Below are 114,415 nucleotides of genomic sequence, written 5' to 3'. Positions count from 1 at the left end.
CGTCCGCTGCGGGCGTCCTTAGGGAAAGGACGGGTGCCCCAGCTGGGCGTGCCACCTGGTTCATTGGGGATGATCCAGATCTGGAAGAGGGTGGTGTCTTCGGTTTCCTTATTGAACTCGGCATGGACGATGCCGCTGCCGGCAGACATGACCTGAACGTCACCAGCTTCCGTACGGCCTTTGTTGCCAAGGCTGTCTTCGTGAGAAATGGCTCCGGTGCGAACATAGGTGATGATTTCCATGTCCTTGTGCGGATGAGCGCCGAAGCCTGTCCCACCTTCGATTTTATCATCGTTCCAGACGCGCAAACGGCCCCAGTGCATGCGGTGCCGATCTGTGTAGCCAGCGAAAGAGAAATGATGCCGGGCGTCGAGCCATCCATGGTTGGCGTGGCCAAGCGAGGAGAAGGGTCTGATATCGAGCATTGGTCGCTCCTCAGTAAAGGTTATGGTCTTCAAGATGGGCGCAACTTGGTGTAAAGAAAATGGAATTGATGGAAATATAAAGTTTCCATAAAGAGCATCTTAGAGAGGCTGTATGCTCCCCGATCTGGAAGGATGGGCTGTTTTTGCCCGTGTCGCTGAAAGCGGCTCGTTCGCCTCTGCAGCGCGCACTCTTGGGCTGTCCCCGCCTACAGTGTCCAAGGTGATTGCGCGTCTGGAGCATCGCCTGAAAACGACTCTCTTTCAGCGAAGTGCGCGTCATCTTTCCCTGACATCGGCCGGAGTGGCGTGCCTGGAACGCGCCCGGCGGATGTTGGCTGATGGCGAAGGATTGGAAGCAGAATTACGGGAAGGCTCAGTCAGCCCGAGAGGAACGATCCGCCTGGCGGCCCCCATGGGGTTCGGGCTGGATATTCTTGGACCTGTTCTGCCGGAATTTATGGACCGGTATCCGGATATTTCCATGGAGATTGATCTGGATGACCGGACCGTCGATCTACTGAGTGGTCGGTTCGAAGCAGCCGTCCGCATTACACCGGGAGATCTTGCTCCCGTAACTAACGGAGGGGCTCATCTTCTTTGTCGTTCCGTGATGCGGCTGGTCTGTTCGCCACAGATGAAGGAGAGACTCGGGACGATCGAAAAGCCGGAAGATCTTTCAGGCAATGCAGGGTTGCTCTACGCGAATTCCGATCTTCCAGACCTTCTTCGCCTTACGCATGAGAACGGCCAGCAGACCTCTGTTCGCCTGCGAAGCAGGATGATGGCGAATAGTGGGGACATGCTTTTGCCAGCGCTCCGAAATGGCTCAGGCCTAGCGCTTCTGCCAGATTTCATGCTGCGAAGGGACCTGGATGCGGGGCGATTGGTTGAGGTTCTGCCGAAGTGGCGGGGCAGTGTTCTGTCGGTCTGGTTCATGGTCGTGGGGTGTGGTGCCACCCGGATGCAGATGCCTGCGCGGCTCCGTGTTCTGCTGGCCTATCTGGAGCAGGCACTTGGCGGAAAGATTTCACAGGATTACAGTGCCGCGCAGGAGAAAACGCGATGAATTATGATGCGATGTTCCAGTCCGCCCTGGACGGTCTGCGCGCCGATGGCAGCTACCGTTACTTTGCGGAACTTGAGCGCCGGTCCGGCAATTTCCCGAAAGCCTATCATCATGGGCTCGGTCGTGACGTCACAGTGTGGTGTTCCAACGATTATCTTGGCATGGGGCAACACCCGGAAGTCCTCAAGGCGATGCACGATGCCCTTGATGAGACGGGTGCTGGCGCAGGTGGAACCCGCAATATTTCCGGCACGAACCACTATCATGTGGAACTGGAAAAAGAGCTGGCCTCCCTTCACGGGAAAGAAAGCGCCCTGCTTTTCAACTCGGGCTATCTGTCCAACTGGGTAACGCTCGGCACCATTGCGGGTCGTCTGCGGAACTGTGTGGTTCTGTCTGACGAACTGAACCATGCCTCCATGATTGAGGGCATCCGTCATTCCCGCGCTGAAAAGCAGATTTTCCGTCACAACGATGTGGAAGATCTGGAGCGTCGTCTGAAGGAACTTCCAGCAGACGTTCCGAAGATTATCGCGTTTGAGTCCGTCTATTCCATGGATGGCGATATCGCCCCGATCGAAGCCTTCTGCGATCTGGCCGACAAATACGGCGCGATGACCTACCTTGATGAAGTTCATGCTGTGGGCATGTATGGCGATCACGGTGCGGGCGTGGCTGAAAAGCTGGGCCTGTCCCATCGTCTGACGGTGATCGAAGGGACGCTCGGCAAAGGGTATGGCGTTGTAGGTGGCTACATTGCTGCCTCCGCGCCGCTTTGCGATTTCGTGCGCTCTTTCGGTTCGGGCTTCATTTTCTCCACGGCTCTGCCGCCGATGATTGCTGCGGGTGCACTGGCCAGCGTCCGTTATCTCAAGCGCAGCAGCGCAGAACGTGAAGGACAGCAGCGCGCTGTTGCCTATCTGCGGGCCGCTCTGGACAAGGCAGGCATTCCGCATGTCGGCAATCCGAGCCATATCGTACCCGTCATGGTGGGCGAGGCTGAGCTATGTCGGGATCTCTCCGATGAGTTGCTGAACCGCTTCGGGCATTATATCCAGCCGATTAACTTCCCGACCGTCCCGCGCGGAACGGAGCGTCTGCGTCTGACGCCGACGCCGCTTCATACAAACGAAGCAATTGACGAACTGGTTGAAGCACTCTCCACGCTTTGGCGTGAACGTCAGCTCAAGCGCTCTGAGGCTGCCTGAAGTCAGGTAAGACAGCGTTCTGAATTCTGGAAAAGGCAGCCGGGTCACTGGCTGCCTTTTTTGATTCCGAGCTGGTCAGGCGAGCACGTAGACCCATGCTTTCTTGCCTGAGCGCAGTGTAACTTGCACCCTTTTGTAGCTAGACACTTCGTAAGTATCCGCAGCGAGAAGCTCAGCTTCAGTGATGCAGAAGACTTGCCCTGTGATTTCGTCCTGTGGGTTGTCACTCGGGTGAATAACAGGATGAAAGCGTTTGTCGCTGGCCTTGATGACAGCAGCGTCCGTGATTTCCATCATCGACGCCTGATAGCCCGTCATCGCATCCTCTTCGCCATGCAGCAGGCGACCGAATGAGGAACGCTGAACCTCGGGTTGCTGGAGTGTTCCGTAAGAAAACAGGTAAACTGGCCTCTGGTCAGGCATGAGTAGCTCCGTGAGATAAAGGCAGGAACGTCAGATCTTGCGGTAGCCTTGCCAAAGCGCTGTGACAGGTTGCCCGTCGTCCTGTGGTGTCAGATGGATGTAAAGCCCATCAATCTGTTCCAGCGGCAGGCAGTCATCCACTTCCATGAAGTTGTCGCGGTGGCGATGGTCGTAGCCCGGTAATAGGGTCTTTTTGGCTTTTGCCTTGGCATCTTCTGCCGATGTGGCGACGAGGAAGGTAAAAGCGTGCTCTTCCTTCAACTCACCGGCCGCATATCCACCCATATTGATGAAATAGAGCGATTGGGAGCCTCTAGGCTTTTCAGGGCTGAGCGTGACGGCGTGTCCGTCCGCCCATGTGATGATGCCATAAGCATCGACGTGCAGGGAATTCCGAACCCCAAACCAGCGCTCTGCAAGTGATGGATAAGCATCTTCCGGCTTGTTCACGACTGCAAACTGAACATCATGAACTTCGATGTTCGCGCCGGGTGCTGCGCCACCGAGATAGAAAACATACAGGTTCAAGAGCGTGTCTCCTCAAAACGTAAAGCGGGTCATAGCCGGTTCCCCGACACACTTCACGGTGAAACGCATTGACAGGGCGAAGCTGATGCGATGAGTGTGACCCCTACCAGGGGGAGCTTCGCCAAAAGAAGCTGAGAGGTCACTGAAGGACTGTAATGTCTGCGGTGTGACGACCCTGCCGGGTGCATCCTGCATCCGGGAAACCTGATCCGGTTAGAACCGGCGGAGGGAATGGTGTTGAGACACAACGAAACTGGCTTTGCCAGTGGTGCGTGCTGTTGCTCCCTCTGCCTCAGAGGGGGCGAACATGGGTGACATTCCACAAAACCTGAACCAGAGACCAGCTGTAGGCCATGTGACGACAGGCCCGATTCAGGGCTCCTGCAAGAAATGGTCCGAAGCGCCGGGACGCCCGGATATTCTGGTCCCATATCGCGAAATTGCGCTGCATCCGTCAGCGAATGAAGCGCCTGTCAGAGTTTATGACACGTCTGGTCCTTATACAGACACGTCTGTCACGATTGATGTGACGAAGGGCCTCTCTGCTCCACGTGCAGAATGGCTCGCCAAGCGGGGCTTCGAGCGGGTTGCAGCGCGGGCCGTGAAGCCGGAAGACAACGGCTTCACAAGCGAGGCGCAAGCTGTTCCGGCGTGTCCGGCACCGCACGAAGTCTATTCGGGTGAGGGCGCACAGCACGTCACGCAGTATGAATACGCAAGGGCCGGGATCATCACGGAAGAGATGATCTATATTGCTCATCGCGAAAACGTCTGCCGTGCTGAAATGGCTGAGGGAGCGGAAGAGCGTCGGGCAGATGGCGAAGATTTCGGTGCGGAAATTCCAGCATTCATCACGCCGGAATTCGTGCGCGAAGAAGTGGCGCGGGGGCGGGCTGTCATTCCCGCCAATATCAACCATCCGGAACTTGAGCCGGTTATTATTGGCCGCAACTTCCTCGTGAAGGTGAACGCCAATATCGGCAATTCGGCTGTGACGTCTTCTGCGGCCGAAGAGGTGGAAAAGCTAGTCTGGTCCATCCGCTGGGGCGCGGACACGGTGATGGATCTCTCTACAGGGCGGAACATTCACAACATCCGTGACTGGATCATGCGGAACTCTCCAGTGCCGATCGGCACTGTGCCGCTGTATCAGGCGTTGGAAAAAGTGAATGGTGTTCCTGAGAAGCTGACGTGGGAGATCTTCCGCGACACGCTGATCGAACAGGCCGAGCAGGGCGTGGATTATTTCACGATTCATGCTGGTGTCCGCCTTCAGCACATCCCACTGACAGCAAAGCGTACGACGGGAATTGTCTCCCGTGGTGGCTCCATCATGGCGTCCTGGTGTCTGGCGCATCACCGCGAGAGCTTTCTCTACGAGCACTTCGAAGAGATCTGCGACATCATGCGCCGGTATGACATCACCTTCTCACTGGGGGATGGGCTGCGTCCGGGGTCGATTGCCGATGCGAATGATGCGGCGCAGTTTGCTGAACTGACGACGTTGGGCGAACTGACGAAGGTGGCCTGGGCAAAGGGCTGTCAGGTCATGATTGAAGGGCCAGGTCATGTGCCGATGCACAAGATCAAGGTCAACATGACCAAGCAGCTCAAGGAATGTGGCGAAGCGCCGTTCTATACGCTTGGTCCGCTAACAACCGACATTGCGCCGGGCTATGACCACATTACCTCTGGTATTGGGGCGGCCATGATTGGCTGGTTCGGGACGGCGATGCTTTGCTACGTGACGCCGAAAGAGCATCTGGGTCTGCCGGACCGCTCAGACGTGAAGACGGGTGTCATAACCTACCGGATTGCTGCTCATGCGGCTGATCTGGCAAAGGGGCATCCGGCAGCTCAGTTGCGGGACGATGCCTTGTCCCGTGCACGGTTCGAGTTCCGGTGGGAAGATCAGTTCAATCTGGCGCTGGACCCGGATACGGCACGCAGCTTCCACGACGAAACGCTTCCAAAAGAGGCTCACAAGACGGCTCATTTCTGTTCGATGTGCGGCCCTAAGTTCTGCTCCATGAAGATCAGCCATGACATTCGCCGTGAGGCAGAACGTCAGGATGGTATGGCGCAGATGAGTGAAGTCTTTCAGGAACATGGCGCAAAACTTTATGTTCCGGAAAATGAAGTAGAAACGATTGCGGAATAACACCTGACGCGGAATGATTGAGGGTGATGGCCTTGCGTCCATAGGCCATCACCCTCATCATAGAGTGATGCCGCTTAAGGAAGACCTTCTCCCATTCCGGAAAACCCGCAAAGTCACGAAACTGGCGACCCGGCTGGGCAATTCGGCTTCAAACTGCGTTCTGCATGTCATGGTCAATGATCGCGCCGGTTTGGTCCGTGAAAGCGCGGCTTTCGTCGGTCTTCTCGAGAAGGTGTGGAAAGCCCGCGGTGTTGAAGGTGATCAGGTCTGGGCAGAACTGAACGAAAGAATCCGCCTTGCGGAAGAACTTCGTGCTAATGGCATCCGTCCGCGTAAAGGCGGCCACTATCGTTCCACAAAACTGCCCTGAGCCATGCCCTCTCTTCCAGATCTGTCTCATATTTCGCCGGATGACCTGAGCCGGCTGGATATCGGCGTGCTGATCGTGATTGGTCTGTCTGCTCTTTGGGGGCTGACACGCGGTTTTACCACCGAGCTTTCCGGGCTTGTCGCCTGGGCTTCGGCCGTCATTCTCACCTATCGGTTCCATGCTGCCCTGGTTCCATGGATTTCTCCATATCTGCATGAGAGCTGGCTGGCGGAGAGCGCAAGCGCGGCGGTCCTGTTTATCGTCATCCTGCTGACCCTGACGACGATCGCCGGGCGTGTGGGAGGAGCGGTAAGGGGCACTCTTTTTGGCGGCGTGGACCGCATACTGGGCGCTATTTTCGGTATTCTGCGCGGATATGTGATGCTGATCGCACTTTATCTGCTGGCAGGGTCTTTTTTCGGGTCCTGGACCTCCTACCTGATGCAGGGAAGCTTCACTGGGCCATATATTGAGGCCGGAGCATCCCAACTCGCCGGTTATCTGCCACATTCATTGCAACCACATCTTGCATCGCCGCCCACAAGCGGTCATGACGCGTCGTTGTGAACCCAGTCCGGAAAGGCCGAGCTGCATGACTGCCTCCGATACTCTTAACCGTCCTTACGAGGAATGTGGCGTTTTCGGCGTCTGGGGCGTGCCTGATGCGTCTGCCCTGACCGCTCTTGGACTCCATGCGCTTCAGCATCGTGGTCAGGAAGCTGCCGGAATCGTCAGTTTCGATAACGAACGGTTCCATCAGCACAAAGGTCTGGGGCTGGTCGGTGATGTCTTCGGAGACAGCCGTGTCATGGCAACGCTGCCTGGAAGTGTTGCCATCGGTCATAACCGATACGCCACCACAGGCGGAACGCATGTCCGGAATGTGCAGCCGCTGTATGCGGATTACGAGTTTGGTGGTCTGGCCGTTGCCCATAACGGAAATCTGACCAACTCCGCCACACTGAAGCAGGCGCTGGTAAAGCGCGGATGTATCTTCCATTCCTCCACGGATACGGAAGTCTTCATCCATCTCATCGCCATTTCCCTCTACACTACGGTGCTCGATCGCTTCATTGACGCCGTCAAGCAGGTGAAGGGGGCTTACTCCCTCATTACCCTGACGCCCGATGACGGCCTGATTGGTATGCGTGACCCGTTGGGCGTTCGTCCGCTGGTTCTGGGGCGGATGCCGGGTTACGAAGATTCGAATGGTGGCTGGGTTCTTTCCAGTGAGACGTGTGCGCTCGACATCATTGGCGCAGAATACGTTCGGGACATCGAGCCCGGCGAAATCGTAGTGATAAACTCTGAGGGGCTTCGGTCCCTTCGCCCGTTTGGCGATCAGGGTGGGCGCTTCTGCGTTTTTGAATACATTTACTTTGCACGGCCTGATTCAGTGCTTGAAGGCCAGCCTGTCTATGAAGCCCGCAAGCGCATCGGTGCAGAGCTGGCACGCGAGACGGCAGTCGAAGCAGACGTTGTCGTGCCAGTGCCGGACTCTGGCGTACCGTCTGCTATCGGATATGCGGCTGAAAGCGGTATCCCGTTTGAGCTGGGCATCATCCGTAATCATTACGTCGGCCGGACATTCATTGAGCCAACGGATCAGATCCGAAATCTTGGTGTGAAGATGAAGCACTCCGCCAATCGGCCGGTTCTGGCCGGGCGTCGGGTCGTTCTGGTTGATGACTCGATTGTACGTGGAACGACGTCTCGCAAGATTGTGGATATGGTGCGCGCGGCTGGTGCGACGGAAGTGCACATGCGCATTACGTCCCCACCAACGCGCCATCCTTGCTTCTATGGCATTGATACGCCCGAAGAGAGCAAGCTGATGGCGGCAACCCATACGATGGAAGAAATGGCTGCCGTTATCGGCGTGGATAGCCTCGCCTTCATCAGCTTTGATGGCCTTTATCGGGCGCTGGGTCATGAAAGTCGTACGGATGGCGCAGGTCGCTACTGCGATGCCTGCTTCACGGGTGATTATCCGATCACGCTCGTGGACAAAGAAGGCAATCTGGTTTCCTGAGTGATATTCGCTCTATTGCGACCTTATAAAAAAGCGCCTGCTCTCATGAGGGAGCAGGCGCTTTTTTTTGTGCTCAGACAGATGCTTTCAGGAATACAGACCGTCAGGAATGTCTTCATGCGATGAGGCAGGTCCGTTGATGTCGAGCGGCACAGCCATGACAGCCTCAAGGCCCGGGGAAAGCGGCGTATAGGTGAGGGTGCCACCAAGACTGCCGACGACAGCCTTCATCATGCGTGTCCCGAAACCGCTTCCGTTCAGATTGATGTCATGACGGCCCTGATCGGAAACAGTCAGCGTCAGACGGTCGCCAGTGACGGAAAGCGAGAGGTAAAGCGGACCGGCCTGGCCGCCGTAGGCATATTTGCTGGCATTGATGACCAGCTCGGTCAGCACCAGTCCGACATTAATGGCGCGGTCAGCCGAAATGGAGACGGGTGACAGAACCATGCGAAGCTGCGCCTGCCATTCCTCGCCAAGTGAAGAGCAGAGCTCTTCCATCAACTCTTCAAGGTAGCGGCTCAGATCTACCATGCCCATCTGATCGCCCCGATACAGGCGCCGATGAACCAGCCCGATGGCCGCAATTCGGTGCTGGGCTTCAGAAAGGGCTTCGGTGGTTTCTTCGTTCGTGGAAGTCCTGGCCTGAAGCTTCAGGAAAGACGCCACCATTTGCAGTGAGTTCTGCACACGGTGGTTTACCTCACGGATCAGGAAGTCTTTCTGTTGAATCAGGCTTTCACGTTCTTGAACTGTTGCCGTCAGGGTCGCATTCAGTTCGCGGAGTTGCTGGGTCTGATAATCGGCAATCAGGGTACGGCGGAGACGACGGGCAGCCTGCTTCTGTTCTGTCGTCCATCGATGGGAATGACCCAGAACGGTCTGCTGCCAGGACTCAAAAGATTTGCGGGGATGCAAAATGCCGTCATGGTCAGGCGCTCCCTTGTGTGGATTGCCAGCCCACTCAATCACCTGAACGATCTCAACCCGGCTCCAGACAAGCGTCAGGGAGGTTCGGAAGGGAAGGGTGATGGCCAGAATCCCGGCAGAAGCTTTTGGCCACATTTCTGCCGGAGGATAGTCCTTGCCGAGACAAGAGCTACAGAAAATTCCGCCATTGCTACCCAGACGGAGCCAGTCACGAATGGCGAGGAGATCCGCGTGTTCCGGAACTTTTCCGGACGTTTTGATCTCTTTCTGATCAATGACGGCAAAGCCGTCGCAGGGAAACAGACTGCGCAACTCCGTAACGGATCGCTGCAGGTTGTCCTTTACGGACGCGGCAGGGTCGAAATGGGATGTCGCGAACTCAATGGCATTTCTCAGGCGCAGACGCTCCTGATACGTGATGAGTTCTTCCTTGTTTCGAAGCTGACGTGACATGACGCCAGCGAGCGTCCGGCATGCGGCTCTGATGTCCTCGGAGAGGATGCGCGGTGTCGCGTTGTGGCAGGTGATCATGCCCCACAGAATGCCGTCCACAACCAGGGAGATCGAGGCCGACGCCGCCACGCCCATGTTCGACATATACTGTAAATGGACGGGTGAGATGCTGCGAAGCTGCACATCGCTCAGGTCGATACCCGTGGTGCCAGCCTCAACAGGGCGAATAGGGGCAGCTTCATAATGAATGTCTGGAATGACACGGATACGGTTGCGCAGATAAAGCGCACGCGCCTGCCGGGGAATATCGCTGGCCGGAAAGTGGTGGTTCATGAGGGATGGGAAAGCCTCATTGCGCTTTTCCCCCATTACGCAACCAGAGCCGTCTTCCTGAAAGCGGTAGACAAGCACGCGATCAAATTCGGTCAGCTTCGCGAAGACCTGTGCGCCGTGATGGCACACGGCGGAAATGTCCGGGCAACGCTCGAAACGATCAGCTGTGGCATCAATCTGGCTGAAGATTTCCCACGTCAGGAAATTACGACTGTCCAGAGGCTCAAGCTCGACCAGAAGGTGCTCGCCAGAGACGTGGAACTGGGCATTGAACGTCTCATCCTGCAGGCCGGAAACCCGGGTATTGTTTAGGGCCTTACCGCCTGACTGTTTCAGCCCGTCCGCTGGAATATTCAGAAGATCAGGTAGGGTCTGGCCCAGCCAGTTTGGCGCGAGGCGCGCTTCCAGATCGCCTGCGCCGGCAATAATCTGAAGGGTGTCGGCCTTGGCAATCAGGAGAAGCCCGTAGGGCTGGATCGCATCCGGGCGATGGATCTGCTCACGATCGCAGGATGTGAGCAGCGCATCTGAAAGGGGCTGCCCCGACTGGAGAGAGATCTTCGACGATAAGGTCAAGGTCTGAAAATCCCTCTTGGCGGAAATGCAGAAAGCGTTTGGTCTTGTCATCTAGGCAGGGGCTGCTCGAAAAGCAAACCCCTGTGAAAATACGACAATTCAACAGGAATATATCGTGAACCTTAAGGTTTTCGGCCCCCTGTTGTCAATTTGGCTTACTGCTGGATTGCGTCCTGCTGCATCCAGGATGCGACGTCCAGAGACAGGGCATGACGGCTGGCTGGACGCGTATAGAGCATGTGGCCACCCTGATAGAGATGCAGGGAAACGCGGTCTGCTCCGACCGTCAGATGGTCCTTCATCCAGCGGGCTGTGCCGAATGGGCAGGCAAGATCGTAGTACCCGTTTGCAACGAACACACGCAGACCGGGATCAAGCGCCAGAAGACGGTTCAGAACCGGAATCTGATGGATGGGAGCGGGGCCGTTCTCGCTCCATTTCCAGCTTGAATTGACCTTGAAGGAGAGCAGATCATAGGTCAGCGGAGTCTGGAAACCAAGGTCGTTGGCGGCATAACCAGAGAACGCATTGCCATAGGCCCGGCCAAAGCCGAACAGCGTTGGGTCAGGGCTCTCGTCCAGACCGTCTGCCGCAGGGTCGGCAATCGTCTGCGTAAAGTCATACAGGCCGTGAAGGCGACCGTTCTGGGACATGACGTCATGCGACCCGATAGCCGGAACACCATGCTGGCGCGTTACGACATCTTCCGGAAGGCCCGTACGGTGAGCGACTTCGGCGTAGAATGTCTTTCCGTCTTCGCCACTGGGGACTTTGCCCGCAACCTTGGGAAGATAAGTGCCCATCGCCCATTCATATGCTGCATCAGCCGACTGCTGGGTGACGTTCGGGCTTTCATGAGCCGAAATCAGGCTGGGGATCATGAGGGCAGCAGACAGAGGGTTCTCGTCCGTGTCCAGAAGCGGCATCTCGATGGCAGGCGACAGCATCACGACGCCGTTCAACAGAATTCCCTGCTCCATCTGAAGTGCATTGGCGACCTGAATGGAGCGAATGCCGCCGTAGCTTTCACCCACCAGATAGTGTGGGGACGACTGACGACTGTTCTTGGCTGTCCAGAGCTGGATGGCCTTGGCAAACGTGCTGGCATCCTGCTTGACGCCGTAGAACTGGTCTCCAGCCTTGGCGGTGTCGAGCGGGCGGGAATAGCCCGTGCCCACGGCGTCAAAGAAGACCATGTCCGTGAACGGAAGCCAGCTATCCGGATTGTCACCGAGCTTCGCGTGAGTGCCGTCGGTTGCATCCTTGGGAGGCATGGTCAGGGCGACCGGGCCTGCGGCACCAAGGTTCAGATAGGCTGTTGCGGCACCGGGGCCACCGTTAAAGAAATACGAGACAGGACGCTTGGCATCCGCTGCGCCGTCCTTGGTGTAGGACACGTAAAACATGCGCGCCGTCGGCTTCCCATCGGGGCCACGGAGGGTCAGGGTGCCAGCATGCGCGGTGTAGGCGATGCCATTCAGATGATGCTTCGTAACGGAGTCAGTGGGAAGCAGAGCGGCTTCACCGGTAAAGCTGTCTGAGGCCTTGGCTGCGTCAGCTTTAGGCGTGTCCTTCGGGGCATCTGCCGCCAGGGCAGGAAAGGCAGAAACGGGGGAAAGAAGGGACAGGGCAAGCAGCAGCGCGCGGCGGGACATCATCTGTCTGTCATCTCCGATGAGAATTGCAGGGTTGTTCTGCCCTACCAGCACGGATGCTCGTCTGCCACCGGCCCAGCATGAAGTTTTCGTCATGCGGGGCCGGTATTGTCTTGTTACTGGCCCTGAGGCGCCTTGATGTTGGGAGACAGCATCAGCCGCGGATCGGCAACGCGATCATAGTCATCGGCTGTCATGAAGCCCAGTTCCAGAGCGGCTTCCTTCGGGCTCAGGTTCTTTTCCATGGCATGATGGGCGACCTGTGCGGCCTTGTCGTATCCAATGGCGGGAGAAAGCGCCGTAACGAGCACGAGGGAGCGGTCCAGATCCTGCTTCAGTTTGTCTTCGTTAGCGCGAATGCCTTCGACAAGATGCTGACGGAAGTTCTCTGACCCGTCATGGAGGAGCGTGATGCCCTGCATAATGTTGTGGATCATGAGTGGCTTGTACACGTTCATGTCGATCATGCCGGACGCGCCACCCAAGCCAACCGCCACATCATTGCTCATGACCTGCAGGGCCAGCATGGACAGGGCTTCAGCCTGTGTCGGGTTGATTTTGCCAGGCATGATTGAAGAGCCCGGCTCGTTTTCTGGCAGCAGCAGTTCGCCGAAACCGGCACGAGGGCCACAAGCCAGCAGGCGAATGTCATTGGCGATTTTGAACAGGCTTCCCGCCGCAGTCCGCAGGCAACCCGACAGGTGGACCAGTGCATCGTGCGCGCCCTGAAGGGCGAATTTGTTTTCGCCAGCCGTGAAGCCCAGTTGCGTCAGATGCGCGATTTCTCCACAGGCGCGGGTGTCAAATCCGGCGTCTGTATTCACGCCAGTGCCGAGCGCCGTTCCGCCGAGAGCCAGTGGAAGGAGGCCATCACGGGCCGCTTCAAGGCGTGCAATATTGTCTGTCAGCATCCCGGCGTAGCCATGCCATTCCTGACCAAGCGTAATGGGAACAGCATCCTGAAGATGCGTACGGCCAACTTTGACCAGATCCTTCCATTCTTCCGCTTTGGCAGCGATGGCATCCCGCAGTCTGGCGAGGGCAGGAATGAGGCGGCGATGTACACCCAGAACAGCCGCAATGTGCATGGCGGTTGGGAAGTTGCAGTTGGTGGACTGCGCCATGTTGACGTGGTCGTTCGGGTGCAATGGCGTCTTGCTACCCAGCGGCTGACCCGTAAGCTGGCTGGCCCGGTTTGCGATGACTTCATTGAGGTTCATGTTAAACTGCGTGCCAGAGCCCGTCATCCAGACATGGAGTGGGAACATCCGGTTATGCTGCCCGGTCATGATCTCATCGCAGACGGTATGGATCAGATCGGCGCGATCTTGGGACAGACGGCCACTGGCTGCATTGGCCGAGGCGCAGGCACGTTTCATGATCGCATAAGCCTCGATCATTTCCTGCGGCATCAGTTCGCGGCCGATGCTGAAATATTTCAGGGAGCGCTGTGTTTGAGCGCCCCACAGAACATCATCAGCAACTTCGATCTGGCCCATGCCATCGGTTTCAATACGGCTCATGCGGTCTGGAGCTTTCCTGCAGGACGGAGTTCATGCCTGCGCGGAAACTATCCCAGAAGGATCAGGGGGAAAACAGGGGAAGGGACGCAGATGAGGCTGGGAGCGTGAAAAACGTTCCCCAGCATTGTCGATGCAGACAATCAGCAGGTGGGCGCTTTCGCTTGAATCACAGACAACTGCTGACTGAGATGTCGGCCTTTAACGGCCGAGCCAGCGATCCCCACCGAAGCGATTGTGGGAGAACAGAAAACCCGCGCAAAGACCTGCGGCCGCAAAGACGATCGTCCACAGGGAGATCGGGAGGAGCATGGTCGAAACGGCTGAAAGCAGAACCATCCCTGCGAAGGCACAGATGGCGGATTCGATCATCCGGGGCCCGAAATGACGTTCAGCACCGCAATTCGGACAGTGTTCTGCGGTCGACCGGATTTTTTGCCGGCAGACCGGACAGATTGTGACGGCTGTGGAAAGGGGTTCCATCATTGGCCGTGATTCTCCTCATGTTCACCGACGGCGATCCGCGCTTCCACAGCCAGGCGCCATTGCGCATCAGCCGGGGCGGCCGCCAGGGCACGGCGATACAGATCAAGATTGCTCGCGGAAATGTGCCCGTCCTTCTGGGTCTGGAGTTCTGCGAGCTGGATTGCAAGCTCTGGAGTGAAATGAATGTCCAGAGCGGACTTCCAGTCCGCGATGGCTTCTGAGGTCAGGCCAGCGCGCGCCTCGATCTGACCCAGCAGGACATGACCTGTCTCGTAAGTCGGATTGTCCTTCGGAATCGTGGCGACCTGCGCTTGAAGCTTCTGGATCATGACCATCGCTTTAGCGTCTGGCTTGACCTGACGGGCGCTTAGAGGCTGTGGCGGAAGAGAGGGGTGCCCGTTCACGATATACAGCGCAAATGCTGCAACCGGGATGCCAAGACCAACAGCAAGAACGGGAAGAAAACGCTTCGAACGGGCCGTTGCGTCTTTCAGGTCTGGTGTGGCGGAAGATTCGTCAGCAGCCAGAAGCCTCCGCTGGATTTCGATACGGGCTGCCCCGTATTCGTCTCCGTTGACGAGACCCAGATCCCGGTCCCGGTCGAGTTCGGCGAGCTGGCCGCGATAGAGCGTCAAAGCAGAGTCCCGCGCGTCCACGCGGCGGCGGAGACGGCGGAGGCCATAAAGGGCCGGTAGCAGCGTGATAGCTGCAACACTCAGGATTCCCAACCAGAACAAGACTTTACTCCCGGCCCGACAGGGCATCCAGGCGTGCACGCTCATCATCCGAGAGCGGCACAGGTGTAACGATGCGACGTCTCGTCGCACGCCACGCAATAACAAGACCGGCCACCAGAGCCAGAGCAGGCATCAGCCAGAGCAGGGCTGTGGACCATGAAAACTGGGGAGCCAGACGGATGAATTCGCCATAGCGATCTCCCATCCAGTCCATGATCTGCTGGTCAGACTTCCCCGCCGCGACCTGCTCGCGAACAACTTTGCGCAGATCGCGGGCCAGCGGTGCACTGCTGTCTTCGATGCTCTCATTCTGACAGACGAGGCAGCGGAGATGAGCGCCGATGGCTTCCGCACGCTTTTCCTGCACTGGATTGGGGAGCATTTCTGACGGGTCATCAACTGCGAGAGCGATGCCGCCTCCCGCCAGTGCCACAGCAAGCAGCAGGGCAGACAGACGTTTCATCATAGTCCTGCAAGCCTTGGCCGGATTTCCGCGTCGTAGATTTGCGGATCGAGAGCGGCACTGCCATGCCAGAGAATCCGGCCGCCGGGGGCGACAAGAAAGCTCTCGGGAACGCCTGTTACACCCCAGTCGATTGCGACGCGGCCATGTCTGTCAGAAGCTACGCGGGCATAAGGCGTGCCATCACGTTGAACAAAGGCGCTCGCGTTTTCTGGCTTGTCTTCATACGCGATGCCCCAGATGGGCATATTGCGGGAAATGGATCGTAGGCCAGGCATTTCCTGAACGCAGGGAATGCACCAGGACGCAAAGAAATTTACCAGAACCGGGCGTGTTTCAGCCTTCAGTTCTTTATCCGTAAATCCGTCACCCAGTCCGGGCAGACCTGGCATGGCGAATTCAGGAATAGGGCGGCCGACATTCGGGTTTTTGATGGCCCGCGGGTCAAAGCCGCCGCTTTCCATTCCTTGCAGCATTTTCCAGAACCCGACGCCCAGAACGCCAGCGCCAACAATCGGAAGGGCCGTCAGGAGGCCGCGTCGTGTTGCATTCATGCGTGTCTCTCCTCAGGCTTTGGCCATGGTCCGTGCGGCAGACCGCTTCGGTGCGCCAACGCGCAGACGACGATCCGAGAGCGAGAATGCTCCGCCGATGGCCATAACAAGCCCGCCCAGCCACATCCACGGGGCAAGCGGGTTCTTGTGCAGACGTAGCACATAGGTCGCATCGGCGCCCGTTCCGTGCCGGTCTCCCACGACGCCATAAAGATCCGTGATGAAGTTCGTATGGATCGCGACTTCCGTTGTGGTCTGGTTCTGTGTGGTGAAGTCCCGCTTTTCCGGATGCAGCATCGTGACCAGTTTGCCGTTGTGGCGTACGGCAATATCTGCCTGCATCGCGCGGTAATTCGGCCCGGCATAGTCATGAACGTTGACAAGGGTCCAATCGTCCCCGGCAAGGCTGCGGGTCTCGCCAACGTGGATCTCTACGATCGCATGCTGGGCACCAGACATTCCACACAGACCCAGCACGGTAATGCCTGCACCGATATGTGCCAGCGCTGCTCCCCAGCTTGAGCGGGGAAGGCTCTTGGCGCGCGCCAGCATCTCGCTGCGGCTGGAATGACCAAGGCCAATGCGGCGCAGAACATCCGTGACGGAGGCCGCCATGACCCAGATCGCCAGAGCGCCACAGGCGATAGGCAATGCTCCAGAAAATTTCCAGAAACACAGGACCAGGCCGATGGCCGCGAGAATGGCTGCAACAAACAGATGGGAGAATGTTCGTGCCAGTTGCGCCCGTTTCCAGGGAAGTGCGGTTCCGACACCCATGGCCAGAAGAAGCGGAATTGTGAGCGGGATGGTTGCCGCATCGAAAAAGGGTTTGCCCACTGAAATGGTGCGACCTGCCAGAAGCTGCATGAATGGCGGATACATCGTGCCTGTCACAACGACCGCACAGATCGAGCACAGCAGGATATTGTTCAGAACGAGAGAGCCTTCTCTCGAAACGGGCGAGAAGAGGCCGCCAGATGTCAAAGACGGCGCGCGCCATGCAAAGAGAGCGAGCGAACCGCCAATGACCAAAGCTAAAAGTGCCAGAATGAACACACCACGGGCCGGATCATTCGCGAAGGCATGAACAGAATTCAGAATACCTGAACGGACGAGGAATGTGCCTGACAGGGAGAATGAGAATGTCGCAATAGCCAGCAGAACGGTCCAGATTTTCAGACCCTCGCGCTTTTCTACGACAATGGCGGAATGGACGAGTGCGGTTCCGGTCAGCCATGGAATGAGCGAAGCGTTCTCAACCGGGTCCCAGAACCAGTACCCCCCCCAACCCAGCACATAATAAGACCACCAGGACCCGAGTGCGATGCCGCAGGTCAGGAAGCACCAGGCCGCTACGGCCCAAGGGCGAACCCAGCGGCCCCACGCGGCATCCACTCGGCCTTCAAGCAAAGCGGCAACTGCAAACGCAAATGGGACGGCAAAGCCAACATAGCCGGTGTAGAGAATGGGCGGATGGAAGGCGAGGCCGGGGTCCTGAAGCAGGGGGTTCATCCCCTGACCATCCATGGGAGCCGGAAAAACACGGTCGAATGGGTCGGAGGTCAGGAGGCAGAACAGCTGGAACCCGGCTGAAACACCGCCAAGAATGGCCAGAACACGGCCACGGAGAATGTCCGGGAGATTGCGCCCAAATGTCGATACGGCTGCGCCGCAGACGCCGAGGATCAGCGTCCAGAGCAGGACAGACCCTTCATGGTTTCCCCAGACACCCGTGATTTTATACAGCAGCGGTTTGGAGGCAGCAGAGTTTGCCGCGACGTTCTGGACGGAGAAATCATCCCGAACGGCGCACATGATCAGGCTGAAGAAAGAGATGGCCAGAGCGAAAAGCTGTGAAACCGCGAGAAAAGGCGCGATGGCGACAAGGCGGGCATTGCGCTTGTGAGCGCCCCAGAGGGGAACGACAAACTGAATGAGTGCGAGAACGCAGGCGAGGGCCAGGGCAAAATGGCCCTGTTCTGGTCCAAACATTATGGCGTTCAGCCTCCGGTTTTCTTGGCTGTCATGGTGTCCCAGCTTGCCGCGTCAGGGGCTTTACCAAAGCGTGGGTCCCACTTGCCGGTACGCTTCAGTTCTTCAGCCACTTCTTTGGGCATGTAAGTCTCGTCATGCTTGGCGAGCACTTCACTGGCCGTGAAACCACCATCCTTCTGTACCGTGCCTAGCGCCACCACGCTCTGGCCTTCGCGGAAAAGGTCAGGAAGGATGCCAGTGTAGTGAACTTCGACTGAAGCCTGACCATCCGTCACGTTGAAGGAGTTTACCGGGGCATCGTGTTCCGTGATGCGGTGCAGTGAGCCCGCAACGACCATTCCGCCCAGGCGGATCGTGCGATCAGGCGCCGGGGGGTGCGCCTTGACCTGAGACGGGGCCATGAAGAACACGATGTTGGACGAGAAAGCCCTCAGCGTCAGGGCTGCCGCGGAGCTGATGCAGGCGAGGCAGGCGATGACAATCCACAGGCGACGTGTCTTGCGGGTCATGATGCAGAGCTTTCACGGTGGCGGAGCTGGCTTTCGACAGCCGCCAGCCGGGCTTTGGCACGGCGCAGACGCAAAGCCGCGCCGATACCGAGAACCAGCGAGCAGCCGATGGTGAGACCATAAGCTGCGGCGATATAGGGCCAGTGATTGGGAAGGTGCATCATGCTGCGGACCTGTCCGGACGGTTGAGCCTGGAGCGTGCCATCAGCTGACGCGCGCGGCTCTCGTGGATTGCGGCACTCAGCCGGGCGAAAATGACAGCGGCGACACCCAGTGTGAAGCCGATGGTTGTGATGAGAAGCGGCCAGAGCATCGTCATGGACATGGTCGGTGCACCGGTCAGCGTGATGCTGTCCGGCTGATGCAGCGTATTCCACCATTGGACGCTGAACTTGATGATCGGCAGATCAATGGCTCCGGCCAGTGCCAGAATGGCAGCGGCGCGCTGCCCGCGGGCGGGTTCATCGAAGGCCCGGATCAGGGCGATGTGCCCTAAATATAGGAAAAATAGCACCAGAACGGAGGTCAGGCGCGCGTCCCATACCCACCAGGTGCCCCACATCGGCTGTCCCCAGAGGGAGCCTGTGACGAGGCAAAGAGCGGCTGCGCAGGCCCCGACCGGACCGATTTCAATGGCGGCGAGATCCGCCAGCGGATGCCGCCACACGAGGGAGAGAAGCCCGCAGACTGCGAGACCAAGGTAGCAGGAGGAGGCAAGCCAGGCCATCGGGACATGCACATACATGATCCGGACTGTCTCGCCCTGTTGCCAGTCAGCGGGAGCGAAGAAGAGGCCCCAGACAATGCCGACGGTCAGGAAGATGATCGCACCTGTGGATAGCCACGGCTGAAGCGCACGGGCCAGACGCAGGAATTGCCCCGGATTGGCATAACGATGGAGCAGATTGGGCGTAGGGCGCACGGGAACTCTCAACTCGGAGAAATATTTCTACTTGAAATAGTCCGAACCCCACGCATTCGGAAGGGGCGCATTGTCCCATTGTTCCTATGACTGTTATCACGTTTCACGGAAATGAGCGCGAAATGGGAACTTTCCGCAGGAGAAAGACGTGGCGTACTGGCTGATAAAATCCGAACCCGAAGCCTTTTCGTGGAATGAACAGGTTCGTAATGACATCGAACCATGGACCGGCGTTCGCAACTATCAGGCGCGGAACAATCTTGCGGCCATGAAGACGGATGACCTGGCGTTTTTCTATCATTCGGTGAGCGAAAAGCAGATCGTTGGTGTCGTCAGGGTCGTGAAAGAAGCTTATCCGGACCCGACTGCGGACGATCCGCGTTGGGTTTGCGTGGATGTGAAGGCGAATGGTGCTTTCACGACTCCGGTAACCCTGGCTCAAATCAAGGCAGATCCAGCTTTGGAAGAGATGGCTCTTCTCAGGCAATCCCGCCTTTCTGTCGCCCCGGTGACGGAGCAGGAGTTCCGGCATCTGACGAAAATCGGCGGATGGGTCCGCGCCTGACGGACCCGTTCCCGGTCAGTGAATGTCTGACGCATCCCCGTTAACGAGAACATTGGTCTGCCCGTTGGACGGGTGCCCAGCGTAGGTCAGAGGAAGGTCTTCGCTGTGATAGGGCGCCGTAACGGGGGCGTTAAACTTCACTGGCATACCGAAAATGCTGAAGTGGGACGGCAGGTTGTTTGTGCCGTTGGTTTTCTGCTCAGCATTGGTGCCCGGCATGCCGACAGGAAGATGCGTCCGCACTTCGCCGCTGAAATTTGCGAGTCTTTCCTCGGAGTCTTCTACGGCAACATAGCCGTGCGGCGGCGGCGGCGCTCCACCGTCGGGTAGTGCAACCTGCTGGGCGGGCGTCAGGTTCTTCTCTGGCGGGTTGTTCAGCTGATGTGCCGTGGAAGGCGGGATCTGTGGCAGATCGGCTGTACTGTGGCTACGATGGGCATGATGTGGAGCGGACAGGGCCGGTGTGGCTGCTGTCACAAGGAGGTTGGCTACCAGCGGGGCAGACAGGATCCAGCGGGAAAATGTTTTCATAATATGTCCTTCTCCACACCCGGCCGGGGCACCCGTCAAGCAGGGGGCTTTCGTGATGCGATATGAAACCTGCTATCGGGTAAACGGTTTCAGGTCTTACGAACAGGAGTTTTGATCGTCATGACCGTAGAGAATGGCTCGCAGCTTCCGAGTAGCGAATTTGCATCACTGGCGCTGGACGGGGACTCGTTGGCCCAGCTTCAGTCCGTGCTGGAACGCGTCGAACAGGGGCGTGGTGTCCTTGTCCGTCTGGCGGATCTGATGGGAGGAGCCGTCGGGCAGGCTGCGCGACTCGGGATGAAAGGTCTCGGCCTTGCACCTGCAGTGCAGCAGAAAATTCAGAAGACGGCTGAAATCGCGATTGAACGTGCCTTCAATGTTGCGATTGTAGGCATCAAGAATGACGTCCCGCTCGTTCGTGAGCCGTGGCGTGAGAACGCCGGACAGGCTGCTGTTGCCGTGTCGGGCGCCGTCGGTGGTTTTGGTGGAATTTTTGGACTGGCCCCTGACGTCGGGTTCACAACCCTGACCATCATGCGGGAAATCGCGCGGATTGCCCGCGAAGAGGGCGAAGACCTGCGTGATGAGGGAACACGACGCGCGTGCCTTGAAGTGTTTGCACTCAAAACTTTTCCTGCCCGTCAGGAAGAGGAAGATGGGGAACTCGGGTTCTTCTCCGCGCGTGCGTTGCTGCGTGGACGCCCGGTTGTGATGCTGATTTCCGAAGTGGCCTCTCATTATGGAATTGGCCTGTCGCGGAAGTTTGCGTTGCAGATGGTTCCTGTTGCAGGTGCGCTGTGTGGTGCCTCGCTTAATGCTGCCTTCCTCGCCCATTATCGTGCACTTGCGCGGGCACATTTCACGATCCGTCGTCTGGAGCGCACTCACGGTCGCGCTGTTCACGAAGCTGCCGTGGACATCCGCTCAGGTGCCGCATCGGAAACCTTTTCCTGATTTTTCAGGACGCTGAAACGAAAGCTGGAAATATGATGCCGAGCAGTCTTGTCTGGCTGAGTTTTACATTGGTTCTGGCTGTCGTGCAGCTGTTTCTGACGTCAGCGGCCTGCCGCAGGCAGGATGGTGTGCAGTGGGCCACGAGTAACCGGGATGGCGAAGCCCCGCGATACACGGGCGTTGCCGCCAGAATGCGGCGGGCACAGGCAAATTTTCAGGAGACGCTCCCGATCTTTATCGGGGCAGTCCTTGTGGCCCATGTGGCCGGTCGGGACGGAAGCCTAGTGACCTGGGGAGCAGGCCTCTACTTCCTGGGACGACTGGCTTATATTCCAGCCTATGCCCTAGGTCTGGGAAGCATCCGCAGTCTGATCTGGGGTGTGTCGATGATAGGGCTGTTTCTGGTTCTGGGCGGACTGATCTGACGATCAGCTTCGCTTGGGGCGAAGGCGCCAGAAGTCCAGCAGGCCCCAGAACACAATTCCTGCAAAACAGATTTTGACGAGTGCCATAAGCAGGCCGTCAGCTTCAGGGAGCAGGAAGCGTGCGAGCCCGAGCGGAATCAGACAGATCAGATAAACAAACGCTATAGGCAATGCAGTACTCCATCGAGATTGGAGTACTATGTACCACATCCGGGTACAGAAAGGTGAATAATCCCCCATGTGCGACGCGAAGCAGAAACCGGATGTCTGACATTACGCCTGAAATCCTGCTGGATGCTTACGCCTCGGGGATTTTCCCGATGGCCCCTGATCGGGACAGTGACGAGCTCAGCTGGTATTTTCCAGAGGAGCGTGGAGTACTTCCGCTCGACGCAATGATTGTTCCCCGAAAACTGATGCGTACGATCCGGTCCGGCAAGGTTCAGGTTACATCGGATCGGGCATTTGGAGATGTCATGCTCGCCTGTGCAGACCCTGCGCCGGGCCGGGAGGAAACATGGATCAGCCCGAAAATCTGTGACCTCTATGGCGCTTTGCATCAGCGTGGTTTTGCACATTCGATCGAAGTCTGGGACGACGGTGCCCTGGTAGGGGGGCTGTATGGCGTTGCCCTCGGCGGAGCATTTTTCGGGGAGAGCATGTTTTCCCGCCAGCGCGATGTTTCCAAGATTGCATTGGTCCATCTCGTTGCAGGATTGCGAAAGGGAGGGTATCGCCTTCTGGACACGCAATATACCACTCCCCATCTGACAACGCTTGGGGGCATCGGTATCCCGGCGGCAGATTATCTGGCGCTGCTGAACCAGGCTTTGACTGTCCGTACCATCTGGCCGGATGATTTCAGTCTGCACGCCCTGCGCGATGACATCGCGTCTCTGCGCCCACATCCAGGAGAATCCTGATGATTTCATTCCTCCGGCGGCATCAGTCTGCTCTTCTCATTGGCCTGCTTCTCGCAGGCAGTGGCGGATCGGCTCTCGCTGATGACCATCCGAGACTGGCGCCCGCGCGTGATGCGACCGTGACCTATCATCTGTCTGCTCCGGCCTCCCCGGGTGGCGATGTGAAGGTCTATTTTTCAGGGTCGGGTGATCTGCTGCGGATCGATTCTGCAGATGGACAGGGTATCACGATTCTGGACCGGCCGGGGCAGGTCGTGACGCTCGTGATGGTGCCGCGCAAACTGTACGCACATATTCGTCCCCAGCACGGACTGCATAATCCGTTCATGCTGGATCTGGGCATGAAGTACACCAAGGGCGGTAAAGAGACGATTGCCGGGGCCGTTTGTGATCATTGGGATATCCAGACAGCCCATGGCAAAGCTTCGGCCTGCGTGACGGATGATGGTGTCATTCTTGCCGAGGATGGTGTGGATGCAGATGGCGCCTCGGGCTCTATCCGCGCTGTAAGCCTGTCCTACGGGGATCTCCCTACCGCGACCTTCCAGCCTCCGGCTGGTTTCCAGGAAATTACGCCCCGCACGGCGTCTCGCCGTCAGGGGGGAGCCGGCAATCAGGCGAACACACTAACGCCATCTCCTGTGCCGGAAGGTGGCGCTGCAGGCGACTCCAGTGTGCAGACGCCGGGTCATATTGCGGCAGAAGGTACTCCTGCGGAAACGTCAGGTCCTGCGGCTCCAACGCTTTTGCCAGGGCAGGTTGCGCCGTCACAGGATACGACCCAGCCATCTGTTCCTAATGACTCGGCTGGCGACGGAACGGTCTCCTCACCTGATCAGCCGCCAAGCGGACCAGTAAACGGTGGCATGAAAGAATGAAGCGCATTTCTCTGGTCGCCGCCTTTACCTTAGCTGTTCTCGTAGTCGGCGCAGCGAGCGCTGCTGACACCATGACAGCCCCCTTTGTCACACCGATGCACGATGCGGATATCGATTACGTCATGGTGGGGCCGGGAGGGCAGCATCTGCACCAGCGGATGCGCTGGAACTCGCAGATGTGGCGTCAGCGCGTTGATCCGGAAGGGGCCTCAACGGTCATGCTGACGGATTACCGGCTTCATCGTCTGATGGTTCTGGATACGGCTCTGAAAACTGCCACGGTCACCGAGGCGCCGGGCGAATCGTTTTCCGCTCCGGGAACACCTGCGCCAGGGGCGTGGAAACAGGTCGGTCCGGCCACAATTGCTGGGGAGCCGTGCGTCATCTGGGAAGCTGCGGACACCGACAACAAGCCCACAGACTTCTGTTACACGGCGGATGGTCTGCTGCTCGGAGCGACCCAGAGCGGGCGGCTAGTGGTACAGGCTGCCTCGGTAAATCGAGCGTCTCAGTCAGCAGAACTCTTTGATCCACCAGCTGGTTATCACCGGATTGACCCGAAGCACTGAGAGGGGCGGGCAATAGTCATAATTTGAGAAAATCTTGCCATGATTGTTGCCTTTTCCTGCCATTTTCGTGTGGCAGATTTCTTCTCACAGGACGGACAGGATCTCTTCTGATCCCCCGTCTGACGTAATGAGGAGATTTGCCATGCGTCGCATCACCCGTGCAGTCCTTCTGGCTGCGCCCCTGCTGATCGGCACGGCAGTAGTTGCCCCGAATGCCGTAGTTCCCGCCGCTGAAGCTCATTGGCATGGCGGATATGGCGGCCCCGGATACGGTGGCCCAGGGCGTGGATATTATGGCCCGGGACCGGGCTGGCATCGTGGCGGTCATCGTGGAAATACCGGTGCCGTCGTCGGTGGCATTCTAGGTGGTCTGGCGATCGGCGCTGTTGGTGGCGCCATGCTGAGCAACTCTTATGGCCCGCCACCGCCGCCGGTCGTGTATGCCCCGCCGCCACGTGTGGTTTATGCGCCACCGCCGCCGGTCGTTTATGCGCCACCGCCGCCAGTTGTGGTTTATCCGCAATACTGAGCCCTTTTTACCCTTCGTCCGCCTTGATCGGGCGAAGGGTGTCAGGCAATCATGGTGCCTATGACAGATCATGCTCTTCAGGTGGGCGACCAGGCCCCTGCGTTTTCGCTTCCCGTCTCGGGAGGCGGTACCGTCAGCAGCGATGCGCTGAAGGGTAAGCCATATCTGCTTTATTTCTATCCGAAAGCTGACACGCCCGGCTGTACGACGCAGGCCTGCTCCATTCAGGAGAACCTGCCGTCTTTTGACAGTGAAGGCCTCACCATTATCGGTGTCAGCCCGGATGACGTCTCAAAAATCGAGCGCTTCGCTGCAAAGTACTCACTGACGTTCCCGTTGGCGTCGGATGAAGACCATGTGGTGGCTGAGGCCTATGGTACATGGGTTGAGAAGTCCATGTATGGCCGCACCTACATGGGTATGGAACGCAGTTCCTTTCTGGTGGATGGGAGCGGCGTCATCCGTCACATCTGGCGCAAAGTTAAGCCTGCTGAGCACTCTGCCCTCGTGGCAGAAGCGTTCCGGAGCCTGACCTCAGGGGCCTGAGAGCCTCTCCAGCCATCTCTTTCACAGACAGGGAGAACGCCGGAGGCTTCCCGGCATACCAGTCATGGCCCTGCCTGATCCTTACACACCTGGCCCGTTTCATTTGCCCCGTCATCTGCATGTTGCACGGTGGGCCTGCATTGCCTTTGTCGCTCCTGTCGCCTTAGCAGGGGCGCTGTCGGCTGTCCTATTGTGGAAGCTGGCGCATGGGCCGGTCGATATCACAGCGGTTTCACGTCTCATTGAACCGGTGTCTGTCGTCGCAGGCAAAAAGCCGGGGCATCCCGCCGGGCGCCTTTCGTGGACCCGGCTGCGTGTTCAGTGGCAACCAAGCTCCGGCGGCATTTCTGCGGGGTTGATGCTTGAAGCTCGCGGGCTGACAGTTGCCCGGCTGGATGGCACGCCTGCCGAACAGGCCGGTGAGGCCGATACGGTTCTGGCACTTGCCCCACTTCTGCACGGCATCATCGCCCCGCGCAGATTGCGCCTGCAGGATGTCACGCTGGTTCTGCGTCGTCAGCCGAATGGTGATGTCGATCTGGATCTGCCCTCCCAGAAACACGGCGGCCGCGGTGTTCCGACACAAATGGACCGATTGGCGGCTCTGGACCTCAAGAACGTCAGCATTACGCTGCTGGGGCTTCCCAATGAACAACGACTTTTATTAGGGCCGATTGAAGCACACGGGCAGCGGCTGAAAGTCGCTGCTGCGTCTCATGATTACCTATGGAATGGTTGGTGGCGCAGTTCCGTGCGCGTTGGATCATTCCAGACGCTTCTGACGGCAAAAGGCGGACAGACATCTGCGACCACTGGCCAGTGGCATCTGACGTCCACGACGTTCCGACCGTCCGGGTTGAATATGTTCGCCCCGGCGATGGCGGCATGGGACGTCCCCCTCACAGTGGGTGCGGACATTCATGTCGTGCCTCATGGCATGGGAGAGCTTCCAGCCAGCATTGAGATGCAGGTTGCCCTTGGAGCCGGGCATGTCGCACAGAAAGAGGCGCGGCCCGTTGATCTGCGTGACGGCAAGGCATCCCTTCATCTGGTTATGGCAAAACCTGGCACAGAGGGGGCCGCAAGACTTTCCGTTCCTGACTGTTCGCTGACGCTTGCTGATACCAATAATGCCCTGACGCACCTTCATGCGACTGCTGATCTGACAGTCAATGATCTCCAGCATATTCACGTGCTGGATGGAGATGCGACGGCCAGTCTTGATGGGTTTGATTTTGCGACGCTTGGGAGCGTTTGGCCTGCCGGTATTATCAAGGGTGGCCGGAAATGGATTGCCGCGAATATCACTAGCGGGCAGGGCCGTGATCTCACGGTCCGAACCCATCTGCATACAAACGATGGGCTATCGCACATTCTGCCCACCAGTATGGATGGCCAGTTGCTGGGCCATGACATGACCGTACACTGGCTGCGGCCTGTGCCACCCGCGACAGGGATTGATGCGCGTCTTGGGTTCGATGGATTTGATACGCTGGTTCTTGATCTGAAGCACGGTCAGCAGGTCACGCCAGATGGAATCATCAGCATCCCTGACGGTCAGGTGCGCATTGGAAATCTGTACGAGAAAGGCCCGACGACTGGCGACATAAAAACCCATCTTCAGGGATCGGTCGCGGCTTTTCGGGATATTCTCTCTCATCCCAGGCTGCATCTTCTGTCACGGCATCCGCTTCCGTTCACGGAGCCTTCGGGGACTATTGATGCGGAGGCTCGGCTGACGCTGCCGCTGACGGCACGTCTCAAAAACAGTGACATTCACGTTCAGGCCAAAGCCTCGTTTGCCAACGTGCATCTGGGCAATGTCCTGATGGGGCGGCCCGTTGATGGAGCGTCCGGCACACTGGGGGCGACGGAAAACGGCCTGAATCTGACGGGGGATGGGCGGTTGTCGGGCATCCCTGTCCATGTCGCGCTGGATGAAAATTTCCAGCAGGGAGCGCCGGGACGTGTGTTGCAGGATATTCGTGCAACGGCGCTTCTGGACCCCCTGTCTGCAGTGAAATCGCATCTTGTGCCGGCGGGCTTGTTTACCGGCCATGCCACGCTTTCAGCGCATTACATTGAGCATGCTGATACGCTTGCAGATCTTGCTCTTTCCCTGAACATTGAGAAGGCCGGAATTACTGTTCCGGTCTGGACCAAGCCTGAAGGTGAGGCAGCTGTCGCGTCTGCCCATATTGGCTTTCGGGGACATGACATGGTGGCGTTGGATGGTTTGCAGGCACATGGCCAGACGCTTTCTGTCGCAGGTCGCGGCGTAACGCAGGCCGGACGGTTAAGCAGCATCATTATTGAAGGTTTCCGTCTGGGCCGAAGCGAAGGTGACGCCCAGATTATGTTGCCGAAGGAGCCGTCCGCTCCCATTCAGATCGCTCTGGACGCTGATCCGCTGGATCTTGCACCACTTTTCGATCCAGCCTCACGCAAGGCTGCCCGGGATGCGGCAGAGGCTGCGTCACGCGAAGCAGGGAGCCCTGCCGCCGACAAGATCTCCGGTGTTGGAGATGCCTGGTCTATCGATCTGCACGCCCCGCGGGTCTATTTTGGTCCTAAAGGGCTGGTGGGGGGCGTCGTGTCGCATATCGAGTTGCGAAATGGCAGCCTGACATCGGGGCGATTTGCATTGGATGCCCCATCGCGTGTGAGAGCCGTTCTGGCGGATACAGGCCGGAGGCAGCCCTTCGTTCTGGATGTGGACAATCTGGGAGCACTGCTGAAAGGGCTGGGCTTATATGATCGGATCGGCGGCGGTGCAGCACATCTGGATGGGAATTTCCTGCGCGAGAAAGCTGGCACGTCGGGCCTGGGGCTGGGACTTCCGCCCTTCCGGGGGCAGCTGGAAATCGGGCCGTTCCAGTTCCTTCAGCCGCCCTTTACCCTGACAGCCGTTTCCGATCTTTCCCCGCTGCACTGGTCGCAAAGCCGCACGGATCGTTTCAGTGTAAGCCACGTGTCCACGAAGATTGCTCTGGAAGGGCGAAAGCTCGTCCTGCGCGATGGAACAATCGGTAATCAGGCTCTTGGCGCCACTGTAGAAGGGCCGGTGGATCTGGATACGTCAGCGTTGGCTCTGCATGGCACTATTGTGCCGCTCTTTGGCCTGAACGCGCTGCCGGGGAAGCTGCCGGGGATCGGGCATATTCTGGCGCCAGAGAAGGGCGGCGGTGTGTTGGCCGCGACATTTGACGTGACGGGTGTTGTTGGTCAGCCTGAGTTGACCGTCAATCCGCTTTCCATGCTTCTTCCTGGAGTTTTGCGGAAAATTCTCCAGTAGGCGCTCTTCCTTAAAGTCACAGCTGTTCCGAAATATGTACGGGAGTTCTATGATCGTTCCCGTATCAGGAGGCAGCCATGGCGGACATGACAGATCTGTTCGGGACAAATCCCGGACCTGCGGGGCGTGAGCCGCCGTCCCGTGGGAACACGCAGTCTGCTCGGCAGCCTTCACCGCCCCGCCCTATCGAGGCGCCAAAAATACCCGCTCGTCCGCCTTCACGAACGCAGCCCCTCGCAGATCGTTTGCGCCCGAAAACACTGGAAGAGGTGCGCGGACAGGATCATCTGCTGGGACCAGAAGGTACTCTGACGCGAATGCTTGCCCGGGCCACGTTGTCCAGTCTCATCCTATGGGGTGGTCCCGGCTGCGGCAAAACGACCATTGCGCGCCTGCTGGCAGGCAAAGCCAATCTTCATTATGCACAGATTTCGGCTGTTTTTTCTGGTGTGGCTGAATTGCGCAAAGCCTTTGAAGAGGCGGATCGGCGTCAGGACGTAACAGGCCGTGGCACGTTGCTTTTCGTGGATGAAATCCATCGGTTCAACCGGGCGCAACAGGATGGATTCCTGCCGTATGTCGAGCGCGGGACGGTCGTGCTGGTGGGGGCGACGACAGAGAATCCATCTTTCGCTCTGAACGCCGCGCTTTTATCCCGGTGTCAGGTTCTGGTGCTGAACCGGCTGGACGATGCCAGTCTGGAAGCGTTGCTGACGCATGCGGAAAAAGACGTAGGCCATCGCCTGCCGCTGGATCGGGAAGCGCGTGCCAGCCTTCGGGCAATGGCGGATGGCGATGGACGCTACCTGTTGAACATGGTGGAGCAGCTGGTTGTTTTAGACCCTGACAGGGAACTGACCCCGAAAGATCTTGCGGCTATCCTGTCCCGACGGGCCATTCTGTATGACCGTGATCGGGAAGAGCATTACAATCTCATTTCTGCACTGCACAAATCCCTGCGGGGGAGTGATCCGGATGCAGGGCTGTACTGGTTCGCCCGGATGCTCGAAGGTGGCGAAGATCCGCGGTATATTGCCCGACGCCTGACCCGGTTTGCAGCGGAAGACGTCGGTCAGGCGGACCCGAATGCTCTGCCGATGGCTGTAGCCGCCTGGCAGACCTACGAGCGGCTGGGGTCGCCGGAAGGTGAGCTGGCTCTGGCGCAGGTTGTGGTCCATCTGGCGACGGCGCCCAAGTCGAATGCGGTGTATATGGCTTACAAGGCCGCACGGAAGCTGGCCCGTGAGACGGGAAGCCGTATGCCGCCGTCTCATATTCTCAATGCCCCGACGACGTTGATGAAAGACATTGGCTACGGGAAGGGCTACGAGTACGACCATGATTCCGAAGACGCATTTTCGGGACAGAATTATTTCCCGGAGGGCATGGAGCGGGTCTCGCTCTATCAGCCGACAGACCGGGGTTACGAGGGCCGTATCAGAAAACTTCTGGACATACGGGCCGCCAAAAGGGCATCCCGCGATCCATGAAAGTTTCCAACCGCATTGTAACCGAAGACGAAGCCGATCTGCGCCTCGATCGCTGGTTCAGACGTCACTACCCCAATCTCACTCAGGGCGCGCTCCAGAAGCTGTGCCGTAAAGGCCAGATCCGCGTTGATGGTGGCCGGGTCCAGAGCAACGCACGTCTTGCTCCTGGGCAGAGCGTGCGTATTCCGCCGCTGCCGGACATGACCCGTCAGGCCCCGCTGCCGCCGCCAGATCCGATGCTTGTGCGCGAAATCGAGAAGATGGTGATCTATCAGGATGATCATCTTCTGGTGCTGGACAAGCCATCTGGTCTGGCTACGCAGGGTGGCCCGGGTATCACCAAGCATGTGGACATGATGCTGGATGGCCTGCGCAAGGAAGACGAAGACCGTCCGCGCCTTGTGCATCGGATTGACCGGGATACGTCCGGTATTCTCCTGATTGCGCGTACGCCTGGTGTCGCTGCCAAACTGGCAGCAGCATTCCGTGGGCGTGATGTTGGTAAGACCTACTGGGCGATTGTTGTCGGCCGTCCGGCGCAGGCGTCTGGCATTATTGATCAGCCCCTGGCCAAAATCGGTGCGGGTGGTGCTGCTCTTGTCGTGGCGGCATCCCGCGGTGAAGAAGATGCGGTTTCCGCCAAGAGCGAATACGAGACGATCGATTCTGCGGGAAAGAAGTTTTCCTGGCTCGGCCTGTCTCCGCTGACGGGACGGACGCATCAGCTTCGTGTGCATTGTGAGTCTCTGGGCACGCCGATTGTGGGTGATCCGCGCTACGGTGGGAAAACTGCTCATCCGGAAGGCTTTATCGATAAGCTGCATCTGCATGCCCGTCAGCTGGACATTCCGCATCCGGCGGGCGGTCGTCTGATCGTGACGGCACCACTGCCGCCGCATATGCGTGAAACTTTCCGTTCACTCGGGTTCGTGCCGGGCGATACACCAGCGCCGAAGCGCATCAAGGGAAGCAGAGGGCCTGCAAAATGAGGAAACTCACTGGCGCGCTCATCGGGGTCATCGTTGCCTTCGTGGGCGTCAGCATTGCTGCACATGAGCTGATTGATCAGGATGCGCTGCGCCAGCGTGTGGCCGAGGCTCTGAAAAAAGAGACGGGTCTTTCGATGGTGGTGAAAAGCTCCACCATCCAGATCCTGCCATGGCCGTCTTTCGAGGCGCGCAATCTGGTGTTGCAGCGCCCGGGCCATGCACCGGTGTTTCAGGCCAGGGCCGTGCATGCAGGTCTTTCTGTTCTGGCGCTTCTTCACCGCGAGGTCCGCTTTCAGGATTTCGTAGTAGATGGCGCCACGCTCTCGCTGGAGCGTGATGCGGACGGGAATGCCAACTGGACGTTCAGTCAGCCATCGCGTTCAGACGCAGGCGGCGCAGAGGCTCCGTTGCCGGTTCGACAGCATGTTGGTGAGCGCGTGCAGGCTCACTGGGATCTTTCTCTGGATGCTTTGCATCTGACGAACAGCACCGTGAGCTGGCGCGACCAGGCTCAGAAAATGAGCGGTAGCTTCCAGATTGGCACGATGGATCTGGCTGGTCTGCGAAGCCAAAGCCCTTGGATCAACTTGCAGGGGAGTCACGGCGGAACCCCCTTCACGGTGCAGGGACATGTGGGTGATCTGGCCCTTTTGCGCTCCGGCGCAAAGCCATGGACTTTCAGTCTGGGCTCGACGCTTGGAACGGATGCCAAGCGCGACTGGCTGAATGTGGACGGTCAGATTCATGATGCATCGAATCTGCGCGGCCTCGTTCTGACCGCGCAGGGAGAATGGCCTAATCTGCAGGATGCTCATCGCCTGTTTCCTCATGCCAGCTTGCCTGACATGCGTGGACTTGGTGGAGACATCACAGTGCAGGGTGATGCCGGGCAGGTGGCAAATGCGACCTGGACCGAGAAGGCGCGGGTCTTACTGGCGAGTCTGGCACCCAGCCGCATCCATTTGCATGTTGCGGGTCTGACAGTTCGTGGAGCAGCGGTGAGTAATCTGCACCTTGATGCTGATGCAGCATCTGCGCCGCTTTCGGTTGCCGCAGATGTGCTGTGGCGCGATACGGGCTGGAGAATTCTTGGTAAAGCCGGAACCCTCGAACAGGTTGATCTCGCAAGACGTGATCATTTCCATACGGAAGTGCCTGTCGAGGCTGAACTGCGGTCCATGCCGCTGTCTCTGTCCACCGCGTTGAATGTTGAAGGCGCGACGCCGCCCATTAATGCTCAGGATGATGCCAAAGTAACGGTCTCCGGCACGGTGGGAGCCGAAAAGAGTCATCTGGTGGTGCAGGGCGGGGCCAAGGCGCTTCATCTGCCGCGCGTTCTTTTGCATGACGTTTCACTTCAGGGCACGGTCAGCAGTAAAGGGCTGAGTGAAGCTACGCTGGATGATATGGCTTTCAAGAGCCGCGAGGCAGACTTCGATGGCGCCCTTCATCTTCTGACTGATGAAAACTCTACGCCGCTCCTCAACGGGCATCTGCATGCAACCCAGCTTGATCTGGATGCGATGAGAGATGTCTGGCTGAAGGATGTGAAAGCAACTGCTCAGCAGCCTGCGAAAGCTCCGCCTGCGACCATTCCGGGAGCGACGGGGACCGTAGAAAAAGCAGCGACACAGCCTGTTCAGATGCAGGATCAGTCTTCTGTTCCCGCCGTGTCTGACGCTGGTGTTGTGGAAAGCGCGACTGTGCCTTCATGGGTCAAGCGTCTGCGGGCCCAGGACCTTGACCTTCATCTGACGCTCGACCGGGTTGTGTTCTATGGACATGACTACACCAACCTGGCCACGCACCTGACCCTGTCAGACGGTCATCTGCGCCTTGAGCCGATTTCCGGGCAAGGGCAGGGGCTGACCTTATCGGGACAGGCGGATCTGGATGCATCCCATCTGCCAGTCACAACTCATTTGACGTTCCAGCCTTTGGTACTCCCGATCGGTCTTCTGGAAGAGGGGCTGGGGCTGCCATTGCTGCTTCAGGGGCCAGTCCAGCTTGTGGGGGAAGTGTCGGGTCAGGGCCAGACGGTTGAGGATTTGCGGCAGTCTTTGAGCGGGCATCTGGGCGTCTCCATGGTGGACGGGAAAGTGGACAGCCAGATCCTGGGCCGCATTGCTGGCCCAGGCGCGGATTCCCTTCTGGGAAGCGGAGTGCGGCCGCTGCGTTGCATTGGTCTGCACATGGCGCTTGCCAACGATACAGCCACGCTGGACACGATTGGGCTCCAGTCTGGCCGGTTCTCTACGGCTGGGCATGGTGAGGTCCGTCTGGGATCGCAGGAAATCCAGTTGCATCTCGTGCCCAGTATCGACTTCGAAGGCGCCGGCGCTTCCACCCCTGTTATCGTAACGGGCACCTTGTCTGCGCCACAGGCGAAGCAGGACAGGGATGCCGGCGGCCGATTCCAGCTTTCGATTGGTGGGGAAGCCCCGACTGATCCCTGCACAGCCGCGCTTGCGGCTGCCCGTGAAGGGCAGGCTGGACCGCCGCCGTCCGAGCAGTCTCATCATCACAACAAAGCGGGTGACATTCTGCGCGCGCTGGGAGTTCTCCATTGAGCAGCCGCAAACGATTCTGGCAGAGCGTTTCAGTTGGGAAGCGCGACGGGTTGTTCTCTCCTGAGTTGGACGGGCGGCCTATCCGGCTTCCTCAGGGAACTATACTGGCCGTTGCCTCGCCGTCCCTGGCGCAGGCGATTGCCGCAGAATGGGAGGCTATTCCAAAGGATGCCTCCTTTACGCCTGAACAACTCTCCATGACCCGCGTTGCCGGAACCATGATCGAGCGGATTCGCCCGGATCTGATTGAGGCGCGGGAAGCGCTTCTACGATTGGGTCTGGATGACGGGCTCTGCTATCGCAAAGGACCTGCCGATTCGACGGTTGAGCGTGTCTTTGCCTGGCTGGCGACGCAGGGCATTCGTCCGGAAGTAACAGACGGGCTTATGCCTGTAACGCAGTCTGGCGATTACGTGACCGGGCTGGAGCGCCTGCTATCCCGCCAGGGAGAAACGGAGCTTGCGGCATTGGGTGTGCTGACGCAGTGCTTTGGAAGCCTTCTGTTGTCTCTGGCGCTGCTTTACGACGCGATCAGCTTGGAAGAGGCGGTTTTTGTCGCAAATGCTGATGAACGGCAGCAGCTTCTGGTCTGGGGACAGGACGATGAGCTGATTCGCATCATGGCAATTCGGGAAAAAGATGCTGCGGAAACCGTTCAGTTTCTAAAGTTGGCCCGAAACACCTGATTTCCCGGTTTAGGGCATGATCTTGCCATAATCGGGGCGCATCTGGCGCTGTGACAGAACGAGATGATTAGTGACTGGCTTCCAAGGGGAGTTATGACGCAGTTTCCGCTCTGTCTTGTAACGTTAGAGTTGAGGAAGATATGTCGGTATCCGTTAGTCGCCCCATGCGTCACATGGGTACACGTCTTGTAGCGAAGTGCTCGATGGGGGCATGGCTTCTGCTTGCGGCAACGCCGATTATTGTCGTGGTTTGCGCTATCCACGGTTGAGGCTTCCATAGCCTCACAGTTTATTTGCCTGACTTGTCATTCTGATTGTGGTGACATGAAAAAGCCCACTTCAACAGGGAAGCGGGCTCTCTTCAAAAACGGAAATGGCTGAAGACGCTCAGGCGTCTCCGTTGTCCGGTACCATGATGCTCACAGCCGCCGTTGCAGCAATGCCCTCTTCGCGGCCTGTAAAGCCCAGACGCTCGGATGTCGTAGCCTTCACAGAGATACGGCTGACATTGACCTGAAGGAGCTCTGCCAAACGCTCCTGCATGGCCTTGGCATGCGGGCCGATCTTCGGGCGCTCGCAGATCAGGGTAATGTCAGCGTTGACGAGAAAGCCACCACGGGCACGGATACGTTCGCCAGCGTGGATGAGGAAGCGGGCGGAATCCATATCTTTCCACTCGTTGTCAGTCGGCGGAAAATGACGGCCAATATCGCCCTCAGCCAGCGCACCATAAATGGCGTCACATAGCGTATGGATGCCAACATCGGCGTCTGAATGACCGGCCAGACCCTTCGTATGGGGAATTTCAATGCCGCAGAGGATCAGCTTGCGGCCTTCCTCGAATGCGTGGACGTCATAGCCAAGCCCAACGCGGGGCAGCAGGTTGCCGTCGATTACACCTTCAAGACGCATCAGATCCTCCGCAACTGTCAGTTTGATATTGTTGTCCGAGCCCTGAACGATGGCGACCGGATGGCCTGCATGTTCCAGTAATGCGGCATCATCGGTGCGGGCATCACGTTGGGTTCGGTGAAGTTCGAGCAGGGTCGGGAAGTGAAAGCCCTGCGGGGTCTGTGCGCGCCACAGGCCTTCACGAGAGACGGTATCGACAATGATACCGTTTTCTACCTTCTTGATCGTATCGCTGACCGCAACGGCAGGGATAACACCGGCATGGGCCTTCAGTGCTTCAATGACGTTCTGAACCACCTCGGGTGGCACGCAGGGACGTGCTCCGTCATGGACAAGCACGAGATCTGGTGGCTCTGCCAGACTGGCGAGCGTTTCCAGTCCATTGCGCACACTGTCATGGCGTTCTGCACCGCCTGATACGGGCGGCAGAACATTCAGCCCGGCCAGACTGTCAGCCAGCAGTGGGTCATCTCCTACGGGAAGCAGGATATCCACGTGTGGAAGCAGAGCTTCAGCGGCACGGCGGATGACGGGTTTTCCCCGCAGCATCCGGAATTGCTTGCTGGAGCCCTCACCTTCGGGCGAGCCAGCTGCAAAGCGCCGGCCACGACCGGCGGCGAGAAGAAGGGCAGCAATACGCATGCGCGCAGGAATGGGCTGCCAGGCGCGCAACGTCAAGGGTAGGTGTCAGGAGTTAGTGCAGCAGCCCGGCTTCGTGGGGGCTGTCGAGGCTGAACGCAGGGATTTGTACGTCAAAGCGCTGGCCTGAAACGGGTTCGAGCATGTGGTACGTGCCGCGCATGAAACCACTTGGTGTGGTGAGCATCGCGCCAGACGTATAATCATACTGGTCTTTCGAACCAATGATGGGCTGTTCCCCAACAACGCCATCTCCGTGAACGTGCTCAGTCCGTCCAAGGCCATCCACAATTTCCCAACTCCGGGAAATCAGCTGGAAGGTGTCCTTCCGACCATTTTCAATGCAGATATGATACGCCCACGCAAAGCGGTGGTCTTCCGGCTGGGACTGGTCGTCCAGCCAGAACGTGCGGACGGTTACGGTCACGTCGTCCGTTATCTGGCTGAAACGGGGGGCGTTTTCCATGGCTTCGGCCATTGCCGCTTCCGGATCAGCCAGGAGATGGGGTTGGGATGACTTGTCAGGCATAACGCCATTCTAATGTCATCCCGCGCCTTTGTCAGGAAAACTTATTTTGCAGCGTGAGCAGCGGCGGCACCGGCGGTGACGTCTGCAATCAGATCGGCTGCATCTTCCAAACCAACGGAAAGACGAATCACCCCGTCGGTGATGCCCAGACGTGCGCGTTCATCTTCGCCAACACGCATATGCGTCGTGGTTGCCGGATGCGTGGCCAGACTGCGGGCGTCACCCAAATTGTTGGAAATTGCGATGAGACCGAAGGCGTTGAGGCATGCGAAAGCGCCGGCCTTGCCGTTCTCGACTTCGAAAGCGACGAGAGATCCACCGTTGCTCATTTGCTTCTGAGCGAGTTCATGCTGCGGGTGATCGCTACGGCCTGGATAGCGGACATTCACGACCCCCGGCAGGCCAGCAAGTGCATCTGCGACATCTGCCGCATTGCGCGCCATGGCTTCGGTCCTAAGCTTGAGAGTTTCCAGCCCCTTCAGCAGCACCCATGCATTGAACGGAGACAGCGCGTTACCCGTGTTGCGGGTGAAGGGCTGGAGGGTCTCTTTGATCCACTTGTCGCTGCCCAGAACAGCGCCACCTAGAACACGGCCCTGACCATCAATGTGCTTCGTGCAGGAATACAGCACGACGTCAGCACCGAGCTTGAGGGGAGACTGCCCGATGGGGGATGCGAACACGTTGTCCACCATCAGTAGTGCGCCTGCTTTGTGAGCCAGGTCTGCGATGCGCTGGATATCGAGAACGTCCAGCATTGGGTTGGACGGGCTTTCAATCAGAACAGCGGCTGTCGGGCGGGACAGCGCGAACTCCCATGCCTCATAGTCATCACCATCGACCAGTTCCGTCTCAATGCCGTAGCGCGGCAACAGACTGGTGACGATCCAGTAACAGGACCCAAAGATGGCGCGGGATGCGACGACGCGCTCCCCGGTTTTCACATGGGCCAGAAGAGCCGAAGAAACGGCACCCATGCCTGTAGAGGTCGCAATGCAGGCTTCAGCCCCTTCGAGCAGAGCGAGACGCTCCTGCAACGTGTCGACAGTAGGGTTGCCGAAGCGGGAATACTGGAAGTGCTCAACGTCACCGGTAAACGTCGCCGCAGCCTGTTCGGCGCTGTCGTAGACAAAACCGGACGTCAGGAAGATGGCTTCGGACGTTTCACCGAATTCAGTGCGGTTCGGTGCGTCGTGCAGGAGACGGGTGGCAGTACGCCAGTTTTCTGAAGACATAAATCAGTCCCTCCATAAGGTTTCCACCCGGATAGGCGGAAAGCATGTGGCGGGCCGTGGAAGTCCTGGGAAATCTTGGATGGAAAACCGCAGGGCCTCTTTAGCGCAGTTATTTATCCTCGCCGCAAGCCGGCCGCTCAAATCACGAGGATGAAACGGTCTTTATGGCCATTCCACGAGCGGACTATGGGCCGAGGAGTAGTTTTGCGTCAACACCCCTTCGGCATGGATTGCAGAGGCGCGAAGGGGGGGATATAAGCAGCGACGTCGCGGGTGTAGTTCAATGGTAGAACGGCAGCTTCCCAAGCTGCATACGAGGGTTCGATTCCCTTCACCCGCTCCAGACTTTCCTGAAAATTGTCAGTTCGGCCTATTTATTTTGGGCATTGGTGGCGCGCTGAGCGTGTCCTGATACTCGTTGCCGTCCCAGATCCACTTGTCGTTCTTGCCGACGAGAAGGTCATGCATGCCTTTATGGCGTGTGGGGAGAACGGAAATATCGCCGTTCACGGAATCCAGAACTGTTTTCCAGCTGTCGTTGTGGCGCAGATAGACGGATGTGGTGCAGCCAGCAGATCCGCAGAGACGGGCTGACTGAAGCTGAACGAACAGGGCTTCGTCATTCTTGCCAGCAGAGAGCGGGGCAGACCCGACGAGCACGACCGGCTGATCATGATGCTTGGCAGCATCTTCCAGATCGTCCGTGTTCAGTTTGCGGGCATCGATATCAAGCTGCGTGCCGGGATGGGCAGACAGGATGACCGGTGCGGCCCCTGCGCTGACGGCATTCGCCTGACGCGTGTGATGCGTCCGGTGATGTGTTGTCGCAGCGCTCACCGTAGCGGCGACCGAGAAGGCTGAGACTGTGAGCAGCGCCAGATGGCGAAGCCGGATACGGGAAAGAATCTGCTGGATCGTCATGATGTTATTCTTAACACGGAATTAAGCCTGTCGATCCATCGGAGATTTCAGGTTTATTCGTGGCGAAGGGTGATAACCAGCACATCACGATAGGCAGGTTTGTCTGCATCCTGTGGTGTGACGGCTGTAACGCCATGGTAAACGCGATGATCGTCCACGATCGCAGCATCAAATGGCTTGGTCAGGGTGAATGAGCCCAGAAGATCTTTCTGGTCATCATGGATTGTCGTCACACCCTGCTCAACGTTATGGCGGCCGATCATCAGGACGAGCACCCAGTCCACACCGTCGCGGTGCATGCCTTCCGGGGTGGGGCGCCCTTCACTGTCAGGATTTGCTTCAATCCGGAACTGGTGAACCTCTGCATGCCATGTTTCGGGCCGTGATTCGGAGGGTGTCAGGGCATCTGCGAATCGGCCAATTGTCCGAATGGCTGCCAGCATGGCGGGATGAGTGGCAATCGCGTCTTCAATCGGGCCGAACCAGCGCTCGATGCCGCCATTGAGCAGGTTGTGATCCCGGCTTTGATAGTGGGGCTGATTTGGTTTGCGCGTGATGTTTTCGGAACTGACCGTAAATGTCGCATAGCGACGGCGCCGGTATCGGCCCCCATCGGCCATGTAGAGATCAAGGCCGAGGTCGTTCCAGCTGGCGGCAAAACTGTCCCAGTCTGTCAGGCCTTCGTGCTCCAGAAGCGGACGCATGGTATCCGCCTGGAGGAACTTGAAGCCCTTGTCAGACAGGACGTTTTCGACCCGCTGCATGGTCTGATCGAACGTGGAAGGCAGATGTGCGTCGGTCATGTCCGCTCACTTGGTGATGCCACGGCCCGACGGTCACATCTGTCGGGCGATTTCAGGCGCCGAGGTCTGGCTTTACGGGAGAAAGATGCTCTTTCACCGTTATGCAAGCCGTCTTTACCAGGCCCACGATACCAGCCTGATGCTGGCGGTACAGCCCCTCGTGAATAAGGCGCGCAAACAGACCAGACACCAGACCGCCACCGAAGCTGCGATTGGCATCCAGCATGCCCCAGCCGTTATAATCGCCGAGGGCCACGACGGCACCGCGATCATTATAGACGAATGGTGCAGGTGTCTGACCGGCAACGATCTGCGGCAGGACGCGCCCAACATACTGGCCTTGCTGGCGGGCAGCCTGAGCCGTTGGGGCCACTGGTGCAGCATCAATGCGGGCGCAGTCGCCAATCGCAAAGATCTTGGCGTCTTCAGTTGTCTGAAGCGTCTGTGTCACACCAAGCTGTCCTGCACGGCCGCGTTCCAGGCCATCAAAGAGGCCTGTGGCATCAGAGGCGCGAACGCCGGCAGCCCAGACCCGAAGGGTCGCAGGAATCTGCTCGCCGGACTTGAGATTAAAGCCATGCTCGTCTGCGCCAACAACCATGGCGCCCGTACGCACAGAAATGCCAAGCTTTTCGAGCTGGCTGGCTGCTGCCGTGGACACGGCTTCCGGGAAGGCGGGAAGGATGCGCGGCCCGGTTTCAATCAGGACAGCATCCAAGCCCGTTTTGCGGACTGACGGGCCAAGGCCGGGCGCTTCATCAATGGCTTTGCAAAGCTCGGCAGCGAGCTGAACACCCGTGGCGCCACCACCAACAATACCGAGGCTCAGTTTTTGACCAGCAGCGCGCGCTGCCTGAAGAGCCTTGCGGAATTCGGAGTACAGAGTGTCTGCGTCATTGAGGCTGTCAATGAAGCGACAGTGATCGAGAATGCCTGGAATACCAAAATCATTGGCGCGGGAACCCAGCGCGACAACCAGATAGTCGTAGGGGAGGGTGCTTCCGTTTTCGAGCGTAACTGTCTGAGCGGTACGGTCAACGGCGGTGGGCAGGCTCTGGACAAAACTGAAACCGAATTTTCCAGCAGTTTCTGCGAAAGGAATACAGTTGCCGTCGTGCTGCATCGTGCCTGCTGCAAATTCATGCAGTGAAGGCTTCCAGTAATGGACCGGGCTGCGGTCAACGAGTGTCACGGCTATGTTGTTTCGGCGACCAAGGGCCGTAGCAGCCTCAAGACCTCCGACACCGCCACCGAGAACAACGACACGAGTTGCAGCAGACATGGACAGTTTCCTCATACCAAGCGCCCGCCAATTGGAGCGATACCTGTGCTAACGGGAGGCGGAGGGCTGCACAACCCCCGCTCCCGCTCTCGTGTTGATCGCTCTAGCTGCGGTAAGAACCATTGATGTCGATGTAGCCATGCGTCAGGTCACACGTCCACACGCGGGCCTGTCCATCATCAAGCCCCATATCGACTGTAATTTCGATGTCCTGGCCCTTCATGTGCGCGACGACGGGGGCTTCATCGTAGTTTTCGACAACGCCACCATCGCGCGCGATCCAGGTCCCGCCGATGGCAACGGACAGAAGGTCACGGTCTGCGGGTTCACCACTCTTACCTACAGCCATCACGACACGGCCCCAGTTTGCGTCTTCACCAGCGATGGCTGTTTTGACCAGTGGCGAGTTAGCAATTGAAAGCGCAATGCGATGTGCGGAAAGATTGGAGTCCGCACCGGTGACTTCAACGCGGATCTGCTTTGTCGCCCCTTCGCCATCCCGGACAACCAGCAGGGCAAGCTCCAGAAGCAGGTCATTCAGGGCGAGGGTAAATTCGGCGAGAGCGGGATCGTTGACGTCATCAACGGCCGGATTATCGGCCAGGCCGGTTGCGAACAGCATCAGGGTGTCTGACGTGGAGGTGTCCGAATCGACTGTGATGGAGTTGAAACTCTGCGCGCAGCCAGAGGCCAGAAGGGACTGGAGCACATTCTGAGGAAGCTTCGCGTCTGTCGCGACATAGGCCAGCATCGTGGCCATGTCGGGGGCGACCATTCCAGAACCCTTGGCAATACCCTGAAGGCGAACTGGCTTGCCACCAATCGTCACGTCGCGACGGGCGGCCTTGGGGAAGGTATCCGTCGTCATGATGGCACGGGCAGCCTGTGCCCAGTTATCTTCCGAGAGGCCAGCCTGTGCGGCGGGCAGGGCCGCAATAATTCTGTCCTGTGGAAGTTTTTCCCCAATGACGCCTGTCGATGAGAGGAAAACGTCCTGCGGGGGGCAGTCGAGCAGCTTACTCACCGCGTCTGCACAGTCTTCGCAGGCCTGAATGCCGGCCCGTCCTGTGAAGACGTTGGCGTTTCCGGCATTGACCAGAAGAGCGCGCGCATAGGGAGTTGTCTGAGCCTGGCGGCACCACAGGATGGGTGCGCCAGGGCAGGCGTTCTTGGTGTAAACGCCTGCGACAATCGTGCCGGGGACAAATTCCGCGAGCATCAGGTCTGTTCGTCCCTGATAGCGGACGCCCGCGGCGACGGCGGAAAGCCGAACACCAGCAACCGTTGAAAGGTCCGGGAGAGGACGGGCCAGCGGAGAGACGGGGATCGGCTTTGCCATGGTCTTAGTCTTACTTCTTGACTGGAGCCGGTGCCGGAGCGGCCGTGACCGGCTTGCCCTGTGCGTCGAAGTGAACAACCTTCACCTGGGATTCAGCCTGCTGAACGATCTGGCGAACCTTCTCGCGGATCAGTTCCTGACGGACCTGATCATGGATCTGGTCAAAGCTCGGGATCGGAGCTGTGCGGGAGCCCAGAACCTGGATCACGTGGTAACCGTACTGCGTGTGAACCGGCGTCTGGGAGATTGTGTTCGGCTTCATGGAGAAAGCGGCTTCAGAGAAAGCCGGCAGCATGTCGCCCTTCTTGAACCAGCCCAGATCGCCACCATTGGCACCAGCGGAGCCCTTGTCCTTGGACAGCTGGCCAGCAAGCTTGGCGAAATCAGCACCCTTGTTGAGCTGGGCGATGATGTCCTTGGCCTGAGCTTCCGTTTCCACGAGGATGTGGCGAGCATGGACTTCCTGCTCTGGCTTCTGGTTGGCGTAATGCGTCTGGTAGTAGTCGTGCAGGGCAGCATCCGTGATCTGCGGGCCAACCTTGGTCTCAAGGTAAGCATTTTGCAGCGCGCTATTGGCGGCGTTCTGCATGGCTTCCTTGACTTCAGGCTTGTTGCTCAGGCCTTCCTTGCCAGCGGCAATCTGGATTGCCTTCTGATCGACGAGCTGATTGACCAGCAGCGGGATCAGCATGGACGGCTGAAGCTGACGAGCCTGCGGCGGCAGGTTGCCAGCAGCCTGCTGAACATCACCCAAGGTAATTTTTTCGCCGTTAACGGTTGCAATCACCATGTCCGGGTTCGGAGCAGGTGCAGCAGCCGGGGCCGGAGCGGTTGCAGCAGGTGCGGCCGGAGCAGCAAATGCGAGGGGAGCCGAAACCGACGTGCCAGCCAGAAGAGCTGCAAAGGCGAGAGTGGAGCGGGAAAGCCGCATGAAAATACCTCGGACTATAAAGAATAAGAAAAACCGAATGGACTGCACCATGACAAAGGCCGCTCAACCCTGCAAGTGCGCGCACCCTTACCATTCCGTCACGTAGCGGAAATGGGTATTTTGAGGGCCTTCTCTGGTCCCTCTCCATTGACCCATGGGCACACGGGTCCTATCTCCACCTGACGTGAAAATCGTCATTGCCTGGTTTGGGAGGTCTTTCCGATGGTGGAAAGAGCTTTTCCGGCCGGGTGCTCGGCATCTCAAGGTTCAGCATGTTCGCACGCCTCGCACGCGCCCTTTTCGGCTCCGCCAATGATCGTTCGCTCAAGGCGTATCAGCGCCGTGTGCCGGAGATCAACGCTCTGGAGCCCACGGTTCAGGGGCTCAGTGACGAGCAGCTTCAGCACAAGACTATAGAGTTCAAGGAGCGGGTCGCCCAAGGCGAAACCCTTGATAAACTGCTGCCTGAAGCTTTTGCCGTCTGCCGTGAGGCCTCCCGCCGTGTTCTGGGCAAACGTCATTTTGACGTGCAGCTGATCGGCGCGATGGTTCTGCATGACGGTCGCATTGCGGAAATGCGGACTGGTGAGGGCAAGACCCTTGTTGCAACGCTGGCTGTTTACCTGAACGCGCTGTCCGGCAAGGGCGTGCATGTTGTGACGGTGAACGATTATCTGGCCCGTCGTGATGCCGAGGAAATGTCTGTTCTTTACAGCTTCCTTGGTCTGACAACCGGCGTGATCATCCCGAATCTGGGTGATGAGGAACGTCGTGAAGCTTACGCAGCAGATATTACTTACGGAACGAACAACGAGTTCGGGTTCGATTATCTGCGCGACAATATGAAATATTCGCTCGGCGATATGGTGCAGCGTCCGTTCAACCACGCGATCGTGGATGAGGTGGATAGCATCCTGATCGACGAAGCCCGGACGCCGCTGATCATTTCTGGCCCGGCAGATGACAGCTCCGACCTTTATCGGACTGTTGATGCGGTTGTGGCCAAGCTAGTGCTGGAGCCGGAAGCTTACGATAAGGATGAGAAGCTGCGCAGTGTTACGCTGACGGAAGCTGGCTCACACCGTATCGAAGAGCTCCTGAACCAGGACGGTGTTCTGCAGGAAGGCGGCCTGTACGACATTCATAACGTGGCTGTTGTTCACCACGTTCAGCAGTCGCTTCGCGCCTATACGCTGTTCACGCGGGATGTTGATTACATCGTCCGTGACGGCAAGGTGATCATCATTGATGAATTCACCGGACGTATGATGGATGGCCGTCGTTATTCCGATGGCCTGCATCAGGCGCTTGAAGCGAAAGAGCACGTCGAGATCCAGCAGGAAAACCAGACGCTCGCATCCATCACATTCCAGAACTACTTCCGCCTGTATCCGAAGCTCTCCGGCATGACGGGTACGGCTATGACGGAAGCGGATGAGTTTGCGGAAATCTATAACCTGACGGTTGTTGAAATTCCGACGAACCGTGCCGTCAAGCGGATTGATACGGACGATGAAGTTTATCTGACTGCGGGCGAAAAATATAACGCCGTTGCAGATCTGATCCAGGAAGTGAGCGCCAAGGGGCAGCCAATCCTGGTGGGTACGACGTCTATCGAAAGAAGCGAGTACCTTTCCAGCATTCTGGATCAGCGCGGCATCAAGCATAGCGTGCTCAATGCGCGTCATCATGAGAAAGAAGCCAGCATCATCGCGCAGGCTGGTGCTCCGGGTGCGATTACGATTGCCACGAACATGGCGGGTCGTGGAACGGACATCAAACTGGGCGGCAACATCGAGATGCTGACCCATGCTTATACGGATGGGATCGAGGATGACGCAGAGCGTGCGCGCATCACCGAAGAAATCCGTGCAGCCGTTGAAGCCAATCATGGCGCGGTTCATGAATCCGGGGGCCTATATGTCATCGGTACGGAGCGTCATGAGAGCCGTCGTGTTGATAACCAGTTGCGTGGCCGTTCGGGACGTCAGGGCGATCCGGGTAACTCCCGCTTCTTCCTGTCCCTTGAAGACGATCTGATCCGCATTTTCTCTGGCGACCGTATGGGCGCGATGATGCAGAAGATGGGTCTGAAGGAAGGGGAGGCGATTGTTCACCCTTGGCTGAACAAGGCCGTAGAGAAGGCTCAGAAGCGCGTTGAAGCCCGTAACTTCGACATGCGCAAGAACACGCTGAAATACGACGACGTCATGAATGACCAGCGCAAGGAAGTGTATTCCCAGCGCAAGGAATATATGTCGTCCGAAGATCTGTCGGGCGTGATTGCGGAACTGCGCCTGCACACCATCGAAGATCTGGTTCACGCCCATATTCCTGAGAAATCCTTTGCCGAGGCTTGGGATACGGCTGGGCTCACTGCTGAAATTTCCCGCGTCCTGAATCTTGAGCTTCCGATCGCTGACTGGGCGAAGGAAGACGGCATGGACGCTGACAGCGTGATCGAGCGCGTGGAAGCTGAAGCCCAGAAGGCTCAGGCTGCCCGGACGGCCAATATGGGGCCGGACCTCATGCGCATGATCGAGAAGCAGGTTGTTCTCACCACGTTCGATGCCGTCTGGAAAGAGCATCTGCATGGGCTGGATCAGCTTCGCCAGGGTATCGGCCTGCGTGCGTATGGGCAGCGGGATCCGCTGAACGAATACAAGCAGGAAGCCTTCCAGATGTTCACGGCAATGCTGGATGACATGCGCCTGCGTGTGACGCAGACGATGTGCCGGATCCAGGCTGTGAGTGAGCCGCCGCCCTATCCGGTGGTCGATAGCTCAGCACACCATGAAAGCTTTGAAGCGCCGCCAGCAGCGCCCGCACTGACGCAGCCAGAGCCTGTTGTGAGCTTTGCAGCGCCGCAGGCACAGTTTGCGGCTGCGGGCTCAGTTAACGAGCCGGATGCAGCGACGCTTCAGCAGTGGTATGAAGAAACGCCGCGCAATGCGCTTTGCCCGTGTGGCTCGGGCCAGAAGTTCAAACACTGTCATGGCAGGCTCGTCTGAGCCTCTGAGACCCGTAGAGGAAGGAGCGACCGATGGCCGGTCATTCACAGTTTAAGAACATCATGCACCGTAAAGGTGCGCAGGATGCTAAGCGCGCCAAGCAGTTCGCCAAGATCCTGCGTGAAATCACGGTTGCAGCGCGGTCCGGTCTGCCTGACCCGGCATCCAACCCGCGTCTGCGTGCTGCTGTTACCGCAGCGCGTGAAGCGAATATGCCGAAAGATAACGTCGAGCGTGCCATCAAGAAGGCATCTGGTGCTGCTGGCGGCGAAGACTATGTGGAAGTGCGCTACGAAGGCTACGGCCCGGCTGGCGTGGCGATCATCGTCGAAGGTCTGACTGACAACCGGAACCGGACGGCCGGTGAAGTTCGGGCAGCGTTCTCCAAGCATGGTGGTTCGCTGGGTGAATCGAACTCCGTGTCCTTCATGTTCCAGCGTCTGGGTGTTGTGACGTATCCGGTCGATGCCGCCTCTGAAGACGAGATGCTGGAAGCCGCCATTGAGGCTGGTGCGGATAATGCCGTGCTGACCGAGGAAGGGCACGAGATCACCTGCGAGATGGAGAACTTCTTCGCAGTGCGTGACGCTCTTGAAGGTCGTTTCGGCGAGCCACAGTCCGCCAAGCTCGACTGGCGCCCGGAAAACAGCATTTCTCTGGATGAAGAGAAGGCCCGGACAGTTCTGAAGCTGATCGACGTTCTGGAAGATAACGACGATATTCAGGCTGTTTACGCCAACTTTGACCTTCCAGACGATGTGGCGCAGGCGCTCGCCGCTTGATCCGTCTGATGGGAATAGACCCCGGCCTGCGTTTCATGGGCTGGGGAATTATTGATGTGGATGGCAACCGCCTGAAGCATGTGGCCTCTGGTGTGATTGCGACAGATGGTCATGAATCGGTTCCCCTGCGGCTCTGTGAGCTGCACGGGAAACTCCAGAACCTGATCCGTGAGTATGCTCCCGCCGAAGCAGCGGTTGAGGAAACTTACGTAAACCGCAATGGCTCTTCCACGCTCAAACTCGGTTATGCCCGTGGCGTGGCGCTTCTGACGCCCGCTTACGAAGGCCTTCCGGTGGCAGAGTATGGTGCTATGACAGTCAAGAAATCTGTTGTGGGAACCGGGTCTGCCACGAAGGAGCAGGTCACGATGATGGTGAAGCGGCTGCTTCCTGGCGTCGCCATCTACAAGGCCGATGCTTCGGATGCGCTGGCTGTAGCGATCTGTCATGCTCATTATCGTGCAAGCGCGGCCTATGTAACGGCTGGAAGGCGGATGGCGTGATTGGACAGCTTACAGGGCTCGTTGGGCAGATCGAAGGAGAGCGCTGCATCGTTGACGTCAATGGTGTGGGTTATGTGGTGTCAGCGTCAACACGCACACTCTCATCTGTTCCGCAGCCTCCGGAAGTTGTGCGTCTTCTGATCGAAACCGTCGTTCGGGAGGACGCGATCCTTCTGTATGGGTTCGTGACAACGGACGAACGCGAGTGGTTCCGCCTGTTGACGACCGTGCAAGGTGTGGGCGCCAAGGTTGCGCTTGCGATCCTTTCGGCCAACTCTCCCGGTGAGCTTCTCTTGGCAATCAATGCCGGAGATCGTGGTTCTCTGACGCGGGCGGCAGGTGTCGGCCCTCGTCTTGCTGATCGAATTCTGAGCGAACTTCGTAACAAGGTTGCCAAAATGCCCGGTGGTGGCGCGTCCGCCCCGATGCCAGGCGTGGTGACCGGGCCGAGTGTTGAGAATGATGCACTTCTGGCGCTGGCTGGTCTCGGCTTTCGGCGGGCGGAGGCTTGGCCTGTTCTCAGTCGTGTTCTGGCCGAAAACGAAAATGCCTCGCTTGATCTGGCAATTCGCCTTTGCCTGAAGGATCTCGCCCGATGAGCGAATTTCGTGAAACGGATGCCGCACGCCTGCCGGACGATATTGCCGAAGGCGGCTTACGGCCTGAAACGCTCGCGGATTTTACAGGGCAAAAAGCAAGCCGTGAAAATCTGGCTATCTTCATCGAGGCAACAAAGGCCCGTGGAGATGCTCTGGATCATGTGTTGCTGCATGGACCGCCAGGTCTAGGCAAGACCACGCTGGCGCAGATTGTAGCGCGTGAACTGGGCGTTGGATTTCGGGCGACGTCTGGGCCGGTAATTCAGCGCGCTGGAGACCTTGCGGCAATCCTGACAAATCTCCAGCCTCGTGATGTGCTGTTCATCGATGAAATTCATCGTCTTCAGCCGGCGATTGAGGAAATTCTCTATCCGGCGATGGAAGATTTCCAGCTCGACCTGATTATCGGGGAAGGGCCGGCAGCACGTTCGGTGCGGATTGATCTGGCGCCATTCACGCTTGTTGCCGCCACAACCCGTGCAGGTTTGTTGGCAACGCCTCTTCGGGATCGTTTTGGTATCCCTTTGCGGTTGGTGTTCTACACGCCGGAAGAGTTGCGGGCGATCGTATCACGCGGCGCCACGAAGCTCGGGGTTCATCTGAATGATGACGGAGCAGAGGAAATTGCTCGTCGTTCCCGCGGCACGCCCCGTATCGCGGGCCGTCTTCTGCGTCGCGTTCGGGATTTTGCGCTTGTCGCGAAGAAGCCGATCATTGATCGCGCGACGGCTGATGCCGCACTTTCCCGTCTTGAAGTTGATGAGCGCGGTCTGGATGCAATGGACCGCCGCTATCTTCAGCGTATCGCAGAGCACCACCATGGTGGCCCTGTGGGTGTCGAGACGCTGGCTGCCGGTCTGGCAGAGGCGCGTGACACACTAGAAGACGTCATCGAGCCTTATCTGATTCAGGAGGGGCTCATCCTGCGGACAGCGCGGGGGCGCATGTTGGGTGAGGCTGGGTGGAGACATCTGGGCCTGAACCCGCCAGCGAGCCAGGTTGATCTTCTGTCCGGGCTCGACGACGACACGGCAGGCTGAAGAGCTACTGCCAATAAGCGGAGAAACTGATGGCAACGCATAAGATCCGTTTCCGGGTTTATTACGAAGACACGGATGCAGGTGGCATCGTCTATCATGCCCGCTATCTCGGTTTTGCAGAACGTGCGCGCAGTGAAGCCATGCGGGATGCAGGGGCTTCGGTGACGGAGCTTCTGCGCGATTTTGGTCTGGCGTTTGTCGTGCGGCAGGTTGGGGTGCGTTATCGCGCGCCGTTGCGACTCGATGATGAAATGGAAATCGAGACGGCATTGGTTGCAATGACGCCAACGCGGTTGAAACTTGAACAAACTGTTCGAAACAGCACGAATGGCAACGAAACCGCCGTCGTCATTGACGTAGAGCTGGCGTGTCTTTCTGCCGAAGCCATGAAACCTGCCAAAATTCCGCCTCGGTGGTGTGATGCTGTTCGAAAACTCGAGGCTGGAGAGGTCTGACCCACTTTCCTGTTTCCTCACGAAGTGCAATGGAGAGTCCTGACCCGTAAGGGACAGGATCTGGACAGGAGAGAACAGTGGATCATGAGGTAAGTTCGAGTGCGCTTGGGGCGGTCGGTGCGGCCGGTCTGTCGCCTCTGGACCTGTTCCTGCACGCGTCCATCGTCGTTAAGCTGGTCATGGTCGGGCTCGTCCTGTGCAGTGCAGGCGTGTGGGCGATCATTGCGGAAAAAATCCTTCTGATGCGTCGCGTCAATCGCGAAGCAACGGAATTTGAAGACCGTTTCTGGTCCGGCGGTTCGCTGGACGACCTTTACGAATCTGATGGCGCACGCCCGACTCATCCGATGGCCGCCGTGTTCGGCGCTGCCATGGGCGAATGGCGTCGCTCGGCACGTATTGTCGGAATTGATCTGGCGCGCGGTGGCGTGCGGGACCGTATCGACCGTGCCATCAACATCACCGTTTCGCGTGAAAACGACCGTCTGGGTCGTCGCGTGATTTTCCTTGCCACGATTGGCCCGGTTGCGCCGTTCGTCGGACTGTTCGGAACGGTCTGGGGTATCATGCATGCGTTCGGCTCGATCGCTGCCATGCACAACACCAACCTCTCCGTTGTGGCTCCGGGTATTTCCGAAGCTCTGTTCGCAACGGCGATCGGTCTTGTGACCGCTATCCCGGCTTATGTGGCCTATAACGTCATCAGCAACTCGCTGGACAAGTTCGCGGACCGCATGGATGCGTTCGGGACCGAATTTGCCGCCATTCTTTCCCGTCAGTCGGAAGAACGTGCGGACGAGACGTCCAGCGGGAAGGCCTGATCCATGGGGATGTCCGCTGGAGGAGGTGGGCGTATGGGCGGCCGTCGTCGGCGCCCTGCGTCTGAGATTAACGTTACGCCGCTTGTGGACGTCATGCTGGTGCTTCTCATCATTTTCATGGTGACGGCGCCGATGATGACCAGTGGCGTCAATGTCGATCTGCCCAAGACGGATGCCAGCCCGGTCAATGCTGACACCAAGCCGATCACGGTTTCCCTGCGCAACGATGGTTCGTTGTACCTGGGGGAAGACCCGATCACACCCGAGCAGCTTGTGGACCAGCTCAAGGTCCAGTCCCAGAATGATCCGAACCATCGGATCTTTGTCCGGGCTGATGCACATATCGACTATGGTCGCGTGATGCAGGTCATGGGACAGATTACGTCTGGCGGCTTTACGCATGTGGCACTGCTGGCTCAGCAGCCTCAGAGCGGCCAGTAAGAGGACACCGCAGTGGTGCGTCCACGTCGTTCGGACAGGCGTCGCTTTCGCAACGCGCTTCTGGGTTCAGTCGGTGTCCATGCGGCACTGATCCTGTACCTGGTTGTGCGGATCCCGTTCGAGAAACCACCTGAACCGCCGGAGCCTCCGGCGGTGCAGATGGAATTTGAGGAGGCAGGGCCTCCTACCCATCCCATCAAGGCTGACCATCCGGCTCCGAAGCCGGCTCCTGCGCCTGCGCCCGTGAAGAACGAGGCTCCTCCGTCTCCGACACCTCCTTTGAAGGCGCCGACGGAAGAACCGCCTCCGCCACCGCCGCCGCCGCAGCCTGTTCCGCCTACGCCTGAGACCAAGCCTCAGCCTCTGCCGCCGACGAAGCTTCCGCCAAAAATTACGGAGCCGTCGCCTGAGCCTGTTCCTGCGTCTCCGCCGAAGCCGTCTCCGCCTTCAAAGTCTGCAATGGTGGCTCCGCCGAGCCCGCAGACACAGAAGGCTGACAAGCTGCCGGATACGCCGAAGTTCTCGCATTTGACCCAGCCGAATGCGTCCAAGAATACGCAGGCGGACAGTCACTCGCTACTGGCAACGCTGGACAGTTTCCGGTCTGACCAGAAGCAGACGCATGCGCCCAAGGCGAAAGCCAACCCGCCGCAGGGTGGTGCGCCGGATGGCGGCGGTGTGCCGAATGGCGATATCACCAAGTCTCTGTCCATGGCGGATCAGAAGGCGATCGGTGGCTCCGTGCGGCGTTGCTACACGGAAGACACGGAAGCGCGGAACTATGCGAGCTTTGTCGCGCATCTGATTGTGACGGTGGATGCAACGGGTGAGGCGCGTCTTGTGAAGTATGCTCCTGATACGGCAGCGAAGATGGCGTCAGACCCATCCTATCGTGTGCTGGCGGAGCGTGCACGGGATGCGGTTCTGAGCCCGACCTGTGCCCATCTCCCCATTCCTTCCAACCTGCTAGGCCAGACGCATCAGCTGCGTTTTGTCTTCAGGCCGTAAACCCTAGAGGAATCATCATGACCTTCATTTCCGATTCCGAAGCTGATGCTCTGAGCGCGCTGCTGTCGCGCCGTTCCATCCTCGGTGCCACAGCCGCGGCTGGTAGTCTTCTTGCAACCCCGCTTTCTGCTTTTGCGCAAGGAACTGCGGCCGGTGGGGCTGGGGAAGCTGAAATTACTGTTGATCAGGCCCGTCAGGCGCCTATTCCCATTGTCATTCCGAGCTTTGGTGCCGGAATGGGGGAACAGATCTCCAGTGTCATTTCTTCCGATCTGGCTGGGACTGGCCTGTTCAAAGTGATGACAGGCGATGTGTCGCCTACGGGTACTCCAGACTTCAGTGGGCTCAAGGCACAGGGCGCGCGTGCAGCTGTTGCAGGACGTGCAATCGGGGCAGGCAGTGTTCGTGTTGAGATGCGTCTGTGGAACGTTGTGGCCGGTGAGCAGCTTCAAGGCACGGCCTACACGGCATCGCAATCCAACTGGCGCCGCATTGCCCATATCATTGCTGATGTGATCTATGAGCGGATGCTGGGCGAAAAGGGGTATTTCGATACCCGTATCGCTTATATTGCCCGTACAGGTCCGCGCCGCCATCAGATCACCCGTTTGGCGCTGATGGATCAGGACGGGTTCAATTCCCGGATGCTGACAGGCGGCCAGTGGCTGACCCTAACGCCGCGCTTCAACCCGGCGCGCGATCAGGTTGCGTTCATGTCGTATGCGAACAACCGTCCGCGCGTGTATCTGTTTGATCTGGGCTCTGGCCGTCAGCAGATGCTGGGTGAGTTTGACGGCATTTCCTTCGCGCCGCGCTTCTCTCCGGATGGAAGCCGCGTTGTTCTGTCTGCAACGCGTGGTGGTGGATCTGACATTTTTGTTGTGGATCTGGCTTCTCGCAGCAAGCATCAGATCACCAGCTCTGGTGGTGCGATTGATACCAGCCCGTGCTTCAGCCCCGATGGCAGCCAGATCGTGTTCAACTCCGATCGTGGCGGTAGCCCGCAGCTTTACATCATGGGTGCATCGGGCGGTGGTGCGCGCCGGATTTCCTATGGCTCTGGCCAGTATGGATCTCCGGTCTGGTCACCTCGTGGCGATCTTATTGCCTTTACCCGCATTGGGCATGGTGGCTTCTCTCTGGGCGTCATGAACCCGGATGGTACGGGCGAACGTATCCTGACGCAGGGCTTTACTGTTGAATCTCCGACGTTCTGTCCGAATGGCCGCGTGCTGGCGTTCTGCCGTCAGAGCGCTTCGGGTGCGGGCGGTGCCGGATTTGCGTCTGGCATTGGTACAATTGACATCACGGGCTTCAATGAGCGCCCAATCCGCACGGCAACAGGTGCGTCTGACCCGGCTTGGTCTCCATTGAACGGCTGATCAGCTTTTTTCCTCCCCGTTGGCAACGATCAACGGGGAGTATTTTGCCCTGAACAGATCTGGAGCGTTCGCTCGATCACACAGGGACACGACACATCTGTCCTGATGAAGTGCGTAAAAAATGGCTTTGAACGGAGTCGATTTTGGGCGTTCCCTCCAGGTGTCAGAGTCCGGCGTTCCATCGCATCTTCTGTAAATCGACTTTAGCGCCTCAGCTCCCGGATTGAATGTGCCCCGCATGCGGCGCTTGGCTGATACGCAAGGCTTGCATGAGGATAAAACGATTAAAGAATGTTCAGCAAAACAACTGGCAGAATTCCGCCACATTCCTGTCTAACTGCTGTGACATTTATGTTGCATTTTCTAGTTTCGAAACAGAATCGTTCTCTGGCTCAGGGGTAGGCACGCACAGGATGCTTGACCCCGGATTTAAGTCATGGGTATGGGCGCTAGTGGCCAGTGCTTTTCCAGTGGTTCGCAGAGAGTTCGTGAAGGATTCTTGAGCGTTCCTGAGTGGAAGGGTGTGTGGTCCGGAACAACGCGGCAATATGCCGCATTTCGGTTTCTGATACGGAACCGTTCTCAGGGTTGAGACACATGAAGTTCAAGGTGTTTGGTGCGCTTGGTCTGGCGCTTGTTCTCGCAGCCTGCTCCGACGGCAAAACCGATACGGGCAACAGCACCGGTGCTGGCGCAGCCACGCAGGAAGCCGGCCCGACGCCGGGCAGCGAAGCTGACCTGGTTGCCAATGTGGGCGACCGTATCTTCTACGAGCTGAATGTATCCCAGCTTTCTGAAGAAGCTCGTGCGACGCTGGACAAGCAGGTTGCATGGCTTGCGAAGTACCCGCAGGTCAGCGTTCAGATCGCTGGTAACTGCGATGACCGCGGCACCGAAGAATACAACATTGCTCTCGGCCAGCGTCGTGCGAATGCTGCTCGTGACTACCTTGTTGCCAAGGGCGTGAGCGCTTCCCGCATCACGACGATTTCCTACGGCAAGGATCGTCCGACGGCTGACGGTGACGATGAAGCCTCATGGGCTCAGAACCGTAACGCGATCACCTCGGTTCGCTGAACCCAGGTCATCCGTCTGACGGACTGACAGTTTGAACGGCCGGGGGAGTTTATCCCCCGGCCGTTTCTGTTTTAAGACTGTTCATCAGCCGAACTCGCCGGTGATTGCGAGAGGGCGCTCAGACCGGGCGTCGAACATGTTTCAGGAGATCTTGCATGGCCCTGTCCCGTCCCCTCCGTGCCGTCATGCTCGGAACGGCGCTTTCTGTGCTTTGTCCTGTCCTGCCAGTCATGGCTCAGGACGCGTCAGATGGTGGGGGTATTTCCTCCCGCGAGGCGATTGCCCTTCAGGATGAAATTGCCTCATTGCGGCAGCAGCTTTCGCAGATCCAGAATAGCGGGCCTTTGCCTGCGCCAAGTTCGTCATCGTCGCGTGGTTCCTCCTCTTCGGGAGCTGATGGCAACATGACCGCCCAGCTTCTCGAGCGTGTTGCTGCGCTTGAAGAGCAAAACCGTCAGATGCGGGGTGAACTGGATCAGCTCAGCAACGCGCAGAAGGAAACGCAGGCCAATCTGTCCAAGCAGATTTCTGACATGCAGTTCGCCTCCCAGAATGGCGGCGGTGGAGGTGGAGCGTCTGCTCCTGCCGCTGCTGCCACGTCTAAAGCCGCAGAGACGGCGCCTGCGTCTTCCGATGAGGCCCCCAAAACGGCTCTTGAAGCTTTGAAGGCCGGCAATGCTGCCCTCAAGGCTGGCAAGTATGAAGATGCTGAAACGAATGCACGCTTTGCCGTGAAGACTGCCAAAAGCGCTTCGGGTAAAATGGATTCTCAGTTCCTGCTGGCTCAGTCCCTAGCGGGGCAGAAGCAGTATCGTGAGTCTGCGGTCGCCTATTACGACGCCTACAATAAAGCTCCGAAAACGCCGAAAGCACAGGACTCCCTCCTGGGTGTTGCGGCTTCTCTTCTGGCTATGGGCGATAAGAACTCGGCCTGTCAGGCACTTGATAAGCTGAAGACCGAATTCCCGACACCAACGCCTCGCGTAAAATCGGCAGCAGCGACGTTCCGTGGGCGTGCGGCCTGTCACTGATGTAAAAACTCCCATCCAGGCGGCAGAGTTTTCTGCTTGGGTGGAGTCTTTGGGGCCTTGGTTGCCTGATACGCCAACTGCGCCGGTCGGGCTTGCAGTTTCCGGAGGCGCAGACTCTCTGGCGCTCGCATGGCTTGCACAGCGTTGGCGCCAGCATGTTCTCGCCTTCATTGTTGACCATGCCTTGCGTCCCGAGTCCGCAGCAGAAGCGAGACTAACGGCTCAAAGGCTGTCCGAGATGGGCGTGGAAGCCCGGGTATTAACTCTGGCGCCATTTCCAAAGGGGCGGCTTCAGGAGCGAGCCCGGGATGCGAGATTTGACGCTCTGGAACGGGCATGTGTCGACGCAGGGTGCCTGGACCTTCTGGTGGCGCACCATCTTCATGACCAGGATGAAACCGTCTCGATGCGGCATGGCGCAGGAAGCGGACAAGCTGGCTTGGCCGGGATTGCTGCATCTGCCATTCGGGGGCGGATCAGGATTGTTCGACCGTTGTTAACCTGCCATCCCGAACGCCTGAGAGGGACGCTGCGGGCTGCCGACCTGAGTTGGGTCGAAGATCCTTCCAATCAGAATCGTCGATTTGAACGGGTGCGATGGCGCCAGGACCTGACGCAGAGCGAGCGGACTCAAGCTCGCAAGTGGCAAGCAGGCGCTTTACTGAATCGCGCGGTAAGAGATGCGGCTTTAGCTGATTTACTGGCGAATGAGGCCGTATGGCATCCTGCGGGCTGGGTTTTCTTAAGAAAAAACGGCGTTTGCGAGGACAGCGTGTCTGCTCTGGTACGGTTGGTTTCTGGCAGTCGTTATCGTCCATCGCGTGAGAAAGTCCTGTCACTCATAAAGCAGGGACAGGGCTCACTCGGGGGCGTGATCATGCGGACAGCAGGGCGATTTGGGGACGGCGTTATCTTTGTTAGAGAAATGCGATCTGTAGAGGCATCTGTCTGTGCTGCGGGACAGCCTCTCTGGGATGGGCGCTGGCGATGCCTGCAAGAGGATGTGCCTGAAGGAGCTCTTATTGGGTCTCTTGGAACCGGGGCGCAGGGTCTTGATGCCAGACGATTGGGAATTCCTGTTGAAGTATTGCAAACGCTTCCCGCTCTTTGGCGCGATGGCCGTGTCATAGGGTTGCCAGATCTTCTGGAAAGGGCCGGAACGGTTCCATTCGTCTGGGCTGGAGGGGTTCCAGTTACCGGCGAAAACGGCGTAAACGGGTGAAAAGCGTACCAAAATGCGTGGAAATGCGTTTTCCTGCCCTTGATGGGGTAGGATCATGGGCAGGACCGCCTATGTTATGAAGTCAACGCAGACTATGACGTCGGCCTGTTGAGATGATGAAGCCCCGCTGCATCTGACGGACAGTCTGAAGGACGACAGAGAACGAGATGAACAATTTAGGCCGTAACGTTGCGATCTGGGTGGTCATCATCATGGTCGGAATGGCAGTGCTGACCGCCTTCCAGCCCGGTGGAAGCCAGCATGCTGCCCAGCAGATCGCCTATTCTGATTTTGTCCATGATGTGGACGAGCACCAGGTGCGCTCGGTGGTTATCCAGGAACAGAATATTTCTGGAACACTGACGAACGGTACCTCCTTCGAAACCTATGCACCGATGGATCCGGGTCTTCCGGCTCGTCTGACCGGCGCGGGTGTTGAAGTGACAGCCAAGCCAATGGATAGCGGTGAGAACTCCATCCTGCGGTATGTGGGAAATTATCTTCCCGTTCTTCTGCTTGTTGGCCTGTGCTTCATGGTGTTTCGCCAGATGCAGGCCGGTGGTGGCCGTGCGATGGGGTTTGGCAAGTCCAAGGCTCGTCTGCTGACGGAAAAGACGGGCCGCGTCACATTTGATGATGTGGCAGGTATCGATGAAGCCAAGGCTGAACTCGAGGAAATCGTCGAATTCTTGAAAGACCCGCAGAAGTTCACGCGTCTGGGCGGCAAGATCCCCAAGGGCGCCCTGCTGGTCGGCCCTCCAGGTACGGGTAAGACGCTTCTGGCCCGTGCGATTGCCGGCGAAGCCAATGTGCCGTTCTTTACGATTTCCGGTTCGGACTTCGTGGAGATGTTCGTTGGTGTCGGTGCATCCCGTGTGCGCGACATGTTCGAGCAGGGCAAGAAGGCTGCTCCGTGCATCATCTTCATCGATGAAATTGACGCCGTTGGCCGCCATCGTGGTGCCGGTCTTGGTGGCGGCAATGATGAGCGCGAGCAGACCCTTAACCAGATGCTCGTCGAGATGGATGGTTTTGAGAGCAATGAGGGTGTTATCCTGATTGCAGCAACCAACCGTCCGGATGTTCTGGATCCGGCTCTGCTGCGTCCGGGGCGTTTTGATCGTCAGGTCGTTGTGCCGAACCCCGATGTTGCTGGTCGCGAAAAGATCCTGCGCGTTCATATGAAGAAAGTACCGCTGTCTTCAGATGTGGACCCGAAAGTGATTGCTCGTGGCACGCCAGGTTTCTCTGGTGCTGATCTGGCCAATCTTGTGAACGAAGCTGCTCTAATGGCTGCCCGTCAGGGACGCCGCACGGTCGGAATGGCTCAGTTCGAAGAGGCCAAGGACAAGGTCATGATGGGCGCAGAGCGTCGGTCCATGGTCATGACCGAAGACGAAAAGCGCTCGACGGCTTATCATGAGGCCGGACACGCCATCTGCGCGATCTTTACCCCGGGTAGTGACCCCATTCACAAGGCTACGATTGTGCCGCGTGGCCGCGCTCTGGGTCTGGTGATGACGCTGCCTGAGAAAGACAACATTTCCTACAGCCGGAAATGGTGCCTGGCGCGTCTGGTGATTGCCATGGGTGGCCGTGTTGCTGAAGAAATCATCTTTGGCCCGGAAGAAGTCAGTGCCGGTGCGTCTGGTGATATCAAGAGCGCTACTGATCTGGCTCGCCGAATGGTCACGGAATGGGGCATGAGCGACAAGCTCGGCATGATTTCCTATGGCGATAACGGACAGGAAGTCTTCCTGGGGCACTCTGTTACACAGAACAAGAATCTGTCTGAGCAGACCGCACGCGATATCGACGTAGAGATCAAGGCTCTGATTGATACGGCTTACCAGCAGGCGCATCATCTGCTTCTGACGCGGATTGATGATCTACACCGTCTGACAGCGGCTCTGCTCGAGTATGAGACCCTGACCGGAGACGATGTCGGTCGGATCATGCGTGGAGAGGCGATCGAGCGCCCGTCCGATGAGGAGCAATTGCCGGATAATCGCCGCGCCTCTGTGCCGACGACGCGTCCGGGTGCGTTTGATCCGGCTCCTCAGGCAGGCTAATCAAACCGTTAACCGCACCGCAAGGCGCGTCATTGGAGGGGAATTTCCTCTCCGGTGCCGCGCCTTTTTCTTATCTATCGAGACAGGCAGGATTTCATAACCATGGCCAGCAAGAGGGCTCTGTTCGGGACGGACGGCATCAGGGGAACCGCAAACACCGCTCCAATGACGGTGGAAGTTTCCCAGAAGCTTGGACAGGCCGCGGGCCTGTATTTCATGCGCAGTCAGAGCCGTCGACACACTGTTGTGCTGGGCAAGGACACACGCCTGTCCGGGTATATGATTGAATGTGCGCTTGTGGCTGGCTTTCTGTCTGCCGGTATGGATGTGATCCTTGTCGGTCCGCTTCCGACGCCAGCGATTGCCATGTTGACGCGGTCTTTGCGGGCAGACCTCGGTGTCATGATCTCGGCCTCTCACAATCCCTTCACCGACAATGGCATCAAGCTGTTTGGCCCAGACGGTTTCAAGCTCTCTGATGAAGTGGAAGGGGAGATTGAAGCCATGATGGGACAGGACCTGTCTCAGCGTTTGGCTTCACCGGCAGAAATCGGTCGTGCCTCTCGTTTGAACGATGCCGCTGGCCGATACATTGAGAACGCCAAAGCTTCCTTCCCGCGCGGACTGCGTCTGGATGGTTTGAAGATTGTTCTCGATTGCGCAAATGGGTCTGCATATCGCGTGGCACCAACTGCTCTCTGGGAGCTGGGTGCGGAAGTCATCAAGATTGGTTGTTCACCGGATGGCCTGAACATCAATGACGGTGTTGGCTCCACCCATCCAGAGACGCTTTGTGCTGCCGTAAAAGAACATGGCGCGGACTTCGGCATTGCGCTGGACGGAGACGCCGACCGTGTTCTGATCGCCGATGAGAACGGCAATCTGGTTGATGGTGATCAGATTCTTGGGTTGATCGCCCGATTCTGGAAGCAGCATGGACGTCTGCGGACCAACACGGTCGTGGCCACGGTCATGTCCAATATGGGGCTGGAGAAGGCTCTTGCGGAAGATGGTCTGGAGCTTCAGCGGACGGCCGTCGGGGATCGCTACGTCGTTGAGCGCATGCGTGAGAATGGTGGGAACCTGGGCGGGGAGCAATCCGGGCACATGGTCCTGTCCGATTACGCTACGACCGGAGATGGGCTGATTGCCGCCCTCCAGGTTCTGGCTGTTTCAGTGGAGACCAAGAAGCCCGCCAGTGAGATCTGTCAGGTCTTCCAGCCTTTCCCGCAACTTCTCAAAAACGTTCGCTACTCAGGGGCTAATCCGTTGAGCAGTCCCGAACTGGCGGCTGCCAAAGCCTGGGCGGAAGAACGTCTTGCCGGGCGCGGTCGTCTGGTTCTGAGAGCCAGTGGGACCGAGCCCTTGATTCGCGTGATGGCGGAAGCAGAAGACGATGCGCTGGTTCTTCAGGTCGTGGATCATGTCTGTGAGGCGATCAGAGCAATTACGGGGGCCTGACGTATGCGTGGCCGGGTTCTGACAGTTGCGGGAAGTGACTCGGGTGGCGGGGCTGGGATTCAGGCCGACCTGAAGACCATTACCACTCTGGGGGGCTTTGGAATGAGCGCCCTTACAGCTCTGACGGCACAAAATACACTCGGCGTCTTTGGGGTGGAGGCTGTTTCTCCAGCGTTTGTTCGACAGCAGATGCAGGTCGTTCTTGATGATCTGGGTGCAGATTGCTGCAAAACCGGAATGCTCGCGACAGCAGACATTGTTCATGCCGTTGCTGACGAACTGGAATGCCACCCGCATCTCCCGTTGGTACTTGACCCGGTCATGGTGTCCACCAGCGGGTCAGCTCTTCTAGCCGACGATGCTGTAGACGCTGTGATGACCCGTCTTTTGCCCCGGGCCTTGATCGTGACTCCCAATATTCCCGAAGCAGAAGTCATGACGGGTGAGGTCATTCATGATCTGGCAGGAATGCGTCGGGCAGCTCATATCCTGCAAGAGCGGGGAGCCGCGGCCGTTCTGCTTAAGGGCGGGCATATGACGGGAGAGGATCTCGAGGATCTTCTGATCTTCCCAAATGGTGATGAGTACGTACACCGTGCAACGCGGATTCATACGCGTCATACTCATGGAACGGGTTGTACGCTTGCCAGTGCCATTGCGACGGGCATTGCACAGGGTATGGATCTTGAAGCAGCGGTACGTCGGGCTCATGCCTATCTACGGCTCGCGCTCTCAAATGCGCCGGGCTATGGCGCTGGTCACGGGCCGGTCAATCATGGTGTGACGATCCGGCCGGACTGGTACCAATCCTGAAGTGCCTGTTTTAGGCGACGGTCAGTTCAGATGCGGCTCTGGTCATTGAGCTGACAGAGGCAGGCAGGGGCTCGGCCGCTGTTTCTTCGCGCAGAATGTAGCCACGTCCCCAGACTGTAGAGATGAGGTTGCTGGCCCCTGCTTTCTGAAGCTTACGACGGAGTTTGCAGATGAAGACATCAATGATCTTCATCTCAGGCTCATCAATGCCGCCATAAAGATGATTCAGGAAAGCATCCTTGGTCAGGACAGAGCCTTTCCGAATAACCAGAAGCTCCAAAATGGCGTATTCCTTGCCCGTCAGGTGTAAGGGATTGCCCTCAACAGTGACGTTTTTCCCGTTCAGATCCAGTTCCAGATTGCCAATGCGCAGGCAAGGCTCGGAAAATCCGCGAGAGCGGCGCATGACGGCCTGAAGGCGGGCAACAAGCTCGCCTGAGTCATAAGGCTTTGTCATGTAATCATCGGCACCCATTGAGAAGGCCCGGATTTTGGCCTGGGGGCGGAGCAGGGCAGAGAGAACGAGAACAGGCGTTGTAATCCGGGCTGCGCGGACACGGCGGATGACATCGTAACCTTCGATATCGTTCAGCATCAGTTCCAGCACCATCAGATCATAATCGTAATGCCGGAGCATCTCGATTGCTTCCTCGCCAGAGGACGTATGATCGACGGTAAAGGCAGCCGTACGAAGGGTCTGAGACAGATGGGCTGCGGCCTGAAGATCGCTATCGACAAGAAGGATACGCATGTTTCTCAACTCCCGGATTGGTGAAGCAATGGTTACTACCCAAGGTTGTGTTTGTCGATAGATACAAATCAAAAAGCGTAAAATTTTTATCATTGCTTCATTAAAGGGTGCGTGTTCAGGGTTTGTTAAGGTTGCGCTCCTTATGGTTGTTTGATGACATCACACCTCGGAAATCCTCAGCAAATCCAGGGAAAAGGCGGGTTGAAGAGCCTTCTCGAAAAGCTCTCATCCATGCACGTTGACGGTGCAACCGGAGTTGTTCGGGATGTAACGGGGCTGTGCATGACCATTCACGGCCTTGAGGGACTCGTTTCTATCGGTGACAGAATTAACGTGAAGGCACGTTCTGGGGTATCGATACAGTCTGAGGTTGTAGGGTTTCATAATGCACACGCCCGGGTCATGGCGTTTGGTAGCCTTGAAGGGATTGGGCCTGGGTGTGAGGCGCGTATTTCTTTGAGTGGGCGTCAGTCTGCCGGTCTGGGTGTGAATGAGAGCTGGCTTGGAAGAGTCGTGAACCCCCTCGGGATACCCATCGATGGGAAGGGGCCGTTAGCGCCGGCTTTCCAGCAACAGCCTGTCAGTGCCGCACCTCCAAATGCTGCAACGCGGGCACGGCTTGGAGAGCGCATAGATTTGGGAGTGCGGGCGCTCGATGCGTTTACAACCTGTCGGCGTGGTCAGAGGCTGGGATTGTTTGCCGGGTCTGGGGTCGGAAAATCCACTCTGCTGTCCATGCTGGCGCGCGGTGCACACTGCGATGTGGCGGTCATTGCACTGGTCGGTGAGCGCGGCCGTGAAGTTCGTGAGTTCATTGAAGATGATCTGGGGGCTGAGGGGCTGGCGCGGAGTGTGGTGGTCATTGCCACATCAGATGCACCTCCGTTGATGCGGCGGGATGCTGCCGTCGCGGGTATGGCGATTGCAGAGCACTTCCGTGATCAAGGTAAATCCGTACTTTTGCTGATGGATAGTGTGACCCGTTATTGCATGGCCCTGCGTGAAATCGGTCTGTCAGCTGGCGAACCTCCCGCCACGCGTGGCTATCCTCCATCTGTTTTTGCTGAACTGCCGCGATTGCTGGAACGCGCCGGGCCTGGTTATCCAGGAGAAGGCATGATTACCGCCCTGTTCACTGTGCTTGTGGAGGGTGACGATCATAACGAGCCGGTTGCAGACGCCGTTCGTGGAATTCTCGACGGACATATTGTGCTGGATCGGCGGATTGGTGAGCAGGGGCGCTACCCCGCGATTGACGTTCTTCGGTCTCTGTCACGTGCCGTACCGGGATGTAATTCAGCTGAGGAAAACAGGCTCACGAAGCAGGCGCGGGCGACCATGGCAACCTATGAACGGATGGCCGATATGATTCGTCTGGGGGCGTACAAGGCGGGAACGGAGCCGGACGTCGATGAGGCTGTGCGGCTTATGCCCAGGCTTGAAGAGTTTCTTTCTCAAGGCAAAAGCGAACGGTCTAACTGTGCGGAAGCGTTTGAACAGCTCTCCAGCATTGTGAATGCCGAGGCCTGAACACAATGGGAGCAGGTAAAATGAAGCAGATGCCCTTGGATACGCTCAAGCGCCTTCGGCGCCATGAACTGGAGGCTGTTGAGAAGGCGTTTGGCGAAGCAGTAGCGCGCGAGACTGCTGCTGAAGCAGTGTTGAGCAAGGCTCATTTGCTCCTGATTCAGGAGCAAAAGCTGGCGTCAGATCCGCAGGCTGATGACGATGCAGTAGAAGCATTCAGCCGCTGGTTGCCCGTTGGCCAGCGTGCGATCTCTGACGCGCAGGAGCTTTGCCGGGAGGCGGCACTTGATCGGGATTGTCTTCGTTCGGCTCTACTAATGGCTCAGGCAGCTCTAAAAGCTGTTGAGAAACTGCAGGATAAGCAGCGGCTTGAGATGAATTATCTCGCTCTCCGTAAGGAGCAAGCCGCTCAGGATGAACTGGCTCTGCGTCAGAGGGCCTTATACTGACGTTGCTGAGCGTAGAACGCCTGCGAGTTGGTGTGCCGTTCCGATAAGTGTGCAGGCAACAGGGTGCGTTTCATCACGGACGAAGGCGAGAATCAAAGTCCTGTCGCTCGGGAAAAGATCGCTTTCAAGGCTGACGACGGGAGCAGTCCCGCCTTCTTCCGACGCCGCCTGAGCGGCATGGGCCAAGAGTCGCGTTACGGCTTTTTCGAGAGCCGGAAGCACGATGGTGTGCGGCGTATCATGTTCTGAGGCGTGAGCGGCAATAAGCTCATCCCATCCTTCTCTTGTAATGAACGCAGGAACACCATCGGGCGGTGTTTCCCGTTCAGCACGGAGAATAGCCCCAGACTGGGCAAGCCCCAGAATGTTGACGGCAGGGAGTGTGGAAGGATCAAGCGCGACAGACATGTCGGCTTTTTATCAGTGAGAAGGTGGGAAAAGAAGGCGCGCCCTGCACAAAGTCAGGGCACGCTCGTAAAAATTAGTGGGGAGGGTTGCCCATGGCCTGCATCAGGGCGTTGACCTGATCCGGATGGGCTTTGAACAGCGCAACGTTGTTCGGGTTGGGAGACGGCATGCCTGCTGGAACCTGTCCGTTGCTTACGGCAAGTGTCATGCCAAAGGTCGTCATGCCCGTGATGAAGCTTTCCGGCGTAAAGCCATGCGATGAGAGCACAGCGGCAAAACCGGGAACCTGACCTGCCTGGCTGATCATCGCCTGCAAGCCAAGCCCCTGAGAGTTGGGTGGCTGGATATTGCGGGCCTGGAGCTCACCAATCGTGCTCGTAGCGCGCGGCATAAAGTCTGCGGGCAGGGCGTAGCGCATAGCGCGCTCTGTGTCGGCCTTGAACTGCGGGGGAACCTGCGCAGGCTGCTGGGCTTGTTGCCCGTCAACCTGTGTCTGGCTTGGGTAGCCCTGTGCGTGTGCAGAACAAGGAAGAGCCGCGCTGGCGAAGAGAGCGAGCGCTGTGAGCGTTTTGATGTTCAAAGTCATGCGTTTACCCATTCGCCGGAACGCATCAGAGGCGTGCGGCTGCCGTTTTTGATCCCATCGAGATCGATTTTATCCGAGCCAATCATCCAGTCGATATGGATCAGGGAGTCATTAACGCCACGCTCCAGAAGCTGTTCCGGCGTCAGACCTTCAATGTCGACCATGCACTTGGTGTAGGCTTGGCCCAGCGCAATGTGGCTGGATGCATTCTCATCGAACAAGGTGTTCCGATAGAGGATTTCGCTTGCGGAAATTGGCGACGAGTGGGGCACAAGAGCCACCTCGCCAATCCGGCGTGCGCCTTCATCAGTGTCCAGAATACGATGGAGAACGTTTTCACCCTTGCTCGCGTGTGCTTCGACAATGCGGCCATCTTCAAAACGGACGGAAATATCGTCGATCAGTGTGCCCTGATGGAATAGTGGCTTGGTACTGCAAACGGTGCCGTTCACGCGGGAGCGGTGGGGTGTTGTGAAGATTTCTTCGGTTGGGATGTTCGGATTGCAGACAATGCCGTTCAGTGCCTCTTCCGATCCGCCAGCCCAGGCATGGCCATCCGCAAGGCCAACCGTAAGATCAGTACCGGGGCCGGTGAAGTGCAGGGCGTCAAAGCGTGTGTCGTTCATGAATTTGGCACGGGCATGCAGGCGGGCGTTGTGGGCCTTCCAGTCTGCTACCGGATCTGGGACATCCACGCGCGAAGCTTTGAAGATGCCGTTCCACAGCGCCGTCAGTGCATCTTCTGGAGCCAGATCGGGGAAGACCTGTGCGGCCCATGCCGGGGTGGCGCAGGCGATGATGTTCCAGTTCACTGCGAACTGGGTAATGATTTCCATCGCCGGGCGGTTGGCTGCTGAGTTGGCGCGGTTTGCGCGTGAAATCCGCTCTGGATCCTGGCCTGCAAGAAGGGTTGGGTTGGCACCAGTAATGGCCATGCGCGCTGCCCCCTCACGGAAGGCGCGGGCAATACCGTCAGCAAGCCAGGTCGGGGCTGTATCGAAGGCGGCGTCAGAGGCATGGACATAACGGGCGAGTGTCGTCTCATCATCGGCGTACAGCGTCGTGACGAGAGATGCTCCAGCCTTGTAGGCGTGTTCGGTAACGCGCCGGACCAGCGGAACGGCATCCAGCGGTGCCGTAATGAGGAGCTGCTGCCCCGGCTTGATGTTCAGTCCGACGCGAACTGCGACTTCGCCAAGGCGGTCAAGAAGCTGCTCGTGCGAAAATTGGGAAGTAGCGGACACATCTTGCTCTTTCGCAGTGGAATTCTGTTTTTCATCGTGGGGGCTGCACGACCGAAGTGCAAGAGCATGCCCTGTGCAGTCTGAAGTGGTTGGGCCGCCGTTTTAATGCGGTTGGTGTGAGGCTTGGAGCTGGGACGTGATTAAGTGCCAGATTGACCAGCATGGACGGAGAGTGCGGCACGCCGTAGTCTTGCAGGATGCGTCCTGGACTTCATATTTTCGCTGACGATGGTCAGCCGGACCAGCAGCCGTTTGATGTCGCTGTTGTCATGCCCAGCCTGCTGAGGCCCTCATTATTTCACGCTTTGCGGTCGATCTTCGCCCAGAGTGGTGACCTGCGCGTGCAGGTCATGATCGGTGCGGATACTACGCCACCAGATGGTGCGCGGGAGATGCTGGAGAGTGCCTGTCAGGCGCGTCCGGAGGGCTGGTCAGTGGACGTGCTATGGCCAGGATATTCCACGTCTGTGCGGCATGGAGGGTTTGGCCGCGCACGTGATGGAGGCGTGCTGCGGAGTGTCCTGAGCCAGTTCTCCAATGCGCCTCGGGTAGCTTATCTGGATGATGACAACTGGTGGGCACCGGATCATCTGTCATCGCTTGTTCAAGCGATTGAGGGAAAGGACTGGGCCTGGTCAGGTCGATGGTTTGTACATCCCAAAACGTTAAGGCCAGTTTGTGAAGATCAGTGGGAATCTGTGGGCCCGGGCGGGGGGCTCTTCCGCGAGTCCTTTGGAGGGTTTGTAGACCCGAATTGTCTGATGATTGATCGGACGAGAATTCCAGAGGTTCTGGATCTCTGGAATCAGCCGCTTCCGCAGGATCAGGGCGGGATGACGGCAGATCGAAGTGTTTTCAACTGGCTGAAAAGCCGGCCCGGCAAACCTACCGGAAAGTACTCAGCATTTTATGTTCTGACGGAAACGGACGGCATGCATCCCGTTCGTCTGCAGTGCATGGGAGAGGCATGGAACCGGGCTGGCCTGTAAGGCTGCCCGGTTCGTAATTTCACATGGAGCGAATGGTGTTCCGGCGCGGCGCGCGGCGCTGACGCTGCTGATCCTGCGGTTGGGCGCTCGGGTTGGCGGCGCGGGTAGCCTTGTCACGGGCTGCGGCACGGAGTTCGGTTTCCAGTTCCTTGATACGGCGCTGGACGCTCTCTTTCAGAGCAGGGGATGTGTGAGACTTCATGGAAGCAAGTGTTTCCTTGAGGTCCCGAAGCTGCTTTTCCTTCTCTGCCTGGTTACGGCGGATAGGCTGATTGTCGGACATCTGTCCGTGGAATGCGCGCATGGTCTTGGTCTTTCAGCACGAAACGCCAGAGGCCTCCGCATCATCACTGAATGCGGAACGGTGCGCGAATGCACACCGGGCAGCCTCTGAAAGGTCATGATCGTGAGGGCGGATCAGTCCGCCCAACTGTGGTTCAGGATCGGTTTGTGAGAATGATGGCCCGCAGGGCGTCAATCAGGCGTGTGCAGGCCTCGTCAGTTCCGATCGTGACGCGTAGCCAGTTCTGGATACGCGGGGTTGAAAGATGCCGCACCAGGATCGAACGCTCGCGCAGGGCGCTGGCAATCGATCCGGCCGGATGCGCCGGGTGGCGCATGAGAATGAAGTTGGCACAGGATGGAAGGACTTGGAAGCCGAGATTTTCCAGTTCAGGGACAAGTGTTTTCCGGCTGGCAATCACTCGGGCTGTAATCTCTTCCAGCCAGTCCGTATCCTTGATGGCAGCGATGGCCCCTGCCTGCGCCGGGCGTGAAAGCGGATAGGAGTTGAAGCTGTCCTTGACGCGGATCAGTCCTTCAATCAGCTCCGGCGAGCCGATTGCGAAACCGACGCGCAGCCCCGCCAGAGCATAGGATTTTGACAGTGTCTGAACGACCAGAAGGTTTTCATGACGCTTCGTCAGTTCGATGGCCGAGTCGGCACCGAAATCCACGTATGCTTCGTCAATGATGACCGTCCGGTCCGGATGACGAAGAGCGAGCGTCTCGATCTGTTCAAGCGAGAGGGCCAAACCCGTGTTGGCGTTGGGGTTAGCGACGACAACGCCACCGCAGGGGCCATCATAAGCATTGATGTCGATCTCGTAGTCGTCGTTGAGCGGGAACTGCTTGAAGGGCTGTTCAAACAGGCTGCAATAGACCGGATAGAAGCCGTAAGTGACGTCCGAGAAGTAGAGCGGTGCGTCATCGTGAAAGAGGGCACGGAACGCGTGGGCCAAGACTTCATCGGAGCCATTTCCCACGAAAACCCGGTCTGTTGTGACACCGAAGCGCTTTGCGATGGTTTCACACAGGACCGTTGCAGTTGGGTCCGGGTAAAGGCGAAGGTCGTCCGTTGCAGTCTCTCGAATAGCCTCTAGCACCCGCGGGCTCGGACCATACGGAGACTCGTTCGTATTGAGCTTCAGCAGGTTGGTTAGTTTAGGTTGTTCGCCAGGGACGTAAGGGTCCAGAGCGTGGACGCGTTTGTTCCAGAAGCGGCTCATGCGCCTGTTTCCTGATCGAAAAAGCCAGTCACACCCTGTCGCTCTGCGAGGTCACGGGCAGAAACGCCGTCGCCGTCCCGATGATCCGGATTGGCGCCCGCAGACAGAAGAAGCCGTGCCATGTCCGTACGGCCAAACATGATGGCGAACATCAGAGGTGTCCGGCCTGAGAAATTTGCGTGATCCACCTGAGCCCCATTGTCGATCAAAACCTGTGCAATATCCGTCATGCCTTTGAAGGCGACGCCGGACAGGGCTGTGGCCCCCTTCAGATCAACGGATTCCGTATTGGCTCCGCGTGCGAGGAGTAGCCGCGCGGCGTCCAGATGTCCGTTGTAGGTCGAGACAATGAGGGCCGTGTAGCCGCGACTGTCAGGTGTATCGATGACCATTCCTGCGTCCAGAAACTGGGTCAGGAGGTCCGTGTCACCCTCACGGGCGGCGTCAATGAACAGGGCAGTGATCTGTTCAGGCGTGAAATTGACGGTCTGTGCGTTCATGACGGTTTCCACAAGGGGGACATAGTGCCGTTAGGTTAGCGGCTTGCGGGAGGGGGCGAAAGAGCCAGGGTTTCCCCGTTTTCCAGAGCTTTAAAGGGACGGGCACGGTCCTGAAAGGCCAGATTGAGGCGTGCCGCAGGCTCCAGAATAGCTTCATCAGTCAACTGGAATGTCCCGAAGTGAATGGCCATCGCCTGGGTGGGCTTGAGCGTATCAAAGGCCATGACCGCCTCTTCCGGATTCATGTGAACACGACGCATGAAATTGCGTGGCTCGTAGGCACCGATTGGCAGGATTGCGAGGTCAATCGTGTTCCAGCGATTGTGGATCGCATCAAAGTGACGGCCCCACGCTGTGTCCCCGGCAAAGAACACGGTTTTGTCCTGCGTTTCGATCATGAAGCCGCCCCAGAGGGCCTTGTTCTGATCGAATGGAGTACGGGCACTTCCATGCAGGGCGGGCGCTGCAGAAATGCGCGCGCCTTCCGCCTGCGTGCTGTTCCACCAGTCAAGTTCGACAATGCGGGGCAAGCCAGCTTTTTCCAGATGGCTACGGTTTCCCGGCAACGTAATGCACAGCGGATCACCTTTGCGCGCCAGAATGCGCAGGGTTGGGAGATCCATATGGTCGTAATGGCAATGTGAAACCAGAATGAGATCGATTGGCGGCAGGTCTTCAAAACAGATGCCGGGTGGCCGGACGCGTCTGGGGCCGAAACTCCGGAACGGGGAGCAGCGTTCTGAAAACACCGGGTCCGTGATGATGCGTAATGGTTCACGTCCCTGTCGGCCGAACTGGAGCAGAACGGTGGCATGGCCGATGAACGTTGCGAGACATTCACCGGGCGCGGGAGCAGTCAGGGTGTGGGGTTTCTGAGGGGGCAAGGCATCAGGCCAGCGGGGACGCAGGCTGAGCTGCCACTTCAGGATATTGCGGAAGCGCTGGGCAGGGGGTCGTCCTGAAACAGCGTTATCCGGGCGCCACGAAAGTGGGTTGAAATAACGTGTTCCATCGAAGTGAGGCGGGTTGTCGTCAAGCACAAGACCGTGTTTCACAATATGGTTTACCCATCAAGCATTGCGTCAGACGTGATATCGCGTCATGCCGTGGCTGCAGAAGGTGCGGGGGCATCATTGACCTTTCCCCCGCTCGTCACAAGCCGGAGACCCCATACCGATGAGTACGCTTCCTGAACTCGGTATCAATACCATCCGCACCCTTTCCATGGACGCCGTCGAGCGTGCGAATTCCGGGCATCCCGGAACCGCAATGGCTCTCGCCCCGGCCATGTATGCGCTTTGGCAGCATGATCTGAACTACGATCCTGCCGATCCGCTATGGCCAGCCCGTGACCGGTTCGTCCTGTCCGTCGGACACGCCTCCATGCTCCTGTACTCGACGCTGTTCCTGACAGGTGTTCGAGACATCCAGGATGGAAAGGTCGTGGACCAGCCAGCTCTCACTGTCGAGGACCTGAAGCAGTTCCGCCAGCTGAGCTCCCGGACGCCGGGCCACCCGGAATATCGTTTCACCTCAGGCGTTGAAACAACGACCGGCCCGCTGGGTCAGGGCTGTGGCAACTCCGTGGGTATGGCCATTGCTGAAAAGTGGCTGGCTGAAACGTACAACCGCCCTGGCTTCAAGCTGTTCGACTATCACGTCACGGTTTTCTGTGGTGATGGCGACATGATGGAAGGTGTGGCTTCGGAAGCGGCTTCAACGGCCGGTCATCTGGGCCTCGGCAACCTGACCTGGGTTTACGATTCCAATCAGATCTCCATTGAAGGCTCGACCGACCTTGCCCTGACCGAAGATGTTGGCAAGCGTTTCGAGGCCTATAAGTGGCACGTTCAGACACTGACGGACGGTAACGACGTTCAGGCAATCCTGAAGGCCCTTCAGGAAGCCAAGAAGGTCACGGACCGCCCGAGCATGATCGTTCTGAAGACGGTCATTGGTTACGGTGCGCCGAAGAAGGCCGGCACGGCATCCGCTCATGGTGAACCGCTGGGCAAAGATGAAATCAAGGGCGCGAAGGCAGCTTATGGCTGGCCGGAAAATGCCGGTGATTTCTATGTTCCGGATGGTGTCCAGGAGCATTTCGCCGAAGGTCTCGGCAAGCGCGGTGCAGCGGCCAGTGCTCAGTGGCGCGAACTGTTCTCCGCTTACAAGGAAGCACATCCGAAGGAAGCTGCAGAGCTTGAAGCAATCTTTGAGCACCGTCTGCCAGAAGGCTGGGACAAGGACATTCCGGTCTTCGAAGCTGATGCCAAGGGCATTGCATCCCGCGCAAGCTCTGGTCAGGTCCTGAATGCTGTTGCCAAGAACCTGCCCTGGATGATCGGTGGCTCCGCTGACCTGACGCCGTCCACGAAGACGGATATCAAGGGTGGTGGATCGTTCCAGCCGCCGCAGTGGGGTGGCACCTATGGTGGCCGCAACCTGCACTTCGGTGTGCGTGAACACGCGATGGGCTCGATCTGTAATGGTATCGCGCTGTCCGGCATCCGCGCCTATGGCTCTGGCTTCTTGATCTTCTCTGATTACATGAAGGCTCCGATCCGTCTGTCGGCCATCATGGAACTGCCGGTCACGTATATCTTCACGCATGACTCCATTGGCGTTGGTGAAGATGGCCCGACCCATCAGCCGATCGAGCAGCTTGCTCAACTTCGCGCGACCCCTGGCATCATGACGATCCGCCCATCCGACGCCAACGAAGTGGCAGAGGCATGGCGCACGCTGATCCCGATGACGCATAAGCCTGCTGTTCTGGCTCTAAGCCGCCAGAATCTGCCAACCATTGACCGTACGAAGTATGCAGCGGCTTCCGGTCTGGCCAAGGGCGCGTACGTTCTGGCCTCCTGTGAAGGTAAGCCGGATGTGATTCTGATGGCTTCGGGTTCTGAAGTATCGCTGGTTGTCGAAGCTTATGAAAAGCTTACGGCAGAAGGTGTGAAGGCCCGCGTGGTGTCGATCCCGAGTTTCGATCTGTTTGAAGAGCAGAGCCAGGAATACCGCGATTCCGTTCTGCCGCCTGACGTGATCGGCCGCGTGGCTGTCGAGCAGGCTGCGGCCTTCGGTTGGGACCGTTATGTCGGTCTTGGCGGCTCGATCATTGCCATGAATTCGTTTGGTGCATCGGCTCCTGCCTCTGCACTTCTGACCAAGTTCGGTTTTACGCCGGAAGCAGTTTATGGCGCCGCGAAGCGTCAGGCTGCCCGTAGCAAGTAAGGAGAGAACCTGTGGCGGACACAATCTCTAACACCGGCCTAGACAAAGTGGGCAGTGTCCTGCGGGATCTGGAAAAGCACGGCCAGTCCCCCTGGCTGGACTTTATCCAGCGCAGTTTTACGGAAGATGGCAGCCTCAAGAAGCTCGTCGAGGAAGACGGGCTTCGCGGGGTGACCTCCAACCCGGCCATTTTCGAGAAGGCTATCGGTAAGGGGACGGAATACGATCCCCAGATCCGCAAGCTTCTCGAAGGGGAAGGTCTCTCTGCGGGAGACCTTTACGAGCACCTCGCGATTGATGACATCCGCGCTGCCTGCGGTGTTCTGTATCCGGTGTTCGAAAAAACAAAGGGTCTGGACGGTTACGTCAGCCTGGAAGTCTCTCCGTATCTGGCCTTTGACGCGCATGGCACCATCACGGAGGCCCGTCGCCTGTGGAAGGCTGTTGGTCGCAAGAACCTGATGGTCAAGATTCCGGGTACGGAAGAAGGCACGGGTGCGATCCGCGAAGCGATTGCAGACGGCATCAACATCAATGTGACGCTGCTGTTCTCTCTGGATGCCTACAAGGCCGTTCTGGAAGCTTACATTTCCGGTCTTGAAGCCCGCGCAGCCCGTGGGGAAGACATTTCCCACATCTCCAGCGTTGCTTCCTTCTTCGTCAGCCGTATTGATGCCAAGATCGACGGTGAAATCGACCGCCGTGTCGCCGCTGGCGACAAGGATGCGGAAGCGCTCAAGGCTCTGCGCGGCAAGGTTGCCATCGCAAACGCCAAGGTCGCTTACCAGTATTATCTGGACGTGAAGAAGAGCCCGCGCTGGCAGGCACTTGCTGCCAAGGGTGCAAACCCGCAGCGTCTGCTCTGGGCCAGCACCGGCACGAAGGACAAGGCTTACTCTGACGTCCTGTACGTCGAAGAGCTGATTGGTCCTGAGACGGTCAACACCATTCCGCCAGCAACGTTCGATGCGTTCCGCGATCACGGCAAGCTCCGTGAGAGCCTGACGGAAAACATTGAAGAAGCCCGTCACGTTCTTGCTGAGGCCGAGCGTCTTGGTCTGGATCTGGCTGGTGTCACGGCGAAGCTGGTTAAGGATGGCTGTGCCTCCTTCTCTGAGTCCTTCGACACTCTTCTCGGTGCGGTCGCTGAAAAGCGGGAGTCTGTGCTGGGAAAACGGTTGCTCCACGTCACAGCTGACCTTCCCTCGGATATCCGCGACGATGTTGCTGAATCCGAGACGGCGTGGAGCAAGGAAGGTCTGGTCCGTCGCATTTGGGCGAAGGACGCCTCTGTCTGGACGAATGGTGCCGAAGCCGGTTGGCTGAACTGGCTGACCATCGTTCAGGATCGTCTGTGGCACATTGAAGAGCTGGAACTTCTGGCTCGTGATGTCCGCAGTCGTGGTTTCTCTGACATCCTTCTTCTGGGTATGGGCGGTTCGAGCCTTGGCCCAGAGGTTCTGGCCGAAACCTTCGGTCAGCAGGAAGGTTGGCCGAAGCTACATGTTCTCGACAGCACCGATCCGCAGCAGGTTCGGGCTTATGAGAAGGCCGTTGATCTCAAGAAGACCCTGTTCATTGTGGCCAGCAAGTCTGGCGGCACTCTGGAGCCGAACATTCTGTTCGCGCATTTCTGGACGGTTGCCGGCCAGGCTCTGGGCAAGGCTCCGGGCGATAACTTCATCGCCATCACGGACCCTGACTCCCACATGCAGAAGGTCGCCGAAGAGAACGGCTTCTGGCGTATTTTCTACGGTGATCCGAAGATTGGTGGCCGGTTCTCTGTCCTGTCAAACTTTGGACTGGTGCCAGCCGCAGTCAGCGGCCTGGATGTTCGCAAGTTTTTGACCATTACCAATCTGATGGTCGAGAGCTGTGGTCCAAGCGCACCGGCACACGTTAACCCGGGTGTGACGCTGGGTCTGATCCTTGGTCATTCCGCCAAGTGCTTCGGTCGTGACAAGGTGACGATCCTTGCGTCCAAGGGCATTGCGTCCTTCGGGGCCTGGCTTGAGCAGCTCATTGCGGAAAGCACCGGTAAGAAGGGCACAGGTCTGATCCCGATTGACGAGGAAGTACTCGGTACGCCTGACGTCTATGGCAAGGACCGCGTTTTCGTGGACATCCTGCTGGGCGACGACGTTCCGGACAGTCGTCTTGGGGCACTACGTGAAGCTGGAGCTCCGGTGATTACGGTGCGTCTGGCAGACAAAAATGAGATCGGGCAGGCCTTCTTTGTCTTTGAATTTGCGACTGCTGTTGCAGGTGCGGTTCTGGGCATTGACCCGTTTGATCAGCCGGATGTCGAGTTCAGCAAGGTTGAAACCCGCAAGCTGACGAACGCCTATGCTGAAACTGGCTCCTTGCCAGCAGAAGAGCCGTTCGCAATCGACGGAAAGCTGTCTTTCTACGCAGATGAAAAGAATGCGGGTGTTCTTGGGGGAGGAGACGCTGTTTCCGTTCTCAAGAAGCACTTCAGCCGTGTTGGTGCGGGCGATTATGTCGGTCTTCTGGCCTATATCGAGCGCAACCGTGAAACACGGGACTGGGCGCAGGACGTTCGGATGGAATTGCGGGATGCGCTGAAAGTTGCCACGGCAGCCGAGTTCGGCCCGCGCTTCCTTCACTCAACAGGGCAGGCTTACAAAGGCGGCCCTGACAGTGGCGTTTTCCTTCAGGTTACTGCGAAGGATGCGGCTGATGTTCCGGTTCCGGGACATGGCTTCAGCTTCGGCGTCGTCAAGGCGGCGCAGGCACGCGGCGACTTTGAAGTTCTCTCGGCCCGTGGGCGTCGTGCCCTCCGGGTGCATATCGATGGACCGTTGGAAGAGGGCCTGAAGACCCTTGCCACGGCAATCCATAAAGCGGTGGCAGGAGCATAAACATGCGGATCGGTATCATTGGTCTGGGTCGTATGGGCGGCAATATTGCCGTCCGTCTGACCCGGCATGGACATGATGTTGTTGTGCATGACCGCACGGCTGCCGTGACGGCAGCGACTGTGGAGCGATCCGAAAAGGGTCGCGCCACAGGCGTGGACAGCGTCGAGGCGCTTGTGAAGGGTCTTGAAGGTGACACGCATCGTGTCGTCTGGGTCATGCTTCCGGCTGGTGCGATTACCGAAGCCTGCGTGAAGCAGCTCGGCACGCTTCTCGGCAAGGGAGATGTCATCATTGATGGTGGCAACAGCTACTACAAGGATGACGTCCGTCGTGCGGAAGAGCTGGCAGCGAAGGGGATTTCCTACGTTGACGTTGGCACGTCCGGCGGTGTGTGGGGCCTCGAGCGTGGTTACTGCATGATGTATGGCGGGCCGAAAGAGGCTGCGGATTATATCGATCCAATTCTGGCGGCTCTGGCCCCTGGAAAGGGTGATGTTCCCGTCACGCCGAACCGGGATGCGACCAATCTCGATCCGCGTGCCGAGCAGGGTTATCTGCACTGTGGTCCGTCCGGTTCGGGCCACTTTGTAAAGATGATCCATAACGGCATCGAGTACGGCATGATGCAGGCCTTCGCTGAAGGTTTTGACATCATGAAGAGCAAGAACTCGCCCGTTCTGGCCGAAGGTGAACGCTTCGACCTGAACATGGCGGATATTGCCGAAGTCTGGCGTCGCGGCAGTGTCGTGTCGTCCTGGCTGCTGGATCTGACGGCGGAAGCGCTCGCGAAGTCGGGCGAACTGTCCGAGTTCTCGGGTGAAGTTGCTGACTCTGGTGAAGGTCGCTGGACGATCGAAGCCGCCATTGAAGAAAATGTGCCGGCGCCTGTTATGACGGCGGCCCTGTTTACCCGTTTCCGTTCGCGGTCGGGCAACAACTTCGCCGAGAAGATTCTCTCGGCGCAGCGTTTCGGCTTTGGCGGTCACGTCGAGCAGAAATAAGCCCCTCTGACGGATGGGCAAGGGGGAGTGGGCACAGTATGCTCACTCCCCCATTCAATATGGCCGACCGACAGGGGCTTGTATGTCCATTGACCTAGATACCATTCACGCGGAACTTCCAGCGCTTCCGGAGACGATCCGGATGGTTGTGTCCGACATGGATGGAACGCTCCTGACACCGGAAAAGACAATCGCTCCCTCTACGATGGCGATGGCAAAGGAGCTCCAGAAGCGCGGTATTCCGCTCTGTCTGGCAAGCGCGCGGCCCCCGGCTGCGATGACAAAATACATCTCACAACTCGGCTTGAGCGGTCAGAACGCGGGTTTCAACGGCGGGATTATCTTCTCACCGGACGGAACACCGACAGTGAGCCGTGTCCTGTCGCGTGATGTGCTCTCCGTGGTGCATGACATGCTGCATGTCCATGGGATTGAAACGTGGCTGTTGCGTCAGTCTTACTGGATGGTCAGTGACGCCGCGACGCCGTTTGTCGAGCATGAGCGCCGTATTACCGGGCTGACGCCTCATGCTGTGCCGGATCTGCGTCATGAGTTTGACGGGATCGGTAAGGTCATGGGTGTGAGCAACAACTACGATCTGCTTCAGCGTGTCGAGACGGAACTGGCTGTTATGCTTCGTGGTGAAGCCAGTGTGCGCCGTTCCTCCGAAATGCTGCTCGATATTACGCCTGCGCTCGCCAACAAGGGCGAAGCCGTCCGTGAGCTGGCTCTCGCTCACGGTGTAAAGCCGCATGAAGTGGCCTGTCTGGGTGATGCCCATAACGACCTGCCGATGTTTGCTGTCGCGGGGTTGGGCATTGCCATGGGACAGGCTGAAGACGATGTGAGAGCCGCTGCCCAGGTTCTTACTGACACCAATGAGCGTGATGGCTGGGCCAAAGCCATTGAGCGCTACATTCTGCCAAGGGTCAAAAACACATGACGACCGATATCCGTACTGCCATACTGGAAACACTGCCGAGCTCAGAAGCAGTAGCCCTTCGAATGGCGGATCTTCTGGTGGAAGGTGTTTTTGCCAAGACGGACGGCAAGTTCCGAGTGGCCCTGTCTGGCGGTTCGACACCCAAGCGACTGTTCGAACTGCTGGCCGAGCCGGAGCTGGCAAAGCGTATTCCGTGGGATCGCATTGAGATTTTCTACGGGGATGAGCGCCATGTTCCCGAAGGGCATGCGGACAGCAACCATACGGTTGGCCAGTCTGTTCTGATCAGCCGTGTTCCGGTTCCTGCCGAGAACGTGCATCCGATCCCGACGGGTGGGACGGTCGAGGCGGATGCGCGCGCCTATCAGAAAACTCTTGAGACTGCATACGGCGCGACGGAGCTGGACCCCGCTCGTCCGCTGTTTGATCTCGTGATGCTTGGCCTGGGAACGGATGGACATACGGCCTCCCTGTTTCCGGGCGAGCCTGTGCTTCAGGAAAAGACGGCGTGGGTGGGAACGGCAGCGCCGAAGACCGCACCCTACGAGCGCATTACGCTGACGTATCCTGCCATCCATTCCAGCGCGCTGGTCGTCTTTCTGGTGACCGGGGCATCCAAGGTAAAAATGCTCCAGCGTCTTCGTGAGGGCGACAAAACTCTGCCGTCTGCAAATGTGACCAGTGAAGGCCGGATCGTCATTCTTGCAGATCGTGCTGCAACGGGAGACGCCGCATGAGCTCGGATATGGAGGTGCACAAGCGCACTGCCGCTCGTCGTGCTGCCGATATGGTCAAGAGTGGCATGGTAGTTGGACTCGGCACGGGAAGCACCGCCACCTACATGATCGAGCGGCTCGGTGAGCGCGTGGCAGAAGGCCTTCACATTGTCGGGATTCCGACATCCGAAGACAGTGCCCGCAAGGCTAAAAAAGCGGGTATTCCGCTGACGGATTTTTCCGCTCATCGCCAGCTCGATATTGCCATTGATGGCGCAGATGAGGTTCAGCGGGGGCCGTTGCACCTTATCAAGGGCCTTGGCGGAGCGCTGCTGCGTGAAAAGATCGTGGCTCAGGCTTCGAAGATATTTGTGGTGATTGTGGATGGCAGCAAGCCAGTTGATCACCTCGGGGAGCGCGCTCCTGTTCCCGTGGAAGTGATTCCTTTTGGTTGGGAATGCACGGCAGAACGGTTGTCAGCCTGCGGTGCCAAGGGCGTTAAGCCCCGGACCGACCGTGATGGGAACCTGTTCGTCAGTGACAATGGCAACATGATCCTGGACTGCACGTTCGGCCCGATCGAGGACCCGGAAGATCTGGCGCGCCAAATAGACGCGATCGTGGGCGTGGTGGAACACGGCATGTTCCTGAACATGGCGTCTGAAGTTCTGGTTGCGACAGAACAGGGAGTGGAGCGATGGGAACCATAGAGACTGCGCACGTCAGTAAGGCCATAGGTGTCCGGCCGCGTTTTCTGGTCGTGATGGGTGTTTCCGGGACAGGCAAGACAACGATCGCCACCGGCCTTGCCACCCGCCTGGGGTGGCATTTTCAGGAAGGGGATGCGCTCCATCCCCAAAGTAACGTTGACAAGATGAGCTCAGGTCAGCCGCTGACGGACGAAGACCGCAAGCCCTGGCTGGAACTCTGCCATGACTGGCTGAGCAGGGAAGTAAAAGCGGGTCACGGTGCTGTCCTGACCTGCTCCGCCTTGAAGCGCATTTATCGCGAACAGCTACGTCGCGATCTTCCCGTTGAATTTATTCATATCCGTGTTGCTCGCGACACTCTGGCTGATCGTATGACCCATCGAAAAGGTCATTTCATGCCGCCAAGTCTGCTGCCGAGCCAGCTTTCCACATTTGAAGAGCCGGGTGACGACGAGCCGGTCATTCATGTCTGTGGTGAAGATCACCCCGATGTTGTGCTGGAGAAGCTGATCCAGCAATTTCGTGATGAAGAAAACCAGAAGGAACTCCATGCGGCTGTTGGTTGATGCAGATGCCTGCCCTGTAAAGGACGAGATTTACCGTGTGGCAGGCCGTTATGGCCTCCAGACGCTGGTTGTCGCCAATCGCTGGATCAATATCCCCCAGTCGCCACTGATTGAGCGTGTGGTCGTGCCGGAAGGGCCAGACGTTGCGGATGACTGGATTGCAGAGCAGGCTGTCACAGCAGACATCGTGGTCACGAACGACGTGCCATTGGCCGTGCGGTGTCTGGAAAAGGGGGCGGCCGTTCTGCGTCCCAACGGTGAAGAAATCGATGATCGGTCCGTAGGAATGGTCTCGGCCATGCGGGATCTGATGCATGACCTGCGCGAAACCGGGGTGGTGAATACGTACAATCCATCCTTTGGAAAAGCGGATCGAAGCCGGTTTCTTTCCGCTCTCGATACGCTCATCGTGCGACTCCGCAGGAAAGCTGCCCTTTCCAGAGTGATCCCCAGTTCTTCATAAAACATCCACAGGGAGGTCCCCGGAGATGTTCCATGAATCTGGGGATAAGAGTCCGCTGCTGAGGAAAAATCGTCCATGAATCCGTTGCGTCTTGCACAGCTGGAAATGTTCTGTGCTGTCGTCGAGACAGGAACGGTGGTGGCAGCGTCACGGAAACTGAACTGTGTGGCGTCCAACGTGACAGCGCGCTTGCGGGAACTGGAGCAGCTTCTGGGGCGGGAGCTGTTTACGCGGGAAAAGAACCGTCTCTTTCTGACGCCGGAAGGACGATTGTTTCACCAACAGGCCAAAACCGTCGTGGAAGAGGCACGGCACCTGACAGATCTCTTTTCTGAAGGCGTGCCTCGCGGGATACTGACTGTTGGGGCCTTGGACGTCGCACTGAAGGAATATTTACCCAGTCGAGTGCCGCAGTTTCTGGCGGCGGCACCGGGTGTGGAAATCAGGATCCTGATCCGGCCGACAGATACACTTGAGCGTATGCTGGTTGATGGCGAGATTGATCTTGCTCTGACAGATGGGCCAATCGAGCATCCCATGATGGGCAGTGCGTTTTCCTTTCGCGAGCGTCTGGCACTTATTTTGCCCGAAGGACAGCAGACACTTCAGTCAGGCCAGACAGTCTTTCTGTTCAATACAGACTGTTTGTATCGCCGGTATTTTGAGGTTTGGCTGGAGCAGAAGGGCTTTGGCGGCGGTCTTATCCATACCGTTGAGTCTTATGACGTCATTATGGCCTGCGTAGAGGCGGGGTTGGGAATTTCGTGTATTCCTCAGAGTGTTCTCTCAACTCTGGGGGCTGTCCGTAAGACAGGCATCGCTGTGCAGTACCCCACAGATCTTCAGGGCAGTGATATCTATTCGGTCTGGCGGGAGCCGCGAGTGAGCGTGTTGGCCCGGTTGTTCATGGAGAGTCTGGGTTCAATCTCTGAAGACTCATAAATAGTGAACGAAACACTAATTTATCATCACTTTTAATAAAACATATCTCTTGCCAGTGTCGGGTCATCGATTGAACCGGCAGCGGCCTCATGCGTCTAAAATAAAGCGGCGCAGGATGCGCTTCCTGAAAAACAGGAGCACTCATGGCTCAGAAATACGATCTCTTCATTAACGGTGAATGGGTTTCCCCGCAGACAGGAGAATGGATTCCTGTTGAAAACCCTGCCACGAAAGAAACGGTTGGCCAGGCGGCTCGGGGTGGTGAAGCCGATCTGGATAAGGCGGTAGCAGCAGCCAAGGCGGCGTTTCCGGCCTGGAGCCGAAAGACAGCTACGGAGCGCGCGGATTATGTCCATGCGCTGAAAGATCTGGTGAAGCGGGACAAGAAGGTTCTGGCCCAGATCATTACGTCCGAAATGGGTAAGCCCCTAAAGGAAGCTGAAGTCGAAGTTGATTTCGCAATCGGGCTGCTGCGGTTTTCGGCTGAAAACACGCTGCGTCTTCAGGGGGAAATCATTCCGGGGAGCACCCCGGACGAGAAAATTTTGATCGATCGTGTGCCTCTTGGTGTGATTGGCGCCATTACGGCCTGGAACTTTCCGCTGGCTCTTTGCGCTCGCAAGATTGGGCCGGCCATCGCTGCGGGGAATACGATCGTTGTAAAGCCTCACGAACTGACGCCGCTTGCGTCGCTTCATCTGGCAACGCTGGTTGAGGAAGCAGGCATTCCCAAAGGTGTCGTTAATATCGTCACGGGTGATGGTCCGGAAGTCGGAGTTCCGCTGGTCGCGCATCCGGACGTGAAGCTCATCACCATGACCGGCTCAACGCCTGCCGGGAAAAAGATCATGGCCGCCGCAGCGGAGACGCTGAAGGAAGTTCGACTGGAACTTGGTGGCAAGGCTCCTTTCCTGGTGATGGAAGATGCTGATCTGGAGAAGGCTGCGGAAGCGGCCGTGCAATCTCGCTTCATGAACACGGGGCAGGTTTGTACCTGCAATGAACGCACTTACATTCATGAAGCGGTTTACGACGACTTTGTGCAGAAGGTTCGCCAGAAGATCGGCGCTCTAAAGGTTGGTCTGCCAACTGACCCTTCAACGGACATGGGCCCCAAGGTGAGCGAAGACGAGCTCAACAAGGTTCACGAAATTGTCGAAAAGGCTGTTCGCCAAGGCGCAACGCTGGAAACTGGTGGGAAACGCTTAACGGGCGGTGTCTATGATAAGGGCTATTTTTACGCCCCTACACTGCTGACGGACGTCTCACAGGATATGGACATTGTTCATAACGAGGTGTTTGGCCCTGTCATGTCGCTTATAAAGGTGGCTGATTTCGATCAGGCGCTCGCCTGGGCCAATGACTGCCGGTATGGGCTATCAGCCTATCTCTTTACGAAGGATCTGGGTCGTATCCTGCGTATGACGCGTGAACTGGAGTTCGGGGAGGTCTACGTGAACCGTCCCGGCGGTGAAGCGCCGCAAGGTTTCCACCATGGCTACAAAGAAAGTGGCCTTGGGGGGGAAGACGGCCAGCATGGGCTGGAAGCCTATGTGCAGACCAAGACGATTTATCTCAACGCTTGATGTTGAGAAGGGCAGCCCGAAACCGGGCTGCCTTTTTTTATGAAAGGACCAGAAACATGGTTAAAGTTGCTGCACTGGCCACTGATGGCTTGGAAAAAATCGAGCTGACATCCCCACAAGAAGCGCTGGAAAAAGCGGGCGCGACTGTTACTGTAATCTCGTTGAAAGCTGGGGAGTTTCAGGCGGTCAACAAGGACATTTATCCATCTCGCAAAATTAAAGCAGAACTGGGCATTGCGGATGCGAAAGCCTCCGATTTTGATGCTCTTTTGCTGCCGGGAGGGCTTGCCTCACCTGATAGCCTCCGCATGAACCGAGATGTCGTGGCATTCGTGAAGGAGTTTGTGAAGGCCAACAAGCCGATCGCTGCGATCTGTCACGGAGCGCAGGTCTTGATCGAAGTAAACGAGCTACGAGGCCGTACCGTTACATCATGGCCTGCAATCAAGACCGATCTTGAGAATGCAGGGGCAAGCTGGGTGGACACAGAAGTTGTGACGGACGGCCCTTACGTGTTCTCACGGTGTCCTGACGATCTGCCAGCATTCAACAGGGCGATTATCAAGCATTTCAAGATGGGGTGATACATCGCATTACCAAGGCTGGACGAACGAGTCATGAATTGGATGGTCGGTCGTCTGGCTTTGAGATGTAATTTTCCAATGATCTTTCACAAACCGATAGCGTAGGCCGCTCCCTTTCAGGGATCGGCTGAACGCTTGTCGGGGTGTCAGGACACCTGAGACGGCTGGTGCTTTCATAGTAGCTAGAAGCGCTGGATCCACCTCGACGAAACACCCTGTCTGGTGAGCAAGATTTTGCAGCCGCTCATCCATACGCTGAATAGGAAGTTCGAGAGAAAACGGGCTTTGCTTGCAAGCGGCCGACGCACTTGCGGAAACGCTAAAGAGGGCGACGCAAAGACTGACTGAACGAAGATACACGTTAATCTCCTCAGGAGTATTCAGAAGGTTAACGTATGGCTGAACAGCTTGGGTCTCTTTTCAAAAGATGTTTTTGAAGAACCGAGAAATAGCATAATATTTTTCATCTGGGTCGTGAGTGTTTCTTCGATGAAATCGTCTTTAAGATATAATGGAATTAATTATGAATAAAATAATTTCGGCGCATCCTGTTAGTGCAGGGCTAAAAATTTTTCAAAACGATCCCGAAATAAAAATCTATGATGATGTTCTTTATATTCCAAGAATTCCTGGCCCACATGATTCTAATTACGGAATTTATGATAGTTATGGGCGTCTTGTACAAACAGCAGGCCCTCGTCGAGGTTGGCCAAATTTTTCATTAGGACAGTCTCAAAGTTCCAGTATTTCTCCTTCATCATCATATCCGCGTGCGACGGAGAACTCATATTTTTATGGGGGACATATTGGAACACATTTTGGGCATTTTTTGACAGAGACACTGCCGAGATTTTGGTGCGCGCCACATTGGTATCTTAATAAAAAAATCATCTGCCACAGTGGAGATACTATAGAAAAATTATTTTCCGTTTCGTGGATTAAAGAAATTTTCGAAATGATCGGTCTTGTAAAAGAGCAATTTATTATTTTTGATCGTCCGACGACAGTCACCAGCCTCCTTATTCCTGGCGTATCATTTGAAGAAAATCATTTTTCTCATCGAAAATTTGCAGAGTTTTGTAATAAATTAGGTAGAAAATATGCTGTTGATTTAGGTATTTCTGATCCAATTTTTCTTTCGAGAGAGAAATTCAAAAGTGCGATGAGAACAATAGGTGGTGAAGAAGAAATAACCTCCATTTTAAGGAATAAAGGATTTAGAATCGTTTACCCGGAAACTCTCTCCGTAAGAGAGCAAATGGGTCTTTTTTGTTCTGATAGATTGACGAGCGGGTTTGTTGGATCCGCATTCCACAATAGTATATTTTGCTCATCTCCCCGCGGTTTAGCGCTTTGCTATGGCAATAGTTATTCCACAAATTTTTGGCTAATGGACCAAGTCAACGACGCAAACATTCAATATTTTTCGACGCCGACACTACTGCTTAAAAACTCTCCAGGAGTCGGCGTTCCCGCAGAGTTCACAGTAGATAATCCGATGGACGTTGCGAACCTAGTCATAGACTATTATGAAGAAAAAAGCGTTTTAAAGAAAGAAAACGAAAAAATTAATTATGGAAAAAAGGAAGGACCTTATTTAATAAAAACAAAATTTGATTCTTTTCTTCAAATAGACCGGCAGCTTGGAAAAATTCATGCTGGGAGTGGGGTTGGTCCGCGAATACATAAAATTTTCGCATACGTTTTTGATTCGCAATGGATAGAACTTTTTACCCTAGGTGGGGATGTTTTATCTATGGATCAGCTTGATAGCGTTTCAGATACTTTAAATTTTGAAATGCAGATTAGTCAAAACGAAAAAACATTTTCACTTAAGCATCCGGTCACAAGCAGGTTTGTATCCACAACTCCTGATGGAGTTGTGGAGTGCAATAGAGAATATGCACGAGCTTGGGAGCAGTTTCTCTTGATCTCTGCAAACCAGAATTAAGAAAAATATTGCTGCCGATTTTGATTTTCAAAGAGCAATAATATTTTTCTAAAGAGGCCAATCCTGAATACGGTCAGAACGCATAGGGTTATTATTTGGTTGTTCTAAATCAGAGAAGCCCGAAAAATGGAAAACTTCCCAATTTTTCATTTCTGGCCTCGAGAGTACAACGTGGTCATTAAAATTGTGGTCTGTACAAAGGAAAAGGCCGTTATAGAAAAATCCTACGCCGCCATTTTTTCCATAAATGAGTTTGAAAGTGGCAGCTTCAGAGCGCTTTTCCTTCAACAGTGCCTCTCCTGGCTGCTCCCATGTCATCCAAAATGTCTGATCTCTTAAAACTTTGAACTGCACCGTTTCACCTGAAACCGTAGCAATGACTCTGGGTCTTTCATCTTTTTTGTCTGGAGTAGAAATTACAACTTGAGTTTCCGGATCCCAGACTAAATTTTGATCTGTGTTATCAGACAAAAACCATTGTCGTTTTGAAATTGTTGGGACTGGAATTCCACTTCTTGATAGTGTTGCAAAAGAAGTATGGAAAACAGCCATCTCTTCTTCATCTCTCCAGCACCAGCGATGTATATGATCATGCCTGATGCTATTAAATACATCACCATTTTTTGAATAGTCCGCTACTGGCGGGGGTTTATCTAGGCACGTGACCTTGAGGGGGGAGCGGATGAGATAAAAATTATGATCCCGTCCTGATTTTATATATCCGCCCCAGCCTGCTCGCAGAAAGCGTGTTGTATGCTCAACATGAGCATGGCCGTACCCCCGGAAGCGGGTGTCGAGATACCCGACGACTGAGAGCGCCTCCCGCGAAAAGGAGCAGCACTGGCCCGTTACATACCGCGAAATAATCGGATTGGAGACAGTGCCGGTTCCGCCAATTCGATCGTTTAAAGGCCAATGAGAAGGGGCAAGATTAACGTGCCCCCACCGTTTTGCGCCATCGATCCATGCTTGTTCCCAGCCGTCCTCCATTGGGAAAGTGTCTTCTTCAAGAAGAATGACGACATCGCAGTGGCGCATTTCATGAAGATAATAAATCGCTCGGTTTTTGTTCCATACGACCCCACAGTTTGGTCCTCGTATGTAAGCTACCCCGAGTTCTTCAAGCATATTTTGGGTGTTGTCAGGTGATCCATCGTCGACGACGATAAGTTCATGATCTGCTTTGGTGTGGCGTTGGACCTGCTCAATGGTGTGGCGTGTAATATCACACCGCTTATAGGATAAGATCGCTATTCCCACACGCATGACTGTTTCCCTGCAAGCCTTGGCGTTTGCGCCACCGGTATTATTCTTATCGACGGTGTTGCTCGATAATTCCCGCACACCAGTTTGATAAACTGGTAGAGCCTTTTTAGAAAATTGAAAATAATTTTTCCGAACAGTGTTTTCTATAATGCTCTTTTTTTTGAAAGTGTTTGTTGACGAAAAAGACGATAGAATAGAAAAAATTGAATATTTTCATAATAAAATTTTAGTAAAAAATCAGTTTTTGCAAAATTTTTTTTCTAATAAAAAGGAAGATATTTTTGAGATAATTAAAATATCTTCCCGTATTCTCTGATTAATACGTTGTATCTACGAGGTGTCGTCCGAGGGCTGGGTCATCTGTGAAGAACCCGTCGATCCCCATATCCAGATAGCGGCGGACCTCTGCGATCATACCTTGGGGGTTGCGAGCTGCTGGGCCTGCGTCATTTCGAAGCTGAGCAGGAAGAAAGTAGTTTTCCGGGCGTGCTGTGTAGGAATGAACAAGCAGACCTGCACGGTGCGCGTCATCCACCAGTGTGCTGGGTTCAAGCCATGCGCCTTTGGAATCACGGGGGATCAGATCCGTGTTCGACGGGCCGATGACGTCGGCATAATGGCTGATATCCTTGAGGCCGCTTGGTGTCATCAGGTCGCCGAAGGTTGTTGTTTTTCCTGCTGCGGCAAGATCAGGGGGAACCTGTTTGCGTTCACCCATCAGAAGCATCAGCCGTGTCTGTGGGTTGATGGCCAGTGCCTGCTCCCGGATACGGGCGAGGTTTGACGTTTCGAAAGACTGGATTTCGAGCGGGGCCTGGCGCGTATATTCGTGAGCCGCAATGGTCTTGAGGAAGATTGCTTCCGGATCATGGCCGAGGCTGTGAAAATGCGTGGAATGCTTCAGTTCCGGGATCAGACCGAAGGTCTTGCCGGTGGCAGCAGCCTGAGCCGCCACAACTTCGATGACCTCCTCAAACGTCGGGATTTCGAAGCGGTCGTTGTAGCGGGTGTTATGGACACGAAGGGTCGCCAGACGCTCACGGGCACGGAGAGTTTTGAGTTCCGCAAGTGTGAAGTCCGTGGTGAACCAGCCGGTCTGCTTTTGGCCGTCGATGGTGACGGTCTTTTTGCGGTCGGCAAATTCCGAATGATCCGAAACGTCTGTCGTATCGGCGATGTTGCTTTCATGACGGACGACTAGATGGCCGTCTTTTGTCATGACCAGATCGGGTTCGATGAAATCGGCGCCGTCCAGCATTGCTTTGGCATAAGCACCGAGTGTGTGTTCAGGACGGAGAGCCGACGCGCCACGGTGGGCAAACACCAGTGGCTTTGGAGCCAGGGAGGGAGCCGCCTTTGCGGAGCGGCTCAGGTGAAGGGCAGGGAGGGCGGCGGAAAGCAGCCCCAGAGTGCGGCGGCGCGTCAGCATGGATCAGTCCTTACAGCGTGGCGTTCAGTGTCAGGAAGAAGCTGCGCGGGGCAACCGGGAAGGCACTGAACTGACCAGAAGTCTGGGTCGCGTTGATGGTGGACCAGGCGTGTGTGTTGGTCAGGTTGGTGATGTTACCCTGAACACGCAGGGCTGCGATGTGTGGGATGCCATGGAACGTGTAGCCGGCGTTCATGTCAAACTGAGCAAACGGGGCGGCGTACATGTCGTTGGTGTAGGTTGCATAACGCTTCCCGGTCACGACACCGATGAACTGGCCATAAGCATTGCCCCAGTTGGTGCTGAAGACGAACTTCTCAGACCAGGCAGGCATACCCACAACGTTCTTGCCAGCCGTATGCACGACTGTCGTGCCGGTGCTGTAGTTATCGTTGTAGGTGGACTTGTTATAGGACAGGCCGTTGTAGAGCGAGAAATGCTCGCCGAAATGGGACGTGAAGGAGAAGTCCATACCATCGGTTGTGACAGAACCAACGTTGGCAAGCGTTGTGGCAGACCCGATGATGGAAGACAGCGTCTGCGTGGTGGCAACAGCCAGAAGGCGGTTCGAGAAGTGCACGTGATAGTATGACAGCTGTCCTTCGATAGACGTCAGCGGGCCAAGATGGATCTGGCGATGCTCACGCAGACCGGTCTCGTAAGTCCATGATGTTTCCGGCTTGCCGTTCTTTTTGAAGTCTTCGAAGGCAGCCTGACTGGTTGCGCCCCAAGGTGTGGCGTTGCCGTAGCCGGCGTCCTGGAAGGAGCGCATGTTTTCCTGAATGGTGGCGAACCACTGTTCATTCGGCGTGATATTCCAAACCGCACCGAAGGATGGCAGGAACGGACGTTCCGCAGCGATCGTACCACCCGGAGCCGTGACAGCGTAGGACGGAGAGAGCGAGCCCGCCTTAGCAGCAACAGGCAATGTGCCGTTCGTGTAAACGAGCTCAGACTTGAAACCAGCCTTTAGGGAGAAGTTCTTGGAAATCTGCCAGTTGTCCTGCAGATGGGTGACGAACGTGTTGGTGTAGAAGTTGTTCGTATATTGGTCGATCAGGGCGTTCTGCTGGCGTTCGTATGGTGTGGTCGGGTTGTTGGCATCCAGCGGGTACCAGCGACGAGCCTGCGTATTGTTGTTGCGCTCATACCATCCACCGACTTCGATGGAATGTTTGCCGAGGTGGTAGCGCAGTGTGGAGATCAGGCCACCGCGGTTATCCCAGTATTCGGTTGTACGCGTGGCGTAACCGGATCCACCGAAGACCGTGCTGAGATCCTGACCGGGGAAATAAGCGGCGAAGAGGGTAGGCAGACCCGCAGCCGTAATCGGGCCTGCGACGACGCCTTCACCTAGATCATGATGGTAATAGATCGAGTTATCCCAGTGCAGGTTCGCATTGAAATCATGCGTCCACTTTGCATAGGCCAGGAAGTCTTCCCGCTGGGCAGCGGAATAGTAATTGCGGTAATTCAGGCCTGCATTCGTATAAGCGGCTGAATTAATGTAGGATTTTGCGTAGTTGTAGTTCGGGTAAGTGAAGGGACGGACATAAGTGCCGTAGCCCTGTGGCAGCGTTACGCTGTCTTCGTTCGGCTCCACTTTCTGGGACCAGTCAAAGAAGACCGAAAAGCGGTCATGGGCGCTGTGGTGAACGAACTTGGCATTGACCTGATAGCCGCCCTGATGGCCAGCGAAGTCCCATGCGCGTGCATCCTGACGGGCGAATGAGACATAGGCCGAGTTGCCATTTCCGAATTCACCCGTGTCGAGACGCGCGAAGGTGCGGAATGTGGACCAGCTGCCAAAGACCTGTTCGATCTGAGCGCCGCGCTTGCGCAGTGGATCCTGCGTCGTAAATTCGAGTGTACCGCCGAGGTTGGACGTGGACGCCGTGCCCAGACCGCCTGCACCGGTGGCAATGGACGCAGATCCGATGTTTTCGCTGATGGATGCGCGCTGCGGGGAGAGGCCGTTGTAGTTACCGTAGGCCTGGTCGCCGAGGGGAATTCCATCAAGCGTATAACCGAGCTGCTCTTTGGCAAAACCATGTACATACAGTGATGAGTTCTGTTCGTTGTTGCCCCAGGGATCAGCATTGTTGAACACAACACCTGGCAGGATCTGCAGCGCCTTGATGGGGTTGATGCCCGGCATGATGCGCTGGATCTGAACGCGGCCAAGTGTCTGTTCGGAGCGGGTGCGCTTTGCGGTAATAACCAGCTGTTCCGATCCGCCGGAAACGGCTGCGGCCTTGTGTGCTGCGGTGTGTTTCTTGCTGTTTGTCGACGCGGTGGCAGCTTTGGCTGAAGGCAGTGCCATGCTCACTGCCAGCGGAGAACAGAAAAGAAAGAGCAGCGCACGGTTGCGCTGGGATTTGGATGACATGGATAGCTTTCCCGTAACGAAGCGGAGTCGGAACGGGCGGAAACTAGTCTCAATATCGTGATGGTTGTGTGAACCTAGTGTGAAGGCGGCGTGACAGTTTTATGACGCCGTTTGCCAGCCTAGGCCCACGATCGCGACGCGCCGTCCGAACGGGGTCTCCTGCAAGACTATGACTTCTCTTTCCTCAAGATAGGTCAGCTGGCGCCGGGCCCGCCCCAGGGAGTGCGTGCCGTAGGCGCGGGCAAGAGCACTGTCATCCGGGCAGGTTTCCGAATCGAGCGCGGTGCGCGCCAGCAACAAAAAGACGCCCTGAACGTCTTCCGGCAGAGACGCGGCTATGACTTCGGCTTTCTGCCACTCTTCACTTTCAGCACGTTCCCGGTCCAGGCCCGCGCGGACGGTTGCAAGAATGCGCTGGAAACGACCGAGATCGAGGATGTTTCGTGATAGCCCCTGAATGCGGGCCCGGAGCTGGAAGTCCTGATAGAGGGTTGCAAGCGGCTTGTAATCCGCGCCCTCTTCGGATGCGACGCCAGAAACCATGTCCCAGATATGGGCTGGATCAATCTCGGTCGTTTCGGCTGCTGTGGTGGGTTCTTCAGCCGCTTCGCGGGTTGCGCCATAGGCATCAAGCTGTGCGAGAAGATCCGGCGGAGGGGGGCGTGTTTCGCGGCGGGGGCGCGGCGAAAATTCGTGAACGGGCTCGAGAATAATGTCTCGTAGGTCTTCGGCATCCATGGGCTGCAAGGGAACAAGCACTGGCCCCGTGTTGTGGCTGGCTGTTTCTACGGGGCCGATTGTCAGCAGCTTCGGACGACGGGACAGAGCGGGGCCGAGCGCCATGAACTGCCCGCGGGCAAGATCACGAAACGATTCCGCGGCCCGACGCTCCATTCCCAGAAGATCTGCGGCGCGGGCCATGTCGATGTCGAGGAAGGTCCGGCCCATCAGAAAGTTCGAGGCCTCTGCCGCGACGTTCTTGGCCAGTTTAGCCAGACGCTGTGTTGCGATGACACCGGCCAGACCACGTTTACGCCCACGACACATGAGGTTTGTCATGGCCCCCAGTGAGAGGCGGCGGGCTTCATCGGATGTGTCACCGCCCGCAACCGGTGCGAAGAGCTGGGCTTCGTCCACCACAACCAGAGCCGGATACCAGTTGGCGCGTGGTGCTTCGAACATGCCGTTCAGGAATGCACCAGCGGCACGCAGTTGCATTTCGGCTTCCACCTGTTCAAGATTCAGCACGACAGATGCACGATGCGCCCTGACACGTTCACCGGCTGCGCGCAAACTGGCTTCAGACTGGTCCTCAACATCAATGACCAGATGGCCATAGCGGTCTGCTAGGGTGACGAAGTCGCCTTCCGGGTCGATCATGACCTGTTGAACGAGGGTTGCTGTCTGTTCCAGCAGACGGCGCAGAAGGTGGGATTTGCCCGAGCCGGAGTTACCCTGAACCAATAGGCGCGTGGCCAGCAGTTCCGGCAAATCAATGCAGGTGTCTGAGCCGTCGCGGCCCTGTCCGAGAACGATGGATGTCATGGCGTCAGCGGATACCCGAAACTGACGATTCTAGCCACCCAAGGACGCCTTTTGCTGCAGCAAGACCGGTGGAAAAACATCCCTGCAGAAGATAACCCCCGGTTGGGGCTTCCCAATCCAGCATCTCGCCAGCTGCAAACACCCCGGGATGAGCCTTCACCATGAATTTTTCGTCCAATGCGTCCTGACGTAATCCCCCTGCTGTCGAAATGGCGCGGTCGAGGGTGTCTGTCCCGGTCAGGACGATGGGGAGGGTTTTAATGGCCCGGGCCAGCTGGAGGGCTGTCGCTTGTTTTGGCGTTGCCTGTCGCAGTAGTTCTCGGGAGGCACCATCGAGAGACAGAGCTTTGCGCAGGCGGTTGGACTGGCTCTCTCTGGGACGCTGGGCCTGAAGGCGTTTGAGAATGGCGTCTTCAGAAAGGGTAGGGCGCAGATCCAGTGACAGGATGGCGGTGCCCGTAGAGGTGATGGCATCACGGAGAGAGGCCGAAAGGGCATAAAGGGCAGAGCCTTCCAGTCCGCGCGGCGTAATGGTGAGGTCCCCACGAGTTTCCGTTCCCTGAAACGACAGTCCGACGGAATGGAGCACTTCACCGTCATGGCGTTGCAGGACGTCATCTGGCCAGTTGGGCATGAAGCCGCAGTTTGACGGTTTGAAAGGGGATGTTTCCGTAGGGAACAGACTGGCCCAGCGCCCGTCTGACCCCAGGCGAGACCAGCTTGCACCGCCTGTAGCCATGAGCGTGGCGTCCGCAGCAAAGGTGACAGGACCTGAAGGGTTTTCAAAGGTCAGTCTTGAACCCTCCCATCCTGTGAAGCGATGGCGTGTCCTGATTTGAACACCCTGTTCTGCAAGTCGACTGAGCCACGCGCGAAGGAGAGGAGACGCTTTCATGCTTTTGGGGAAAACTCGCCCCGAGCTTCCACTGAAGCACTCTTGCCCAAGGCTTTCAGCCCAGCGACGCAGAGCGTCTGGCGGGAAGTTTAGCAAGGCTGGGGTCAGCCAATCCTGAGCTGGTCCATAGCGTGTTATGAAAAGGTCGAGTGGCTCAGAGTGGGTCAGGTTGAGGCCACTTCGGCCTGCCATGAGCAGTTTTCGCCCCACGCTGGGCATCTGCTCAAAGATTTCGACGTGACATCCATGACCAGAAAGATATTCAGCGGCGAACAGTCCGGCGGGACCTGCGCCAACGATGGCAACAACGGGAGGCGTGGAGAAAGGGCTCATGGCTGTCTGATTGCCATGAGCCGGATGGTTTGTCAGGTTCTACGTACTTCTGAGGCCGACGAGTATCAGCCTCAGGAGGGGATCAGAAACCGGCGCTGATGGAGCCCGTTGCGGCGAAAGGAGCTGCAATGGCGTAGGTCGGGGCTGTGCCCTTTACCGTATTGCCGAAAATGCCCTTCATGGTTGTTGCATTCGTCTGCACACTGAGCGGGAAGCCCAGATAGTGCTTGTCGGCAATGTTGGAGATGTTGAGCTTGACGTTGGGGCTCTGCAGGAAGCCAACATTATGGAAGCGATAACCGACGGTCAGGTTCATGCGCACGTAAGACGGGAGTGCCTCGTCGTTCATGAACGTTGAATACTGCTTGGCGACGTATTTCAGGCTGTAGGCGCCGAAGAGATTTCCGTCATCGTAATCCAGATTGAAGCCAACCTGATATTTTGGTGTTTCAGGTGCGAACTTGCCCTTCGTGTGCAGGTAATCAACGGAGCTTCCGCTGCCGCCGCGCAGATTGCTGGTCGTGCGGGCATCAACATACTCAAAGGATACATACGGGCGCAGATGATAGAAAATCGGACGCGTGCCGATTTCTGCGTCTACACCGTTTGTGCTCTGGCCGCCCGCATTGATGTTGTTGCTATAGTAGTTTGAGCAGGCGTCATCGGTGCACTGGCTCTGCGAGAAGAACCGGTTGGTGAAATTATAATGGAAGTACGTGATCGATCCCATGATGGTCGAACCGGTGTAACGCCAGCCCGCTTCTTCCGAGATGGAGATTTCCGGGTTGAGGTTTGAGGTGCCGCGTGTGGCGTAACCGCTGCTGGCCTGGTTGGGAGCCTTCACGTTGTAATATGTGCCTGCATCGAAAAGCGCGTAGTTCGTCGGCATGCGGAAGTTGGTCGCACCGGAGATGAAGATCTGGTTTTCCGGGTTGATCTGATAGCGGATCGACGCCGTCGGCAGCGGCTCATAGTACGTCTTGTTGATGTACGGGCCGGTGGATGTGTTTGGCAGCATATTCTGCGCATCACGGGTGACGATGGCGTATTTCAGGCCACCCTCGATCGTGAGCTTGTTGTTCAGCAGAGATAGACTGTCCCCGATGAACATTGTGTGCACGCGGGTCTGCGTGAGGTTGGAGCGGTACTGATAGGTCTGCCCGTTATTAAAGACGTAGTTTGCAGCCTGTCCCCAAACGCTCCAGGGTGTTCCGTCCGCGCCAATGCCAGTGGCGGGGCCGCTCTGGATCTGCTTGGAATATTCGAACCAGTAACCAACCATGAGGCGGTTCACGCCTGTTGTCAGCGTCAGCTTCGTGACGGCACCGGGACGGTAGGTTGTGGTGATGGACGGTTCATAGAGCAGGCTGCCTTTGGCAACGGACTGCCCTTCAAGCGTTCCGCCCATTGTTGTCGCACCATAGCTGGTGGGAACCGTGTATGCCCCGCCGCCACTGCCGCTGCCGTACCAGAAGTAAGGTGTTTCCGTCAGTGTCAGGTGATCGGTTAGTTTAAAGGTGGATGGTGCACTGACATAAATGTTGGTGAACGGGTTCTGATGGAACTTGTAATAGTCCGCATCGCTCTTCGTGGTCTGGCCGGTCGGATCTTTGTACACGCCATTGTAGACGGTGTTGGAGATCGTGGACGTGGTGGTGTTCTTGAATGTGCTGCCATTGGGGCGCGTGCAGGTTGCACCAGCCGAACAGGAGGTCACGTATTTGTCCTTCACGCCCAGACCGTATTCGTCCCACGACGCCATGTTCACGGAGCGGTTCAGGTAATTGTAGAGGCGGTTGCCAACAATTGCGAGAGAGACGCGGTTGCCGTCGCCCCAATCATTTACGATCTTGCCTTCGGCGTGCAGCTTCCGGTTCGTTGCTTCACTATGAACGGCATCTTCCGTCGCATAGGAACCGGAAAAATAGGCGCGCAGGTTCGTGTGGCCGATTTTGCCGGTGTCAAGGCGCAGGAAGCCGCGGGTGTAATCATAAGACCCATAGGACACGTCGAATGCGCCGCCAGCCTTCATCTTCGGATCGATCATATACATGTCGACCACGCCGCCCGTGGCGCTCAGATGTGGGCTGTCCAGATCCGCAGAGCCTTGAGCGAGATTAACCTTCTGAAGGTTTTCTGAATCCACGATTTCCTGGGAATACGTCTGGAAGGAGCCGACGTCGTTGATCGGGAAGCCTTCAAGGGTAAAGCCCATCTGCGTCTGATCGAGGCCACGGGAGCTCATGTGGCTTCCTGTCAGGCCGGCCGGGTCGGAAGACGACACGTTGGCGCCTGGAAGCAGGGAGATGAGCTGCATCGGGTCCTGACCCGGAGCCTGCTTTTCAATGAAATCGCGAGACACGCTGGAAACAGACTTTGCTGCGTCCTGCTTCTGCATCAGGCCGCCACCAACGTCACGGCGTGTAACGCCGTCAAAATACTTGCGACGACCGCTAACGGACACGTGCTCTTCATGCACCTCATCTGTTGGCGCGGTATTACCCATCATGGACGGTGCCGCTGCGGCTGCCTGATGGCGGTTTGGCTTATGATCAGCGGACGACGCGGCGGGGGCTGCCAGTGCAGGCGCAACCCCTAAGGCAATGAGTGCAGACGTTGAAAGCAGGCGTGCAAGGCGCATCAGGAAGATGGTCTTTCTCGGATAGTGAAATAAGCGAGAAGGGGAAAACCACGCTTTGTCACAATCATCAACAGTTTGGCATATGAAACATTACGACATAAATAATCGTGATATTTTCGCAACAAAAAGTGGCCCGAAAGCTTGCTTTGAGTGCCGGGGCGTCTGCGCGCTATAAGTGGTCATTGCTGACATTCGGAGGTTTCAGGCATGCAGAACGCAATCCAGCGCCGGGTGGCTCAGGGGCAGGGACGGGAACCAGCAGATCTGGTGATCCGCAACGTCCGTCTTCTGGATCTTGTGACAGGCGAACTGGTCCCTACGGATATTGCGATCTGCGGTGACCGGATCGTGGGAACGTACGGGACATACGAAGGCAGGCAGGAGATTGATGGACGCGGGCGGGTCGCCGTTCCCGGTTTCATTGATACCCACCTTCATGTTGAGTCCTCTCTGGTCACGCCTTTCGAGTTTGATCGCTGCGTTTTGCCGCATGGCGTGACGACCGCCATCTGTGACCCCCATGAGATGGCCAATGTCCTTGGGCGGTCAGCCTTCGATTATTTCCTGGCAGCGGCGGAGAGGACCGTCATGGATCTGCGGGTCAATCTGTCGAGCTGCGTTCCTGCAACGCCTATGGAAACATCAGGGGCCACCTTGGCTGCAGCTGATCTCGTGGCCTACCAGGATCATCCCAAGGTGATCGGGCTGGCAGAATTTATGAATATCCCGGGTGTTCTGAACGGTGATCCAGGTTGCCTGGACAAGCTGGCCGCATTTTCTGGCGGTCATATTGATGGTCATGCGCCGCTGATGCGCGGCAAGGCACTGAATGGCTATCTGGCTGCGGGCATTTCGACAGACCATGAAGCAACCGCCGCGGAAGAAGCGCTGGAAAAAGTCCGCAAGGGCATGACCGTGCTGATCCGGGAAGGCTCCGTCTGCAAGGATTTGGAAGCTCTGGTTCCGCTGTTGAATGTTGCAACGTCGCCCTTCTTTGCCTTTTGCACAGACGACCGGAATCCGCTTGAAATCGCGCATGAAGGGCATCTGGATTTTCTGATCCGCCGGGCAATCGAACTGGGGGTTGAGCCACTGGCTGCATATCGCGCGGCCTCACTTTCGGCTGCCAATGCCTTTGGTCTGAGGGACCGCGGGCAGATTGCTCCAGGCAAGCGGGCAGATGTTGTGCTTCTGGATGATCTTGAGGCCTGTCTGGTGTCAGACGTCATTTCTGCCGGGCGTCTGGTCACGGATGCCCTGTTTGCTGAACGGGAGATTATTCCGCCCGTGGGGCTGGGCAGCGTGAAGTTGCCAGGTGTGGTTTCTGCGTCGGATATGGAAATTCAGGGCAGTGGAACAGACCGCCCTGTGATGGGGCTTATTCCTGGGCAGATCATTACGGAATATCTGCGGCTGACATTGCCGGAAGAGAACGGGCAGGCCCTGCCGGATGTTCCGAACGATGTGGCCAAGGTCTGTGTGGTGGCGCGACATGGACATAATGAAAATATCGGCAGGGGGTTTGTGAAAGGGTTCGGCCTGAAGCACGGAGCACTGGCGTCATCTGTCGGGCATGACAGCCATAATATCTGCGTTGTGGGCACCAATGATGCGGATATGGCGACTGCTGTGAACCGGTTGGAAGCGACGGGCGGCGGATTTGTTGCCGTTCAGGATGGCAAGGTGCTGGCAGAACTGAAGCTGCCGGTGGCGGGTCTCATGAGTGATGCGCCGTTCGAACAGGTCCGCGACGAACTGATCGTATTGCGGAAAGCTGCGAAAGAGATGGGCGTTTCTCTGGAAGAGCCGTTTTTACAACTGGCTTTCCTGCCTCTTCCTGTTATCCCGCATCTCAAGATTACGGATCTTGGAATGATTGATGTCAGAACGATGGAACTGGTCTGAAACGCAAAAAGACCCGCCCCTGTGAGAGGGCGGGTCTTTTTTATCAGGCCTGACGAAGGCTGATCAGTGGGTGGAGGCACCCGTTGCATTGGCAATGCCCTGCTGCGCACTGGTTGCAGCATGAGACGTTGCATGGCCAACAGCACTGACATCCTGGCCTGCGCCACGCGTCGTGTTGCAGGCGGACAGAGACACTGCCGTACCTGTAAGCAGGGCAGAGACCAGCATCAGGCGAGCGAACGTGGATTTACGGGTCTTGGTCATGCGGGCATGTCCTTATGTTCTGTGTGTTTGTTCAGGGGTAAAAGCCTGTCGTGTCAAAAAGTTGCGTTTTTAAGTACTGACCTGCGTCGGCAGGAACGGAAAAAGGCCTGAAAATTGTTAGAGAAATTTCATTGGGCCACAGCGATGTTCAGAGTGTTTCGTCGTAATCCGGAGCGTTTGCCTGGAAAGTCAGTTCTGATTGTGGACTGTAATTTTCCGCGGCCCCTCCATGATTCCGGTTCGATGGATCTGGACGCGCTGATCCACTCGCTGCTGCGTCAGGGATGTAAGGTCAGCTTTCTTGCGCTGGGGGAGTATTTCCTTCCCAGAGAGCAGCGGGATAGGAACGCGAGGGAAGAATATCGCGCCTTTGGAGTGACCTGCCTGACGCCCGGTGATGATGTGGCTTCACCCGGATGGAAGGGGATCGAAGAGGCTCTTCAACAGATCGGGCCGAAGCTTGATACCTGCATCCCATGCCGTGTGAGCTGTGGGGGCGCAGCTTACGATCGGCTTCGTGCGGCGTTCCCATCCGCCCGCATGATTTTCTACGCATGTGATCTGCATTTTCTGCGAGAAGAACGGGCTGCGCGTCTGGCCGGAGATTATACTGCGCTCAAAGCAGTTGAGGTCACGCGGGATAATGAATTCGCCATTATGCGTCGTGCGGATGCGACACTGGTGGTGTCCAGCTATGAGAAAAATCTTTTACGTCAGGAATTGCCAGAAGCGCTGGTTGTTCATCTGGCTTTTCCCCGGCCCTCTGCCGAGGGAGAGGGCTGGGACACGCGCCGCGATATTGGTTTTATCGGCAATTTCGGGCATCGGCCGAATGAAGATGCGGTGCGTTACTTTCTGGAGCATGTCTGGCCAGATCTGGCTGTCCGCATGCCGGATTGCAGATTCCTGATCGTGGGAGCGGGTGCGCCGGACTGGCTGACAGAATGGGCGGAGAAAGACGCGCGTTTGATTGTGCTAGGGCATGTGCCAGATTTGGCGGCTGTGTTGAACAGTTTAAGGATAACTGTCGCGCCGCTTCGGTATGGAGCAGGGACAAAAGGAAAGGTTCTAAGCAGCCTGTCTCATGGCGTGCCCTGTGTCATGACATCCGTTGCCGCTGAAGGTTTCGACTTCACGCCGCAGCTCAAAGAGCTGGTTGTTGCTGATCTTCCGCAGGATGTGGTGGATGCCATTGTGGCGCTCTACACACAGGCCTCTCGATGGCAGATGGTCGTTCGTCACGGGCGTGATCTGATATTGCAGAATCATACGCCCGAGAAGCTTGATGCGGCGGTGGCTCAGTTACTGCGTATTGATGCTGCTGGCCGCTGACCGAAGGATAAACTTACGAAGGCGCCCGTTACCAGGAATCCTTCGCGCCCCCTCCGCCAGAATCGCCTCCGCCGGATTTGTAGGAATTTTTCTTCTTGTCGCCGCCGGACGAGTTGGCGTTATTACGTGAGGCGGCTGATAGAATATTGATCAGCAGGCTCAGGATCACGTCCCAGGGAATGCTGATCAGAAACCTGTCAAAAATTGAAAGAGGCAGGCCCTGAGCTTCGCGGCGTTGAGCGCGGACGGTAAAGCCAGAGCCAAGAGCAAACAGCACCATCCCTCCGACACCGAGTGCGAGATCAAATCCGTTGATGTTGAAGTCCGTATCGGATGTGGCCTGCTCCTCGTGAACCTGCGTCTCGCTTTTACGCAAAATGTCGGCGATGGAATCCAGCATCCCGTTTAGTGCGGCGGCATAGTGACCGGCTTTCAGCTCCGCCTGGGCAGCATGCAGGATATTGAATGTCTGAAGGTCGGTCAGGTCGCCTTCAAACCCATACCCGACTTCGATGCGGGCCTGATTATCCGGAATATCCAGAACGATCAGAAGACCGTTGTCCTGCCCTTTTTGACCAATGCCGGAGGCATGGAACGTCTCATTCGCATACTGATCGATATCGTCCACATGGCCGGGCAGAACGATCAGAATGTGCGGGTGACTTGGGAGTGTTTGCCGAAGATCCGTCAGCTTCTGGACGAGCTGATCCTGTTCCTGCCCGGACAGGCTCTGATGCGGGTCTGTCACGAGCTCGGTCAAAGGTGTAGCCGCGCCTGCCGGGCCAGTCAGGGACAGGCACAGCAGGGCTGTCACGGCAAGGACCAGATGCAGGGTGCGCGTTAGAAGCAGGCGGGAAACAGTCGGCACGTTCATCCGGTCCTTCAGTCAGATCAATGCTTGGAGAAGTCTACGACTGGCGGCGTCTGTGCGGCTGGGGAAGCCTCGTAGTAGACGCGCTGATGGTAGCCCATGATCCCGGCGGCGAGGTTGCCCGGGAAGTGCATGACTGTCTGGTTGTAAGCCAAAATGGCCTGCTGCAGACGCTGGCGTGCTACAGTGATGCGGTTCTGTGTGCCTTCAAGCTGAACCATCAGGCTCGTGAAGTTCTGATTGGCCTGTAGCTGCGGGGACTGCTCAGCCACGACGTTGATGGCCTTGATTTCCTGTGCGTTACGGGTCTGTGCATCCAGGATTTTTTTCTGAAGGTCTTCATCGCTGACCGAGCGGGGATCAATGCGGTTTAGGGGTGTTTCACCCGAACGTGCCGCGGCGTAATCCGTCAGAGTGTCATGCTCGTGGGTGGCATAGCCTTTGACTGTGTTGACCAGATTGGGAATCAGGTCGGTCTGGCGCTGAACTTCGTTCTGAAGCTGACCCATCTGTTCCTTGACGTTCTGGTCCGCTCCCATGAAACGGTTATAGCTTGATCCCAGCAGGGCAATAATGCCGATTACCAGAATGGCAGGAATGAGAAGTTTTCTCATCAGGGGTCCTCTTAAATCAAAAAACGGATCATCACTCCGATCGCAGAAAAAATCGTCAGTCGTGAGTGTCTGTTCTTCGCCTTTATACAACAGGATGGACTGAAGGAAAAAACGTTTCTTTTTAGTCCATATTTGTGGGCCAAGTATTCCGGTTTCCCGTTATGTTATATCGGTAGAATGTCCATGTTTTATTTGGCTGGCAGAGTGTCGAGAAACTGGAGAGTGTCGGGTGTTCTGAACACGATGCTTCATGCATCTGGCATGACGCGCAATCATGCGGCATTAAGGCGGCATGAAACTGCGCTTTGCCCCATCGCCAACCGGCTATCTCCACGTTGGTAACGCCCGTCAGGCCGTCGCCAACTTCCTGTTCGCCCGCCGTCATGGCGGCAAGTTCCTCCTGCGTATCGACGATACGGACGTCGCGCGCAGCAAGCCTGAATATGAGGACGCGATCCGTAAGGATCTGGCGTGGCTCGGTCTGGACTGGGACGAAGAGGCCCGTCAGTCCGCGCGGATGGAGCGGTATGCTGCGGCGATCGACAAGCTGAAAGCCTCTGGTCGGCTGTATCCATGCTTTGAGACCGAATACGAACTGAACGCCAAGCGCGAGATGCGCATACGGGCTGGCAAGGCCCCGATCTATGATCGCGCCATGCTGAAGCTGACTCCGGACCAGCGGGCCCGTGCCGAAGCCAATGGCAAGACGCCGCACTGGCGTTTCAAGCTGACGGATGGCAGCCGCAAGTGGCAGGATCTCGTCATGGACGATTGCTCCGTCAAGCTGACGGCAATTTCCGACCCGGTTCTGATCCGCGCAGACGGCACGATCCTCTACACGCTGGCGTCAGTAGTTGATGATCTGGAAATGGGCATCACGCATATCGTCCGCGGTGAAGATCACGTCACAAATACTGGCGTTCAGATAGACATCGCCGAAGCTCTGGGTGCAAAGCCGGATCGCTTTACGTTCGCGCATCTGCCGCTGCTGCTGGATTCTGACGGCGGGAAGCTGTCCAAGCGTTTTGATGCGCTGGGCCTGAAGTCGCTTCGTCAGGATGGGATCGAGCCGATGTCCATCGTGTCGTATCTGGCACGCGTTGGGACGTCCGATGATCCGGAAGTCATGACGATGGAAGAGGCGATTGCGGCCTACGAGATTTCCCATGTTTCCAAGTCTGCGGCGCGGTTCGATATGCGCCAGCTTCTGGCTCTGAACCGCAAGGCTCTGCATAATCTGCCGTTCTCGGTAGCGAAGGAGCATCTTCCAGCCGAGGCTACGGAAGAATTCTGGAATGCAGTGCGTGGCAATGTCGATCTGACGGCGGAAATCCCGCATTGGTGGGATGTGACGCAGGGTACGATCGTTCCGCCGTCGCAGCCGGAAGACCGTGAATTCCTTCAGCAGGCGCTTGAAACCCTTCCTGCCGAGCCATGGGGCGAAACCACATGGCAGGACTGGACCACGGCTCTGAAGGAAAAGTCAGGTCGTAAGGGCAAGACGCTGTTTATGCCGTTGCGCCTTGCCCTTACGGGTGAGGACAATGGGCCGGAACTGCATGTTCTTCTGAGCCTGATGGGACACGCCCGGACGGTGTCACGTCTTCAGGACGCTATTGGCGCCTGAGTGATGAGTGGGAATGCCTGTTTGTCCGGGCATTCCCACTTCCGGACGTCAGACGGGTTCGACGCTCCAGAAAGCTTCCCAGCTTTCGCCGGGTTGTAGATGCAGCAGCCCCGGCTTTTCCGAAAAATTGCCGGTGAATCCAACGGGTGTGGCGTAACCGTACCAGGGTTCGATGCACAGGAAACCGGCGCCTGGCTTGGTCCAGATTCCAAGATCTTTGAACCCGTCCCAGCGCACGCGCAGGCCGCTTCCGTCCGGGCCTGTGAAATCGACAGCCTTGCTACGGGCATCCAGCATGATGATGGCATCAGCTTCGAACAGGCTGTCCTGCAACGGAAGAATCCGGTCATGGATTGGGGACGGGGCTGCCTCCGGAAGCAGACCATCCGGGCTGATGCGCCGGATATGATCGGCTTCATTCGTGTCAAAGGTCAGGCGATGATTTGCGCGGCCCATTTCTGGTTTCAGAGGCCACATGAATGCCGGATGTACACCAAGGGACGCGTGTAGCGTGGCATCTTCGGACGGGTTGGTCAGAACATAGCCGACGTGCAGGCCGGTTTCTTCCATCCGGTAGATCAGATGCAGCCGAAATGCAGCCGGGAAGAGCTGCCATGTTTCGGGTGTATCTGCCAGTTCCAGAACACAGCCGGTTTCTGTTCGTTCGAGCCAGCGGAATGTCATGTCACGGGCGAAGCCATGCTGGGTCAGCGTAACGGGCTGGCCATTCAGCGTTGTATTTTCTGGTGGTTTTCCAACGATAGGAAACAGAACGGGCGAATGGCGTTTCCAGGCGGGACCCGCGTTCCACAGGAAGTCCTGCCCTGAAGTGGTCCGCAGAGAGGTCAGCTCTGCACCATGGGCAGAAACTGTTGCCGCCAGGCCATTTTTCCCAAAGCTGTGCTGGGTGTCAGACATGGTGATGGTGCCTTTCATGCGCTGTGGACGGATCAATCGGCTCGTGGTCCCCGTGTTCGGTTGTGTGGAACCGGGTGAAGTCGACCTCGACCCTGCCGTCCGGGCGGTGATGGATCATGTCCGAGAAACGGTAGCCGTGTTTCACATGGCCAATCTCGTAGGCATGTCGTGCGAAGAGTGTCTGGGAGGAGATTTCGTCTGTCCCATCCATCGTGATGATGATCTCGGCATTCTGGTCAATCAGCGTGTCTGCTGACAGGCCATAAAGCGGGCTGGTCTCATCAATCATGTGTGTGGCGTTCAGGCTGATCCGGAAGATGGGCACATGGGATTGGATCAGCGTCAGCCTGTCGAAACGGCGCACCAGTCGGCCGTGATCGTCCGGCATCAGGCGCGTCAGGGTCATTTCAACATTGGCGGACAGGATCAGCGTGCGACGACGGTTGGCGATGCGGATGGTCAGTGTCGGGATCAGATCATCGTAGGACACGACGGCGACGTGGCTGAACAGGATGCGGGCGCGGGGGCGTGAGAAGCGTGCGAAGACCAGCCCGGTGGCAAGCGCGTTGAGCATCATCCCGGCGAGTACTTCGAAGGACACGATGGTGTTGGTCAGGCGTCCGACAGGGGCCATCGTCCCGTATCCGACGGTTGAGATCGTCTGGACACTGAAGAACACGTCATCAAGAAAATCCCCGTGCGGGACGCCGCTGACGCTGCCGGGGATCATGTAATAAAGGCAGGCAAAACCAATATTGATGCCCAGATACAAAGCGAGGGACGCCCAGAAGAACGCCCCCCATGTCATGGTCATCAGATGGTGATAGAGGTCCCCCAGAGAACCGTCTTTCAGACCGGTACGGATAATGTCGCCCCGGCCATTTTCTTCCAGAACATGGGCCCGGATGCGGTTGGCCGTTTCGACCACCAGCGCCTCAGGCCGTGGATGCATCCGGTGCCTGTGTCGCCAGTGGATCATGGTTTTATCGTCTCGCCTTTCTGGCGCTGACCAGTTCGCTGACCACGCCATGGAGAGTGCGAAGTTCCTGTTCGGTGACTTCGCCCCGTGTGAAGAAATGCCGCAGATTGCGGATCATGCCCGGTTTCTTTTGTTCGTTACGCAGGAAGCCACAGTCATCAAGTTCCCGCAGCAGATGGGACATGAAATTTTCCAGCTCGCCCTTGGTGGCCACATGCGTCTCGTTGGTCATGAGGTCGCGCGGGGGCGTCATGTCTTCGGTCAGGTACCACTCATAGGCCATGACGAGCACGGCCTGTGCGAGGTTGAGGGACATGAACTTGGGATTGAGCGGGTAACGCACCAGCGTATCGGCGCGGGCCATGTCTTCAACGTCGAGACCAGCGCGTTCCGGCCCGAACAGGATACCGGTGCGCAGGCCACGCGTGGAAGCCACGCGGAGTTCCGCCGCAGCGCCGCGCGCTGTCATGACAGGCTTCACGACATGGCGGGGACGGGGACAGGTGGCGAAGACGCGGTGCAGGTCGGCCACGGCCTCATCGACCGTTTCGAAAACCTGCGCGTTGTCGAGGATGCGATGGGCGCCGGAAGACGCAGGCCAGGCGCGTTCCTGCGGCCAGCCATCCCGTGGGGCGACGAGGCGCAGGTGAAACAGGCCGCCATTTGCCATGGCACGCGCTGTCGTGCCGACGTTTTCGGCTAACTGTGGGCGTACGAGAATAACAACGGGGTCAAATTCGCCGATCGGTTCCAGATCGGCACCACCATCACGTCCGGTCATGGGATTATGCCTTCCGCCATGTTGTGCCGCCGGGGCCGTCTTCCAGCGTGATGCCGTCTGCAGCAAGCTGGTTCCGGATTTCATCCGCGCGGGTGAAGTTGCGGGCTTTGCGGGCTGCCAGACGTTCCTCGATCAGCGCTTCGATGGCGGACGCATCAACGCCTGAGCGGAACCATTCAGCAGGGGAAACCTGAAACAGACCAAGCTGTTTGCCCGCGGCCAGAAGACCGGATGCGGCTTCCTGATCGCCCTGCATGGCGGCGTCTGCCAGTGGGTGAAGGGCTGCGATGGCGAGTGGCGTGTTCAGATCATCACACAGGGCATCCAGCACGGTCGCAGGAACGTTTGCACCCTGTTGGGCGTCGCCGCGTTCAAGGGCACGGTAAAGCCGATCCAGAACGCGGCGGGCTTCTTCCAGCTTCTCCCATGTGAAATCCAGCGTTGAACGGTAATGCGCGCCCAGATACAGGAGACGCAGCGGTTCCGCCGGGGACTTTTCCAGAACTTCCCGGATGGTGAAGAAATTGCCCAGAGACTTGGACATTTTCTCCCCGTTGGAGAGCAGCATGCCGTTATGGAGCCAGTGCGTGGCGAATTTGCTGCCCGGATAGCAGCACAGAGACTGTGCCCGTTCGTTTTCATGATGCGGGAACAGCAGGTCATCGCCGCCGCCATGAATATCGAAGCTCTCGCCCAGATACCGGTGTGACATGGCCGAGCATTCGATATGCCAGCCGGGGCGACCACGACCATAAGGGCTGTCCCAACCAGGCTGATCTGGTGTGGAGGGCTTCCAGAGCACGAAATCGCCGGGGTCACGTTTATAAGGAGCCACTTCAACGCGGGCGCCAGCGATCATGTCATCCAGTGAGCGGCCGGAAAGTTCGCCATAAGAGGAGAAGTTCCGGACTGCGAACAGGACGTGCCCTTCGGCTTCATACGCATGCCCGTTTTCGATCAGGCGGCCGATCATGTCCAGCATCTCACCAATGTGGTGGGTTGCGCGGGGTTCGATATCCGGCGGCAAAATCCCGAGTGACGCCAAATCTTCATGAAAAGCTTCAGTCGTACGGGCGGTCAGGGCGGAGATGTCCTCACCGTTTTCTTTCGCGCGGGCTGTGATCTTGTCGTCCACGTCCGTGACGTTGCGGACATAGGTGACACGTGGATACAGCACGCGGAGCAGTCGGATCAGGATATCCGCGCCCATCATGGCGCGCAGATTGCCCAGGTGCGCCCGGTCATAGACTGTGGGTCCACAGAAATAGACCCGCACATTCTGCGGATCGAGTGGTGTGAACAGTCGCTTTTCGCGCGCGTGGGTGTCGTGCAGACGGAGCACGTGAGGAACGGGATCGGCCATAGATGGGATCAATGCGCCAGCCACCGTTTTGGTGCAACAGGCTTTGTTACTCTTGTCTGTATGATCTGCACTGCGATAGTGAGGCTTATGTGTAGAACCTTCAAAGATCCGACCTCTTCACGCGGGCATGCTCTTGCCCTGCTTCGCGTGGCTCTTCCGCTTGCACTTTCCCAGCTTTCCGAAATGTCGATGGGCGTGACGGACACCATCCTTCTGGGCGGTCTGGGGGTAGCTGAAGTGGCGGTCGGTGGTCTGGCCAATACTTTTTTCTTTACCACCATGGTGACCTGCCAGACCATTCTGGGTGGAGCCGGTGTTCTTCTGTCTCATAGTCGTGGGGCGGAAGATCACGGACGGGATTCTCATGACGGTCGCAGTGTCATGAGCGCTGCGTTCGTTCTGGCACTGCTGATCTTTATTCCCTGTGCGTTGCTCTTATGGTTCGTGCAGCCGTTATTTGCATGGTTGGCGGAACCTGGGGACGTGGTGACCCAGGGCAGCCACTTCATTCATATTCTTCTGTTATCCCTGTTGCCGGATCTGGCTGTGATCGGTGTACTGCGTGTGGCGCTCCCATCGCTTGGGGCGGAAACGCTTCTGTTGTGGATTATGCCCGCCATGGCGCTCTGCAATGGCATCACCAATGCAGCGCTCATTTATGGGTGGTTCGGGTTGCCTGCGATGGGGATGTACGGCTCGGCCACTGCTACGACCTTGACGGGCTGGGCGATCAGTTTTGCGCTGACAGGGCTGTGTCTGATGCATCCTCGGGTGCGCGCCGTCATGAAGCCAGCCCCTGTGCGCTGGCCTATCATGAAGGAACTATTGAAGCTCGGTTTGCCCATGATGATGGGAGCTGCAGCTGAAATTCTCATGTTTCAGATCACAAGCCTTCGGGCGGGGCAGCTTGGAACACAAAGCCTTGCTGCTCATCAGGTCGCAGTGAATGTCAGCGCACTGCTGTTCATGGTGTGTCTGGCGATTGGTCAGGCCACCAATGTCCGGGTGGCGTACTGGCGTGGGTCTGGCCGGATGGATCAGAGCCGCAGGGCTGCCTGGACCGGGATCTGGGTAGTGTTGGTCTGGTCCGTGTTGTCGTCAGCCTTGTTGCTGATCTGGCCAGAGAAGATCGTGAGCCTTTATTTTACGGGTCATGCCCCGGATCCGGCCACGGCTGCGCTGGTGATTACGCTGATGAAGATTGCCGGGATCTACCAGATTGTGGACGGACTTCAGGTTGTGTTCAGTGGCGCCCTGCGAGGCTGCGGTGATGCCGTGTGGCCGATGGTAATTGCTGTCACGAATTATGGCCTGATCGGCCTTGTCTTTGGGGGATGGTTGGCCTTCCAGCAGCACTGGGGTGCGGAAGGCCTTTGGGTTGGCATGGCGGCAGCGCTCACGGTGAGCTCTGTCGCCTTGGGAATTCGGCTGTTCAGCGTGATGCGGAAAGCCGAGCCTGTGCCATCGTAATCAGGTAAGCCACAAACCCACCGGCGGAGAGCAGCGCGGCACCCCATCCGATCGAGCCCAAACCATGCCCTGAACTCACCAGATAGGCCCCGAGCCATGTGCCCGCAGCGTTGGCAATGTTGAAGGCTGAATTGTTCAGGGATGCGGCAAGGGTTTGGGCATCTCCCGCAACTTCCATCAGATGCGTTTGAATAGCTGGGGAAATGCCGATCAGCGTTGCCGGGATCAGGAACGTGATCAGCAGCATGGCGACAGGGGATGGCAGGAGTAGCCAGAACCCGACCATGAACACGCAACTGGCAGCCAGAGAGAAAAGGATCGTCCGGTTGATATTCCGGTCCGCCATGGCTCCGCCAAACGAATTGCCAGCAACCATGCCGAGCCCCCAGACGATCTGATAAAGCGCAACGGCCCAGTCCGGGAGATGCGTTACGTCTGACAGGGCAGTAGTAAGGAACGTGTACACTGCAAAGAGGCCACCAAAGCCGATGGCGCTTGTCAGAAGCGTCAGGAGCACTTGAGGCCGCTTGAAAGCTCCGAGTTCAGCGAGTGCATTCGCGTCTGGATGGGGCTTGTCGCGTGGCGCGAAGTACCAGAGTGCCAGGAAGCAGAGCAATCCCAGCGCAGAGATTGCACCATAAGCGACGCGCCAGCCGAGATGATTGGCGGCGTAGGTGGACAGGGGCGACCCCACGACCGTGGAGATCATGATGCCGGACAGAACGCGCCCGACTGCGCGGCCGCGTCTTGCGCGCTCAACCATGGAGGCGCCAACGAGCGCAGAAACACCGAAGAAGGCGCCGTGAGGAAGCCCGGTGATGAAGCGCATGACTTCAATGTCGAGCAGGTTCGGCATCAGGATTGTGCCGATATTCCCCACAAGGAACAGCACCAGCATAGCTAGCAGAAGTGTGCGACGGGGGAGTTTTGCACCAGCAACCGCAATGAGGGGTGCTCCGACCACGACACCCAGCGCATAAGCTGAAATGACGGAACTGGCGCGGGAAATGGAAATACCAAGGGAATGGGAGAATTCGGGCAGAAGGCCCATCATGGCGAATTCGCCAGTCCCAATCGTAAATGTCGCCAGCATGAGAGCAAACATGGCTGGCTCGACACCGTGGGGTGGACGCACCCGCTCGACATCGACTGGTTCGATTAATTCCATATGGAAAAGGTCCGGAATAAGGGGAAAACCCGCCTACCATCCGGACCCTGAAAAGCTACCCGAACACACTCACGTGGAAGTGTCCGGGCAGGTCAGTTCAATTCTCCGTTGGCAGGCGAATTGTCTGACCCGGATAAATGTCATCCTTGCTTGTGACAAGCGGTTGATTTGCATCAAGAAGCTCATCGCCAGAAATATCTTCCGGCAGCTTCTCGGCAACCTCATCGAGGTTATGGCTCGTCTTGATTTCAAGGAACTTCGGATCAGGCGTGCCGGGGGGAACCTGGATTTCCGCTTCCACAGCAGCGACGCCAGCGACGTTACCCGCCGTGAGGATCATCTGGTCACGCGCTTTGGCGGAATCGGCCTTGCCGCGCAGATAGATCGTGCGGTCATCAATCACGAGATGCGACATATGCATCTGTGCGAGACCGAATCTCTTGAAAGCGCGCTTGATGGCGCTCTCGCCTGGCTTGGGCGGGGGCGGTGAATCCAGAGACTGGATCAGCCCTTCGAGGGAACCCTCAGCGATGCGGCCAGCCTTGGGATTGAAGCGATAGATTTTCATGGGCAAACTCAAAAAGACATGGCTCCCGGATTCATGGGGAGTACCAGACCGTTAGCGCAAATCCCCAGGGAAGGGTTGCGCGCTTTATAGGCCTCCGATGTGAGAAAATAACAAGGGTCAGACTCGTCCTTTCATTGACATGACAGAGCGAGACCTGTTAGGCGCGGGGCCACTGCCGGAAACGTGGACGTACCGGCCGGACCAACAAAGCGGGTTTCTGTACCCCGCAGGCTCCGGTTTTTGGGTGCGCGCCCGTCTTTCCCAATTCGGGGAGAGGCCTACCGGTGCAACAAAACGGCTCGCCATGCAGCATGGGGCGGGCCTGATGTATGAACAGGGGTTAACCCATGTCAAAGCGTCTTGAGAGCAAGTACAAGATCAATCGCCGTCTCGGCGTAAACCTTTGGGGCCGTGCAAAGTCCCCTGTGAACCGTCGTGAATACGGTCCGGGTCAGCATGGTCAGCGTCGTAAGCAGAAGCCTTCTGACTTCTCCATCCAGCTGATGGCCAAGCAGAAGCTCAAGGGCTACTACGGCAACATCAGCGAGAAGCAGTTCCGCAAGTACTACGATGAAGCCGTCCGTCGTAAGGGTGATACCTCCGAGAACCTGATCGGTCTGCTGGAGCGTCGTCTGGACGCCGTTGTGTACCGTCTGAAGTTCGCGATCACGCCGTTCGCAGCACGTCAGTTCATCAGCCATGGCCACGTTACGGTCAACGGCAAGAAGGTGAACATCCCGTCCTACCTCGTGAAGGAAGGCGACGTCATCGAAGTGCGTGAGAAGTCCAAGCACCTCGCCATCGTTCTCGACTCCGTGCAGACGGGCGAGCGCGACACGCCGGAATACGTTGAAGTCGATCATCGCCAGATGAAGGGTACGTTCCTGCGTACGCCGGTTCTCTCTGACGTGCCGTATCCGGTGCAGATGGAACCGAACCTGGTCGTCGAGTTCTACTCCCGCTAATTCTGATCCCGGGCTTTCAGGCCCGGATCAGCAAGCGACCGGAAAACGCTGGATGGGTCTCCCATCCGGCGTTTTTTTTGTTTTGTGTTTCGAGAAGATTAAAGAGACTACACAGGATTGCGCTGTCCTGTCTTGAAAATGTATCAATACATTTCTGAGTGATGCCTCGTGTGTCGCATGAAGCGAAGGCCATGGAAGATGCGTGTTGGGCTGGGTGTGGTTCTGATCTGTGCTGTAGTCTGCTGCCCGGCTGACGCGCGTGGGATCAATACTTTCGTGGCCCCAGACACGCGCTATCATCCTCCGCCACCGCCCCATCTGCATCTTGTGTGGTGCAAGGATGGGACAGTTATTGTTTCATCCCAGAGATGCCCGATTAAGCCTCCTGTTATGGAGCGAACTGCGGCTGGAAAGGCCGTAGATACTGTGACGGGTGTTGTCCGAAGTCTGACCGGTCACAATCTTGGAACCAGTTGGTAGACAACAGATAGAATTTCAGGAGCGGATAGATACGGTCATGGATGCTGAAAAGTTTCTGTCTGGCGGTATTGAGCTGCTCGATGCACCCTTCTGAAGCAAGGGGGGATCAACACTTTTGTGCCTCGTCTTTTGCCATGCCTCCAGTTTCTGAGGCGTCAATTTTCCGGAAATGGTTCAGATCGTGCGGGCGTGGGCGGGGTTCCTGCGGTGCATGATCCCATTTCCGGGAGTGCGATCGGGCAGTTTGGGGAGGCCTATGCCCAATCCAGCCCGATGGGGATGACGGGGATTGCGTCACATGGGAATACTGTGAACTGTTTTCCGTTTCGTAGAAGCAAAAATTCGCGGAAAAGACCCGTTAGATGAGGGAATGCTTGACGGCAAAAGCGGTCTTCTGCACATTGCGCCTCCCGATGGGTAAGGCTTCCATGAGGGCTGTCCTCTGTATTTGCTAACAGGCCATGTGTCTGTCTGGACGTCGCGAAAGCTCCAGTCCCGGATTTTTTCTACGTTGCCGGAGGCATCATGTCAGAGGCGCTGAGCGCTGAAATTACCCGCGAGATCGCTCGTCGGCGTACGTTTGCCATTATTTCCCATCCAGACGCCGGTAAGACGACCCTGACGGAACGTATCCTTCGTGCGGGTGGCGCTATCCAGCTTGCAGGTAACGTGCGTGCCAAGGGTGAGCGGCGGCGTACCAAGTCTGACTGGATGGGCATCGAGCGGGACCGTGGCATTTCCGTCGTGACGTCGGTTATGACGTTTGAATACGGTGACTGCGTTTTCAACCTGCTTGATACGCCGGGCCATGAAGACTTCTCCGAAGACACCTATCGTACCCTGACGGCTGTGGACTGTGCGGTCATGGTGATCGATGCCGCGAAGGGTATCGAAGACCGGACGCGCAAGCTCTTCGAAATCTGCCGCCTTCGCGATATTCCGATCATCACCTTCATCAACAAGATGGACCGTGAGGCGCAGGACTGCTTTGCGCTTCTGGACGAAATTTCCAACTCCCTTGCTTTGGACGTCTCACCTGCTACGTGGCCGATTGGCCGTGCCGCGACGTTTATAGGCACGTTTGATATCCGCACGCGTGAAGTTCACACCAAGGATGCGGTTGATGAGACTGATCCGCGGATGGTGCAACTTCGGGAAGATCTGGAGTTGGTAGAAGCCGCTCTACCTGAATTCGACCGTGAATCCTTTGATGCCGGGCATTTGTCTCCGGTGTTCTTTGGTTCGGCCATGAAAGAAATCGGTGTGACCGATCTTCTGGATGCCCTTGTCGCTTACGGCCCGGCTCCGCGTGCCCAGCCGACGGAAACTCGTGAAGTTCAGGCCAGCGAACAACAGGTAACGGCGCTGATTTTCAAAATTCAGGCCAACATGGACCCGAACCACCGCGACCGAATGGCTTTTGCCCGTGTGTGTTCGGGGCGTTTGACGCGCGGTATGCGCCTGAAGCATGTGCGGACTGGCAAGCAGTTTGCCCTTCATACGCCGCAGTTCTTCTTTGCGCGTGATCGTCAGTTGGCTGAGGAAGCTTTTGGTGGGGACGTGGTTGGTATTCCCAATCACGGGACGCTCCGCATTGGCGATACACTGAGTGAAAGTGAAGAGCTGCGCTTCACGGGGGTACCACACTTCGCGCCTGAAATTCTGCGTCGTGTTCGTCTCGATGATGCCATGAAAGCCAAGAAGCTGCGTCAGGCTCTGGTAGAGTTGGCCGAGGAAGGCGTTGTGCAGCTTTTCCGTCCGCAGGATGGCTTGCCGCCGATTGTCGGCGTGGTGGGAACGCTCCAGCTGGACGTGCTTCAGTCTCGCCTGAAAGGTGAGTACAGCGTGTCTATCGGGTTCGAAAATACCCCCTTCACCTTGGCTCGCTGGATTACGGGAAGCCGCGAGAAGATCGAAGCGTTCATGATGGTAAACCGCTCGTCCATGGCCGACGATCTGGATGGAGATCCGGTTTTCCTTGCCAGTTCATCCTTCATGATGCGCCGGACTATCGAAATGAACCCTGACCTAGCGTTCCACGATATTAAGCAGATCGGTCTGGCTTCGGTCTGATTTTTGAACCTCGCTCCTGTCTCAGGAAGCGAGGTTTTTAATTTTCAGAGTGGAATCCAGAAGTAAAAATTCATTTTTGAGTAAATTATTAAAGTGGAGGCAGGGATAGATATGAAAATTTCAGAGTGGATGGTAAATTCCGGTGTTGAGTTCGGAACGAGCGGGGCTCGAGGGCTCGTTTCCGCTATGACAGATGCTGTGTGTTTTGCGTATACTGTCGGGTATCTGAAGCACTTGGAAGCGTTGGGCGAATTCTCCCCTAAGACATCTGTGGCTATTGCGGGAGATCTTCGTCCCAGCACGCCACGTATTCTGCGTGCTTGTGCTGCAGCCATTATATGGATGAAGGGGCAGCCAGTATTCTGCGGTTTCGTACCAACACCTGCTCTGTGTTTTTATGCATTTTCCCACGGTATCCCTTCGCTTATGGTCACTGGGAGTCACATTCCTGATAATCGGAATGGCATCAAATTCAATCGTATTTTTGGCGAGTTTTTGAAGAGCGACGAAGCTATCATGCGGACGCAGGATGTTGTCCTGCCAGAGGGATGGTTTGATGCTCAAGGTGCGCTTAAAACGAATGTTGCATTGCCTGCCGTCACAGACGTTGTAACGAACTACATAGAGCGATATCGCCACTTTTTTGGTGCTGACGCGCTGAATGGCCTAACGCTGGGAATTTACCAACATTCTGCTGTCGGTCGCGACGTTCTTATAAGTGTTGTTGAAGCTTTGGGCGGAAAAGCGGTGCCTTTGGCACGTTCAGATGTGTTCGTGTCGGTGGATACGGAAGCCGTGCGGCCTGAAGACGTCAATCTGGCACGTGGTTGGGGTCAAGAAGGCCTATACGATGCCATCCTTACCACAGATGGCGACTCTGATCGCCCTCTTCTGGCTGACCAGAGGGGGCGCTGGATCCGGGGAGACGTCTTGGGAATCTTGGCTGCTCAGAAGCTAGGAGCTGCAGCAGTCTCGACGCCAGTTAACAGCAATACGGGGCTTGAACAGTCAGGATTCGTACCTTCTGTCCGAAGGACGCGTATTGGTTCGCCATTTGTCGTCTCATCTATGATGGATGCTGCGGCAGATGGTTTTATTCCGTCCATGGGGTATGAGGCTAATGGTGGGTTTCTTTTAGCCAACGATCTTGTTCAAGATGGGAAGATACTGCGGTCACTTCCAACGCGGGATGCTGTTCTTCCAATGATTTGTGCGCTGATTGCGGCGCAGAACTATCAGGGGGGGCTTGCAGAACTTCTCCTTACCCTTCCGTCTCGTTTCACTGCCAGTGATCGCTTGAAGGAGATAGCTACGGAGCGCAGCAGAGCGCAGCTTCAGGCGCTACGCGATGATATTTCCGGTGTGGCTGAAATTCTTGGGTTCGTGGCTGCGTGCGGTCCTGTGGTATACGTCAATGAGACGGATGGTATACGTATGATTTTCAAACATGGTGATATTATCCACCTGCGTCCGTCGGGGAATGCCCCAGAGTTGCGTATGTATGTGGAAGCAGATACCCAGGACCGAGCCGAAAAGCTGCTGAGTCAAGGCCTGAATAGTGTCGCCAATTGGTTGGCCTGAAATCGATTGTTATAAGTCAGTACGGTAAAGCTTTTTATCCGTGTTCCCTGCCGACCTTAAGATAATTTGTATCACTCATGAGATTCAGCGCCCCCGTCTTCAGGATGGCTAGCCCGATCATCCCGAGTGTCCTGTTCTACAAACAGCTTTACATAAACGTTCAACCTTTTCGAGAATGGCTCCACTCTGGCGTTGTAGGTCTGGACGAAGGCACTGACGCAAGAAGCTCGGCGTATCTGACGTTCGGTAAGGAGCGCGAACCAGCGTTCGATCTGGTTAAGCCAGGATGCATAGATCGGCGTATAATGGACATGAAAGCGTGGTCCCGCAGCTAGCCAGGCTCGGACTTTGGGAAGTTTGTGGGCGGCATAGTTGTCAACCACCAGATGAACGTCGAGATCTGACGGAACTTTCGCCTCGATGTGCTTGAGAAAACCGAGAAATTCCTGGTGCCGGTGACGAGAGCGGCACCAGGTGAGAACCTGGCCATTCACGATATCGAGGGCGGCAAACAGGGGCGTAACATAATCGTGCGTGACGCCTTCGAGATGGCCAAGGCCAAGCGGTAGCACAGGCTGCGTACGCTTCCATGTCTGGATCTGCGTTTTCTCATCGACACAAAGAACAACTGCGTGATCTGGCGGATTGAGATCAAGGCCGACGATATCCTTCACCTTGTCGACAAATAGAGGATCGGTCGAGAGCTTGAAGCTTTTCGAGCGATGCTGTTGAACACCGAACAGCGCCAGCATGCGCCCCACTGTGCTTTTTGACAGACCGGTGACTGATGCTGCCGAGCGAACCGTCCAATGA

107 protein-coding genes, 1 tRNA gene and 2 riboswitches (1 of these 110 cut by a window edge) are annotated in these 114,415 nt (G+C 57.1%); of the genes, 60 read left to right on the top strand and 48 right to left on the bottom strand.

Translation table 11 applies throughout. From position 1 onward, the window contains the following. A protein-coding gene (locus KP705_RS10775) for a pirin family protein (protein WP_046899981.1) crosses the window boundary here: on the bottom strand, positions 1-425 show its 5' portion. The gene continues 280 nt to the left of window position 1, outside the view; only the first 425 of its 705 coding nucleotides appear in the window; its start codon is at positions 423-425; its stop codon lies off the left edge, out of view. A gap of 112 nt (positions 426-537) precedes the next feature. Here KP705_RS10775 and KP705_RS10770 point away from each other — a divergent pair, with 112 nt between their 5' ends. Continuing rightward, the gene (locus KP705_RS10770; protein WP_046899980.1) at positions 538-1,491 is read left to right on the top strand and encodes a LysR family transcriptional regulator; all 954 of its coding nucleotides are present in this window, start codon (positions 538-540) and stop codon (positions 1,489-1,491) included. Next, positions 1,488-2,699 carry a 5-aminolevulinate synthase gene (gene hemA, locus KP705_RS10765; RefSeq protein WP_046899979.1) on the top strand — a complete coding sequence of 404 codons (1,212 nt, stop codon included), beginning with the start codon at positions 1,488-1,490 and terminating at the stop codon, positions 2,697-2,699. Before KP705_RS10770 ends, hemA begins: the two co-directional genes overlap by 4 nt. Positions 2,700-2,774: 75 nt before the next feature. Here hemA and KP705_RS10760 read toward each other — a convergent pair whose 3' ends face one another. After that, positions 2,775-3,122: a gamma-glutamylcyclotransferase family protein gene (locus tag KP705_RS10760; RefSeq protein WP_046899978.1), complete on the bottom strand. Its 348-nt coding sequence runs from the start codon at positions 3,120-3,122 to the stop codon at positions 2,775-2,777. 30 nt (positions 3,123-3,152) lie between these two features. Further along, positions 3,153-3,650: a DUF1543 domain-containing protein gene (locus KP705_RS10755; RefSeq protein WP_046899977.1), complete on the bottom strand. Its 498-nt coding sequence runs from the start codon at positions 3,648-3,650 to the stop codon at positions 3,153-3,155. A gap of 99 nt (positions 3,651-3,749) precedes the next feature. Further along, a riboswitch (TPP riboswitch) is annotated at positions 3,750-3,899 on the top strand. 58 nt (positions 3,900-3,957) lie between these two features. Here KP705_RS10755 and thiC point away from each other — a divergent pair. From thiC to purF, 4 genes are read left to right on the top strand one after another with little or no spacing between them, the layout of a single operon-like run. Further along, positions 3,958-5,811, top strand: a complete 1,854-nt coding sequence (gene thiC, locus KP705_RS10750; protein ID WP_252348335.1) for a phosphomethylpyrimidine synthase ThiC — start codon at positions 3,958-3,960, stop codon at positions 5,809-5,811. Positions 5,812-5,824: 13 nt separating this feature from the next. After that, on the top strand, positions 5,825-6,181 hold the full coding sequence (locus KP705_RS10745; RefSeq protein WP_046899975.1) for a hypothetical protein: 357 nt from the start codon (positions 5,825-5,827) through the stop codon (positions 6,179-6,181). Positions 6,182-6,184: 3 nt separating this feature from the next. Continuing rightward, entirely contained in the window at positions 6,185-6,748 is a 564-nt protein-coding gene (locus tag KP705_RS10740; protein WP_046899974.1) for a CvpA family protein, read from the top strand. A gap of 25 nt (positions 6,749-6,773) precedes the next feature. Continuing rightward, the gene (gene purF / locus KP705_RS10735) at positions 6,774-8,213 is read left to right on the top strand and encodes an amidophosphoribosyltransferase (RefSeq protein ID WP_046899973.1); all 1,440 of its coding nucleotides are present in this window, start codon (positions 6,774-6,776) and stop codon (positions 8,211-8,213) included. 87 nt (positions 8,214-8,300) lie between these two features. On the opposite strand, the gene KP705_RS10730 is transcribed toward purF, so the two are convergent. From KP705_RS10730 to ccmC, 11 genes are all read right to left on the bottom strand, one after another. Then, complete coding sequence (locus KP705_RS10730) at positions 8,301-10,505, bottom strand: histidine kinase dimerization/phosphoacceptor domain -containing protein (RefSeq protein ID WP_046900886.1); 2,205 nt, start codon at positions 10,503-10,505, stop codon at positions 8,301-8,303. Between the two features lie 155 nt (positions 10,506-10,660). After that, on the bottom strand, positions 10,661-12,163 hold the full coding sequence (locus KP705_RS10725; protein WP_046900885.1) for a S10 family peptidase: 1,503 nt from the start codon (positions 12,161-12,163) through the stop codon (positions 10,661-10,663). A 113-nt stretch (positions 12,164-12,276) separates the two neighbouring features. Beyond that, positions 12,277-13,683 carry a lyase family protein gene (locus KP705_RS10720; protein WP_046899972.1) on the bottom strand — a complete coding sequence of 469 codons (1,407 nt, stop codon included), beginning with the start codon at positions 13,681-13,683 and terminating at the stop codon, positions 12,277-12,279. A 198-nt stretch (positions 13,684-13,881) separates the two neighbouring features. Further along, positions 13,882-14,166: a hypothetical protein gene (locus KP705_RS10715; RefSeq protein ID WP_046899971.1), complete on the bottom strand. Its 285-nt coding sequence runs from the start codon at positions 14,164-14,166 to the stop codon at positions 13,882-13,884. After that, positions 14,163-14,903, bottom strand: coding sequence for a c-type cytochrome biogenesis protein CcmI (gene ccmI / locus KP705_RS10710; RefSeq protein WP_215764429.1), 741 nt, complete (start codon positions 14,901-14,903; stop codon positions 14,163-14,165). Before ccmI ends, KP705_RS10715 begins: the two co-directional genes overlap by 4 nt. Positions 14,904-14,907: 4 nt before the next feature. Then, a complete protein-coding gene (locus tag KP705_RS10705; protein WP_046899969.1) occupies positions 14,908-15,366 on the bottom strand; it encodes a cytochrome c-type biogenesis protein in 459 nt (152 codons plus the stop codon). Further along, the gene (locus KP705_RS10700; protein ID WP_046899968.1) at positions 15,366-15,920 is read right to left on the bottom strand and encodes a DsbE family thiol:disulfide interchange protein; all 555 of its coding nucleotides are present in this window, start codon (positions 15,918-15,920) and stop codon (positions 15,366-15,368) included. Before KP705_RS10700 ends, KP705_RS10705 begins: the two co-directional genes overlap by 1 nt. Positions 15,921-15,932: 12 nt before the next feature. Continuing rightward, positions 15,933-17,912: a heme lyase CcmF/NrfE family subunit gene (locus KP705_RS10695; protein WP_046899967.1), complete on the bottom strand. Its 1,980-nt coding sequence runs from the start codon at positions 17,910-17,912 to the stop codon at positions 15,933-15,935. A gap of 8 nt (positions 17,913-17,920) precedes the next feature. Beyond that, positions 17,921-18,424, bottom strand: coding sequence for a cytochrome c maturation protein CcmE (gene ccmE / locus KP705_RS10690; RefSeq protein ID WP_064273832.1), 504 nt, complete (start codon positions 18,422-18,424; stop codon positions 17,921-17,923). Then, positions 18,421-18,588 carry a heme exporter protein CcmD gene (locus KP705_RS10685; protein WP_143412318.1) on the bottom strand — a complete coding sequence of 56 codons (168 nt, stop codon included), beginning with the start codon at positions 18,586-18,588 and terminating at the stop codon, positions 18,421-18,423. The genes ccmE and KP705_RS10685 overlap by 4 nt, the downstream gene beginning before the upstream one ends. Then, positions 18,585-19,346, bottom strand: coding sequence for a heme ABC transporter permease CcmC (gene ccmC / locus KP705_RS10680; protein WP_203548383.1), 762 nt, complete (start codon positions 19,344-19,346; stop codon positions 18,585-18,587). The genes KP705_RS10685 and ccmC overlap by 4 nt, the downstream gene beginning before the upstream one ends. Before the next feature lie 148 nt (positions 19,347-19,494). Between ccmC and KP705_RS10675 the strand changes: the two genes are divergently transcribed. Next, entirely contained in the window at positions 19,495-19,911 is a 417-nt protein-coding gene (locus KP705_RS10675; RefSeq protein ID WP_099210702.1) for an EVE domain-containing protein, read from the top strand. A 15-nt stretch (positions 19,912-19,926) separates the two neighbouring features. Here KP705_RS10675 and KP705_RS10670 read toward each other — a convergent pair whose 3' ends face one another. Continuing rightward, positions 19,927-20,442, bottom strand: coding sequence for a hypothetical protein (locus tag KP705_RS10670; RefSeq protein WP_215764428.1), 516 nt, complete (start codon positions 20,440-20,442; stop codon positions 19,927-19,929). A 120-nt stretch (positions 20,443-20,562) separates the two neighbouring features. Here KP705_RS10670 and KP705_RS10665 point away from each other — a divergent pair, with 120 nt between their 5' ends. Continuing rightward, entirely contained in the window at positions 20,563-21,396 is an 834-nt protein-coding gene (locus KP705_RS10665) for an EcsC family protein (protein ID WP_064273834.1), read from the top strand. A gap of 32 nt (positions 21,397-21,428) precedes the next feature. Continuing rightward, positions 21,429-21,821: an MAPEG family protein gene (locus KP705_RS10660; protein WP_232309097.1), complete on the top strand. Its 393-nt coding sequence runs from the start codon at positions 21,429-21,431 to the stop codon at positions 21,819-21,821. 3 nt (positions 21,822-21,824) lie between these two features. On the opposite strand, the gene KP705_RS10655 is transcribed toward KP705_RS10660, so the two are convergent. Beyond that, complete coding sequence (locus KP705_RS10655; RefSeq protein WP_157091174.1) at positions 21,825-21,992, bottom strand: hypothetical protein; 168 nt, start codon at positions 21,990-21,992, stop codon at positions 21,825-21,827. A 92-nt stretch (positions 21,993-22,084) separates the two neighbouring features. Between KP705_RS10655 and aat the strand changes: the two genes are divergently transcribed. The 11 genes from aat to KP705_RS20620 all read left to right on the top strand — a co-directional run bounded on the left by aat (position 22,085) and on the right by KP705_RS20620 (position 34,565). Then, positions 22,085-22,744 (top strand): leucyl/phenylalanyl-tRNA--protein transferase, encoded by a 660-nt coding sequence (aat, locus tag KP705_RS10650; RefSeq protein WP_046899960.1) that lies wholly within the window; start codon positions 22,085-22,087, stop codon positions 22,742-22,744. Then, on the top strand, positions 22,744-23,622 hold the full coding sequence (locus KP705_RS10645) for a hypothetical protein (RefSeq protein WP_203548385.1): 879 nt from the start codon (positions 22,744-22,746) through the stop codon (positions 23,620-23,622). The genes aat and KP705_RS10645 overlap by 1 nt, the downstream gene beginning before the upstream one ends. Further along, positions 23,619-24,191, top strand: a complete 573-nt coding sequence (locus KP705_RS10640; RefSeq protein ID WP_046899958.1) for a hypothetical protein — start codon at positions 23,619-23,621, stop codon at positions 24,189-24,191. The genes KP705_RS10645 and KP705_RS10640 overlap by 4 nt, the downstream gene beginning before the upstream one ends. Positions 24,192-24,333: 142 nt before the next feature. Further along, on the top strand, positions 24,334-24,720 hold the full coding sequence (locus KP705_RS10635; protein ID WP_046899957.1) for a hypothetical protein: 387 nt from the start codon (positions 24,334-24,336) through the stop codon (positions 24,718-24,720). Between the two features lie 60 nt (positions 24,721-24,780). Beyond that, the gene (gene bcp, locus KP705_RS10630; protein ID WP_064273840.1) at positions 24,781-25,266 is read left to right on the top strand and encodes a thioredoxin-dependent thiol peroxidase; all 486 of its coding nucleotides are present in this window, start codon (positions 24,781-24,783) and stop codon (positions 25,264-25,266) included. A 64-nt stretch (positions 25,267-25,330) separates the two neighbouring features. Beyond that, a complete protein-coding gene (locus KP705_RS10625) occupies positions 25,331-28,561 on the top strand; it encodes a DUF3971 domain-containing protein (RefSeq protein ID WP_215764427.1) in 3,231 nt (1,076 codons plus the stop codon). A 77-nt stretch (positions 28,562-28,638) separates the two neighbouring features. Continuing rightward, complete coding sequence (locus KP705_RS10620; RefSeq protein ID WP_046899954.1) at positions 28,639-30,051, top strand: replication-associated recombination protein A; 1,413 nt, start codon at positions 28,639-28,641, stop codon at positions 30,049-30,051. Continuing rightward, positions 30,048-31,040: an RluA family pseudouridine synthase gene (locus tag KP705_RS10615; protein WP_046899953.1), complete on the top strand. Its 993-nt coding sequence runs from the start codon at positions 30,048-30,050 to the stop codon at positions 31,038-31,040. Before KP705_RS10620 ends, KP705_RS10615 begins: the two co-directional genes overlap by 4 nt. Continuing rightward, complete coding sequence (locus tag KP705_RS10610) at positions 31,037-33,610, top strand: AsmA family protein (protein ID WP_215764426.1); 2,574 nt, start codon at positions 31,037-31,039, stop codon at positions 33,608-33,610. The genes KP705_RS10615 and KP705_RS10610 overlap by 4 nt, the downstream gene beginning before the upstream one ends. Then, complete coding sequence (locus tag KP705_RS10605; RefSeq protein WP_046899951.1) at positions 33,607-34,296, top strand: ATP12 family protein; 690 nt, start codon at positions 33,607-33,609, stop codon at positions 34,294-34,296. Before KP705_RS10610 ends, KP705_RS10605 begins: the two co-directional genes overlap by 4 nt. Positions 34,297-34,436: 140 nt before the next feature. Continuing rightward, a complete protein-coding gene (locus KP705_RS20620; protein ID WP_015072348.1) occupies positions 34,437-34,565 on the top strand; it encodes a hypothetical protein in 129 nt (42 codons plus the stop codon). Between the two features lie 118 nt (positions 34,566-34,683). Here KP705_RS20620 and KP705_RS10600 read toward each other — a convergent pair whose 3' ends face one another. From KP705_RS10600 to metZ, 3 genes are read right to left on the bottom strand one after another with little or no spacing between them, the layout of a single operon-like run. Beyond that, on the bottom strand, positions 34,684-35,850 hold the full coding sequence (locus KP705_RS10600; RefSeq protein ID WP_046900884.1) for a bifunctional 2-C-methyl-D-erythritol 4-phosphate cytidylyltransferase/2-C-methyl-D-erythritol 2,4-cyclodiphosphate synthase: 1,167 nt from the start codon (positions 35,848-35,850) through the stop codon (positions 34,684-34,686). 52 nt (positions 35,851-35,902) lie between these two features. Beyond that, positions 35,903-36,376 (bottom strand): Co2+/Mg2+ efflux protein ApaG, encoded by a 474-nt coding sequence (gene apaG / locus KP705_RS10595; protein ID WP_046899950.1) that lies wholly within the window; start codon positions 36,374-36,376, stop codon positions 35,903-35,905. 41 nt (positions 36,377-36,417) lie between these two features. After that, a complete protein-coding gene (metZ, locus tag KP705_RS10590) occupies positions 36,418-37,611 on the bottom strand; it encodes an O-succinylhomoserine sulfhydrylase (RefSeq protein ID WP_215764425.1) in 1,194 nt (397 codons plus the stop codon). 79 nt (positions 37,612-37,690) lie between these two features. After that, positions 37,691-37,770: riboswitch (SAM riboswitch) on the bottom strand. 110 nt (positions 37,771-37,880) lie between these two features. On the opposite strand from metZ, the gene KP705_RS10585 reads away from it, so the two are divergent. Continuing rightward, positions 37,881-37,954, top strand: a tRNA-Gly gene (locus tag KP705_RS10585). A gap of 17 nt (positions 37,955-37,971) precedes the next feature. On the opposite strand, the gene KP705_RS10580 is transcribed toward KP705_RS10585, so the two are convergent. From KP705_RS10580 to KP705_RS10560, 5 genes are all read right to left on the bottom strand, one after another. After that, complete coding sequence (locus KP705_RS10580) at positions 37,972-38,532, bottom strand: hypothetical protein (protein WP_215764424.1); 561 nt, start codon at positions 38,530-38,532, stop codon at positions 37,972-37,974. A gap of 53 nt (positions 38,533-38,585) precedes the next feature. Further along, positions 38,586-39,335, bottom strand: a complete 750-nt coding sequence (locus tag KP705_RS10575) for a 2OG-Fe dioxygenase family protein (RefSeq protein ID WP_046899947.1) — start codon at positions 39,333-39,335, stop codon at positions 38,586-38,588. A gap of 52 nt (positions 39,336-39,387) precedes the next feature. Beyond that, positions 39,388-40,617, bottom strand: a complete 1,230-nt coding sequence (locus tag KP705_RS10570) for an NAD(P)/FAD-dependent oxidoreductase (protein WP_046899946.1) — start codon at positions 40,615-40,617, stop codon at positions 39,388-39,390. Positions 40,618-40,720: 103 nt separating this feature from the next. Next, positions 40,721-41,956 carry a bifunctional glutamate N-acetyltransferase/amino-acid acetyltransferase ArgJ gene (gene argJ, locus KP705_RS10565; protein ID WP_046899945.1) on the bottom strand — a complete coding sequence of 412 codons (1,236 nt, stop codon included), beginning with the start codon at positions 41,954-41,956 and terminating at the stop codon, positions 40,721-40,723. A gap of 10 nt (positions 41,957-41,966) precedes the next feature. Then, on the bottom strand, positions 41,967-42,887 hold the full coding sequence (locus KP705_RS10560) for a peptidylprolyl isomerase (RefSeq protein ID WP_046899944.1): 921 nt from the start codon (positions 42,885-42,887) through the stop codon (positions 41,967-41,969). Between the two features lie 272 nt (positions 42,888-43,159). Between KP705_RS10560 and secA the strand changes: the two genes are divergently transcribed. The 16 genes from secA to thiD all read left to right on the top strand — a co-directional run bounded on the left by secA (position 43,160) and on the right by thiD (position 60,605). Beyond that, positions 43,160-45,898, top strand: a complete 2,739-nt coding sequence (gene secA / locus KP705_RS10555) for a preprotein translocase subunit SecA (RefSeq protein ID WP_046900883.1) — start codon at positions 43,160-43,162, stop codon at positions 45,896-45,898. A gap of 32 nt (positions 45,899-45,930) precedes the next feature. Next, positions 45,931-46,680 (top strand): YebC/PmpR family DNA-binding transcriptional regulator, encoded by a 750-nt coding sequence (locus KP705_RS10550; protein WP_046899943.1) that lies wholly within the window; start codon positions 45,931-45,933, stop codon positions 46,678-46,680. After that, complete coding sequence (gene ruvC, locus KP705_RS10545) at positions 46,677-47,183, top strand: crossover junction endodeoxyribonuclease RuvC (protein ID WP_046899942.1); 507 nt, start codon at positions 46,677-46,679, stop codon at positions 47,181-47,183. Before KP705_RS10550 ends, ruvC begins: the two co-directional genes overlap by 4 nt. After that, complete coding sequence (gene ruvA, locus KP705_RS10540; RefSeq protein WP_046899941.1) at positions 47,180-47,782, top strand: Holliday junction branch migration protein RuvA; 603 nt, start codon at positions 47,180-47,182, stop codon at positions 47,780-47,782. The genes ruvC and ruvA overlap by 4 nt, the downstream gene beginning before the upstream one ends. Beyond that, positions 47,779-48,822, top strand: a complete 1,044-nt coding sequence (ruvB, locus tag KP705_RS10535) for a Holliday junction branch migration DNA helicase RuvB (protein WP_046899940.1) — start codon at positions 47,779-47,781, stop codon at positions 48,820-48,822. The genes ruvA and ruvB overlap by 4 nt, the downstream gene beginning before the upstream one ends. Before the next feature lie 29 nt (positions 48,823-48,851). After that, positions 48,852-49,277: a tol-pal system-associated acyl-CoA thioesterase gene (ybgC, locus tag KP705_RS10530; protein WP_046899939.1), complete on the top strand. Its 426-nt coding sequence runs from the start codon at positions 48,852-48,854 to the stop codon at positions 49,275-49,277. Positions 49,278-49,354: 77 nt separating this feature from the next. Then, a complete protein-coding gene (gene tolQ, locus KP705_RS10525) occupies positions 49,355-50,098 on the top strand; it encodes a protein TolQ (protein WP_046899938.1) in 744 nt (247 codons plus the stop codon). Positions 50,099-50,101: 3 nt separating this feature from the next. Further along, a complete protein-coding gene (tolR, locus tag KP705_RS10520; RefSeq protein ID WP_046899937.1) occupies positions 50,102-50,539 on the top strand; it encodes a protein TolR in 438 nt (145 codons plus the stop codon). 12 nt (positions 50,540-50,551) lie between these two features. Further along, complete coding sequence (locus KP705_RS10515) at positions 50,552-51,547, top strand: hypothetical protein (RefSeq protein ID WP_046899936.1); 996 nt, start codon at positions 50,552-50,554, stop codon at positions 51,545-51,547. A 17-nt stretch (positions 51,548-51,564) separates the two neighbouring features. Beyond that, complete coding sequence (tolB, locus tag KP705_RS10510) at positions 51,565-52,929, top strand: Tol-Pal system beta propeller repeat protein TolB (protein ID WP_203548395.1); 1,365 nt, start codon at positions 51,565-51,567, stop codon at positions 52,927-52,929. 597 nt (positions 52,930-53,526) lie between these two features. Further along, positions 53,527-54,006, top strand: coding sequence for a peptidoglycan-associated lipoprotein Pal (gene pal, locus KP705_RS10505; RefSeq protein ID WP_046899934.1), 480 nt, complete (start codon positions 53,527-53,529; stop codon positions 54,004-54,006). A 155-nt stretch (positions 54,007-54,161) separates the two neighbouring features. Continuing rightward, positions 54,162-55,037, top strand: coding sequence for a tetratricopeptide repeat protein (locus KP705_RS10500; protein WP_215764423.1), 876 nt, complete (start codon positions 54,162-54,164; stop codon positions 55,035-55,037). 61 nt (positions 55,038-55,098) lie between these two features. Continuing rightward, entirely contained in the window at positions 55,099-56,259 is a 1,161-nt protein-coding gene (gene tilS, locus KP705_RS10495) for a tRNA lysidine(34) synthetase TilS (protein WP_235271715.1), read from the top strand. Positions 56,260-56,426: 167 nt separating this feature from the next. Continuing rightward, positions 56,427-58,331: an ATP-dependent zinc metalloprotease FtsH gene (gene ftsH / locus KP705_RS10490; RefSeq protein ID WP_046899932.1), complete on the top strand. Its 1,905-nt coding sequence runs from the start codon at positions 56,427-56,429 to the stop codon at positions 58,329-58,331. 102 nt (positions 58,332-58,433) lie between these two features. Then, the gene (gene glmM, locus KP705_RS10485) at positions 58,434-59,792 is read left to right on the top strand and encodes a phosphoglucosamine mutase (protein ID WP_046899931.1); all 1,359 of its coding nucleotides are present in this window, start codon (positions 58,434-58,436) and stop codon (positions 59,790-59,792) included. A gap of 3 nt (positions 59,793-59,795) precedes the next feature. Beyond that, on the top strand, positions 59,796-60,605 hold the full coding sequence (gene thiD / locus KP705_RS10480) for a bifunctional hydroxymethylpyrimidine kinase/phosphomethylpyrimidine kinase (RefSeq protein ID WP_046899930.1): 810 nt from the start codon (positions 59,796-59,798) through the stop codon (positions 60,603-60,605). Positions 60,606-60,615: 10 nt separating this feature from the next. On the opposite strand, the gene KP705_RS10475 is transcribed toward thiD, so the two are convergent. Continuing rightward, positions 60,616-61,356 carry a response regulator transcription factor gene (locus KP705_RS10475; protein WP_046899929.1) on the bottom strand — a complete coding sequence of 247 codons (741 nt, stop codon included), beginning with the start codon at positions 61,354-61,356 and terminating at the stop codon, positions 60,616-60,618. 153 nt (positions 61,357-61,509) lie between these two features. On the opposite strand from KP705_RS10475, the gene fliI reads away from it, so the two are divergent. Then, entirely contained in the window at positions 61,510-62,886 is a 1,377-nt protein-coding gene (gene fliI / locus KP705_RS10470) for a flagellar protein export ATPase FliI (protein ID WP_052750022.1), read from the top strand. A 20-nt stretch (positions 62,887-62,906) separates the two neighbouring features. Then, the gene (locus tag KP705_RS10465) at positions 62,907-63,332 is read left to right on the top strand and encodes a flagellar export protein FliJ (protein ID WP_215764422.1); all 426 of its coding nucleotides are present in this window, start codon (positions 62,907-62,909) and stop codon (positions 63,330-63,332) included. On the opposite strand, the gene KP705_RS10460 is transcribed toward KP705_RS10465, so the two are convergent. The 3 genes from KP705_RS10460 to KP705_RS10450 form a co-directional block, all read right to left on the bottom strand. Then, positions 63,324-63,740 (bottom strand): hypothetical protein, encoded by a 417-nt coding sequence (locus tag KP705_RS10460; RefSeq protein ID WP_064273859.1) that lies wholly within the window; start codon positions 63,738-63,740, stop codon positions 63,324-63,326. The two genes, KP705_RS10465 and KP705_RS10460, sit on opposite strands and share 9 nt — an antisense overlap. A 73-nt stretch (positions 63,741-63,813) precedes the next feature. Next, positions 63,814-64,326, bottom strand: coding sequence for a hypothetical protein (locus KP705_RS10455; protein ID WP_086634407.1), 513 nt, complete (start codon positions 64,324-64,326; stop codon positions 63,814-63,816). Further along, the gene (locus tag KP705_RS10450) at positions 64,323-65,570 is read right to left on the bottom strand and encodes an aminopeptidase (RefSeq protein WP_099210664.1); all 1,248 of its coding nucleotides are present in this window, start codon (positions 65,568-65,570) and stop codon (positions 64,323-64,325) included. The genes KP705_RS10455 and KP705_RS10450 overlap by 4 nt, the downstream gene beginning before the upstream one ends. Before the next feature lie 197 nt (positions 65,571-65,767). Between KP705_RS10450 and KP705_RS10445 the strand changes: the two genes are divergently transcribed. Next, the gene (locus KP705_RS10445; protein WP_215764421.1) at positions 65,768-66,559 is read left to right on the top strand and encodes a glycosyltransferase; all 792 of its coding nucleotides are present in this window, start codon (positions 65,768-65,770) and stop codon (positions 66,557-66,559) included. Between the two features lie 19 nt (positions 66,560-66,578). On the opposite strand, the gene KP705_RS10440 is transcribed toward KP705_RS10445, so the two are convergent. The 4 genes from KP705_RS10440 to KP705_RS10425 all read right to left on the bottom strand — a co-directional run bounded on the left by KP705_RS10440 (position 66,579) and on the right by KP705_RS10425 (position 69,622). Continuing rightward, the gene (locus KP705_RS10440; RefSeq protein WP_046899925.1) at positions 66,579-66,863 is read right to left on the bottom strand and encodes a hypothetical protein; all 285 of its coding nucleotides are present in this window, start codon (positions 66,861-66,863) and stop codon (positions 66,579-66,581) included. Positions 66,864-66,996: 133 nt separating this feature from the next. Continuing rightward, on the bottom strand, positions 66,997-68,067 hold the full coding sequence (hisC, locus tag KP705_RS10435; protein ID WP_215764420.1) for a histidinol-phosphate transaminase: 1,071 nt from the start codon (positions 68,065-68,067) through the stop codon (positions 66,997-66,999). Continuing rightward, positions 68,064-68,567 carry an ankyrin repeat domain-containing protein gene (locus tag KP705_RS10430; RefSeq protein ID WP_046899923.1) on the bottom strand — a complete coding sequence of 168 codons (504 nt, stop codon included), beginning with the start codon at positions 68,565-68,567 and terminating at the stop codon, positions 68,064-68,066. Before KP705_RS10430 ends, hisC begins: the two co-directional genes overlap by 4 nt. Positions 68,568-68,602: 35 nt before the next feature. Continuing rightward, the gene (locus KP705_RS10425) at positions 68,603-69,622 is read right to left on the bottom strand and encodes an MBL fold metallo-hydrolase (protein ID WP_308267392.1); all 1,020 of its coding nucleotides are present in this window, start codon (positions 69,620-69,622) and stop codon (positions 68,603-68,605) included. Between the two features lie 121 nt (positions 69,623-69,743). Here KP705_RS10425 and tkt point away from each other — a divergent pair, with 121 nt between their 5' ends. From tkt to KP705_RS10365, 12 genes are all read left to right on the top strand, one after another. Next, positions 69,744-71,801: a transketolase gene (gene tkt / locus KP705_RS10420; RefSeq protein WP_215764419.1), complete on the top strand. Its 2,058-nt coding sequence runs from the start codon at positions 69,744-69,746 to the stop codon at positions 71,799-71,801. Between the two features lie 11 nt (positions 71,802-71,812). Further along, entirely contained in the window at positions 71,813-74,683 is a 2,871-nt protein-coding gene (locus tag KP705_RS10415; RefSeq protein WP_046899920.1) for a bifunctional transaldolase/phosoglucose isomerase, read from the top strand. A gap of 2 nt (positions 74,684-74,685) precedes the next feature. Continuing rightward, the gene (gnd, locus tag KP705_RS10410) at positions 74,686-75,684 is read left to right on the top strand and encodes a phosphogluconate dehydrogenase (NAD(+)-dependent, decarboxylating) (protein WP_046899919.1); all 999 of its coding nucleotides are present in this window, start codon (positions 74,686-74,688) and stop codon (positions 75,682-75,684) included. Between the two features lie 82 nt (positions 75,685-75,766). After that, positions 75,767-76,627: a Cof-type HAD-IIB family hydrolase gene (locus tag KP705_RS10405; protein WP_046899918.1), complete on the top strand. Its 861-nt coding sequence runs from the start codon at positions 75,767-75,769 to the stop codon at positions 76,625-76,627. Then, complete coding sequence (pgl, locus tag KP705_RS10400) at positions 76,624-77,364, top strand: 6-phosphogluconolactonase (protein WP_215764418.1); 741 nt, start codon at positions 76,624-76,626, stop codon at positions 77,362-77,364. The genes KP705_RS10405 and pgl overlap by 4 nt, the downstream gene beginning before the upstream one ends. Further along, entirely contained in the window at positions 77,361-78,053 is a 693-nt protein-coding gene (gene rpiA / locus KP705_RS10395) for a ribose-5-phosphate isomerase RpiA (protein ID WP_064273868.1), read from the top strand. Before pgl ends, rpiA begins: the two co-directional genes overlap by 4 nt. Then, positions 78,041-78,619, top strand: a complete 579-nt coding sequence (locus tag KP705_RS10390) for a gluconokinase (protein ID WP_046899915.1) — start codon at positions 78,041-78,043, stop codon at positions 78,617-78,619. The genes rpiA and KP705_RS10390 overlap by 13 nt, the downstream gene beginning before the upstream one ends. Further along, positions 78,603-79,082 (top strand): YaiI/YqxD family protein, encoded by a 480-nt coding sequence (locus KP705_RS10385; RefSeq protein WP_046899914.1) that lies wholly within the window; start codon positions 78,603-78,605, stop codon positions 79,080-79,082. Before KP705_RS10390 ends, KP705_RS10385 begins: the two co-directional genes overlap by 17 nt. A 75-nt stretch (positions 79,083-79,157) precedes the next feature. Then, positions 79,158-80,024, top strand: coding sequence for a LysR family transcriptional regulator (locus KP705_RS10380; RefSeq protein WP_046899913.1), 867 nt, complete (start codon positions 79,158-79,160; stop codon positions 80,022-80,024). Positions 80,025-80,167: 143 nt separating this feature from the next. Then, positions 80,168-81,610, top strand: coding sequence for an aldehyde dehydrogenase (aldA, locus tag KP705_RS10375; RefSeq protein ID WP_046899912.1), 1,443 nt, complete (start codon positions 80,168-80,170; stop codon positions 81,608-81,610). 56 nt (positions 81,611-81,666) lie between these two features. Continuing rightward, positions 81,667-82,194, top strand: a complete 528-nt coding sequence (locus KP705_RS10370) for a type 1 glutamine amidotransferase domain-containing protein (protein ID WP_215764417.1) — start codon at positions 81,667-81,669, stop codon at positions 82,192-82,194. Positions 82,195-82,717: 523 nt separating this feature from the next. Beyond that, on the top strand, positions 82,718-84,145 hold the full coding sequence (locus KP705_RS10365) for a DUF563 domain-containing protein (RefSeq protein WP_160298807.1): 1,428 nt from the start codon (positions 82,718-82,720) through the stop codon (positions 84,143-84,145). Positions 84,146-84,193: 48 nt separating this feature from the next. Here the strand turns inward: KP705_RS10365 and KP705_RS10360 are convergent, their stop codons facing one another. The 6 genes from KP705_RS10360 to KP705_RS10335 all read right to left on the bottom strand — a co-directional run bounded on the left by KP705_RS10360 (position 84,194) and on the right by KP705_RS10335 (position 94,643). Then, positions 84,194-85,411: a glycosyltransferase gene (locus tag KP705_RS10360; protein ID WP_052750018.1), complete on the bottom strand. Its 1,218-nt coding sequence runs from the start codon at positions 85,409-85,411 to the stop codon at positions 84,194-84,196. A 316-nt stretch (positions 85,412-85,727) separates the two neighbouring features. Beyond that, the gene (locus KP705_RS10355; RefSeq protein ID WP_215764416.1) at positions 85,728-86,840 is read right to left on the bottom strand and encodes a glycerophosphodiester phosphodiesterase; all 1,113 of its coding nucleotides are present in this window, start codon (positions 86,838-86,840) and stop codon (positions 85,728-85,730) included. A 10-nt stretch (positions 86,841-86,850) separates the two neighbouring features. Then, positions 86,851-89,229, bottom strand: coding sequence for a TonB-dependent receptor (locus KP705_RS10350; RefSeq protein WP_215764415.1), 2,379 nt, complete (start codon positions 89,227-89,229; stop codon positions 86,851-86,853). Positions 89,230-89,328: 99 nt separating this feature from the next. After that, a complete protein-coding gene (locus KP705_RS10345; protein ID WP_046899907.1) occupies positions 89,329-90,774 on the bottom strand; it encodes an ATP-binding protein in 1,446 nt (481 codons plus the stop codon). Positions 90,775-90,778: 4 nt separating this feature from the next. After that, on the bottom strand, positions 90,779-92,002 hold the full coding sequence (locus KP705_RS10340) for a TIGR03862 family flavoprotein (protein ID WP_046899906.1): 1,224 nt from the start codon (positions 92,000-92,002) through the stop codon (positions 90,779-90,781). An 82-nt stretch (positions 92,003-92,084) separates the two neighbouring features. Further along, positions 92,085-94,643: a TonB-dependent receptor gene (locus KP705_RS10335; RefSeq protein ID WP_046899905.1), complete on the bottom strand. Its 2,559-nt coding sequence runs from the start codon at positions 94,641-94,643 to the stop codon at positions 92,085-92,087. 207 nt (positions 94,644-94,850) lie between these two features. Here KP705_RS10335 and ade point away from each other — a divergent pair, with 207 nt between their 5' ends. Beyond that, on the top strand, positions 94,851-96,548 hold the full coding sequence (gene ade, locus KP705_RS10330) for an adenine deaminase (RefSeq protein WP_046899904.1): 1,698 nt from the start codon (positions 94,851-94,853) through the stop codon (positions 96,546-96,548). A gap of 63 nt (positions 96,549-96,611) precedes the next feature. On the opposite strand, the gene KP705_RS10325 is transcribed toward ade, so the two are convergent. Next, positions 96,612-96,812, bottom strand: coding sequence for an entericidin A/B family lipoprotein (locus KP705_RS10325; RefSeq protein WP_046899903.1), 201 nt, complete (start codon positions 96,810-96,812; stop codon positions 96,612-96,614). A gap of 144 nt (positions 96,813-96,956) precedes the next feature. Here KP705_RS10325 and KP705_RS10320 point away from each other — a divergent pair, with 144 nt between their 5' ends. Next, entirely contained in the window at positions 96,957-98,144 is a 1,188-nt protein-coding gene (locus KP705_RS10320; protein ID WP_046899902.1) for a glycosyltransferase family 4 protein, read from the top strand. A 28-nt stretch (positions 98,145-98,172) separates the two neighbouring features. Here KP705_RS10320 and KP705_RS10315 read toward each other — a convergent pair whose 3' ends face one another. Together KP705_RS10315 and KP705_RS10310 are read right to left on the bottom strand one after the other, a co-directional pair. Beyond that, complete coding sequence (locus tag KP705_RS10315; RefSeq protein WP_215764414.1) at positions 98,173-99,018, bottom strand: TPM domain-containing protein; 846 nt, start codon at positions 99,016-99,018, stop codon at positions 98,173-98,175. A gap of 17 nt (positions 99,019-99,035) precedes the next feature. Further along, positions 99,036-99,629 carry a LemA family protein gene (locus tag KP705_RS10310; protein ID WP_046900877.1) on the bottom strand — a complete coding sequence of 198 codons (594 nt, stop codon included), beginning with the start codon at positions 99,627-99,629 and terminating at the stop codon, positions 99,036-99,038. 292 nt (positions 99,630-99,921) lie between these two features. Between KP705_RS10310 and gltX the strand changes: the two genes are divergently transcribed. Continuing rightward, positions 99,922-101,256 carry a glutamate--tRNA ligase gene (gene gltX / locus KP705_RS10305; protein WP_046899900.1) on the top strand — a complete coding sequence of 445 codons (1,335 nt, stop codon included), beginning with the start codon at positions 99,922-99,924 and terminating at the stop codon, positions 101,254-101,256. A gap of 48 nt (positions 101,257-101,304) precedes the next feature. Here gltX and KP705_RS10300 read toward each other — a convergent pair whose 3' ends face one another. Genes KP705_RS10300 through cysS form a run of 4 tightly spaced genes read right to left on the bottom strand, consistent with a single transcriptional unit; the run spans position 101,305 to position 105,297 of the window. Further along, entirely contained in the window at positions 101,305-102,174 is an 870-nt protein-coding gene (locus tag KP705_RS10300; protein WP_046899899.1) for an aldose 1-epimerase family protein, read from the bottom strand. Beyond that, the gene (locus tag KP705_RS10295; protein ID WP_046899898.1) at positions 102,167-103,126 is read right to left on the bottom strand and encodes an ion channel; all 960 of its coding nucleotides are present in this window, start codon (positions 103,124-103,126) and stop codon (positions 102,167-102,169) included. Before KP705_RS10295 ends, KP705_RS10300 begins: the two co-directional genes overlap by 8 nt. A 31-nt stretch (positions 103,127-103,157) precedes the next feature. Continuing rightward, a complete protein-coding gene (locus tag KP705_RS10290; RefSeq protein WP_046899897.1) occupies positions 103,158-103,934 on the bottom strand; it encodes an RNA methyltransferase in 777 nt (258 codons plus the stop codon). Positions 103,935-103,938: 4 nt separating this feature from the next. Beyond that, positions 103,939-105,297: a cysteine--tRNA ligase gene (gene cysS, locus KP705_RS10285; protein ID WP_046899896.1), complete on the bottom strand. Its 1,359-nt coding sequence runs from the start codon at positions 105,295-105,297 to the stop codon at positions 103,939-103,941. A gap of 87 nt (positions 105,298-105,384) precedes the next feature. Between cysS and KP705_RS10280 the strand changes: the two genes are divergently transcribed. Next, the gene (locus tag KP705_RS10280) at positions 105,385-106,767 is read left to right on the top strand and encodes an MATE family efflux transporter (RefSeq protein WP_046899895.1); all 1,383 of its coding nucleotides are present in this window, start codon (positions 105,385-105,387) and stop codon (positions 106,765-106,767) included. Here KP705_RS10280 and KP705_RS10275 read toward each other — a convergent pair. Next, the gene (locus tag KP705_RS10275) at positions 106,730-107,935 is read right to left on the bottom strand and encodes an MFS transporter (RefSeq protein ID WP_046899894.1); all 1,206 of its coding nucleotides are present in this window, start codon (positions 107,933-107,935) and stop codon (positions 106,730-106,732) included. The genes KP705_RS10280 and KP705_RS10275 overlap by 38 nt on opposite strands. Positions 107,936-108,032: 97 nt before the next feature. Next, positions 108,033-108,503 carry a BON domain-containing protein gene (locus tag KP705_RS10270; protein ID WP_046899893.1) on the bottom strand — a complete coding sequence of 157 codons (471 nt, stop codon included), beginning with the start codon at positions 108,501-108,503 and terminating at the stop codon, positions 108,033-108,035. A 347-nt stretch (positions 108,504-108,850) separates the two neighbouring features. Here KP705_RS10270 and rpsD point away from each other — a divergent pair, with 347 nt between their 5' ends. The 4 genes from rpsD to KP705_RS10250 all read left to right on the top strand — a co-directional run bounded on the left by rpsD (position 108,851) and on the right by KP705_RS10250 (position 113,602). After that, entirely contained in the window at positions 108,851-109,468 is a 618-nt protein-coding gene (rpsD, locus tag KP705_RS10265) for a 30S ribosomal protein S4 (protein ID WP_007282513.1), read from the top strand. 198 nt (positions 109,469-109,666) lie between these two features. Next, entirely contained in the window at positions 109,667-109,948 is a 282-nt protein-coding gene (locus KP705_RS10260; protein ID WP_046899892.1) for a hypothetical protein, read from the top strand. 525 nt (positions 109,949-110,473) lie between these two features. Beyond that, a complete protein-coding gene (locus tag KP705_RS10255; RefSeq protein WP_046899891.1) occupies positions 110,474-112,021 on the top strand; it encodes a peptide chain release factor 3 in 1,548 nt (515 codons plus the stop codon). A 129-nt stretch (positions 112,022-112,150) separates the two neighbouring features. Then, positions 112,151-113,602, top strand: a complete 1,452-nt coding sequence (locus tag KP705_RS10250; protein ID WP_200898333.1) for a phosphomannomutase — start codon at positions 112,151-112,153, stop codon at positions 113,600-113,602. A gap of 71 nt (positions 113,603-113,673) precedes the next feature. On the opposite strand, the gene KP705_RS10245 is transcribed toward KP705_RS10250, so the two are convergent. Continuing rightward, a partial coding sequence (locus tag KP705_RS10245; RefSeq protein ID WP_215764413.1) for an IS630 family transposase occupies positions 113,674-114,415 on the bottom strand: 742 nt, incomplete at its 5' end.

The organism is Gluconobacter sp. P1D12_c, from assembly GCF_018812105.1.
GTDB lineage: Bacteria > Pseudomonadota > Alphaproteobacteria > Acetobacterales > Acetobacteraceae > Gluconobacter > Gluconobacter oxydans_A.
This window is presented reverse-complemented; position numbering and strand designations above follow the sequence as displayed.

Bases quoted from the DNA above. Each gene is read 5' to 3' on its own strand.
- KP705_RS10405 (WP_046899918.1), top strand. From the start codon at position 75,767: ATGTCCATTGACCTAGATACCATTCACGCGGAACTTCCAGCGCTTCCG.
- KP705_RS10360 (WP_052750018.1), bottom strand. From the start codon at position 85,411: ATGCGTGTGGGAATAGCGATCTTATCCTATAAGCGGTGTGATATTACA.
- KP705_RS10720 (WP_046899972.1), bottom strand. From the start codon at position 13,683: ATGAGCCGTATTGAAACCGATGGCATGGGCCAGATCGAAGTTGCTGAT.
- KP705_RS10345 (WP_046899907.1), bottom strand. From the start codon at position 90,774: ATGACATCCATCGTTCTCGGACAGGGCCGCGACGGCTCAGACACCTGC.
- ftsH (WP_046899932.1), top strand. From the start codon at position 56,427: ATGAACAATTTAGGCCGTAACGTTGCGATCTGGGTGGTCATCATCATG.
- KP705_RS10685 (WP_143412318.1), bottom strand. From the start codon at position 18,588: ATGATGCACCTTCCCAATCACTGGCCCTATATCGCCGCAGCTTATGGT.
- KP705_RS10255 (WP_046899891.1), top strand. From the start codon at position 110,474: ATGTCAGAGGCGCTGAGCGCTGAAATTACCCGCGAGATCGCTCGTCGG.
- KP705_RS10575 (WP_046899947.1), bottom strand. From the start codon at position 39,335: ATGACCGACGCACATCTGCCTTCCACGTTCGATCAGACCATGCAGCGG.
- KP705_RS10500 (WP_215764423.1), top strand. From the start codon at position 54,162: ATGGCCCTGTCCCGTCCCCTCCGTGCCGTCATGCTCGGAACGGCGCTT.
- KP705_RS10310 (WP_046900877.1), bottom strand. From the start codon at position 99,629: ATGAGAAAACTTCTCATTCCTGCCATTCTGGTAATCGGCATTATTGCC.
- aat (WP_046899960.1), top strand. From the start codon at position 22,085: ATGTCTGACATTACGCCTGAAATCCTGCTGGATGCTTACGCCTCGGGG.
- ruvB (WP_046899940.1), top strand. From the start codon at position 47,779: ATGAGCGAATTTCGTGAAACGGATGCCGCACGCCTGCCGGACGATATT.
- pal (WP_046899934.1), top strand. From the start codon at position 53,527: ATGAAGTTCAAGGTGTTTGGTGCGCTTGGTCTGGCGCTTGTTCTCGCA.
- KP705_RS10670 (WP_215764428.1), bottom strand. From the start codon at position 20,442: ATGAAAACATTTTCCCGCTGGATCCTGTCTGCCCCGCTGGTAGCCAAC.
- KP705_RS20620 (WP_015072348.1), top strand. From the start codon at position 34,437: ATGTCGGTATCCGTTAGTCGCCCCATGCGTCACATGGGTACACGTCTT.
- hisC (WP_215764420.1), bottom strand. From the start codon at position 68,067: ATGAGCCGCTTCTGGAACAAACGCGTCCACGCTCTGGACCCTTACGTC.
- KP705_RS10370 (WP_215764417.1), top strand. From the start codon at position 81,667: ATGGTTAAAGTTGCTGCACTGGCCACTGATGGCTTGGAAAAAATCGAG.
- tkt (WP_215764419.1), top strand. From the start codon at position 69,744: ATGAGTACGCTTCCTGAACTCGGTATCAATACCATCCGCACCCTTTCC.
- KP705_RS10390 (WP_046899915.1), top strand. From the start codon at position 78,041: ATGGGAACCATAGAGACTGCGCACGTCAGTAAGGCCATAGGTGTCCGG.
- KP705_RS10770 (WP_046899980.1), top strand. From the start codon at position 538: ATGCTCCCCGATCTGGAAGGATGGGCTGTTTTTGCCCGTGTCGCTGAA.
- KP705_RS10715 (WP_046899971.1), bottom strand. From the start codon at position 14,166: ATGATGGAACCCCTTTCCACAGCCGTCACAATCTGTCCGGTCTGCCGG.
- KP705_RS10380 (WP_046899913.1), top strand. From the start codon at position 79,158: ATGAATCCGTTGCGTCTTGCACAGCTGGAAATGTTCTGTGCTGTCGTC.
- bcp (WP_064273840.1), top strand. From the start codon at position 24,781: ATGACAGATCATGCTCTTCAGGTGGGCGACCAGGCCCCTGCGTTTTCG.
- KP705_RS10640 (WP_046899958.1), top strand. From the start codon at position 23,619: ATGAAGCGCATTTCTCTGGTCGCCGCCTTTACCTTAGCTGTTCTCGTA.
- KP705_RS10660 (WP_232309097.1), top strand. From the start codon at position 21,429: ATGATGCCGAGCAGTCTTGTCTGGCTGAGTTTTACATTGGTTCTGGCT.
- fliI (WP_052750022.1), top strand. From the start codon at position 61,510: ATGACATCACACCTCGGAAATCCTCAGCAAATCCAGGGAAAAGGCGGG.
- KP705_RS10430 (WP_046899923.1), bottom strand. From the start codon at position 68,567: ATGAACGCACAGACCGTCAATTTCACGCCTGAACAGATCACTGCCCTG.
- KP705_RS10300 (WP_046899899.1), bottom strand. From the start codon at position 102,174: ATGTCTGACACCCAGCACAGCTTTGGGAAAAATGGCCTGGCGGCAACA.
- thiD (WP_046899930.1), top strand. From the start codon at position 59,796: ATGCGTGGCCGGGTTCTGACAGTTGCGGGAAGTGACTCGGGTGGCGGG.
- ade (WP_046899904.1), top strand. From the start codon at position 94,851: ATGCAGAACGCAATCCAGCGCCGGGTGGCTCAGGGGCAGGGACGGGAA.
- rpiA (WP_064273868.1), top strand. From the start codon at position 77,361: ATGAGCTCGGATATGGAGGTGCACAAGCGCACTGCCGCTCGTCGTGCT.
- KP705_RS10295 (WP_046899898.1), bottom strand. From the start codon at position 103,126: ATGCATCCACGGCCTGAGGCGCTGGTGGTCGAAACGGCCAACCGCATC.
- KP705_RS10550 (WP_046899943.1), top strand. From the start codon at position 45,931: ATGGCCGGTCATTCACAGTTTAAGAACATCATGCACCGTAAAGGTGCG.
- glmM (WP_046899931.1), top strand. From the start codon at position 58,434: ATGGCCAGCAAGAGGGCTCTGTTCGGGACGGACGGCATCAGGGGAACC.
- KP705_RS10445 (WP_215764421.1), top strand. From the start codon at position 65,768: ATGCGTCCTGGACTTCATATTTTCGCTGACGATGGTCAGCCGGACCAG.
- KP705_RS10705 (WP_046899969.1), bottom strand. From the start codon at position 15,366: ATGAAACGTCTGTCTGCCCTGCTGCTTGCTGTGGCACTGGCGGGAGGC.
- KP705_RS10580 (WP_215764424.1), bottom strand. From the start codon at position 38,532: ATGACGATCCAGCAGATTCTTTCCCGTATCCGGCTTCGCCATCTGGCG.
- gnd (WP_046899919.1), top strand. From the start codon at position 74,686: ATGCGGATCGGTATCATTGGTCTGGGTCGTATGGGCGGCAATATTGCC.
- KP705_RS10335 (WP_046899905.1), bottom strand. From the start codon at position 94,643: ATGCGCCTTGCACGCCTGCTTTCAACGTCTGCACTCATTGCCTTAGGG.
- pgl (WP_215764418.1), top strand. From the start codon at position 76,624: ATGACGACCGATATCCGTACTGCCATACTGGAAACACTGCCGAGCTCA.
- KP705_RS10325 (WP_046899903.1), bottom strand. From the start codon at position 96,812: ATGACCAAGACCCGTAAATCCACGTTCGCTCGCCTGATGCTGGTCTCT.
- KP705_RS10350 (WP_215764415.1), bottom strand. From the start codon at position 89,229: ATGTCATCCAAATCCCAGCGCAACCGTGCGCTGCTCTTTCTTTTCTGT.
- tolR (WP_046899937.1), top strand. From the start codon at position 50,102: ATGGGGATGTCCGCTGGAGGAGGTGGGCGTATGGGCGGCCGTCGTCGG.
- KP705_RS10600 (WP_046900884.1), bottom strand. From the start codon at position 35,850: ATGCGTATTGCTGCCCTTCTTCTCGCCGCCGGTCGTGGCCGGCGCTTT.
- KP705_RS10260 (WP_046899892.1), top strand. From the start codon at position 109,667: ATGCGTGTTGGGCTGGGTGTGGTTCTGATCTGTGCTGTAGTCTGCTGC.
- KP705_RS10620 (WP_046899954.1), top strand. From the start codon at position 28,639: ATGGCGGACATGACAGATCTGTTCGGGACAAATCCCGGACCTGCGGGG.
- KP705_RS10740 (WP_046899974.1), top strand. From the start codon at position 6,185: ATGCCCTCTCTTCCAGATCTGTCTCATATTTCGCCGGATGACCTGAGC.
- KP705_RS10725 (WP_046900885.1), bottom strand. From the start codon at position 12,163: ATGATGTCCCGCCGCGCGCTGCTGCTTGCCCTGTCCCTTCTTTCCCCC.
- KP705_RS10695 (WP_046899967.1), bottom strand. From the start codon at position 17,912: ATGTTTGGACCAGAACAGGGCCATTTTGCCCTGGCCCTCGCCTGCGTT.
- KP705_RS10610 (WP_215764426.1), top strand. From the start codon at position 31,037: ATGAGGAAACTCACTGGCGCGCTCATCGGGGTCATCGTTGCCTTCGTG.
- KP705_RS10340 (WP_046899906.1), bottom strand. From the start codon at position 92,002: ATGAGCCCTTTCTCCACGCCTCCCGTTGTTGCCATCGTTGGCGCAGGT.
- KP705_RS10290 (WP_046899897.1), bottom strand. From the start codon at position 103,934: ATGACCGGACGTGATGGTGGTGCCGATCTGGAACCGATCGGCGAATTT.
- KP705_RS10560 (WP_046899944.1), bottom strand. From the start codon at position 42,887: ATGCGGCTTTCCCGCTCCACTCTCGCCTTTGCAGCTCTTCTGGCTGGC.
- apaG (WP_046899950.1), bottom strand. From the start codon at position 36,376: ATGCCTGACAAGTCATCCCAACCCCATCTCCTGGCTGATCCGGAAGCG.
- KP705_RS10645 (WP_203548385.1), top strand. From the start codon at position 22,744: ATGATTTCATTCCTCCGGCGGCATCAGTCTGCTCTTCTCATTGGCCTG.
- KP705_RS10465 (WP_215764422.1), top strand. From the start codon at position 62,907: ATGAAGCAGATGCCCTTGGATACGCTCAAGCGCCTTCGGCGCCATGAA.
- KP705_RS10570 (WP_046899946.1), bottom strand. From the start codon at position 40,617: ATGTCTGCTGCAACTCGTGTCGTTGTTCTCGGTGGCGGTGTCGGAGGT.
- metZ (WP_215764425.1), bottom strand. From the start codon at position 37,611: ATGTCTTCAGAAAACTGGCGTACTGCCACCCGTCTCCTGCACGACGCA.
- ccmE (WP_064273832.1), bottom strand. From the start codon at position 18,424: ATGACCCGCAAGACACGTCGCCTGTGGATTGTCATCGCCTGCCTCGCC.
- KP705_RS10315 (WP_215764414.1), bottom strand. From the start codon at position 99,018: ATGAACGTGCCGACTGTTTCCCGCCTGCTTCTAACGCGCACCCTGCAT.
- ybgC (WP_046899939.1), top strand. From the start codon at position 48,852: ATGGCAACGCATAAGATCCGTTTCCGGGTTTATTACGAAGACACGGAT.
- KP705_RS10625 (WP_215764427.1), top strand. From the start codon at position 25,331: ATGGCCCTGCCTGATCCTTACACACCTGGCCCGTTTCATTTGCCCCGT.
- KP705_RS10355 (WP_215764416.1), bottom strand. From the start codon at position 86,840: ATGCTGACGCGCCGCCGCACTCTGGGGCTGCTTTCCGCCGCCCTCCCT.
- KP705_RS10615 (WP_046899953.1), top strand. From the start codon at position 30,048: ATGAAAGTTTCCAACCGCATTGTAACCGAAGACGAAGCCGATCTGCGC.
- KP705_RS10745 (WP_046899975.1), top strand. From the start codon at position 5,825: ATGATTGAGGGTGATGGCCTTGCGTCCATAGGCCATCACCCTCATCAT.
- KP705_RS10320 (WP_046899902.1), top strand. From the start codon at position 96,957: ATGTTCAGAGTGTTTCGTCGTAATCCGGAGCGTTTGCCTGGAAAGTCA.
- KP705_RS10365 (WP_160298807.1), top strand. From the start codon at position 82,718: ATGAATAAAATAATTTCGGCGCATCCTGTTAGTGCAGGGCTAAAAATT.
- KP705_RS10280 (WP_046899895.1), top strand. From the start codon at position 105,385: ATGTGTAGAACCTTCAAAGATCCGACCTCTTCACGCGGGCATGCTCTT.
- secA (WP_046900883.1), top strand. From the start codon at position 43,160: ATGTTCGCACGCCTCGCACGCGCCCTTTTCGGCTCCGCCAATGATCGT.
- KP705_RS10635 (WP_046899957.1), top strand. From the start codon at position 24,334: ATGCGTCGCATCACCCGTGCAGTCCTTCTGGCTGCGCCCCTGCTGATC.
- KP705_RS10700 (WP_046899968.1), bottom strand. From the start codon at position 15,920: ATGAATGCAACACGACGCGGCCTCCTGACGGCCCTTCCGATTGTTGGC.
- KP705_RS10270 (WP_046899893.1), bottom strand. From the start codon at position 108,503: ATGAAAATCTATCGCTTCAATCCCAAGGCTGGCCGCATCGCTGAGGGT.
- KP705_RS10665 (WP_064273834.1), top strand. From the start codon at position 20,563: ATGACCGTAGAGAATGGCTCGCAGCTTCCGAGTAGCGAATTTGCATCA.
- gltX (WP_046899900.1), top strand. From the start codon at position 99,922: ATGAAACTGCGCTTTGCCCCATCGCCAACCGGCTATCTCCACGTTGGT.
- thiC (WP_252348335.1), top strand. From the start codon at position 3,958: ATGGGTGACATTCCACAAAACCTGAACCAGAGACCAGCTGTAGGCCAT.
- rpsD (WP_007282513.1), top strand. From the start codon at position 108,851: ATGTCAAAGCGTCTTGAGAGCAAGTACAAGATCAATCGCCGTCTCGGC.
- argJ (WP_046899945.1), bottom strand. From the start codon at position 41,956: ATGGCAAAGCCGATCCCCGTCTCTCCGCTGGCCCGTCCTCTCCCGGAC.
- cysS (WP_046899896.1), bottom strand. From the start codon at position 105,297: ATGGCCGATCCCGTTCCTCACGTGCTCCGTCTGCACGACACCCACGCG.
- tolB (WP_203548395.1), top strand. From the start codon at position 51,565: ATGACCTTCATTTCCGATTCCGAAGCTGATGCTCTGAGCGCGCTGCTG.
- KP705_RS10385 (WP_046899914.1), top strand. From the start codon at position 78,603: ATGCGGCTGTTGGTTGATGCAGATGCCTGCCCTGTAAAGGACGAGATT.
- hemA (WP_046899979.1), top strand. From the start codon at position 1,488: ATGAATTATGATGCGATGTTCCAGTCCGCCCTGGACGGTCTGCGCGCC.
- KP705_RS10460 (WP_064273859.1), bottom strand. From the start codon at position 63,740: ATGTCTGTCGCGCTTGATCCTTCCACACTCCCTGCCGTCAACATTCTG.
- KP705_RS10760 (WP_046899978.1), bottom strand. From the start codon at position 3,122: ATGCCTGACCAGAGGCCAGTTTACCTGTTTTCTTACGGAACACTCCAG.
- KP705_RS10275 (WP_046899894.1), bottom strand. From the start codon at position 107,935: ATGGAATTAATCGAACCAGTCGATGTCGAGCGGGTGCGTCCACCCCAC.
- KP705_RS10250 (WP_200898333.1), top strand. From the start codon at position 112,151: ATGGTAAATTCCGGTGTTGAGTTCGGAACGAGCGGGGCTCGAGGGCTC.
- KP705_RS10440 (WP_046899925.1), bottom strand. From the start codon at position 66,863: ATGCGCGCATTCCACGGACAGATGTCCGACAATCAGCCTATCCGCCGT.
- KP705_RS10455 (WP_086634407.1), bottom strand. From the start codon at position 64,326: ATGACTTTGAACATCAAAACGCTCACAGCGCTCGCTCTCTTCGCCAGC.
- aldA (WP_046899912.1), top strand. From the start codon at position 80,168: ATGGCTCAGAAATACGATCTCTTCATTAACGGTGAATGGGTTTCCCCG.
- purF (WP_046899973.1), top strand. From the start codon at position 6,774: ATGACTGCCTCCGATACTCTTAACCGTCCTTACGAGGAATGTGGCGTT.
- KP705_RS10475 (WP_046899929.1), bottom strand. From the start codon at position 61,356: ATGCGTATCCTTCTTGTCGATAGCGATCTTCAGGCCGCAGCCCATCTG.